Source organism: Cytobacillus purgationiresistens (genome assembly GCF_030813235.1).
Classification (GTDB): domain Bacteria; phylum Bacillota; class Bacilli; order Bacillales; family Cytobacillaceae; genus Cytobacillus; species Cytobacillus purgationiresistens.
Genome location: NZ_JAUSUB010000007.1, coordinates 1 through 115,343, shown reverse-complemented (window position 1 = coordinate 115,343; position 115,343 = coordinate 1). Strand labels below are relative to the sequence as shown.

Here is a 115,343-nt window from a genome sequence, read left to right as displayed (position 1 = left end):
AAGAAGAGCAGGGTAACCTTTAAGGATACAATGAATCAGATGGTTGCTGGTGCAGCATCACCGACCGATATACGTGGCGGGCGAAATGCCACACAAGTGGGTCTCGGTTCTACGTTAGCGACAATCGATGTCATTCACTCGGGCTCCAGTCTTCAAACAACTGGAAGAGCGCTGGATTTAGGTATCGAAGGCGATGGTTATTTTATTGTAAACCAAGGGAATTCTCAGTTTTACAGTAGGGCTGGGAACTTTTATTTGGATGATAACGGAAGCCTAGTAAACAGTGATGGACTAAAGGTGCAAGCTTATAATAATAACGGGGTTTTAGGCGACGTAATTGTTAATGTCAATGCCTCTCTTCCAGCAGTAACAACAAAGGAAATTGCTTTTGAAGGCAATTTAGCGGCTGATGCAAATATCGGCACGGTGTTTAGCCAGCAAATTAAAACAGTTGATGAGAATGGGAATGCACATGCTTCAACTGTCTATTTCAAGAAGATGGCGAATGATCAGTGGGGCGTGTTTATTAATGAGGAGCCTAAGCCTTCATCGGTGGGGGCTGTTACGAACAGTATAGATAATGCAAATGGCTCAGCTGGGAATATTTCAGTGACAAATCCAACAGGATATATGGGAACAGAGAATGGAGATTGGAAAGTCACTTTTACAAATAATCAATATCAGGTGACTGCTAACGGTGTAACGACAAATATTCCAGCTGATGATGTAAAAGATAATAAGTTTTCTGTTAATGGATTAGAAATTGACTTATCAAATGTAGATCCATTACCTCCAACAGACGGAGATACTTGGCAGTTCACTGTAACAGCGCCAGTACAACCCAAACCAGGATTCACACTTAATTTTGATGCAAACGGAAATATCATTAATGCGAATGCCGTACAAAACAACATTCGAGTGGATATTCCTTCTGGAAAAATCGATGATTCTACTACTCCGGTAAATGAAAGCCACCTTGTTGTTGATCTCGATTTCTCCAAACTAACACAAGTAAAAGGTTCAACCAATGCAAATGTATTTCCTGACGGCTATACCGATGGAAAACTAGAAAGTTTTAATATTGGACCTTCGGGTGAGATTAATGGCGTGTATTCCAATGGTCTTATTGATGTTTTAGGGACAATTGCGATCGCTAAATTCAGCAATAGCTCGGGTTTAACAAAAGCAGGAAATAATTTATTCCAAGCATCTGTCAACTCAGGCACAGCAAATATTGGGGTAGCAGGAGATGGAAGAGGAACCCTTGCAGCGGGGTCGTTGGAAATGTCCAATGTTGATTTATCAGAAGAATTTACAGAGATGATCACAGCACAACGTGGATTCCAGGCAAATACGAGGATAATCACAACTTCAGATGAAATTTTACAAGAATTAGTCAACTTAAAACGTTAATTAGAGGAGGGAAGGGCTGAAGGCTCAAGCTTTTAGCCCTGATATTTATTGTGATAAAAGTATCGCGTTTGAATGGTAAACCATTTTTCTTGAATGCTATATACATAGAAAACATTGAATCCTTCCCAGACACGACCATCACTCTTACGAATGGCCGTAAATATGTGGTGAAGGAAGACGAAGCTTCAGTTTTGAACATGGTCAATTCGTTTTATCAATCAGTGGGCTTGATTGGATTGCAATTAAGGAGGGATGAATATGAAGAAGAGTAAATGGATAATGGGAGCCGTGATCACTTTTTCTCTTCTGCTTGTTGTGGTTGCAGTCATGTACTTTACTGAAATTGGTTATACCCAAAAGGCCAATGCTGAACCGACAATTGATGAAATCTTAGAATCATCCGTCAATATACCGCAAATTACTACCAACCTTGCAAGCAATGATTTTATTCGGATTTCCTTTACAATCCAAACGGATAGTAAGCAAGCGAAAGTCGAATTAGAAAAAAGAGATTTTCAAGTGAAGAATCTTATTATCCAAGAGTTATCTGAAATGAATGCGGAGGAAATCCAAGGTAAGGAAGGGCAAGTAAACCTACAGGACGAGTTGAAAGTGAAAATCAACTCCCTCATGCATACAGGGAAAATTGAACAAGTATATATTACCGAGTCAATCCTCCAATAGAACCTTAGGTTTCAGGTATGCGATATGATTATGTAACATGGCAGACTGTGATGCTTAAATAAAACGATGATTGAATCTACATGGAGGTGAATTTTTTTGCCAGGGGAAGTATTATCTCAAAATGAAATTGATGCGTTGCTTTCAGCTCTTTCTACAGGTGAGATGGATGCAGATGAGCTCAAAAAGGAAGAAAATGAAAAAAAGGTTAAAGTCTATGACTTTAAACGGGCATTGCGGTTTTCGAAAGATCAAATTCGCAGCTTAACGAGGATTCATGAGAATTTTTCCAGGCTCCTTACCACCTTTTTCTCAGCGCAACTCAGAACTTATGTGCAAATTTCCGTTACATCAACAGACCAAATTCCATATGAGGAATTTATCCGATCGGTTCCTAAAATGACGATATTAAATGTATTTGAGGTCCCGCCTCTTGAAGGAAGAATATTGATGGAGGTCAATCCCAATATTGCCTATGCAATGATGGATCGAATGATGGGCGGAAAAGGTTCGAGTATTAATAAAGTAGAGAACTTAACAGAAATAGAAACTAAAATTATGTCAAATGCATTTGAAAAGGCATTTGAACATATTAAAGAAGCCTGGAGCAATGTAATTGATATAGATCCGGTTTATTCTGATTTTGAAGTGAATCCACAGTTCTTACAAATGGTTTCCCCGAATGAAACGGTTGTGGTCATTTCTTTGAGCACAACGATAGGGGAAGCGAGCGGGATGATTAATATTTGTATCCCTCATGTTGTATTAGAGCCAATCATTCCGAAGCTATCTGTGCGCTATTGGATGCAAGCGGATAACAAAAACCGGGAGCCGGGAGAAATTCATTTATTAAAGAGCAATATTCAAATTGCAGAAATTCCGATTGTGAGTGAATTGGGTGATACTGATATTTCGATTCAGGATTTTCTGAATCTTGATATTGGTGACGTGATCGAGCTTAATCAAATGATTAATGACCCATTAGTAATTAAGGTAGGCGACATCCCTAAATTTATTGGACAGCCAGGGAAAGTAAATAAAAAAGTAGCTGTTCAAATTATGGACTTTGTGAAAGGAGGAGATGGCGAAAATGAGTAATGACATGCTTTCACAAGATGAAATTGATGCGTTATTAAAGGGGTCAGATGATAGTGATGATGATATTTCCTTTGATACAAATGAATTGGATACTCATGGTTTCTTATCTCCAATGGAAGAAGACGCTTTAGGAGAAATTGGTAATATTTCATTTGGAAGTTCCACTACTGCTTTATCTACATTATTAAATCAGAAGGTTGAAATAACAACTCCTTCTGTTTCAATTATACAATACAGTGAGCTTGCAGAAGAGTTTCCCCACCCCTATGTGGCGATTAAGGTTAATTATACAGAAGGGTTTCGGGGTACCAATATATTAGTGATTAATCAGTCTGATGCTGTTATAATTGCAGACTTGATGTTAGGTGGAGACGGTACAAACCCTGCAGCAGAGATGGATGAAATTCATTTAAGTGCAGTGCAAGAAGCTATGAATCAAATGATGGGGTCTGCAGCCACTTCGATGTCAACGATTTTTGGGAAAAGAGTAGATATTTCACCTCCAACCATTGATCTGATCAATATCCCGTCAGGTGAGGGCAAAGAGACGATTCCAAATGAGGACAGTCTTGTAAAGATATCTTTTAGAATTACGATTGGTAGTTTAATTGATTCAAATATTATGCAGCTTTTGCCATTGAAATTTGCAAAGGAGCTTGTAAGTGAATTGCTTAATCCAGCTGTTGAAGACAATCAAATGGAATCACCTGTAGGAAATCAACCATTCAATCAGAGCAGTGAAAAACTAGATCACCTATTAGACAATGAATTTCCGACGATAACTGAAGATAAGCTTGGGTATCCACATAACGAAAGTTCGAATAACAATGTTGGTTTGCCAAATCCAGCGCAGTTAAACCAACATGAACCGCAAATTATCGGTTCTGCTTCATACGGACAAGAGCAGCCAACGATACAGCCTGCGATGTTTTCGGAGTTTGAACCTATGCAAGTAAAGGCACCAGAAACAAAGAATCTTGATATGCTGCTTGATATTCCGTTGCAATTAACTGTTGAACTTGGAAGAACAAAACGTTCTGTTAAAGAGATATTAGAGTTGTCTGCTGGCTCAATTATCGAGCTTGATAAATTAGCAGGTGAGCCAGTTGATATCTTAATAAACAGCCACCTCATTGCACAAGGGGAAGTTGTTGTAATTGATGAAAATTTTGGTGTGCGTGTTACATCTATTATTAGCCCAACTGACCGCATAAAAAAACTTAGATAACTTTGGAGGAAAAACATTATGTCCCAAAAAATATTGATTGTAGATGACGCAGCGTTTATGAGAATGATGATTAAAGATATTTTGATTAAAAATGGCTTTGAAGTGGTTGGTGAGGCAGCGGACGGTGCACAGGCTGTAGAGAAGTATAAAGAAACATCACCTGATTTAGTGACAATGGATATTACAATGCCTGAGATGGATGGTATTACGGCATTGAAGGAAATAAAGAAGATTAATAGCAATGCGAAAGTGATTATGTGCTCTGCAATGGGTCAGCAAGCTATGGTAATTGATGCGATCCAGGCTGGAGCTAAAGATTTTATTGTTAAACCATTTCAGGCGGATAGAGTAATCGAAGCGATATCAAAAACGTTAAGCTAAAGAATCCATTTTAGGAGCGAGATGTGCAAAACATGAAGCAATCAATGAGAAAAATCGTCTGTCTGCTTTTTCTCGCTCTTTCTCTCATAGGAATACAAACGCCTGTTCATGCAGAGCAATTAGATAATGTGAAAAATTGGATTGAGCCTGAGGGGAAAGAAGCGAAGGTAGTAAAGGATGAAAAGGAAGGTTCAGGAGAAGAACAAAAGCAAACACCTGAGCCAGTCGTGGAAAATAGTCAGATTGGTGTTACTGCATGGGATTTTATGAAAATGATCATTGCGACGATTTTTGTCGTTGCCCTTTTGTATTTTGTTCTTAAGTTTATCAATAAGAAAAGTAAAGTATATAAAAGCTCACAGTTAGTAGAAAATATGGGCGGGGCTTCACTCGGGCAAAACCGATCTGTGCAAATGATTAAAGTGGGTGATCGTTTATTAGTTGTAGGTGTAGGTGAAAATATTCAACTGCTTAAAGAGATTGAAGATGAGCAGGAAAGACAGCAAATTTTCCAAGAATACAACGACCAGCTCGATCAACTTTTACAACCAAGCGATATCGTTTCTAAACTTGTCACAAAGGTTAAAAGTAAGCAGCAGCCTGAAAAAGAAGTGAAAAATCCATTTCAGCAGGTTTTGACTGATCGGCTTGAAAAGATAACCAAAGAAAGAAAAAAAGTGCTCGATGATATAGAGAAGAAAGGTCCAGACAAGCAATGAATGAAGTAATGGAAATTTTTAATACTAGCTCGCCTGAAAATATATCAACGTCAGTTAAATTAATGCTTCTCTTAACTGTGCTATCATTGGCGCCTAGTATACTCATATTAATGACATGCTTTACAAGAATAGTCATTGTGCTTTCATTTGTTAGAACCGCACTTGCTACGCAACAAATGCCGCCTAATCAAGTGATTATTGGCTTATCATTATTTCTTACCTTTTTTATCATGGCACCAACATTTCAGGAAGTAAATCAACAAGCTCTGACACCACTATTTAACGAAGAAATTGATCTTGAAGAAGCGTATGAGAAAGCAGCACTTCCGTTTAAGGAATTTATGAGTGCTCATACACGAGAAAAAGACCTCGCTTTGTTTCTAGAATATTCACAAGCAGAAAAGCCTGAATCAATTGCGGAAATTCCGTTAACTGCACTTGTACCAGCCTTTGCAATTAGTGAAATAAAGACGGCCTTCCAGATAGGTTTTATGATATTTATTCCCTTTCTAGTTATTGATATGGTTGTTGCCAGTGTCCTGATGTCAATGGGAATGATGATGTTACCGCCGGTGATGATTTCATTGCCATTTAAAATTCTGCTATTTGTTTTAGTGGATGGATGGTATTTAGTTGTAAAATCTCTCTTACAAAGTTTTTAAGCAGGTGAATGAAAAAAATGACACCAGAAGCAGTAATTTCAATTGCCGAACAAGGCATAATCGCTGTTCTAATGATTTGCGGCCCATTACTAGTGCTAGCGCTTGTGGTAGGGCTCGTAGTCAGTATCTTTCAAGCAACCACCCAAATTCAGGAGCAAACACTAGCTTTTATTCCTAAAATTGTGGCCGTGTTGGTCGGCCTTGTCGTGTTTGGACCGTGGATGCTGAATTATGCAGTTTCATATACAAATGATATATTATCCAATTTAACTAGGTTTATAGGATGATTGTATGATAGACATACTTCAATACTTTCCCAACTTACTGCTGGTATTTGTAAGGGTTACATCCTTTTTCCTGCTGATGCCACTCTTTTCGTATCGCTCGATTCCAACTGTTGCTAAGATTGGTTTAGGCTTTTTCTTGGCTTGGATAATGATTTTTACAATTGATGCACCTGTTATGGAAATTGACGGGTTCTATTTCCTATTAATTATTAAGGAAGCCTTAGTAGGGATATTTGTTGGATTTATTGCTTACTTAATGCTTTCAGCTATCCAAATAGCTGGAGGATTCATAGATTTTCAAATGGGATTTGCCATTGCAAATGTCATTGATCCGCAAACAGGAGCACAGAGTCCTTTAACAGGGCAATATTTATATATGATTGCTCTGCTTTTTTTATTATCAGTAAATGGACACCATTTGTTATTAGATGGTATCTTCTATAGTTATCAATTTATCCCGCTTGATCAGCCATGGATTTCCTTTGGAAATGAGAGCATGGCAGAATATGTGATTAAAGCCTTTAATGCAATGTTTATCATTGCTTTTCAGATGGCGATTCCAGTTGTCGGTTCATTGTTTCTCGTAGATGTCGCATTAGGAATTGTCGCAAGAACGGTTCCGCAACTTAACGTCTTTGTCGTGGGCTTGCCTGTGAAAATCGGTGTCAGCTTTATCGTACTGGTCATTGTGATGAGTGTATTAATGCTCGTAGTTTCCCAACTGTTTGAAACGATGCTGGAAACGATGCGTGGCTTAATGAATCTTATCGGAGGTTCATAACATGAAATTACTACTTTCACTAGATTTACAGCTTTTTGCAGGTGAGAAATCTGAAAAAGCTACACCAAAGAAAAAGCAGGACACACGTAAAAAAGGACAGGTAGCTAAGAGCCAGGATGTGAATACAGCTATTCTTCTATTAGCTGTTTTTATCTTTTTGTTTTTCGCAGGGGATTACTTGCTAGAGAATACGCTTTACATAATGAAGCATTCGTTTCAAGAATATTTAAGCATGGAGTTAACAGAGGCACAAGCTCATATCCTCTTTCTCGATGTGCTTAAAGAGCTGGTAATGTTATTAGGTCCGATTATGCTGGTTGCGATGGTAGCTGGTGTGATTGCCAATTATGTACAAGTAGGCGTTTTATTCACAGCTAAACCGATTGAACCTAAGCTCGAGAAGCTGGACCCAATTAAAGGATTTAAAAGGATTTTTTCAATTAGAGCGATCGTTGAAATGGTTAAATCCATCCTAAAAATTAGTTTCGTTGGGATGGTCGCTTTTGCAGTACTATGGAGCAGGATTGATGAAATACTGATCTTATCTCAGAAATCAGTCGGTACTGCTCTTATAACCATTGCAAATTTGACTGTGCAAATGGGACTGTTCGCTGCAATTGCCTTGCTTTTCCTATCTATATTAGATTATTTATATCAGAAATTTGATTATGAAAAAAACATCCGTATGTCAAAGCAGGATATAAAAGATGAGCATAAGAACTCTGAAGGAGACCCATTAATAAAATCAAAAATTAAACAGCGGCAGCGTGAGATGGCCATGCGCAGAATGATGCAGGAGGTTCCAAAAGCAGATGTAATCATCACCAATCCTACACATTTTGCTATCGCCTTAAAATATGATGAATCTAAATCAGATGCCCCTATCGTCATTGGTAAAGGGGTGGACACGATTGCTCAGAAGATTAAGCTCATAGCTAAAGAGAATGATATCATCATGGTCGAAAACCGTCCGCTTGCCAGGTCCTTATATGATCAGGCTGAAATTGGAGACGCAATACCAGAGGAGTTTTTTAAAGCAGTCGCTGAAATCCTTGCTTATGTTTATCGGATTAAAAATAAAATTTGATACCTGTCTGCCGTATTAAGGGAGATAGGTTAGTTAATAGATAAATAGCTTTCTTTAATGCTTTAATTATTGTTAGGAGAGAAATGTATGGCAGTTAAAGACTTGTCCGTTTTGCTGAGCGTAATATTAATTGTTGCAATGCTCGTTATCCCTTTTCCGCCATGGCTTTTGAGTATTCTCATAATCATCAATATGGCATTGGCACTCTTGGTCCTTTTAACCGCTATGAATATGAAAGAGGCGCTTGAGTTTTCAATCTTTCCTTCGCTAGTCCTATTGTTGACATTATTTAGAATTGGGCTAAATGTATCTACTATGCGTGCGATTTTATCTGAAGGCGATGCAGGTAAAGTGGTTGAAGCTTTTGGCTCATTTGTAACAGGTGGAAATGTCATAGTTGGTTTAGTTGTGTTTTTAATCTTGGTCATTATTCAGTTTATTGTTATTACTAAAGGAACTGAGCGTGTTTCAGAGGTAGCTGCAAGATTTACCCTTGATGCAATGCCTGGGAAGCAAATGAGTATTGATGCCGATTTGAATGCTGGTATGATCTCGGAACATGATGCGCGTGATCGCCGTGAAAAGGTGAGTCGCGAAGCGGATTTTTATGGTGCGATGGATGGAGCCAGTAAATTTGTAAAAGGTGATGCCATTGCCTCAATCATTATTACCTTAATCAATTTAATTGTTGGGATTATTATTGGGATGACGCAATTAGGCTTACCTATTGGTGAAGCAGCAATGAAGTTTTCTATGTTGACAATTGGTGATGGGTTAGTCAGCCAAATCCCCGCATTATTAATATCTACTGCAACAGGAATAGTTGTGACCAGAGCAGCTTCAGATGGAAACATCGGTTCAGACATTACCAAGCAGCTTTTTGCCTATCCAAAAATGCTCTATATTACGGGTATTACGCTTATCTTGCTGGGGATTCTTTCGCCAATCGGAATTTTACTAACAATGCCAGTCGGCGGGTTATTGATTTTCGGAGGCTATATGATTTCTCGGACACCTGAACCTGATAAGGAACAGCTGCAGGAGTTGGAAGAAGAAGTTCAGACTGATGAGATGAAAAGTCCTGAAAGTGTCGTGAACTTGTTGAATGTAGATCAAATTGAATTTGAATTTGGGTACGGATTAATTCCGCTGGCAGATGCGAATCAAGGCGGTGATTTGCTCGACCGAATTGTAATGATTCGCAGGCAGTTAGCGATTGAGTTAGGTCTCGTTATTCCTGTTGTTCGCATTAGGGATAATATTCAATTACAGCCAAATGAATATCGTTTAAAGATAAAAGGAAGTGTCTTGGCAAAAGGAGAGCTTTTGTTAGACCATTATTTAGCAATGAGCCCTGGGATAGAAGATCATTCGATTGAGGGAATAGATACGATTGAGCCTTCATTTGGCTTACCTGCAAAATGGATTACTGAAGCCATGAAAGAGCAGGCTGAGATGTTTGGTTATACAGTAGTCGATCCACCATCAGTTGTATCTACACATTTAACAGAAGTGATAAAAAATAATGCCTATGAATTAATTGGCAGACAGGAAACAAAGCAATTGGTTGACCACCTGCAGCAAAGTTATCCTATTCTTGTCGAAGAAGTGACTCCTAATCCATTATCAGTGGGTGAAGTTCAAAAGGTACTTGGGAAGCTTTTAAAGGAAAATGTTTCAATCAGAAACTTGCCAATCATTTTTGAAACGTTAGCAGATTATGGTAAAACCACGACTGATACGGATTTATTAACGGAATATGTGAGACAAGCGTTGGCAAGGCAAATAACGAACCAATTTTATGATGAGGGTGAAGCGCTAAAAGTTGTTACACTTTCTGGTAAAGTTGAGAAGCTAATAGCAGATGGCATACAACAGACGGAGCATGGCCGATTTTTATCAATAGATCCTACGAATTCACAAACGATATTAGAGTCCATTGCGTCTCAAGTGGAGCAATTATCAATGATGGAGCAAACACCAATCGTGTTATGCTCACCAGCAGTACGTATGTATGTAAGGCAGCTGACAGAAAGATATTTCCCTCAAGTCCCAATACTTTCTTATAACGAACTTGAGGCCAATGCTGAAGTACAGAGTGTCGGGGTGGTGAATGTATAGTGAAAGTTAAGAAATTTATAGCATCATCCATGCCAGAAGCAATGAAGCAGATCAGGGCAGAGCTTGGAAATGATGCAGTTATATTAAATACAAGAAATATAAAAACAGGCGGCTTTCTTGGCCTATTTCAGAAGGAAAGTTTAGAAGTGTTAGCTGCAATTGATCCTGTCCACTCAGCAGAGAAGAAAATGCAGCAGCAAATAAATAGGCAGTTAACCACAGACAATCATATTACTGCCACTCAAACATTGCATGCTTCAACATCAAATGATGCCACGTTGCTGTTGGAGGAAATAACCAATTTAAAAAAACTAGTTTCAGGCCTTAACCCAAACGGGCAAACTCCGTCTGCTGAAACCCCTGCGCCTATTCATCATGCTCTAGAGTTATTGATTAGACAGGAATTCGATGATGAATACATCCAAATAATGAAAGTTTCATTATTGGAAAAATGGTATATGAGCGGGTCAGATGCCACTAATGAGGAAGTATTTCAATGGCTGAGAGCTTTGTTGAAAGATCAAATAAAAGATATTCCTTTTGGAGGGGTATCTTTTTCGAAAAAATATGTAAATGTCGTTGGTCCGACAGGTGTGGGTAAAACAACCACATTAGCGAAAATGGCGGCAGAAAGTGTAATTAAGCATCAGAAAAGGGTCGCATTTATTACAACTGATACATATAGAATTGCTGCAATAGATCAGTTGAAAACCTATGCGAAAATTCTGGATGTACCACTCGAGGTCTGCTATTCATCTGAAGATTTTAAACAAGCAATCGCTGCTTTCTCTCATTATGATGCAGTGTTTATCGATACGGCTGGACGTAACTTTAGAAACGAGCAATATGTGATTGAGCTAAATGAGATGTTAGGAATGTCGGATGAATTAGAAACATTTTTGGTTTTGGCTTTAACGGCAAAGCAAACAGATATGAAGGATATTTGCAATCAGTTTTCTGCTATGGATATCGATCGCTTCATTTTTACTAAAATAGATGAAACATCAAGTACGGGCTCGTTATATAATCTCGTCCTTTCAAATAAAAAAGGAATTGCTTATATCACAAACGGTCAGGATGTTCCAGATGACCTGATTGTAGGCAGCGCTGAGGAACTGTTGAATGTAGTGATGGAGGGCAAATAAATGTTTGATCAAGCTGAAAATTTGCGCTCCAAATTAAAGAATACAAAGCACAAATCACCTCATGCTAAAACCTTAGCCATAATGAGTGGAAAAGGCGGAGTGGGGAAATCGAATATATCTTTAAGCCTAGCGCTTTCACTATGTAATAAGGGGTATAAAGTGTTATTGTTCGATATGGATATAGGAATGGGAAACCTGGATATTTTAATGGGGAATTCATCAGAGTATTCGATTGCTGACGTTTTTGATGGAAGAGCTGAACTAGATGAAGTGATTATGAATGGACCAAACGGCCTTCAATATATCGCTGGCGGGACGGGTTTAAACCAGCTATTTACACTAGATCAAACTCGGCTTTCCCCGTTTTTTTTTCAACTTGATCATCTTTTGACAAACTATGACTTTATACTTTTTGATATGGGTGCCGGGATCACAATTGATTTTGCAAAAATCATTCTCTCAGTTGAAGAAATATTGATCGTAACTACTCCTGAACCTACTTCAATTACGGATGCATATGCGGCCATGAAGTATATTCATCTAATGGATACTCAAATCCCTTTCCATATACTCGTGAATCGGATTCATAATGATAAAGAGGGGCTAGAGACTCATCGGAGAATAGCACTTGTAATGAACCAGTTTTTAAATAGAGAAGTTAACTATTTTGGCGGAATGCGGGAAGATAGAAGCGTGCAGCAAGCGGTAAGAAGGCAGATTCCTTTTATACTATATAATCATAAATCTCTGGCAGCTACTAACATGAAGAAAATGGTTGACAAGTATTGTGAAGATAATAGGAATCAAGCTTCTGAGGGAAATATGCATATATTTCTCTCAAAGTTAAAGCGGCTGCTGTTTGAAGGGTAGTGTTTTTTTGAAGAGAATAAAAGTGCTGATAATCGATGATTCTGCTTTTATGAGAAAGCTCATTTCAGACTTTTTATCAGAAGATACCGGAATCGAAGTGATTGGTACTGCGAGAAATGGAGCAGACGGGGTAGCTAAAGTAATGGCGTTAAAGCCGGATGTGGTTACATTGGATATTGAAATGCCAATTATGGATGGCCTTAAAGCCTTGAAGCAAATTATGCATGTGCAGCCATTGCCAGTAATTATGTTATCCAGCACGACCAAAGATGGTGCGGATAATACGATATTCGCTATGAAGAATGGTGCATTTGACTTTATTGCCAAACCATCAGGCCCTATTTCACTAGATTTAGAAAAAATTAAGGAAGAATTAATCGAAAAAGTGAAATTTGCAAGTGGTGCAAACATAAATGAATTACTAAACTCTCCAAATTCTGATAAAAAGGCTATAAAAGCACAGTTAGGATATAGTAAAATAGAACTGGGTATAAATAATCAATCAGATGAGGCTGTTCAATTTAGGACGAACCATAGTCCTTCGCTTATATGTATTGGAACATCAACTGGGGGCCCGAGGGCACTGACAAAAGTCCTCTCGGAATTACCGAAAACCATTAATGCGGTTATATTAATTGTGCAGCACATGCCGCCTGGGTTTACAAAATCCCTCGCTAATCGCTTGGATCAGTTATCAAATATTTCTGTCAAAGAAGCTGAGAATGGTGAGGTTTTGCATAAGGGAACTGCTTACATTGCACCAGGGGGTTACCATTTAACAGTTAAACAGTCACTGCAGACTCTTAAAGCCAACCTTTCACAAATGCCACCGAGAAATGGTCATCGGCCATCAGTGGATATTTTGTTTGATTCTGTTAGTGAAATAGTTAGCTATCCAAAGATAGCAGTCATCATGACTGGAATGGGGTCAGATGGAGCAGAAGGGCTGACGTTAATGAAAAAAAGAGGAACTGTCATAGCAATTGCGGAATCGAAAGACACAGCTATTGTCTATGGGATGCCTAAAGCAGCCGTTGCTACTAATCATATTGATGAAGTCAAATCTATTAACGAAATAGCTGAAACGATAATGAAATACGTATAAAGCTGGGGAGTGCGGACTATATGGAAATGAGTCAATATTTAGAAGTGTTCATTGAAGAAAGTAAAGAGCATTTACAAGCTTGTAATCAACTATTACTAGATTTAGAGAAAAATCCCACTGATTTAAAAATTGTCAACGATATTTTTCGGTCTGCACATACATTAAAAGGAATGTCTGCAACGATGGGATATGAGGATCTAGCTAGTTTAACCCATCAGATGGAAAATGTGCTCGACGCCATCAGGAACCAAAAGATAATTGTGGATACAAATGTTTTAGATGTTGTCTTTCAATCTGTCGATGATCTTGAAGCAATGGTTGAGTCTATCGCGAATGGCGGAGACGGAAAGCGTGATGTTTCGAATGTAGTTACCAAGCTTAAAATGATTGAAGACGGTGAAAGTCCTGTTCAAGTTGACCAAACTGCTGCAACCTTAGAAGAATTAAAGCCATCAAGCGGAGCCAGTCAGCCGAACGTATTATATGATGATTACGAAATGACAATCATTATGCAATCTAAGGAACTAGGATATGAAGCGTATGAGATGACTATAACACTTAGAGAAGATTGTTTGCTGAAAGCGGCTCGGGTGTTCATGATATTTGAAGTGTTGGAGAAAAACGGCGAAATCGTCAAAGCAATGCCTTCTACAGTGCAGCTGGAAGAAGAGGACTTCGACCAAAGCTTTGCTGTAACCATGATCACAAATGAAAATATTGACATGATTAAAGGTCAGGTATTAAAAGTATCGGAAGTAGAATCGGTCATGATATCTACGGTTCAAAATCAGGGAAGCAGCAGCTCTTCTGACAGTGAGTGGGATGAGCCGCAATTACCTGATGAATTAAAAACTCTGTCAGGGCCAGCTATATCAGAAAAGGACAATGATGCAAAGCCGGTAAAGCCGCAAAATAATAAAACGATTCGTGTCAATATTGAACGATTGGACATCCTGATGAATCTATTTGAAGAATTGGTCATAGATCGCGGTCGTTTAGCGCAAATTTCCCAAGACATGGATAATCAAGAGCTACAGGAAACCGTTGAGCATATGTCGAGAATCTCCAGCGATCTTCAGAATATCATTTTAAATATGAGAATGGTCCCAGTGGAGACTGTCTTTAATCGATTTCCGAGGATGGTTCGTCAGCTGGCACGTGATTTAAATAAAAAGGTGGATTTAGAGATTATTGGCGCGGAAACCGAACTGGATCGTACAGTCATTGATGAAATCGGTGATCCACTTGTCCATTTACTTAGGAATGCACTTGACCATGGCATTGAAACACCGGAAGAGAGACGCCTGAATGGGAAGCCAGAAGCGGGGACAGTGGTATTAAAAGCGTTTCATAGCGGAAATCACGTATTTATTGAGATAGAAGATGATGGATCAGGTATTAACAAGGATAATGTCTTAAGAAAGGCCATGAAAAAAGGAATTATCAACGAACATGAGATGATTAATCTATCTGAGCAGGAAATATACCAATTAATCTTTTCATCTGGCTTTTCAACGGCAGATAGAATTTCGGATGTATCTGGGCGTGGCGTAGGTCTCGATGTAGTAAAAAGTACAATTGAGTCTCTTGGAGGGTCTGTGTCAATTGATTCGCAAGAAGGAAAAGGTTCTATTTTCTCCATCCAACTACCTTTAACATTGTCTATTATTTCTGCGATGCTGGTTGAAATACAATCAGAGAAATATGCTATCCCGTTGTCATCCATTATAGAGACGGCGATTGTTAAGAAAGCGGACGTTATGCATACGCATAACCAGCAAGTAATAGATTTCCGCGGAAAGGTCGTCCCGTTATTGTACTTAAAAGATATATTCGAAATAGAAACTAGCTATCCTGAAGATGATAATGTATTATCTGTAGTCATTGTCCGTAAGGGTGAGAAAATGGCAGGAATTGTTGTTAATTCCTTTATTGGGCAACAGGAAATTGTTTTAAAGTCATTAGGTGATTATTTAGCAAATGTGTTTGCAATTTCTGGTGCTACCATTCTAGGAGATGGTCAAGTAGCGCTAATTCTGGATTGTAATGCATTGATTAAATAGTTTAATAGGGCATGGTGGAGAAACTATTCTTTAATAGAGGAATAATTAGTTGAAATGTACTGACCATGTACCTCGGTGATTGCTTCGTACATATCAATTTAGGGGAGTGAAGAAATGGTAGAAACGATAACTGACCATATAAAATTAATTGTATTTCAGCTTAAGGACAAGGAATATGCGATTGCAGTAAATGAAGTGCTCTCAATAGAAAAAGTAGACCATATTACGAGGGTGCCGGGCACATCGAAGTACGTAAAAGGTGTAATTAATTTACGCGGAATCGTTGTACCTATCATAGACCTAAGATCTAGATTTGAAATTGATGAAGCCGTTTATACTGAAAATACTCGAGTGATTATTGCTGCAATCAATGAAATACAAGTGGGACTCATCGTTGATTCTGCCAATGATGTGATCGATATTGCTGGAGATGCATTAGAACCTTCTCCAGAGGTCATTGGGACAGAAGTAGCGGACTACATTAAAGCAGTAGCGAAAATAAACAGCCGATTACTTATCCTAATCGATCTTGAGAAGGTTTTAGCTGCATCAGAGGAGAGTTAAAGTGGTGACTAATAACCCGCCCTTCGTTTTGCAGCAATTTTCAGACAAACAGATGGATTTATTAAAGGAAGTCGGGAATATTGGTTCAGGACATGCTGCGACCGCTTTATCAACTTTATTGAATAGAAAAATTGAAATGAAGGTTCCGAATGTCGAGTTTGTCACTTTTGAAGAAATGTTTGACTTGGCAGGTGGAGCAGAAAACAAGATCGTTGGTCTTTTTTTACGAGTGGATGGAGAGGCTGCAGGTAATATGTTTTGCCTTTTATCTGTAGACCAAGCGCAAATAATTGCTAAGGAAATGCTTCAACAGCAAGGCTTTCCATTTGAGGGACTACATCATGAAATGTCCAAATCACTGTTGCAAGAATTAGGCAATATTCTTTCAGGTTCGTATCTGGCAGCCATAGCCGATTTAACAAATTTATCTTTATATCCTACTGTCCCGTCCATCAGCATTGATATGGCCGGGGCGATTATCAGTCATGGACTTCTTGAATTATCAACAGCCAGTGATGTTGCGATTGTGGTCAATACTTCTTTGCATGAAGTCGATGAGACAAGTTCTATATTTAATGGAGATATTATTCTCTTATTAGACTCATCATCCTTTTCACAGCTTTTTCAAGCTTTGGACGTTAGGGGAAAATGTGAAACATGTTAGAAATTGTGAAAGTTGGTATAGCAGATTTAAATATTGTAAAAGCACCACAATTAATCAGGACTTCTGGATTAGGTTCATGCGTTGGAGTTGTTTTATATGATGAAGAAAAAAAAGTGGCTGGTCTTGTTCACGTGATGCTTCCCGATTCTGCACTAGCAAAGGCAAATATGCTGAATCCAGCAAAGTTCGCAGACACCGGAATTCAAGAACTGCTCGTTCAATTAGCTAAGAATGGCGCTAGAAGATCTAAGCTTAAGGCCAAGATTGCCGGTGGAGCACAGATGTTTCAATTTGAATCTGGCAGGGATTTAATCCGGATAGGTAGCAGAAATATCGAGGCGGTGAAACAGGAGCTTCGTTCTTTGGAAATTAATTTAATTGCTGAAGATATTGGCGGAAACAACGGAAGAACGATTGAGTTCAATCCGGATGATAGTAGTTTAATGATAAGAACAGTAAATAAAAGTATAAAGTATATATAAAACTATTATATAGGTATTTAGACTGATCAAATATATCATTCATCTTACTAATTACGGGTTATAATTTGATAAAAGGAAATTGTTTTAAAGGGGGTGTAACTCTGGCAGCTATTACTAATTTGATGGATAAAATATTATATCCAGAATAATGATAGATTCAGTATAATAGCTTCCAGATACTACATGGTACAACAAGTGACAGAAGATCTAGCTTGGCAAAATTGGGTATGTAATCGCGATGCAAACTCAGGAGATTTCCTAGTAAAAAAATATATGCCTCTTGTTAGTTATCATGTGCAGCGCATTTCAGTTGGCCTTCCGAAAAATGTCGCACGAGATGAACTTACAAGTCTTGGTATGATTGGATTATTTGATGCACTGGAAAAATATGACCCTAGCCGGGATTTGAAGTTTGATACTTATGCCTCCTTTCGCGTAAGGGGAGCTATAATTGATGGGTTAAGAAAAGAAGATTGGCTTTCAAGAAGTACGAGAGAGAAAACGAAAAAAGTCGAGGCTGCAATTGAAAAGCTGGAACAGCGTTATATGAGGAATGCTACAGTTGAAGAAATAGCCCATGAAACAAATATGACCGTGGGTGAAGTATATAATTTAATGAATGAACAATTGGTTGCCAACGTTCTCTCAATTGATGAAAAACCCGTAGACAACGAATTTGAAGATTACTCTTATGTTATAAATGATGACAGAGCGATACTTCCAGAGAAAAGAATATTGAAAAATGAAACCTTGGCTGAATTATCAGAACGGATTACTCAGTTGAATGACAAGGAGCAGCTCGTTATTAGCTTGTTTTATAAAGAAGAATTGACATTAACTGAAATAGGGGAAGTAATGAGCCTTTCTACTTCAAGAATCTCCCAAATCCATTCTAAAGCAATTAGTAAGCTAAAGATTGCCTTAGAAAAAGTAATCTAGTGAAAATCACTATGATCGGTAATTGTAAAGGAGGAGTGTTATGGATGGGCATTGGAAAGTAACCATTTCCGAGGATCGTTTGCAGGCTGAACTTGAGCTTTGCTCTACAGATCACAAGTGGTCCTTTGATGAACTTTTACACATGCTTAAGACTAAGGGAATTATCCATGGTGTGAAAGAAGATGTAATAGAAAGAATGAATCAACATCCAACTTTAGTCGAATATCCCGTTCTTATTGCAGTAGGGACTCCTCCGAAAAGCGGTAAAGATGCCTATCTTTTAAAAGAGGAATATAATGAAGAAAGTGGCAGAAGAGAAAGACTGAATTACTTAAATTATCGATATACTGCCAGTGTAAAACAGGGGAGTTTAATAGCCACTATGATTCCTCCAACACCAGGATTCAACGGAATGGATGTCCTTGGTCATGTCATTCCTGCGAATAACGGAGAATTATCAAAGGTGAGTGCTGGCAGGAATGTCATTCAAAATAACCACCACTTCTATTCACTGATTGACGGCGAAATTAGTTTAACTGAGAAAAATCTATCAGTGAATCCTATTTTTCAGGTAGATGGTGATCTTGAATATAAGCAAGGCGAGATTAATTTTGACGGGAATGTCATAATTAAAGGAAATGTTTTATCCGGCTGCATCATCAAGGCTAATGGTGATATTAAGATTTTTGGAATGGTTGAAGAAGCGACTCTCCAAGCGAATGGTCATATCCTTATCAAAGGAGGAGTATCAGGAGGGAAGACAGGGTTTATCCGTGCGAACGGCAGCATTCATGTGAATTATCTTAACCAAGCCGCTGTTTGGTCAGGGCAGGACATCCATGTACATAAATCAATTTTACATAGTAGATTAGAAGCGAAAGGTTCAATCCTCTCTCATCAAGCTATTCTCATAGGCGGCACCCTCACATCAAAAGGAAATATCCATGTTAAAGAAATAGGTAACCATTTGTTTGCAAAAACAGAGATATGTTTAGAAGAAAATAATCAATCTTATTTGAGGTTATGTGAAATAACCTCTGATTTAATGAGGCTTAAAGAAAATCATACTAAATTAACGAAGATTGAAGAAAAAATTCTTAAAGCTGCAAGATTGGCCGGCAGAATGTCTGTGGAGCATAGGCAGCTGCTTATTAAACAAAAGGCTACTAAAAATCACCTTTCTACTAAAATATCCAAATTAATGGATGAGCAGGCAAAGCTTGCGAAACATAATCTTGCCCATACAGGGGGGCAATTATTTGTCTATGAATCTCTTTTTCCAAATACAAAGATTAATTATGGAAAATACGCAAAGCTCTTTAGCCAAAAGTATCATCACATAACCATTTCATTTTCAAAAAGCGAATTTATCATCGCACCAATAAATGAAATAGAAAAGAATAAAAACCAATCAACTGAGACACCGCTTCTAAGATCATAATAGGGGTGAATTTAATATGAGTTTAAAGTTGATTGAACTTCAAGTTGCACTTCCCAGAATTCAGGATGCTGGTAAGCTCCAAGAGCAGTTGCAGCAGCGTGGGCAAAATATGAGTGATATCGTTGCACAAATGGGGCAAAGGGATGCTGACAAATTAAAGAGCACGATCATAAAAAATGAGCAAAGCAATAAGATCAATAATGAACGGAACAGGGAAAGAGGAAGCGACTGCGAGTCAGGCGGAAGCGAGAAGGAAACGGATGAACAGAAGTGTGATCACCCATACAAAGGGAACGTTATCGACTATAGCGGATAGAGGGATGAGATGACTACTTTTCTACTTTTACTTAGTATATTTTTAAATCTGGTTGCATTATTTGCGATCGTGATATTATATACAAGACAAAATCGTTTAAGCGAAACAGAAAAAACACAAGAACGAAATCTTGAATTAATGGAAGAGGTTCTTTCTGCTTATATGATACAAATGAAAGAAGAAAACGAAGCGTTTATTAAACGTATGAGCCAAGCAGAATCAGCACCAATTGAAAAGGCACCAATCGAAGGCGATAAGCTGGACGAAAAGTCTTTTTCAGCCTATTTAGACAGGTCGACAGCATATCGGGCATCACAAGCATATAAGAGCCATGCCGAAAACATGGCAGGTGACAATGATAAGATTTTGTTACATGAACTGGACGATTCAATCGATATGCCCGGAGAGAAACAACCGATTGTGCCTGAAGTACACTTCTCAAAGGAAAACCAAGAAACAGCGGATCAGCAACAAACGCTAATCAATCAAGTGATTCTTTTGAAAAATCAAGGTTTAACTAATAATGATATCGCTAAAAAACTACATAAAGGCAAAACAGAAATAGAACTACTTCTGAAATTTCGGCAAAAAGACACATAAAAACTTGATTACAAATGATAGTTATGCTATATTAACAAATGGTGTTAATACACACGCTTATTGATTTAGCTGGATGGTGCTGTTGATACAGTTACCAGTTGAAGATGATGTAAGCGGAGGAAAACAAAAACCATTAGGAGGAAATTCACATGTCAGTAATTTCAATGAAACAATTGCTTGAAGCTGGTGTACACTTCGGACACCAAACACGCCGTTGGAACCCAAAAATGAAAAGATACATTTTCACAGAGCGTAACGGTATCTACATCATCGACCTTCAAAAAACAGTTAAAAAGGTTGAAGAAGCTTATAACTTCGTTAAGGACCTTGCTGGTAACGGCGGAACAGTTCTTTTCGTTGGTACAAAAAAACAAGCACAAGATTCTGTTAAAGAGGAAGCAATCCGTTCTGGTATGTATTATGTAAACCAACGTTGGTTGGGTGGAACTTTAACAAACTTTGAAACAATCCAAAAACGTATTTCACGTCTTAAAGATATCGAAAGAATGTCTGAGGATGGAACTTTCGAAGTACTTCCTAAAAAAGAAGTTGTTCAATTGAAAAAACAACAAGAGCGCTTAGAAAAATTCTTAGGCGGAATTAAAGATATGAAGGGCCTTCCTGATGCTTTATTCATCATTGACCCTCGTAAAGAGCGTATTGCAGTAGCAGAAGCACATAAATTGAATATCCCGATCGTTGGTATCGTTGATACAAACTGTGATCCGGATGAAATCGATGTTGTAATCCCTGCAAATGATGACGCTATTCGTGCGGTAAAACTTTTAACTGGTAAAATGGCAGATGCAATTCTTGAAGCTAAACAAGGTGAAGAAGTTACAACTGCTTAATTGAAAAGCGAAGTCGCCTTGCTCAGCCTCGCGCGAGCTAAAATCGCCACGCCCTGTGGCAACACTCGCATGACCCACATCCTGTGTGGGCCTCAAGCTTAAGACGGATTAGAAATGAATGAAGGCTATTTCGCCTTCGATTATATTTTGGTATGTGAGCTCGAGAAAGGCTAGGCGGTAGAAGCTGGACAAAAGAAAAGCGTAATTTTTAAAAAAGGTGATAATAGGGAGCCCCTTTATCACCTTTTTTTAAGAAAAAGAATCAATTATTTGAATTCGCAAATAGTTAAATGAAAATAATGATGTTTTTCGAAACAGAAATTTGGTAAAGACTATCATTACATAAATGATTATAAGGAGGATTCCATAATGGCAATTACTGCGCAAATGGTAAAAGAATTACGTGAAAAAACAGGTGCTGGAATGATGGACTGTAAAAAAGCACTTCAAGAAGTAGACGGTGATATGGAAAAAGCAATCGACTTCCTTCGTGAAAAAGGGATTGCGAAAGCTGCTAAAAAAGGCGATCGTATTGCTGCTGAAGGTTTAACTGCTATTAAAGTAGACGGAAATGAAGCTGTAATCATCGAAGTTAACTCTGAAACTGATTTCGTTGCTAAGAACGAAGGATTCCAAAATCTTGTTCAAGAATTAGCCGATCACATACTAAGCACTAAACCTGCTTCTATTGAAGATGCAGTTGCTGCAACAATGTCAAACGGTGCTACTGTTGAATCACATATTAACTCTGCAATTGCAAAAATTGGGGAAAAATTAAGTCTTCGTCGTTTCGAAGTGAAAACTAAAACTGATAACGATGCTTTTGGTGCTTATCTTCATATGGGTGGTCGCATTGGTGTGTTAACAGTAGTTGAAGGATCAAATGACTCAGATGCAGCTAAAGATGTTGCGATGCATATCGCTGCATTAAATCCTAAATACGTTTCTCGTGACGAAGTTTCTTCTGATGAAGTTGAGCGCGAGCGTCAAGTATTAACTCAACAAGCATTAAACGAAGGCAAGCCAGAAAAAATCGTTGCAAAAATGGTTGAAGGCCGCTTAAGCAAATATTTCGAAGATGTTTGTGTAAACGATCAAGCATTCGTTAAAAATCCTGATCAAAAAGTTGGTCAATTCGTTGAATCTAAAGGCGGAAAAATCCGTGAGTTCGTTCGCTTTGAAGTAGGAGAAGGTATCGAGAAACGTGAAGATAACTTCGCTGAAGAAGTAATGAACCAAGTTAAAAAATAAGCTTAAACAACAATAAATAACTTCAACGGGGAACACAGTGTGTTCCCTGTTTTTCAGAGAAAACTCGCTATTTAACGAGGTCAAAATGATAGTTTCAATGTAAATGAGCCCCAGCACGATGATGAAGTGGTAAAAGAATTGTGCTGGCTGCTCTCTAAACTTAATTATGGAGGTTCATATGAGCAGCCCTAAATACAAACGTGTTGTCTTAAAGTTAAGTGGTGAGGCTTTAGCCGGAGAGCAAGGATTCGGAATCAACCCATCCGTAATTAAATCGGTTGCAAACCAAGTAAAAGATCTAGCTGAACTCGACGTTGAAGTCGCAGTAGTTGTAGGTGGGGGAAATATTTGGCGTGGTAAAATCGGTGAAGAAATGGGCATGGATCGCGCAAATGCAGATTATATGGGCATGCTTGCAACGGTTATGAATTCCTTGGCACTTCAAGATAGTCTTGAACAGCTTGGCATTGAAACAAGAGTGCAAACATCGATAGAAATGAGACAGGTTGCAGAACCCTATATTCGAAGAAAAGCAATTCGTCATCTAGAGAAAAAACGTGTGGTTATATTTGCAGCTGGAACAGGTAATCCATATTTCTCTACAGATACAACTGCAGCATTACGTGCCGCTGAGATTGAAGCGGAAGTAATCTTAATGGCGAAAAATAATGTGGACGGGGTATACTCTGCCGATCCACGTATTGATAAAGACGCTAAGAAATATGATGAACTGACGTATTTAGATGTTATTAAAGAAGGCTTAGCAGTAATGGATTCGACTGCATCTTCTCTATGTATGGATAATAATATTCCACTGATTGTCTTCTCAATTATGGAGCAAGGAAATATTAATCGCGCCGTTTTGGGTGAGCCAATCGGAACAATCGTAAGGGGGAAAAAATAATGCCACAAACGATCATTGCTAATGTTAAAGAAAGAATGACAAAAGCAATCCAAGCTTATACACGTGAACTAGCAAGTATCCGTGCCGGAAAAGCAAACGCTTCACTTCTAGACAGAATCACTGTTGAGTATTATGGAGCGCCAACGCCAATCAATCAATTAGCGGGTGTATCAGTGCCTGAAGCACGCTTGCTCGTTATTCAACCCTATGATAAATCAGTGCTAGGAGAAATTGAAAAAGCAATCCTGAAATCAGATATTGGGCTTACGCCAACTAATGATGGAAATCTAATCAGATTATCCATTCCTCAGTTGACGGAAGAGCGCCGCAAAGACTTGGTTAAAATCGTTAGAAAAGAATCTGAGGAAGCTAAAGTCGCAGTTCGCAATATTCGTCGCGATGGTAATGATGACCTGAAGAAACTTGAAAAGAATGGCGATATTACTGAAGATGATTTACGTGGATTCTCAGATGATATTCAAAAGACTACAGACGAATTTATTGCTAAGGTTGATAGTATTACAAAAGATAAAGAAAAAGAAATACTTGAAGTATAAGTTAAACGTAAATATAAAATAAACCCTCTAACAAACTTAGGGGGTTTTTTTAAAATGGATAGATCCTTTGATGCCCCCATTTGTCTCTCGGAAATGGACAGAGAGCAATTAGCTTCAATATATTTTTCCAAACTTATAGGCTTTTTAGAGCTATCTATATGTTTTTTTGGTATGATATTATCATGTGAATTTTACATGTAAAAAATGAGTTAGCTTTTCAAAGATTCTTGATTATTGTATCGATAAAATAAATGGAATGCATGTAAAATTTTCATGCATCATTCTATATTTATCAGGTATGAATTCATGTTGTTTGGAAGGTCGTTTAATATATTGATAAAATGTTTCGTTACATGCGTTTCGTAATGCATTTACACGAATCACTTGAATTCTCCATTGATAGATTGGTTTTTTTTACCTATAATGAATATATAATAAATGGATAAGTCGATTGTAAACTAATCGCTTTATATTAAGACCTTCGAGAGAACATAGGAAAGGTAAATAGGTTTCGTTGGGATATAGACAGAGGTCCTCTTGAACAGCAAATATCATTCTAATACCGGTAAAGCTATAGTGGTCTGATTCTAACAAGCTTTACATTGGAATGAGGGGCAACCTATTTAAAAGGAGCATTCAAATGTTTGATAAAATGAAGCTTTGGAAGAATAATATTGATTCTTCTGATCTCCAAGAAAGAATCATAAAGCTAAAGGAACAACAGGTTCCTTCACATGTCGCGATTATAATGGATGGAAATGGACGATGGGCAAAGAAAAGGTCATTACCAAGAGTTGCAGGGCATCATGAAGGGATGAAGGTTGTTCGAAAAATAACCAGATTCGCTAATAACCTAGGGGTAAAGACGTTAACTTTATATGCCTTTTCAACAGAAAATTGGAAAAGGCCGAAAATGGAAGTTGACTTTCTTATGAAGCTCCCTGAAGAATTCTTAGGAACTTTCCTACCTGAATTAGTCCAAGAAAATGTTCAGGTGCGCATGATGGGCAACAAAGACTTTTTGCCAAAATTCACGTTGAATTCTATAGAGAAAGCAATTGAAGCGACCAAACATAACGATGGCTTGGTTTTGAATTTCGCTATGAATTATGGGAGCAGAGCAGAAATCCTTGAAGCTGTTAAGCATGTCTTAACAGATAGTAGAAGTGGTATAATAGATGAAGAACAACTTACAGAAGAAGTATTTTCTTCCTATCTCATGACGGATGGAATGTCCGATCCAGATTTATTAATTCGGACAAGTGGAGAAATACGTTTAAGTAATTTCATGCTATGGCAGCTAGCGTATTCAGAATTTTGGTTTACAGATGTATTGTGGCCAGATTTTAATGAAAATCACTTTGCCGAGGCAGTTGAAGTATTTCAAAAGCGTCAAAGGCGCTTTGGAGGAGTTTAATAAAGGTGTTGAATAAGAAATGAAACAGAGAATTATTACAGCGATTATTTTTGTAGCAATTTTGATCCCACTTGTCATACTAGGAGGAGTACCTCTCATGATTCTGGCTTATTTTCTTGCCACAGTAGGCTTATTTGAACTCATGAGAATGCGCAAACATGGCATGTTTTCCATCCCAGGAATTATATCATTATTGCTTCTTTGGCTGTTATTACTGCCTAAGCAATATGAATATGTTCTGACCGATATGAACTTTTCAAAAATGGATTTTTTGCTTATAGGTGGGCTTTTATTACTTACATATTCAGTAATATCGAAAAATCGTTTTACATATGATGATGTGGCATTTACGATTCTTTCTACAATATACATAGGGTTAGGGTTTCATTATTTCTTTGAAACGAGAGAAGCGGTGAATGGATTAACATTTATCTTTTATTCCTTATTTATCATTTGGGCTACTGATTCAGGGGCTTACTTTATTGGGAAGTCCTTCGGAAAAAGAAAGCTTTGGCCAGAAATTAGTCCAAACAAAACAGTAGAAGGGTCATTGGGTGGAGTAGCTAGTGCTCTCGTCGTGGCAATACTATTTGCTGTATTTACAGAAATTGATGCAACCTTGCTTCAACTGACGGTTATTACAATTATTTTATCAGTATTCGGTCAGATTGGTGATCTCGCTGAATCTGCATTTAAACGCCATTACGGTGTGAAAGATTCCGGAAATATTTTACCGGGTCACGGTGGAATACTAGATCGGTTCGATAGCTTACTTTTTGTTTGGCCACTGCTTCATATTTTGCATTTGATCTAAGCTCATATAAAACTTTCGTGTAAAGGGTGCCTTTGCTTTATTAAAAGGGATCGTCGCTTTAAGAGGAGATGAAACGAATTGAAACATATTAGTTTAATGGGAGCAACTGGTTCAATTGGCACACAAACCTTAGATGTCATTAAACAGCACCCAGAAGAATTTAGGCTAGCTGCATTCTCAGTTGGGAAAAACATTGAGTTAGCCAGAAAAATAATTGCTGAATTTCAGCCTGAACTCGTATCTTTAGCAGAAAAAAATTCAGCAGATATGCTTAAAGCAGAATTTCCAGGCATAACATTTACATATGGACAGCATGGATTAACAGAGGTTGCCGTGTATCATCGCTCAACCGTTGTGGTAAATGCAGTTCTTGGTAGTGTAGGACTGGAACCCACACTACAAGCAATTGAAGAAAAGAAAACAATTGCGATTGCCAATAAAGAGACACTTGTTACAGCTGGTCACCTCGTGATGGAAGCTGCGAAAAGCAATGGTGTTTCTCTTTTACCGGTCGATAGTGAACATTCTGCAATCTTTCAAGCGCTTCAGGGTGAAAGAGAGAAAAATATTGAAAGACTCATCATTACTGCATCAGGTGGAAGTTTCAGAAATAAATCAAGAGACGAGCTCAAAAATGTAAGCGTAACGGAAGCATTGAATCATCCCAATTGGGCAATGGGGGCAAAAATCACGATTGATTCAGCTTCAATGATGAATAAAGGCTTAGAGGTAATAGAAGCTCATTGGTTATTTTCCTTGCCATATGAAAAAATAGATGTTCTTTTGCATGATGAAAGTATTATTCATTCAATGGTGGAATTTCATGACAGCAGCGTCATTGCACAACTTGGAACCCCAGATATGAGAGTGCCTATTCAATATGCTTTAACCTATCCGGACAGGCTCCCCCTTCACTCTTCAAATCGATTGAATTTAGCAGAGATTGGTAAACTCCATTTTAAAGAAATGGACTTTGAAAGATTTCACTGTTTAAAACTAGCTTATGAGGCAGGTAAAGTCGGTGGAACGATGCCTACAGTATTGAATGCTGCCAATGAAGCAGCAGTTGCAGCGTTTTTGGAGGATAAAATTTCCTTTTTGCAAATTGAAGACTTAATAGAGAGTGCGTTAGAAAAGCATAATCCAATCTATCACCCTAATCTTGCTGAAATTCAAGAAATTGATGCGGAAACAAGAGGATTGGTAAACTCGCTTCTATAAAAGAAGGTTTAAAATATTGGTCAAAAAAGAATACCTGTTTTTAAACTTTAAAAAAGGTGGTTAGATCTTGAGTACAGTTATAGCCTTTATCATAATTTTTGGGGCACTCGTTTTTTTTCATGAATTAGGGCATTTAATTTTCGCAAAAAGAGCAGGTATTTTATGTCGGGAGTTCGCAATTGGAATGGGTCCGAAAGTGTTCTCATTCACAAAAAATGACACGCTATATACGATCCGTTTACTTCCTATTGGCGGATATGTCAGGATGGCCGGAGAAGACCCCGAAATGGTTGATATTAAACCAGGCTATCGAGTTGGATTACAATTAAATGATCAAAATGAAGTTCAAAAAATAATTTTAAATAATAAAGATAAATATCCGAATGCAAGAATTATAGAAGTCGAGCAAGCTGATATCGAGCATAAGCTGTTCATTAAAGGTTATGTAGAAGGGGAAGATGATGAGCAACTGCAAACATTCCCAATAAACAACCGTGCAGTGCTTGTTGAGGACGGGAATGAAACATTAATCGCTCCTTATGACCGTCAATTTGCTTCTAAAACATTAGGTCAAAGAACAATGGCCATATTTGCAGGCCCGATGATGAACTTTATTTTAGCGTTTGTGGTATTTGTTATCATTGCCATTTTACAAGGGATGCCTTCTAACGACCCTGAGTTAGGGCAATTGACTCCTGATGGCGCTGCGCTAGAATCGGGATTAAAAGAAGGCGATATTGTTCAAAGCGTAGCAGGTGCTGAAATATCCAGCTGGCAGGATGTTGTAGAAATCATTCGTCAAAACCCGGAGAATGAGCTTGAATTCCATGTTGAACGTAATGGTGAAGAGCTTTCTATCCCGGTAACACCAAAAGTACAAGAAGTTGAAGAAGGCGATAGTATTGGCGTCATTGGAGTTTATAGCCCAATGGAAAAAAATCCATTGAAAGCTGTTGTTTACGGTGCGGAAGAGACTTATTTATGGACGAAGGAAATCTTTATTATTCTAGGTAAATTAGTCTCTGGGCAATTTACAATTGATGCCTTATCTGGCCCGGTTGGGATATATGTTTCCGTGGATACGGTCGCTCAATCTGGAATTTATTATTTAATGAAATGGGCAGGCATCTTAAGTATTAACCTTGGAATTATGAACCTCTTGCCTATTCCAGCACTTGATGGAGGCAGACTAATGTTCTTCGCTATTGAGGGGATAAGAGGAAAGCCGGTAGACCGTCAAAAAGAAGGAATGGTTCACTTTATCGGATTTGCTCTACTCATGCTGCTCATGCTCGTCGTTACATGGAACGATATTCAAAGATTTTTCTTATAAGAAAGATGAAACTTTGCCCACGAGTCTTTTAAGCAAAAAGAAAAATTTATAAATGTGGCTCAGGTTCCAATCCGATTAATGGATATGGAATCTGAGCCTTGATATTGATAATAAGAAAATAGGGGTGCTAATAGATGAAACAGAGTATGTCGCTTATTCCTACACTAAGAGAAAACCCTGCAGATGCAGAAGTCAGAAGCCATCAACTATTATTAAGAGCAGGATATATGAGGCAAAACGCCAGCGGAATCTATAGTTATTTACCGCTTGCTCGCAGAGTTCTGCAAAATATTGAAAAGATCATCAGAGAAGAATTAGATCATGCTGGAGCAACGGAATTGTTAATGCCAGCTCTTCAACAAGCAGAGCTTTGGCAAGAATCCGGCCGCTGGTACACTTACGGTTCAGAATTGATGAGAATGAAGGACCGGCATCAGCGTGAGTTTGCATTAGGGCCAACACATGAAGAAGTCATTACTAGTTTAGTGAGAGACGAAGTCAAATCCTATAAACGCTTGCCGCTTTCGCTTTATCAAATACAAACGAAGTTTCGCGATGAGAAGCGCCCTCGATTTGGCTTATTAAGAGGTAGAGAGTTTATTATGAAGGATGCCTATTCTTTCCATGCATCACCAGAAAGCTTAGACGAAACATATGATAAATTCTATCAAGCCTACTCGAATATCTTTACAAGAGCTAACTTGAATTTTAGAGCGGTCATTGCTGATTCAGGTGCAATGGGCGGGAAAGATACGCATGAGTTCATGGTACTCTCTGATGTAGGTGAAGATACAATCGCTTATTCTGATACTTCCAATTATGCAGCTAATATTGAGATGGCACCAGTTGTCACGAAGTATGAGCAGCGAAGTGAAGAGCAAAGAGAACTGACAAAAGTTCAAACAGAAAACCAAAAAACGATTGAAGACATTTGCTCCTATTTAAGCGTTTCAGCGGAACAATGCATAAAAACTTTATTATTTAGAGCGGATGATCAATATGTACTTGTACTTGTTCGCGGTGATCATGAAGTAAATGATATTAAACTCAAGAATTTATTAGAAGTTGATTCGGTTGATCTAGCGGGAGCGGAAGAGACTAAGAAAATTCTAGGCTGTGCAGTAGGCTCGCTAGGTCCGATTGGTGTTGAAAACATTGAAATCGTTGCTGACCACGCGGTAAAAGCTCTCGTAAATGGTGTTTGCGGTGCAAATGAAGAAGGTTTTCATTTTACCAATGTGAATCCTGAAAGAGACTTTAAAGTTAATCGCTTTGAGGATTTACGCTTTATCTTACCAGGAGATCCTTCTCCAGATGGACAAGGTGTAATCAAATTTGCTGAAGGAATTGAAGTAGGCCATATATTCAAGCTTGGAACAAGGTACAGTGAAGCAATGAATGCAACGATTTTGGATGAAAACGGCAGAGCAAAGCCCATGATTATGGGATGTTATGGCATTGGTGTGTCCCGTGTAATGGCAGCCGTGGCAGAACAGTATAACGATGATAAAGGATTTGTATGGCCAGCGAACATCGCGCCATTTCATATTCATTTAATTGCAGTGAATATGAAAGATCAAGATCAAGCAAACCTATCTGAGGAACTTTACAGCCAACTTAAAAAAGCACGATATGAAGTGCTATTAGATGATCGAATTGAACGGCCGGGTGTGAAATTTGCAGATTCAGATTTAATTGGTCTTCCAGTTAGAGTGACTGTCGGCAAGAAAGCAAATGAAGGTATTGTAGAGGTTAAAGATAGAAAAACAGGCGAGATGGAAGAAGTGCATATTGACCAATTGCAAGATGCCATTTCCAAAATGATATCTATGTAATATTAAAACGGCGGGTTTCATGAATCATGAAGCCCGTTTCTTTTTTTAAAAGGCTCTTTTCTAAAAGATTGTTATTTTTTCATAGGTTTTGATAAGACAAACCATGGATAAAAAAGTTGATTGGAACGGGTGTGCGAGACTCCTGCGGGAGCATAGCGACGAAGAGGCTCACCGCCCGCCCGCGGAAAGCGAGCACCTGGAGAGGCAATCAATGCCTACCTGCGAAAAGCAACAAAGTATACGAAAACAGCCTTTTTATAAGATAAGAAAGTTTAACTTTTATAAGGTAGGAAAATGTCTAGCGCAAGCGTCCTACCCCCAAGGGTGGTCTAGGGGAATCCTCCCAGAAAGGAAAAGAACACCCTTCAGTGAAGCTTGTCTTTTGCTATACCTGAGGGTAAGTAAGGCGCCTAGCATTTTTCTAATTGGAAATACCTTAAGTTTTGTAAACTAAAACGTTCATAAAAATAGCAGGGAATATGATATAATAAATTCCGTTCAGCAACCATTCGACAGAAGAAATTATTAAAAAGGGAGAGAGAAGATGAGTGAATCCATTGGAAAAAAAGAACGATTCCAACTCTTGCTCCAACAGCTGCAATTAACTGAAGATGCGTTTGTAAAGCATTTTCAACATGCACAAATAGATAAGGTTATGATTGAAAAACAAGCAAAGAGATGGCATTTTATTTTTAAGTTTCAACAGATTCTGCCATCTAGTGTTTTCAATCGTTTTTCCGCTCAGCTGGAGAAAACCTTTTCACATATTGCAAGAACTTCTTTTTCTATTGAAGTTGAGGATCAACAATATAATGAACAGCTTGTACTAGACTATTGGCATAACTGTGTTCATGAGCTACAGGGCATTTCACCGCCAATTTTAAAGCTATTAAATGAACAAATACCTACTATACGAGGAAATAAATTAGTCATTACGGTAAGAAATGACATGGAAGGCCGATCCATTAAAAATAAATATACTGAACTGGTTACAGCCAGTTACCAAGCATTTGGATTCCCTTCGTTCGTTATTGATACTGAATTAAAGGCTGAAGAGTCTAATGAAGAATATGAAAAGTTTTTAGAAGCTAAGAGAAAAGAGGATCAAGAGCGCGGACTTCAAGCAGCCATTGAAATGGAAAAGAAAGCCGCAGCAGAAGCGAATAGTTCAGACGCGGCTATTCCTCAAGGTCCTTTGATGGTCGGTTTAACAATAAAAGATGATGCAGATTATCGTAAATTAGTTGATATTATCGATGAGGAACGAAGAGTTGCGGTAGAAGGCTATGTATTCTTTGCAGAGACAAAAGAGCTGCGCAGTGGGAGAACGCTGTTAACCTTTAAAATTACGGACTACACAAGTTCAATTCTTGTGAAAATGTTCTCAAGGGATAAAGAAGATGCTGCACTTTACCAGCATGTAAAAAAAGGTATGTGGTTGAAAGTTCGAGGGAGCATTCAAAATGATACATTTGTTCGTGATTTAATCATGATGGGTAACGATATAAATGAAATTAGACCGAGTGAGCGAAAAGACACTGCGCCTGAAGGAGAAAAAAGAGTAGAGCTTCATCTTCATTCACCGATGAGTCAAATGGATGCAGTTAGCTCTGTCAGTTCCCTTGTGACTCAAGCGAAGAAATGGGGCCACAAGGCAATCGCCATTACCGACCATGCAGTTGCACAATCCTTTCCTGAGGCGTTTGGTGCAGGGAAGAAAAATGATATAAAGATCTTATACGGAGTTGAAGTTAATCTGGTGGATGATGGTGTGCCTATCGCATATAATGATGCCCACAGAAAAGTCACGGACGATACTTATGTGGTTTTTGATGTAGAAACGACAGGATTATCGGCAGTGTACGATGCCATTATTGAACTTGCTGCAGTAAAAATCCATGATGGTGAAATCATTGACCGTTTTGAATCGTTTGCCAATCCGCATCATCCGCTTTCAGCGACGACAATCAATCTTACTGGGATTACTGATGACCTTGTAGAGAATGCACCAGAAATTGAGGAAGTGTTGAAGAAATTCTATGCTTGGACAGGCGACGCTGTCCTTGTTGCTCATAATGCTTCCTTCGATATGGGCTTCTTAAATGTCGGATATAAGAAAATCGGGATAGGAAAAGCGACGAATCCAGTAGTAGATACGCTTGAGCTGGCAAGATTTCTGCATCCTGAAATGAAAAATCACCGATTGAATACACTCGCAAAAAAATTCGATGTGGAATTAACCCAGCATCACCGGGCGATTTATGATGCAGAAGCGACTGGTTATTTATTATTAAAAATGCTTAAAAGTGCCGGTGAAAAAGGAATAGAATATCATGATCAATTCAATGATAATATGGGCCAAGGCAATGCTTACCAGCGTGCGCGGCCATTCCATTGCACCTTGCTTGCGCAGACAGAAGCCGGTCTTAAAAACCTTTTCAAACTCGTTTCTATTTCTCATCTTGAGTACTTTTATCGTGTTCCTAGAATTCCGAGGTCTGTTCTGCAAAAGCATAGAGAGGGTATCCTTGTTGGTTCTGGCTGTGCAAAAGGGGAAGTCTTTGAAGGAATGATGCAGAAGTCTCCTGAGGAAGTGGAAGAAACAGCTCAATTCTATGATTATATTGAAGTGCATCCGAAACAAGTATATGCTCCTTTACTAGAGATGGAACTTGTCCGTGATGAAAGGGCATTGGAAGAAATTATTACGAATTTAGTGAAATTAGGAGAAAAGCTTGAATTACCTGTCACGGCGACAGGTAATGTTCACTACTTGAATCCCAATGATAAAATATATAGAAAAATATTGGTTAATTCGCAAGGTGGAGCCAACCCGCTCAATCGACATAATTTGCCGGATGTCCACTTTAGATCAACGAATGAAATGCTCGATGCTTTCTCATTCTTAGGAAGTGACAAAGCTAAGGAAATAGTTGTTGAGAATACGAATAAAATTGCTGATATGATCGATTCTATCAAACCAATAAAAGATGACTTATATACCCCGAAGATTGAAGGTGCGGATGAAGAGATGCGGACCATGAGCTATGATATGGCGAAAAGCATCTATGGAGAGCCGCTGCCTGAAATCGTGGAAGCACGATTGGAGAAAGAGTTAAAAAGTATAATCGGTCACGGGTTTGCAGTCATCTATCTTATCTCGCATAAGCTAGTTAAAAAATCTCTGAATGATGGGTACCTAGTTGGTTCTCGTGGTTCGGTGGGTTCATCCTTTGTCGCTACGATGACAGAGATTACCGAGGTAAACCCGTTATCTCCACATTATGTCTGTCCTGATTGCAAGCACTCAGAGTTTTTCAATGACGGTTCAGTTGGTTCTGGATTTGACTTGCCTGATAAAGATTGCCCAGAATGCGGTCAGAAATATAGAAAGGATGGTCACGACATACCATTTGAAACCTTTCTAGGCTTTAAAGGAGATAAGGTACCTGATATTGATTTGAACTTTTCAGGTGAATATCAGCCTCGGGCTCATAATTATACTAAACAGCTGTTTGGTGAGGAATACGTATACCGTGCAGGTACCATTGGAACAGTAGCGGATAAAACAGCATTTGGTTATGTGAAGGCGTATCAGCAGGATAATAATCTGCAAATGCGAGGCGCGGAAATTGACAGGCTCGCATCTGGCTGTACGGGTGTGAAAAGGACAACTGGCCAACATCCAGGGGGAATCATTGTTGTCCCCGACTATATGGACATTTATGATTTTTCACCCATCCAATTTCCTGCTGATGATCGAAATTCTGAATGGAAAACCACTCATTTTGATTTTCATTCCATCCATGACAATTTGCTAAAGCTTGATATTCTTGGTCATGATGATCCAACGGTGATTAGAATGCTGCAAGATTTAAGCGGTATTGATCCAAAGACGATTCCTACAGATGACCCTGAAGTGATGAAAATCTTCAGTGGGACAGAGTCACTTGGAGTAACTCAAGAACAAATCATGTGTAAAACTGGCACATTAGGAATACCAGAATTCGGGACGCGTTTCGTACGCCAAATGCTTGAGGATACGAAGCCCACAACCTTCTCAGAGCTTGTACAAATCTCTGGACTCTCACATGGTACAGATGTATGGTTAGGAAATGCCCAAGAGCTTATTCACAATAGCATCTGTACGCTAAGTGAAGTAATTGGTTGTCGTGATGATATAATGGTCTATCTGATCTATCAGGGACTAGAGCCGGCATTTGCCTTTAAAATCATGGAATCTGTCCGAAAAGGTAAAGGACTTACCGAAGAGATGGAAGCCGAAATGAGAAAGAACGAAGTGCCAGAATGGTATATCGATTCATGCTTAAAAATCAAATATATGTTCCCGAAAGCCCATGCTGCTGCCTATGTATTGATGGCAGTTAGAATCGCGTATTTCAAGGTCCATCATCCGTTAATGTATTACGCAGCATACTTCACTGTAAGAGCGGAAGATTTTGATATTGATGCAATGGTGAAGGGCGCACAAGCTATACGGTCAAAAATTGATGAAATTAACGCAAAAGGCCTTGATGCATCAACAAAAGAGAAAAACTTGCTGACAGTGATGGAGCTTGCATTGGAGATGAATGAAAGAGGCTTCAACTTCAAGAAGGTGGACCTCTATCAATCGAGCGCAAGTGAGTTTCTTATTGATGGAACGTCGCTTATCCCTCCGTTCAATTCCATTCCTGGGTTAGGAACCAATGCAGCCTTTAATATTGTCCAGGCGAGGGGAGTAGGGGAATTCTTATCTAAAGAAGACCTTCAGAAGCGCGGGAAATTATCTAAAACGATTATTGAGTATCTTGATAATCATGGATGCTTAGAGGCACTACCAGAGCAAAATCAGCTCAGCCTATTTTAAGAGAAGAGTCACCTTCAAGGCTTACTCATACCAGTACCTGACAGCAATTCCATTTGCATAAAAAATATGGTTATGGTATAGTTTTATTGGAAATACTACGGATAACTTCGCAAACGAGAGTGGGGCAACCCACTCTTTCGTCTTGTTCACGGACTATGAATGAAAAGTTAAAAGTATGTTAATATCCGGCAGGTACTTTTTAAAGGGTAAGCCATTATTAAGGGCAGTTTGTCAACTTTCACAGAAGTTGAATGAAATGAGTCACTGGCACCCTCTACTTAATGAAGAGATTGGATGTAGAAGGAGGGATATTATGAGCAAAGTGACTGAGCAGGTGGAACAATTAGTCACCCCTATTTTAAGTGATCTTCAACTAGAATTAGTTGATATAGAATATGTGAAAGAGGGAAAGGATTGGTTCCTGCGCGTCTTTATTGATAAAGATTCAGGTGTGGATATTGAAGAGTGCGGAACAGTGAGTGAACGTTTAAGCGAAAAGCTCGATGAGGTTGATCCAATTCCTTACAACTATTTCTTGGAGGTCTCTTCACCGGGAGCAGAGCGCCCTCTTAAAAAAGAGCAGGATTTTGAAAAAGCAGTCGGAAAGAATGTATTTATCAAAACATATGAACCGATTGATGGCAAAAAAACGTTTGAAGGTGTTTTGTCAGGGTTCGATGGAAAGTTTGTGACTGTTGACGTTAAGATTAAAACAAGGAAAAAGAGTATTGAGATTCCTTATGATAAAATTGCCAACGCACGGTTAGCCGTGGTTTTTTCATAAGAAGGATGCTTCGCTTAAGCTAACAAGCATTTTTGTATTTCAATTAAAGGGGGATAAAAATCTCATGAGCAGTGAATTATTAGATGCTCTAGTATTGCTTGAAAAAGAAAAAGGCATTTCAAGAGAAGTAATCATTGAGGCGATTGAAGCGGCATTAGTGTCAGCCTATCGCAGAAATTTTAACCAAGCTCAAAATGTACGCATCGACTTAAACCTTGGAAGCGGGATAATGAAAGTATTCGCTCGTAAAGAAGTGGTTGATGAAGTATTTGACCCAAGGCTTGAGATTTCTGTAGAGGATGCACAAAGATTAAATCCAAACTATGTAGTGGAAGATATCGTTGAATTAGAGGTTACACCAAAGGACTTCGGCCGAATTGCTGCACAAACAGCTAAACAGGTTGTTACACAACGTGTTCGCGAAGCTGAAAGAGGAATCATTTACTCTGAATTTATCGATAGAGAAGAAGATATAATGACTGGGATTGTACAGCGCCAGGATCCAAAGTTCATTTATGTGAGTTTAGGAAAAATCGAAGCCATTTTGCCTGTCAATGAACAAATGCCAAATGAGCAGTATCGTCCCCATGATAGAATAAAAGTTTTCCTTACAAAAGTGGAAAAAACAACAAAAGGACCACAAATCTTTGTATCAAGAACCCATCCTGGTTTATTGAAGAGATTATTTGAAATTGAAGTGCCTGAAATCTATGATGGAACAGTCGAACTTAAGTCTGTTGCCCGTGAAGCAGGAGATCGCTCTAAGATTTCGGTTCATTCTGACAATGCTGAAGTAGATCCTGTTGGTTCATGTGTAGGTCCTAAAGGATCTCGTGTCCAAGCAGTAGTTAATGAGCTGAAGGGTGAAAAAATTGACATTGTGAAATGGTCTGCAGATCCGGTTGTTTTTGTAGCCAATGCTCTTAGCCCGTCTAAAGTTCTAGATGTAATTGTTAATGAAGATGACAAAGCTACGACTGTTATCGTCCCGGATTATCAGCTTTCATTAGCCATTGGTAAACGTGGACAGAATGCAAGATTAGCAGCGAAGTTGACCGGGTGGAAAATTGACATTAAATCAGAAACAGAAGCAAGAGAATCTGGAATCTATCCTCGTGATGAAGAACTGTTGTTAAATTACGATCACGAAGAAGAGGATCAAGAGGTTGAATATACCTTCCCTGAAGATAAGGAATAAGGGGTGAATGGTCGTGAATCAACGTAAAAAAGTACCTTTGCGTAAATGTGTTGCTACAGGTGAGATGATGCCTAAGAAACAGCTTGTCCGCATTGTTCGCTCAAAAGAAGGGGAAGTTTCAGTAGATTTAACAGGAAAAAAATCAGGACGCGGTGCGTACCTCTCAAAAGATAAAGAAGCAGTTCTTCTTGCTAAAAAGAAAAACACTTTAGCTAATCATTTAGAGGTTAACATCGATGATTCGATTTATGATGAGCTGCTACAGCTTATAGAAAAGGAGAAACGACATTCCTAATGAAAGTAAATAAATGGATGTCATTGCTTGGCTTAGCCAATCGGGCGCGGAAAATCACTTCGGGTGAAGAGCTGACTGTAAAAGACATTAGAAACGGTAAAGCGAAACTCATTTTGCTGTCAGCAGATGCTTCTGCAAATACGGCAAAAAAAGTGACAGATAAATGTAAATCATATCAAGTTCCTTATAGAATTGTGGAGAACCGAGAAATACTCGGCCATGCAATTGGCAAGGAAGCTCGAGTAGTAGTAGCTATTTTAGATGATGGATTTGCAAAAAAGCTGTTGACGTTGCTCGATTAATTCTAGCGGGGGTGAAAGTATGAGTAAAATACGCGTTTACGAGTATGCTAAAGAGCATAACATTTCAAGTAAAGACGTAATTACAAAATTAAAAGACATGAATATCGAGGTTTCCAATCATATGACAACAATTGAACCAGATGCAGTAACTAAGCTAGACAACATCTTTAACAAAAAAGATGATAAACAACCGCAAAAGCAAACCGGGCAGCAAAGTAGCACTGCAAATAAGAGTGTCAAACCAGGTGACAAACCGGCATCTGCTAATAAAGGCGGTACTGCAAAACCAGCGCCTAAAGCAAATAGCGGTCAAAAACCAGGCGGTCAAACCAAGCCTTTTAATAAAAATAATAATAAAGGCCCATTCAATCAAAATAACAAGAACAAGAACAATAAAAATAAGAATAAAGGGAAACAGCAGCAAGCACCAGTTGCACCTCCTGTTCCTAAAAAAGTAAAAGAGCTTCCAGAGAAAATTACTTTTACTGATTCTTTAACTGTTGCAGAACTAGGGAAAAAGCTTCATCGTGAACCTTCTGAAATCATTAAAAAGTTATTTATGCTTGGTGTAATGGCGACTATTAACCAAGATCTTGACAAAGATTCTATCGAGTTAATCGCTGGAGAATATGGTGTTGAAGTGGAAGAAGAAATTGCCATCGATACAACTGATTTAGAAGTATACTTCACTGAAGATGAAGGCGCTGAGATGATTGAACGTCCTTCAGTTGTGACGATTATGGGTCACGTTGATCATGGTAAAACAACGCTTCTAGATTCAATTAGACATACAAAGGTAACAGCAGGCGAAGCAGGCGGAATTACTCAGCATATCGGTGCATATCAAGTTGAGGAAAACGGCAAGAAGATCACTTTCCTTGATACACCAGGACATGCTGCATTTACAACGATGCGTGCACGCGGTGCTAAAATTACTGATATTACGATTCTTGTTGTCGCAGCAGATGATGGTGTTATGCCGCAAACAATTGAAGCGATTAACCATGCAAAAGCTGCTGAGGTACCAATTATCGTAGCTGTAAATAAAATGGATAAAGAAGGGGCTAACCCTGACCGAGTAATGCAGGAATTAACTGAGCATGGTCTCGTTCCTGAAGCTTGGGGCGGAGAAACTATTTTCGTACATTTATCAGCAATTAAGGGCGAAGGTATCGATGAATTGCTTGAAATGATTTTACTTGTAGGTGAAGTAGAAGAATATAAAGCGAACCCTGAGCGAAATGCAATGGGAACTGTTATTGAGGCACAGTTGGATAAAGGCCGCGGCTCTGTAGCAACATTGCTAGTACAAAACGGTACGCTAAAAGTGGGTGACCCCATTGTAGTAGGTAATACTTTCGGTCGTGTACGTGCGATGGTTAATGACCTTGGCCGTCGTGTGAAAGTGGCTGGACCTTCTACACCAGTAGAAATCACTGGTTTAAATGAAGTACCTCAAGCTGGTGATCGTTTTGTTGTGTTAGATGACGAGAAAACGGCACGCCAAGTTGGTGAAGCGCGTGCATCACTAGCACTGCAAGCACAGCGATCTGAAAAGACTCGTGTAAGCTTGGATAACTTGTTCGAACATATGAAACAAGGCGAAATGAAAGACCTGAATATCGTTGTAAAGGCTGATGTTCAAGGTTCAGCAGAAGCAATGACTTCCGCATTGCAAAAAATTGATGTAGAAGGCGTTAAAGTGCGTATTCTTCACACTGGTGCTGGAGCAATCAATGAGTCTGATATTACGTTAGCAGCTGCGTTCAATGCAATTGTTATCGGTTTTAATGTTCGTCCTGATACCAATGCTAAACGCGCAGCAGATGCTGAGAATGTAGATATTCGTTTACACAGAATCATCTATAAAGTAATTGAAGAGATTGAGCTTGCAATGAAAGGAATGCTTGATCCGGAATTTGAAGAAAAAATTATCGGTCAGGCAGAAGTTCGTCAAACATTCAAAGTCTCTAAGATTGGTACCATTGCTGGTTCTTATATTACAGAAGGTAAAATTACAAGAGACAGCGGCATTCGCCTTATCCGTGATGGAGTCGTTATTTTCGAAGGTGAAATCGACGCCTTAAAACGCTTCAAGGATGATGCGAAGGAAGTAGCTACTGGATACGAATGTGGTATTACGATTAAGAATTACAATGATGTCAAAGAAGGCGACGTCATTGAAGCATATGTTATGGAAGAAGTTGAGCGTTAATGTTCATAGGGCTTGTAGCCTGTGAATGCATTATATATGACGCCCACTCATTAAAAGAGAAAAGAGCTGTCCTACAGCGCATTTTAATGCGATTGAAGCAGAGGTATAATGTATCTGCTGCAGAAGTCGATTTTCAAGATACTTGGCAGAGGACAAAGATAGCCATTACGGCTGTCTCCTCTGCCAAACATGCAACGGAATTGGAACTGCAAAACGCGTTAAAGCTAATCGATTCTTTTCCAGAAATCGAAAGAACGATTACAGATATGGATTGGCTTTAAAAAAGAGGTGTAAGAAAATGACACTTAGATCGAACCGAGTTGGAGAACAAATGAAAAAGGAGCTTGGAGAAATCATCGGCCGTAAGATTAAAGATCCGCGGATTGGATTTGTTACGGTAACGGATGTTCAAGTAACTGGAGATCTCCAGCAAGCAACTGTTTATATCTCTGTTTTAGGTGATGAAGAGCAACGGGAAAATACGCTAAGAGGATTGGCCAAAGCGAAAGGTTTTATTCGTTCAGAAATAGGTCAACGAATCAGATTGCGAAAAACGCCTGAAATTCTTTTTGAGTTTGATGAATCAATTAGTTACGGAAATCGAATTGAAACATTGCTCCACAAAATTCAAGATGAAGAACAGTCAAAAGATAAAGATGAATAAAGATAAGGATAGACTATTGTCTATCCTTTTTTATGATGTTAAAAAGGAGGTAGAATATGGAAGGGATATTACCGCTTATGAAGCCTAAAGGGATGACTTCACATGATTGTGTTTTCAGGCTTCGCAAGATCTTGAGAATGAAAAGAATTGGCCATACTGGTACACTTGACCCAGATGTGACTGGAGTACTTCCTATTTGTATTGGAAGAGCAACAAAGGTGGCAGAATACATTACTGACGCAGGGAAGTCATATGAAGGAGAAGTAACCATTGGATATACCACTACAACTGAGGATGCATCCGGCGAGGTGGTCGATCGTAAAACGGTAAGTGAGACAATCACACGGGAACAAATTCTTGCAGTGCTAACCAAGCTTACTGGAACAATTGAGCAGACACCGCCGATGTTCTCTGCTGTAAAAATAAATGGGAAGCGGTTATATGAATATGCCAGACAAGGGATTGAAGTCGAGCGGCCAACTCGAAAGGTAAATATTTATGAGATTGAACTGCTTGATGAAAGAACCGTCTTTTCTGGAGATCAAATAAGCTTTCGCTTTAGAGTGACATGCAGTAAAGGTACATATATTAGAACGCTTGCTGTAATGATTGGAGAAGCACTGGGCTACCCAGCACATATGTCTGAACTGATTAGAACTAGCTCATCATCTTATACGTTAAATGATTGTCTCACCTTCGAAGAAATTGAAAAACATGTAGAAGAGGGGACGTTTCAAGAGGTTCTAAAACCACTGGAATCGGGACTTGAGCATTTGCCGAAATATAAAATTAATGATAAAGTAGCAGAGAAAGTAAAAAATGGAGCTGTTTTGAATACACCTCATGAATTAGTTCATATTGAAGGTCCGATTGTGATTGAATCGGAAGAAAATAAAGCATTAGCTATATATATTCATCACCCAAGCAAAGCGGATATGATGAAACCTGCGAAGGTGTTATCAATTACAAACGAATAAATCAAGCGGAGTGTCTTTAATGGCAGGTGGTTCCTTTATTTAAAATCGGGTATAAGGAAAGTTTGGTCATTATTAGGCGCATATGCTAAACAATAAAAAAAGGTGAATCATCATGGAAGTAATTAAAATCCAACATCCTCATCATTTAAATACGGATGACCTCCCGCCCTTATCTATGGCTCTTGGCTTTTTTGATGGAGTTCATTTAGGGCATCAAAAAGTAATGCTTAAAGCAAAGGAAAAAGCACAGAGTTTAGGCTTGAAAAGCGCAGTGATGACTTTTGATCCCCACCCTTCTGTCGTTTTAGGGAAGAATGTAGGGGATGTAGAGTATATTACACCCATTAAGGATAAAATTAATTTTGTTTCCCAGCTTGGAATCGATTATTTGTTTATCATTCACTTTACGAAAGAATTTGCACATCTTTTGCCTCAAGAATTTATTGATCAATATATCATAGGACTAAATGTCAAACATGTAACTGCAGGCTTTGATTATTCATACGGCCGGATGGGTAAAGGAACAATGGATACCATACCTGAGCATTCCCGCAATCAATTTACCTATACAACCGTTCCTCAATTGAAAAAAGGGGAAGATAAGATAAGCTCAACACTCATCAGACGATACATCCGTGATGGTAATGTCCAAGGAATACCTGAACTGCTCGGCAGATTTTATTCTTTATCCGGTATGGTGGTACAGGGTGACCAGCGCGGCCGGAAGCTCGGATTTCCAACTGCAAATGTCGATTCAAAGGAAGACTATTTGATTCCTCCAGTAGGTGTTTATGCTGTCAGAATTCACGTAAAAGGTGTTTGGCGCGAAGCAGTTTGCAATTTAGGCTATAAGCCAACTTTCCATGACGATTTGGAGAAGCCTTCTGTAGAGGTCCATATCTTTGATTTTGATCAAGATATTTATGGAGAAGAAGTCATCGTCGAATGGCATCAGCATTTGCGCAGTGAGCGCAAGTTTAATGGTATCGACGAATTAATCACTCAAATCAGTAAAGATAAGGGAAATGCGCTCCTTTATTTTGAGAAAAACAAGGTTTAGTCTTGCATTTTGTCGCAAATAGATGTATTCTTATTAACGTATTAAATATGAACCTTTGCTTGGCAAGTCGAGTCACCGACGCTTGCTCAGTAACAGGGGATTGAAATTTTAGGAGGTGAATCGGATGGCAATCACTAAAGAACGTAAAAATGAGCTTATCAATGAGTTTAAAACTCATGAGAGCGACACTGGATCTCCAGAAGTTCAAATCGCTGTCCTTACAGAAGAAATCAACAATTTGAACGGTCATTTACGTACTCATAAGAAAGATCACCACTCACGTCGCGGTCTTTTGAAAATGGTAGGTAAACGTCGTAACCTATTAACTTATCTTCGTAACAAAGATGTTCAACGTTACCGTGAGTTAATCAATAAGCTTGGTTTACGTCGATAATAAGAAGCTTCGTTTTCGGGGTTTCTTATTTAAAGAAGCGGGATTTTTTCCCGCTTTTTTATTAGCCAAAAAAAGGATAAGAAATTATCCTTTCTATACATAAGCGATCATTGTTATTTTATTAATTGGAAAAATTGTGCATACTATATACATGCACTAATTATTTGAATAATAGCATTTTGCTTTTTAAATAGATTATTGGAAGGCAAGAACGCCTTCACTTGTAAGTGAAATGGTAGAGAGGGGTACAAATATGGGACAAGATAAGCATGTCTATAGTATGGACTGGGCTGGTCGAAAGCTGTCTGTTGAAATAGGACAGCTGGCTAAACAAGCCAATGGTGCTGTATTGGTTCGTTACGGCGACACAGCAGTACTTAGTACGGCCACTGCATCAAAGGAACCGAAAAATTTAGATTTCTTCCCTTTAACAGTAAACTATGAGGAAAGATTGTATGCAGTAGGAAAAATACCGGGAGGCTTCATTAAACGTGAAGGACGTCCTAGTGAAAGAGCGATTCTTGCGAGCAGACTCATTGACCGCCCGATTCGACCTTTATTCGCAGACGGCTTCCGTAATGATGTTCAAGTAGTAAGCATGGTCATGAGTGTTGATCAAGATTGTTCTTCTGAAATGGCAGCAATGTTCGGTTCTTCACTTGCACTTAGTGTTTCTGATATTCCATTTGGCGGACCAATTGCGGGTGTTACTGTTGGAAGAATTGATGGTAAATTCATCATTAATCCTTCAATTGCACAAGCGGAACAAAGTGATATCCACCTAGTGGTAGCAGGTACAATTGATGCAATTAACATGGTGGAAGCTGGTGCTGATGAAGTTCCAGAAGAAACGATGCTTGAAGCGATTATGTTTGGTCATGAAGAGATCAAACGTTTAATCACTTTCCAACAAGAAATCGCTGCAGAAATCGGTAAAGAAAAGATGGAAATTATTCTTTATCAATTGGATGCAGACTTAGAAGCTGAGATTCGTGGTATGTGTGAAACAGAAATGATTCCAGCAATTCAAGTTCAAGAAAAACATGCTCGTGAAAAAGCAATTAAAGCTGTAAAAGACACAGTAATTGCTCATTATGAAGAGCAAGAAGCTGATGAAAATAGAATTAAAAAAGTGAAACAAGTGCTTGATAAGATTGTTAAAGGCGAAGTGCGTCGTCTGATCACAGAAGATAAAGTCCGTCCAGATGGCCGTGGTCTTGATATCATCCGTCCGCTTTCTTCTGAAGTTGGATTGCTTCCTCGTACCCATGGTTCTGGCTTGTTCACACGTGGACAAACACAAGCATTAAGCATCTGTACACTTGGAGCACTTGGAGATGTACAAATTCTTGATGGCCTTGGTATTGAAGAAGAAAAACGCTTTATGCACCATTATAACTTCCCGAACTTCAGCGTAGGTGAAACCGGACCAATCAGAGGACCTGGCCGTCGTGAAATTGGGCATGGTGCATTGGGAGAACGTGCACTAGAACCAATCATTCCATCTGAGAAGGACTTCCCTTACACGATTCGTCTTGTATCAGAAGTGCTTGAATCTAATGGTTCAACTTCACAGGCAAGCATTTGTGCAAGTACACTTGCAATGATGCATGCTGGTGTGCCAATCAAAGCACCTGTTGCAGGGATTGCGATGGGGCTAATTAAATCTGGTGACCACTATTCTATCCTTACAGATATTCAAGGCATGGAAGACCACCTTGGAGACATGGACTTTAAAGTAGCTGGAACAGCAAGGGGCGTAACTGCCTTGCAAATGGATATTAAGATTGACGGTTTATCTCGCGAGATCCTTGAAGAAGCGCTTCAACAAGCAAAAAAAGGGCGCATGCAAATTCTTGACTCGATGTTAAGTACAATTGCTGAACCGAAGAAAGAGCTTTCACAATATGCACCGAAGATCTTAATGATGTCAATCAAGCCAGATAAAATTCGTGATGTTATTGGACCGAGCGGTAAACATATCAATAAGATTATCGAAGAAACTGGTGTGAAAATTGATATCGAGCAAGATGGTACAGTATTCATTTCATCAGTGAATGAGGCTATGAACCAACAAGCGAAGAAAATTATTGAAGATATCGTCCGTGAGGTTGAAGTTGGACAAATGTATCTTGGTAAAGTAAAACGTGTTGAAAAGTTCGGTGCCTTTGTTGAAATCTTCAATGGAAAAGATGGCCTAGTCCATATTTCAGAACTTGCTGAAGAGAGAGTTGGCAAAGTGGAAGATGTTGTTTCAATCGCTGATGAATTGCTTGTGAAGGTAACAGAAATTGATAAGCAAGGCCGTGTAAATCTTTCCAGAAAAGCTGTATTGCGTGAACAACGTGAACAGAAGGAAAAGGCAGAACAATAAAATAAATAATTTAATATGGACTATTAGGTCCTATTAATGATCGAAGCCAGGGTCCCCCTGGCTTTTTGTATATGAAGATAATCAGTGAGAAGTTGCTTCCATCCGTTCTACCTTGTCCCCATTCATCATAATCTTTAAATGAGGGAGGCTTGCCGTATGAATAGATTAACTTATTTAATACTCATTGGTTTATTAGGGTTTCTAATTGTTTTAAACCCTTTTACTAATCAATATATATCGTTTTTAAAAGCTGACACTATGGTAGTGGATAAAAAAGTTGATTCACTATATTTAGAGATTGCAGATCGTGCCAAGGATTACGAGATTCCTGCTGAAGATGCTAAAATCGATCGTGTATGGAAAGCAATTCCTGGAATTAACGGATTAAAGGTTGATATAGATGCTTCCTATAAAAAAATGAAGAAATCAAAAGTGTTTGATGAAAATAAGCTTGTATACACGCAAATTAAACCATCCGTTCATTTAAGTGATCTCACACCTAGTCCTATATACAAGGGACATCCGGAGAAGCCGATGGTTAGTTTCATAATTAATGTTGCGTGGGGAAATGAGTATTTGCCAGATATGCTTGCTACACTAAAAAAAAATAATGTATCAGCAAGTTTCTTTTTAGAGGGAAGATGGGTGCAAAATAATCCTGAATTGGCGAAGATGATTGTCTCTGCTGGACATGAGGTTGGCAACCATTCTTATACTCACCCGGACATGAAGGTAATTTCAGCACAAAAATCACGTGAAGAAATACGTAAAACCAATGAAGTAATCGAGGCAACCACAGAGGAAAAGGTAAGTTGGTTTGCACCTCCAAGTGGCAGCTATCGCGATCAAACGGTTCAAATTGCATCAGAAGAAAAACTCGGAACAGTCATGTGGACGGTGGATACGATTGATTGGCAAAAGCCTTCACCTGAACAATTACTTAACAGAGTGTTAAATAAAGTGGATAATGGATCAATGATCCTCATGCACCCAACAGCTTCAACTGAGCAAGCCTTAGACCGATTAATCAAGGGATTAAAGCAAAAGGGTCTGCAAATCAGCACAGTGTCCAAATTACTTTCTGAAGATCGAGCGATTGATAATATAAAGCAAAATAATAATCACGATTTTGGAAAAAATAACAATAATGATATAAACTAAAGGTAACCTCCAAAATTACGGCGGTTTTAAAAGAGCATACTGGCAGGTCCAAATAAAACTTCATATCTTGAAACAAATAAGTGGAACCTGCAATAGAATAGGAGGAGCACGCTTGATAAAAAAATATGCATGTCAAAATGGAGTAAGAGTCGTTTTAGAAAATATCCCAACTGTACGCTCAGTAGCGATTGGTGTTTGGATAGGTACTGGATCGAGAGATGAGGATAAGAATAATAATGGGATTTCTCACTTTCTTGAGCATATGTTTTTTAAAGGGACAAAAAAAAGATCAGCACGTGATATAGCTGAGTCATTCGATAGCATTGGAGGCCAGGTTAATGCTTTTACCTCCAAGGAATACACATGCTATTACGCTAAGGTTTTAGATACGCATGCAGACTTTGCCCTGGATGTCCTCTCTGATATGTTTTTCAATTCTGCATTTGTAGAAGAAGAGCTGAAAAAAGAAAAAAACGTCGTTTATGAAGAAATAAAAATGTATGAGGATACACCAGATGACATCGTTCATGATGTTCTCAGCAAAGCGATATATGAAAACCATCCATTAGGATATCCGATTTTGGGTACAGAAGAAACGTTAGCGACCTTTAATGGAGATACTTTGAGAGAGTATATGCATAATCATTACATACCGGAAAATGTTGTTATCTCTGTAGCCGGCAACATTACCGAATCATTTATCCATGAGATCGAAAAATTATTCGGCTCATACTCTGCAGGAAATCATGAAAAATCAACAGCTCAACCAAACTTTCATACAAATAAGATTGCTCGTAAGAAGGACACAGAACAAGCACATCTATGTTTAGGCTATCAAGGCCTCCCTGTTGGGCATGATGAAATGTACAATTTAATTCTGTTAAATAATATCTTAGGCGGCAGTATGAGCAGCCGTTTATTCCAGGATGTGAGGGAGGATAAAGGACTTGCCTATTCAGTCTTTTCTTACCATTCTGCATTCCAAGATACCGGGATTGTCACATTATATGGAGGCACAGGTGCCAATCAGCTGGATGTATTATTTGATACCGTTCAAAACACTCTTTCTCAATTAAAGCGTGAAGGTATTACTGCAAAGGAATTGAATAATAGTAAGGAACAACTGAAAGGCAGCCTGATGCTGAGCCTGGAAAGCACAAATAGCCGCATGAGTCGAAACGGCAAAAATGAGCTATTACTCGGTGAACATCGCACGCTGGATGAGATCGTCGAAGAAATTGATAAGGTATCAAAGGATGGTGTCAATGAAATGGCACAAACTGTTTTCACAGATGAATTTTCTGTTGCACTAATCAGTCCTGAAGGCGAACTGCCTAAAAACCTTTAAAAAAAAGAATCAACCGTTCATGCTGAATGGCTGATTCTTTTTTTTGCGGACAAAAGCTGCTTGCTTTGATTCTAAATGAGAGGGATGTTTGATAAATATATAGAAGAGGAGGTTTTACTGATGAGACTTAGTGAATTAGGCGGAAAAGAAATAGTAGATGTTAAACGAGCAGAAAGGCTCGGTGTTCTAGGCCAAACCGATTTAGAAATAAATGAACAAAACGGGCAAATACAGGCATTGCTTATCCCATCACTTAAATGGTTTGGCTTTAGAAAACAAGGCGATGAAATTCGTGTTCCATGGAACCATATTAGTAAAATTGGGGCGGATATGATTATCATTGATATCCCTGAAGAACTCGAGGGATAAAGGGCGGTCAGTTGATACGCCTTTTTTTGTTTCTAATGTTTGGTTTGATCACAAAATAGGGAGCAGCTTACAGCTCCGAAGAAGGTAACAAGGAGGAGATTGAAATGGCTTTTAAATAAAGTTAGAATGTATCAGAAAATCAAATATTTCCTTCCGCTCAAAATAAATTCCCCTTTAAAAGCCCTCAATTTTTTGGACAATTGTCAGTAATAAACCTCCAAGTAAATTAATCTCATTCAAAAAGTATATTATTCGCAGGAAAACTCACCGATTCAGATTTTTCTACATAAGATGTTGGAGTAGTTTAGTAAAAGAATCGAGGTTGATTCTTCAAAAGAAGGTGAGTGTTGCATGCTGACAGGTTACCAGATTGCAGTTATCGGCGGAGATGCAAGGCAGCTGGAAGTAATCCGCAAACTAACTGAACTTGATGCGAAATTATCCTTAATTGGCTTTGAACAACTTGATCATGCTTTTTCGGGAGCTGTGAAGGAGAAAATAGATGAAGTAGACTTTTCATGTATAGATTCTATTATACTACCTGTACCCGGTGCAGGTCCTGAAGGGCAAATTGATACGATTTTTTCAAACGAGAAAGTGACAATAAATGAAGAAATTTTGTTGAAGACACCGTCTCATTGCACGGTTTATTCAGGTATTAATACACCATATCTGAATAATATTACGACTAGTGCCAATCGTAGGCTCGTTCAATTATTTGATCGGGACGATGTAGCTATCTACAATTCAATTCCAACAGTTGAAGGTGCGATTATGATGGCAATCCAGCACACAGACTTTACCATTCATGGTTCAAATATTGCCGTGCTGGGTCTTGGCAGAACAGGAATGAGTATTGCTCGGGCCTTCCATGCTTTAGGAGCAAAGGTCAAGGTTGGAGCAAGGAAGAGTGAGCATATTGCCCGTATCACGGAAATGGGCTTGACTCCTTTCCACTTAAACAAAATTGAAGAAGCCGTTGATGATGCAGATATTTGTATCAATACCATTCCTCATTTAATCGTAAGTGCTGCTGTTATTGCCAAAATGCCTGTACACACATTAATTATTGATTTGGCTTCGAAGCCGGGAGGTACAGATTTCCGCTATGCAGAAAAACGTGGAGTGAAAGCCCTGTTGGCTCCTGGGCTGCCAGGTATTGTCGCTCCAAAGACTGCAGGAAAAATATTAGCAAATGTGTTGGCACAGCTCATACTTGACGAAAAGCAGGATAGAGAGGGGAATGAATCATGAGCTTTAACGGGAAAAGAATTGGCTTTGGTTTAACAGGCTCACATTGTACTTATGATGCTGTCTTCCCGGAAATTGAAAAGCTAGTAAATGCTGGTGCAGAAGTACTTCCAGTCGTTACATTCACTGTGCAAAATACAAATACTAGATTTGGTGAAGGGGAAGACTGGATTAAAAGAATAGAAGACCTAACAGGAAATAAGGTCATTGATTCCATTGTGAAAGCAGAGCCGCTTGGTCCTAAAATTCCACTTGATTGTATGGTAGTTGCTCCATTAACAGGTAATTCGATGAGTAAATTTGCCAATGCCATGACGGATTCTCCAGTACTAATGGCTGCTAAAGCAACATTGCGCAATGAGATGCCTGTCGTCTTAGGCATCTCAACAAATGATGCGCTTGGATTAAATGGAGTTAACTTGATGAGATTGATGGCAACTAAGCATATCTATTTCATCCCTTTTGGTCAGGATGATCCTATGAAAAAACCGAATTCAATGGTTGCAAGAATGACGGATCTATCTGATACGATTCTTGCAGCGATGGAAGGAAAGCAATTGCAGCCTGTAGTCGTCGAAAGATACAAAGATGGAATCTAACCTTTACTTTTCTTGCAAATATTTATTTTTTAGCGCGTGAATATGTTAAAATATAAGATAATTCTCAGTGAGTGATAAATAGACACTTCTACTAAAATAAATCGATAGAAATGAGCAAGCGAAGCGGCTGTTCCTATTAGCCGCTTTCTAACTGCGTCAACAAAGGAGAAGTTGGTTTATCATGTGCTGATGAATTTCACACATAAAAATATATATTGTTGCCGGAAGGGGAAAATATTATGGCAGAAACAAGAGGCTTCCATGTAGCTGTAGTTGGAGCAACTGGTGCAGTTGGACAACAAATCTTGAAAACATTAGAGGAAAGAGATTTTCCGATAGAAAAGTTAAGCTTATTATCTTCCTCTCGTTCTGCGGGAACGAAGGTTTCTTATAAAGGGGAGTCATATACGGTTTGCGAGGCGAAACCTGAGAGCTTTGAAGGTGTAGATATCGCTTTATTTAGCGCTGGCGGAGGCGTTTCTAAAGCATTAGCTCCTGAGGCTGTAACACGTGGAGCAATCGTCGTTGATAACACCAGTGCCTTTAGAATGGATGAGAACACACCACTTGTTGTACCTGAAGTGAATGAAGATGATCTGCACAAACATAATGGTATTATTGCTAATCCGAATTGTTCTACTATACAAATGGTTGTAGCGCTTGAACCAGTCAGGAAGCAGTACGGCTTGGATAAGGTAATTGTTTCTACTTACCAAGCAGTGTCCGGTTCAGGAAATGCGGCTGTTGAAGAACTGAATGAACAGACCAAAGCAATTATTAATGGTGAAGCATTCAAACCTGAGATCCTCCCTGTGAAAGGGGATAAAAAGCATTTTCAAATTGCATTTAATGCTGTTCCACAAATTGATAAATTTGTAGATAATGGCTTCACATTCGAAGAAATGAAAATGATCAATGAAACCAAAAAAATCATGCATATGCCTGAACTTTCAGTTGCAGCGACATGCGTGCGTCTGCCAATTGCAACAGGCCATTCTGAATCCGTTTATTTTGAAGTGGACAGCGAAGGCGTCAGTGCACAAGAAATGAAAGAACTATTAAAGGATGCACCAGGGGTCGTCTTACAGGATGATCCAGCCAATCAAATTTATCCGATGCCAGCTGATTGCGTAGGTAAGAATGATGTGTTTGTAGGTCGTATTCGCAAAGATTTGGATGAAGATAGAGGCTTCCATATGTGGGTTGTGTCTGATAACCTTCTAAAAGGTGCTGCTTGGAACTCTGTTCAAATTGCTGAGAGTCTCATTAGGCTTGGAATTGTTAAATAATTACTTTACTCCAAATAGATTAGCGTTTTAGAGGTGTTTTAATGAAAATAGTCGTTCAAAAATTCGGAGGCACATCCGTTCGTAATGAAGAAGGCAGGACTCATGCTTTAAGACATATCAAACAAGCCATACTAGAAGGATTTAAGGTTGTAGTTGTTGTGTCTGCGATGGGCAGGAAGGGTGATCCATACGCAACCGATACTCTTTTATCGCTAGTGAATCTGCCTGATTCTAAAATTAATAAACGTGAAACTGATTTATTGCTTTCCTGTGGTGAAATTATTTCAAGTGTTGTATTTTCGAATATGCTGCTGGAAAATGGATTCAAAGCTACAGCTTTAACTGGTGCGCAGGCAGGTTTCAGAACTAACCATGATCATATGAATGCAAAAATCATTGATATGAAGTGTGACCGTCTGTTAAAGGAGCTTGAAATCAATGATATAGTGGTGGTAGCTGGCTTCCAGGGGTCTGCACGGAATGGAGATATCACTACGATAGGAAGAGGTGGGAGTGATACTTCTGCGGCCGCCTTAGGTTCTGCATTGAATGCTGAATGGATTGATATTTTTACAGACGTCGAAGGAATAATGACAGCTGATCCAAGGATTGCTGAAAACGCTAGACCGCTGAATGTTGTCACTTATACCGAAGTGTGTAATATGGCATATCAAGGTGCAAAAGTCATTCATCCACGGGCAGTAGAAATTGCTATGCAAGCAAAGATTCCAATTCGGATTCGGTCTACGTACACAGACGGATTGGGCACGCTTGTCACTTCAATAACAAAACATAATCGCGGTGCGGATATTAAGGAACGTCCTGTTACAGGAATTGCTCATGTGGCAAACATTTCACAGATTAAAGTATTAGCAAAGAAAGACCAATACAATCTTCAGTCCGAAGTATTTAAATCGATGGCTGCAGAAGGAATAAGTGTTGATTTTATCAATATTTATCCCAATGGAGTGACCTATACTGTTACAGCGGAAATGACTGATAAGGCTGTTAGTATATTGAACCGCCTTGGTCATCAGCCAAAAGTGGAAAGAGCCTGTGCGAAAGTGTCAGTAGTAGGGGCTGGAATGCAAGGGGTTCCCGGGGTCGCTTCTAAAATAGTCACAGCACTATCAGAACAAGGGATTAGAATTATGCAATCTGCAGACAGCCATACAACGATTTGGGTCCTTGTTGAACAAAACGACTTGCCTAAAGCGGTGAATGCTTTGCATGATGCTTTTCATCTGGAACAAGAAACCTTGGAAATAAAACGGACAGACATATAAGTATGATAAATGGGGTGTGAAAATGGTACAGTTCGGAAGAGTTTCTACAGCTATGGTTACGCCATTTGATAAAAATGGACGTATCGACTTTATAAAAACAACACAGCTTATTAACCATTTGATTGAAAATGGGACCGACTCACTCGTGGTTGCAGGAACAACAGGGGAGTCACCTACATTAACAAAAGAAGAAAAGATTGCTCTATTCCAACATGTTGTAAAAGTGACAGACAAGCGTGTACCTGTGATTGCAGGTACTGGTAGCAATAACACATATGCTTCAATTGAATTAACAAAAAAAGCGGAGCAATTGGGTGTAGACGCTATCATGGCTGTTGCTCCCTACTATAACAAACCAAGTCAAGAAGGATTATTCCAGCATTTTAAAGCAATTGCTGAAAATACAAACCTTCCAATAATGCTTTACAATATTCCTGGCAGATCATCAATCAACATAGCTCCGGAAACGATTATTAAGCTATCAAAAATACCTAATATTATTGCTGTCAAAGAAGCGAGCGGAGATTTGAGTGCAATGACAAAAATCATTGCCGGTACAGATAACGATTTTCTTCTTTATAGCGGAGATGATGGCATCGCTTTGCCAGTTATGTCAGTTGGTGGCGTAGGAGTCGTTTCAGTAGCATCCCACATCATTGGAAATGAATTGCAACAAATGATTCAAGCTTATATAGAGGGAGACTATAAAGAAGCTGCAAAGTATCATCAAGAGCTTCTGCCGGTGATGGAAGGGTTATTTGCTGCGCCAAATCCAGTGCCAGTCAAAACGGCTCTCCAATTAAAAGGCCTGGACGTTGGCTCTGTTCGTTTACCAATGGTACCGCTTAATGAGCAAGAAAGAAGTGCCTTAATTGAGTTAATTAAATAAAAAGAAATACATGTACCATACCGGCGTTGAAGAAACAGTTATTTTTTCTTTGACGCCGGATTTTTTTACATGGGATAGATTGGATTATGGGTACATAATGATCATTTTTTTTTGGGAAATTATATTATAGTAATAAGAGCAGTCGTAATTTTCACTTATATAGTCTTAATTAAGTGTGAAATTTTAATTACTTATTAAAGAATCAGTTCTTTTATCATAGGCGTATAGTGGATGTAAATGGTCATACTGCCATTGCATTCCATCTAAATGCATAAATTTGGTTGTCATCGATTTCATTGTTCAAGTATAATAGTGGTAACTGATTTTGATCGGCCGAAAGATATATAGGAGGAAACATACGTGAAGAGACAGAATGAAAGCATCAAGCTAACTGCACTAGGTGGAGTAGGAGAACTTGGGAAAAACATGCATATCGTTGAGGTAGATGAAGACATTTTTGTTATCGATGCCGGCCTAATGTTCCCTGAAAATGAAATGCTTGGAATTGATACAGTGATTCCAGATATAACTTATTTAATTCAACAAAAAGAACGCGTACAAGGAATTTTTCTCACTCATGGACATGAGGATCACATTGGCGGATTGTCCTATGTTTTAAGACATTTGAAGGTTCCGGTATATGGAACTAAGTTGACTTTAGCTTTAACAAAAGCAAAGATGAAAGAGCAGGATTCTAAGGAGAAGGCAGAACTTATTGAAGTGCATTCAGATACAAGGCTGGAATTTGGGGCAGCAGAAGTAACTTTCTTCAAAACCAATCATAGCATTCCAGATAGCGTGGGTGTATGTATACATACTTCAAAAGGTGCGATTGTACATACTGGAGACTTTAAATTTGATCAAGCAGCTGGAAGTCGTTATAAAGCGGACATTGGCAAGATGGCCAGAATCGGTGAAGAAGGAGTTCTTTGTCTATTATCTGATAGCACTGAAGCAGAAAAGCCAGGCTATACGAAGTCCGAAGCATTGGTAGCGAAAGATTTAACAAAAGCAATATACCAAGCCCCTGGACGTGTGATTGCTGCTACATTTGCTTCTGACCTTGTTCGAATCCAGCATATATTTGATGCGGCATTTGAAACAAAAAGAAAAGTGGCTGTCGTAGGCAAAAGCTTGCAGAAGGTTTATGATATTGCGCTAAAAATGGGTTATTTAACTGTTTATGAGGATATGATTATCCCTATAGCTGAGATTAATAAATATGCCGATGATGAAGTGATCGTGATTATCACAGGTTCTCAAGGTGAACCAATTGATGCTCTACAAAAAATGGCTAAACAAGCGCATCGCCATGTGAATATTAAAAAAGGCGATCATGTACTATTGGCTGCTTCACCTATCAGAGGAAGTGAAGTGTTCATTTCGAAAACGGTAGACCTGCTTTTCCGTAGCGGTGCAAATGTGATTTCCGGAAAAGGTACTTTCAACACTTCGAGCCATGGCAGTCAGGAAGAGCTTAAGTTTATGATTAACCTTATGAATCCAAAATTCTTTATTCCCATTCATGGAGAATATCGTATGCTTAAGGCTCATGCCCAAGTAGCTAAAGATTGTGGAATACCTGAGGGCAATATTTTTATCCCAGATAAAGGGGAAGTAGCTGAAATTAAGAATGGTGCACTTCGTCAGGCTGGAAAAATCCCTGCAGGGCATGTCTTAATTGATGGCAGCGGTGTTGGGGATGTCGGAAACATCGTTTTAAGAGATCGTAAACTTTTATCACAAGATGGCATTCTTCTTGTCGTAGTGACACTTAACAAAAGGGAGAAGAAAATATCAGCAGGCCCTGAGATCATCACAAGAGGTTTTGTCTATGTTCGTGAATCAGAGCAGCTTCTTGTAGAAGCAACGAAGCTGGTGAAGGAAATAGTCGAGAATAAATTAGCCAGAGAAGCATTTGATTGGTCAGGAATTAAACAGGATATGAGAGACGGTTTGAATCAATATTTATATGATAAAACAAAGCGTCGCCCAATGATTCTGCCTATTATTATGGAAGCATAGAATGTACAATACCACAGTCATTGAGACTGTGGTATTTCCGTTTATCAGTGCTAAATATGTACGCCATTTGATATTCCTCACGTCTGAGGAATATCAAATGGCGTACATCAATAATCACTTCTGCTTCTCTGAACGAAAAATGACACGATCATAGCTCAGAGAAGCAGCTATATAAAATAACGTGAAATTAATAATCAAAACCCTCCCTAAAGCAAAGTTGCTGTTAATGAATGAGGAATGAATTCTTACGCAGTGCTCATACTAACCATATATTGCTTGAAGGGAGAAAAAGGTATGGTAAATGATATGAAAACGAGCGGCGGGGATCAAGAACAACCGAAAGATGATAAGCAAACTCCACTCATGGAGAAAATCCAACAACTCGGCCAAACGAATGTACCACAGCTCTCACAGGACTCAAAAATACACTGTTTAACGATTGTCGGCCAGGTTGAGGGGCATCTACAGCTTCCGCCACAAAATAAAACAACGAAATATGAGCACCTTATTCCACAAATTGTTGCCATTGAACAAAATCCTAAAATAGAAGGCTTACTCGTGATATTAAATACAGTTGGAGGAGATGTGGAGGCAGGTCTTGCTATTTCTGAGATGCTCGCTTCTTTATCAAAGCCAACGGTTTCTATCGTTTTAGGCGGAGGGCATTCAATTGGTGTACCCATTGCGGTTTCATGTAATTATTCCTTCATTGCTGAGACGGCTACAATGACGATTCATCCGATCAGACTGACTGGCTTGGTAATTGGTGTACCGCAAACCTTTGAATATTTGGATAAAATGCAAGAGCGCGTGATTAACTTTGTTACAAAGCATTCAAATATTGCAGAAGAACAATTTAAGGAATTGATGTTTGCTAAAGGCAATTTAACAAGGGATATAGGAACCAATGTTATTGGAACGGATGCAGTAACGTATGGGTTAATTGACGGTGTTGGTGGGATAGGTCCAGCAATGAAGAAGTTGATGGAGTTAATTGAAGTGAATAAAAATGAGAATGAAGGGATTGTCCAATGATTTTATATACAATGATGCCTCATGAATTGGTTTATCAAGCGGAAGGCCAAGAATTCGACAGACAAAGAGTAATAGATCATAATGGCGTTCCATTGCTCGTAGAAATGGTCGAGGGATCTGATTGCAGAGTTTTACAAATCATGAGCAGTGATCCAAATGATTTTCTGAATGAAACGTTGACACCAGGAACAAAAATTACGTTATCTTAAAGGTAAGTGATTGGCTGGTGTGCTATAATAAATATTAATGTAAGGAGCAGCCAGTAAGGCTGCTCTCTTCTTTCATACATATATTGATGACATAGGTAAATGGTTAATAAAGAATAATAATAAGGTGATAGGATGGCCAAGAAAAAGAAAAGAAAATCAAGAAAGAAAGATCATTTAAAACAAACAATTAAATATGAGTTATTTGCACTAGCATTAATCGCACTCGCAGTCATTGCTATCGCTCGGCTAGGTGCAGTAGGCAATGCAACAGTGCTGTTCTTCCGCTTTTTTATGGGTGAATGGTATATGCTTTGTCTTCTGGGGCTTGTTGTATATGCGTGCTATCTGATGTGGAAAAGACAACAGCCATTTTTATTTTCTACAAAATTAATCGGGCTCTATTTTATCGTCAGTTCGTTTCTATTACTGAGCCATGTCACGTTATTTCAGCTTTTATCAAATGGAGGATCATTTACTGATCCGAGTGTAATCGGGAATACTTGGCAGCTCTATTGGATGGAAGTGCGCGGCGATACAAGCACGACAGATTTAGGCGGGGGTATGATGGGTGCTGTCCTGTTTGCACTATTCTATTTCCTATTTGATGAAACAGGATCAAAGATTATTGCGTTTTTATTAATAGTGTTTGGATTTATTCTTTTAACTGGAAAAACCTTCGGTGAAGCATTAGGTAGAATGGCTTCAGCAGTCTGGAACTTTGCTAGAGAGCAATGGAAAGCGTTTCTAGATGATATAAAAGAATGGTTTAGTGATCAGAAAGAAAATAAGGACAGACGAAAATCAATAAAAGAGAAAAAAGCGCAGCGGGAAGCTGAGCGTGAGCCTGAAATAACAATTAATACCTCTACACCAAAAGTAAAAGAAGAATCGGTTGGTCAAGAACCAATTATTTCTAGCTTCGCAGAAAAAGCTTATCGCGAGGATGGAAATGAAGGCAAGGATCCAAATGGTGTAAAAGCAGTAAAGGAAGAGGACACTGCTTCAGAAGCTGAGGCTGTCCCGCCGATAACTTTTACTGAGGTCGAGAATAAAGATTATAAACTGCCGCCAATGAAGCTGTTGAAATTCCCTAGCCAGACAGACCAAAGCGGCGAGTATAAATTAATCCATGACAATGCTGCAAAGCTGGAGCGGACTTTTCAAAGCTTCGGTGTAAAAGCAAGGGTCACACAGGTCCACCTTGGACCAGCTGTTACAAAATATGAAGTGCATCCGGATGTAGGAGTAAAAGTGAGTAAGATTGTCAGTTTAAGTGACGATTTAGCACTCGCGCTAGCAGCTAAGGATATAAGAATTGAAGCACCGATTCCTGGAAAGTCAGCGATTGGTATTGAGGTGCCAAATTCAGAAGTGGCGATGGTCTCGCTGAGAGAAGTTATAGAATCCAAAGCAACCGAACGAGCAGACGCAAAGCTGCTTATCGGGCTTGGTAGGGACATTACTGGCGAAGCTGTGATGGCGGAACTAAATAAAATGCCGCATTTACTTGTTGCTGGTGCAACAGGAAGCGGGAAAAGTGTATGTATTAATGGAATCATCACAAGCATCCTCATGAGAGCAAAACCGCATGAAGTCAAACTAATGATGATCGACCCGAAAATGGTGGAGCTAAATGTGTATAACGGAGTACCTCATTTGCTTGCACCGGTTGTAACCAATGCAAAGAAAGCTTCTCAAGCTCTAAAGAAAGTTGTTAGTGAAATGGAAAGACGTTATGAGCTCTTTTCTCACTCTGGGACAAGAAATATTGAAGGCTATAATGAGCATATTAAGCGTCATAATGCTGCAGGAGAAGGGCAACAGCCGCTTCTGCCTTATATTGTTGTGATAGTAGACGAGCTAGCGGATTTGATGATGGTCGCTTCATCCGATGTAGAAGATGCGATCACAAGGCTTGCGCAGATGGCAAGAGCAGCAGGCATCCATTTAATTATCGCTACCCAACGTCCTTCAGTTGACGTCATTACTGGAGTGATTAAAGCAAATATCCCGTCAAGAATTGCCTTCGCGGTTTCATCGATGACGGATTCGCGTACAATTTTAGATATGGGTGGAGCTGAAAAACTTCTAGGACGCGGTGACATGCTCTTTATGCCGGTCGGTGCATCCAAGCCAATCCGTGTGCAGGGAGCCTTTTTATCTGACGAAGAAGTGGAAGATATCGTTGACTTTGTAATTGGTCAGCAAAAAGCCCAGTATCAAGAAGAAATGATTCCTGATGATGTCCCAGAAACGACTGGACAAGTGGATGATAATCTTTATGATGAAGCAGTCGAGCTTATTGTTGAAATGCAGACAGCCTCAGTATCGATGCTTCAAAGAAGATTTCGTATTGGATATACAAGAGCTGCCCGCTTGATCGACGAGATGGAGGCAAGGGGAATTGTCGGCCCATATGAAGGCAGCAAACCGCGAGCTGTGCTCGTGAGTAAACCCTCAGAAGAAGCAAGTTCATAAAAATAGAAGAACAGCCTTTTCACCACGAGAAAAGGCTGTTTTTTTATGAAGCGAGACAAAGGAAGCATGAATTGTGTCATACAATTAAAAGCGTTTTCAACAATATATGACAATTATCGCTTTAAACCAGTACAGAACTCGATAGATAATCCTATGTTTTTTCGACATTTTTCAGAAAATGTATTCCTTTATTAGGAGAAAAGTGTTATAGTATTTTCGATTAGTAGGAATGATTGAACATCAGAGGTCTGATGTCTTGAGAAACAAAAGTTGGAGGATAACTGCATGTCTATTAAGTCAGATAATCGGCATTTGTATTTACAGGTCATTGATCGTTTAAAGCAGGACATTGAAGCGGGAATTTATAAAGAAAAAGAAAAATTACCGTCAGAATTTGATCTTGCCAAGCAATTAGGTGTCAGCAGGGCAACACTTAGAGAAGCTCTTCGCATTCTGGAAGAGGAGAATATTATTATTCGTCGTCACGGAGTGGGCACTTTTGTGAACGCAAAGCCATTATTTACATCAGGGATTGAACAGCTCAACAGTGTGACTAATATGATCATGCAGGCGGGAATGGTGCCTGGAACAATATTTCTAAGCTCCGAAACCCAAGGTCCAACGGAGGATGATATTCGCCGCTTTTCAAGTGCATTAGATGAAGAAATAGCTGTTGTTGAAAGAGTGAGAACTGCAAATGGTGAACCAGTTGTCTATTGTGTGGATAAGCTTCCAGGCAAATATATTCCAGAATCTATATCATGGGAGAAGGAATCAATATTTGACATCCTTGAAGAAGGAATTGGGAGAAAGATTACATACGCTGTTGCACAAATAGAACCAGTTGGCTACCATGAGAAGGTTTCACCCATTTTAGAATGTAATCCTGAAACTGCTTTACTGGTACTAAAGCAGATGCATTACAATGAAATGGATGAGCCTATACTTTACTCAGTCAATTACTTCAGAGCTGATAAATTCAGCTTCCACGTTTTGCGGAAAAGAATTTTCTAGATTAGTTATTCAATCATTTGTCATACTACTAATGTGTAAACAAATACCTTTAGGGGGTTAATACCTTGAAAAAACGTAAAATTGGTTTTGCACTTTCATTGGCACTTGCTGCAGGTACAATTTTAGGAGCTTGCGGATCTTCTAATGAAGAAGGCGAAGGCACAAAAACAGACGGAAACAGCGAAGAAAAAGCATTCTCTGTTGCAATGGTAACAGATGTAGGTGGCGTAGACGATAAATCATTTAACCAATCAGCTTGGGAAGGCATTCAAGCTTTTGGTGACGAAAACGGATTGGACAAAGGCAAAGGCGGCTATGATTATTTACAATCTCAATCAGATGCCGATTATGCAACGAATCTGAATAACCTTACACGTCAAGATTTTAATTTGGTATTCGGAGTGGGCTACCTAATGGAAGGTTCAATTACTGAAATTGCTAAGCAGCAAAAAGATGCTAGCTATGCAATCATTGATGGTGTAGTTGAAGAGCCTAACGTAGCAAGCATTCTATTCAAAGAGCAAGAAGCTGCATTCTTAGCTGGTGTAGCAGCAGCTCATGCAACTAAAGGCGATAAAATCGGCTTTATCGGCGGACAAGAAATTCCTGTTATCGAACGTTTTGAAGCTGGTTTCTTAGCTGGTGTACAAGCAGTTAATCCTGACCTTAAAGTAGAAGTGAATTACTCTGGTGCTTTCGATAAAGCAGAACTAGGACAATCAATCGCTTCTAAAATGTACTCTTCTGGCATTGATGTAATCTTCCATGCTGCGGGTGGTACTGGTAATGGATTATTTAAAGAAGCACGTGACTTAAAGAAAAAAGATCCATCTAGAGAACTATGGGCAATCGGTGTTGACTCAGATCAAACGGCTGAAGGTGTGGTCGATATCGAAGGTAAAAAGCACAATATTATTATGACTTCTGCACTGAAACGCGTTGATAATGCAGTAATTGACATTGCAACAAAAGCTAAAAATGGAGAATTCCCTGGTGGAGAAACGACTGTTTATAGCTTAGCTGAAGAAGGCGTTGGACTAGCACCACTTAATGATGAGCTTTCTAATAAGGCAGATGTTGAAGCCGCGGTAAAAGAGTGGACTGACAAGATTAAAAATGGTGATTTAACAATCCCTGAAACTTTAGATGAATTAACAACATTTAAAGCTGAGTAATGTAGTGACAAAGGAATAAGAGAGTATTCATCGTTCTCTCTTATTCCTTTTTTTTGAAAAAATAAAAGCTTAATTGAAGGGTACAACATGCTTTGTAGCTTTCACTTAAGCTTTTAAAAGTTATGATGGAATGAAGGAGCTTGGCAAGTTCAAGTTTTTAAATAACAGTAGGAGGTCTGACCTCCTACTACATATGATTCGCAAGGAGTGAGTAGAGTGGAATATGTGATCGAGATGTTAAATATCCGTAAAGAGTTTCCAGGCATAGTTGCAAACAATAATATTAATCTCCAAGTCAAAAAAGGTGAAATTCATGCGTTACTCGGTGAAAATGGTGCTGGGAAATCGACTTTAATGAATGTTCTATTTGGATTGTACCAACCAGAAAAGGGCGAGATTAAAGTTAATGGGAAGGCTGTTAATATTACCAACCCGAATATTGCCAATGATCTAGGTATCGGAATGGTTCACCAACACTTTATGCTCATCGACAAGTTTACTGTTACAGAAAATATCATCCTTGGAAAGGAAATTACCTCAGGCGGTAAAATTGATATGAAAAAAGCCGAAAATGAAGTGAGGGAGATTTCCAAAAGATACGGTTTATCCGTTGATCCACAGGCGAAAATTTCCGATATCTCTGTAGGTATGCAGCAGCGGGTCGAAATTTTAAAAACGCTTTATCGAGGAGCGGAGATATTAATATTTGACGAGCCTACTGCGGTGTTAACACCACAAGAAATAAATGAGTTAATTCAAATCATGAAAACGCTTATAAAGGAAGGTAAATCGATTATTCTTATCACCCATAAATTAAAAGAGATTATGGAAGTATGTGATCAAGTAACGGTTATTCGCAAGGGAGAAGGAATTGGAACGCTGAATGTCAAGGACACAAATCCCAATGAATTAGCCAGCTTAATGGTTGGTCGTGAAGTCACATTTAAGACTACTAAAAAAGAAGCGAATCCAAAAGACAAGGTTCTTGAAATTAATGACTTGCTTGTAAAGGACTCCAGGGGCATTGATGCAGTTAAGCATCTAAACCTTGAGATCAGACAAGGTGAAATCGTAGGAATTGCTGGTGTCGATGGCAATGGTCAAACGGAATTGATTGAAGCGATAACTGGTTTAAGAAAAACTGCAGGCGGATCAATTAAGTTGAATGGCAAAGAAATCGGCAATCTCGTAACAAGAAAAGTTACCGAAGCTGGCGTGGGTCATATTCCGCAAGATCGCCATAAGCATGGACTTGTTCTTGATTTCTCTATAGGGGAAAATATGGTTTTACAAACGTATTATCAGAAGCCTTATTCCAAGTATGGAGTCATGAATGATAAAGAAATTTTTGTGAAAGCAAAAAGCTTAATCAAAGAATTTGATGTAAGAACGCCAAGCGAATATACATTGGCAAGATCACTCTCTGGCGGAAATCAGCAAAAAGCGATTATTGGTCGGGAAGTGGATAGAAACCCGGATCTATTAATCGCAGCTCAGCCGACTCGTGGTCTTGACGTAGGCGCAATCGAATTCATTCATAAGCGTTTAATCGATCAACGAGATCAGGGCAAGGCTGTATTGCTGTTATCCTTCGAGTTGGAGGAAATCATGAATGTCAGCGATCGTATTGCTGTCATTTATGAAGGAGAAATTATAGCAATTGTGGATCCAAAGGAAACAACAGAGCAAGAATTAGGTCTATTGATGGCCGGATCGATTGAGAAGAAGGCAGGTGGAATGAACTAATGTCCAGCCGATTACAAAATATATTGGTTCCTATTATAGCGGTTCTGTTAGGTGTGCTTGTTGGAACAATCATTATGATTATAAGTGGCTTCGATGCTGTTGCCGGATTTGTTGCACTATGGGATGGAGCATTTGGGGAGTCTTATTTTACAGGTGAAACCGTAAGACAAATTACACCATACATTCTAGCTGGACTTGCTGTTGCATTTGCATTTAGAACAGGCTTGTTCAATATTGGAGTGGAAGGTCAGCTGATCGTTGGTTGGCTTGCAGCTGTTTGGGTTGGGGTAGCCTTTGATTTGCCAAAGATTATCCATCTTCCATTAGCTGTATTGGCGGCAGCCGCGGCGGGAGCGTTTTGGGCGTTTATCCCTGGTTTCCTAAAGGCGAAGTACAGGGTTCATGAAGTAATTGTTACAATTATGTTGAACTATACTGCGCTGCACATCACTAACTATATTATCCGTACTGTTCTATCCGAAAAGAGTGATAGAACTGAATCGATTGCTGAAACAGCTTCATTAAGATCGCCATTTTTCGAATCATTGACAGATTATTCCCGAATGCACTGGGGAATTGTCATTGCGTTAATTTGTGTGTTTATTATGTGGTTTATTTTAGAAAGAACAACAAGAGGTTTTGAATTAAAAGCAGTAGGATTTAATCAGCACGCCTCAGATTATGCCGGCATGAATGTTAAGCGAAATATTATTCTTTCGATGGTCATCTCAGGTGCATTTGCAGGCTTGGCAGGCGCAATGGAAGGGTTAGGTACATTTGGCTACGCGTCCATTAAAGGTGGCTTTACAGGTGTAGGGTTTGATGGTATAGCCGTTGCCCTGCTTGGTGCCAATTCACCAATTGGCATCGTCCTGGCGGCCATATTGTTTGGAAGCTTAAAGGTTGGTGCTCTTAACATGCCGCTGCAAGCAGGTGTGCCAAACGAGCTTGTCGATATCATTATTGCACTAATCGTGTTCTTTGTAGCATCCAGCTATTTGATTCGCCTCATTATTAAACGATTTAGTAAAAAGGGGGTGAAGTAAGTGGGCATTATGGAAATTTTAATGATCATTATCCCAACTACACTTCTATGGGCAGCACCACTTATTTTCACCGCATTAGGTGGTACATTCTCTGAACGCTCAGGCGTAGTCAACATTGGTTTAGAAGGTTTGATGGTCATTGGAGCATTTACAGCGATTGTCTTCAACTTAACATTTGTTGATACGTTTGGAGCTTTCACTCCATGGGTATCGTTAGTAGCAGCTATGGTTGTAGGTATATTATTTTCTCTTATCCATGCTGTAGCTTCAATTACCCTTAGAGCAGACCAAACGGTTTCCGGGGTAGCCATCAATTTACTTGCAGTAGGTGTGGCTTTATTCCTTGTGAAGCGCATTTACGACAAAGGTCAAACGGATATTATTCAAAGAGGGTTCAGCAAAGTTGATATTCCAATTCTGAGCGATATTCCTGTAATAGGCCCAATATTTTTCTCAAATACGTATTATACTTCATTTGTAGCAATTTTATTTGCAGTCATTGCTTGGTATGTCATTTACAAGACTAAATTTGGCTTGCGCTTGCGTGCTGTAGGTGAACACCCGATGGCTGCAGATACAATGGGTATCAATGTAACAAAGATGCGTTATTACGGCGTCCTTATTTCAGGTGCACTTGGCGGGATTGGCGGAGGTGTATACGCCCAAGCCATTTCATCTGATTTTGGTCATGCCACGATCAGCGGCCAAGGCTTCATGGCACTTGCAGCGATGATCTTTGGTAAATGGCATCCACTTGGAGCGATGGGAGCAGCCCTTTTCTTCGGCTTTGCCCAAAGCTTAAGCATCATTGGTTCAAGCTTGCCGTTTTTAGAAAATATTCCGAATGTGTACTTACTTATTGCACCATATGTACTGACAATCATTGCTTTAACAGGCTTCATTGGACGTGCAGATGCCCCTAAAGCATCAGGTGTTCCTTATATTAAAGGTAGTAGATAAATGAGAGAGGCTCTTTCCATATGGAAAGGGCTTTTTTTGTTATGAAAATCTATAAGAAAAGTTCTAGTATTTGTGATCCTCAGTAGTAAAAAAGATAATAATCAGCATGAACTTGAATTGTTCACTATGCTATGATAACAACAAAGACTTAATAGAGCGGAGAGTAGCATGATGTTTAAAATTAACAAAGCGCCAGACCGCTTCGTCGCTACACTCCTGGGTCTCAACTTTCTCTTCTCCCGCTGGACTCGAACGGACACTTCTCCAAATCCACTGAAGTTTGCCTATTTTTACTTTTGTCGACACAATGAGGAAAGAAAAGGTTCGCCTTTTTCTTTACTTTTTTTGTTTTTAAAAAGGATTATACCCATATCGTTTTATTCTTTGTTGTTATCGTATTGAATGTTGAGTGTGGCGAAAGGTCTCGTTAATTTATGCTAAAATTAAGGAGATGATGTTGATATTTTCACAAAGTGAGGCGAGAGAATATGCTGAAAATTAGACATAAAACCTACATTAAAGTTCCAAAAGAAAAAGTATTCAAGACGATTACCACTTCAGATGGGTGGAACGCTTGGTTTACGGATCGTACACGGGTGAAATTCGATTAAGATGGGCTAATTTTGGAGATGCAAATGTAATTATTGAAGATGGTGGTAAGATCATTGAGTCGGTTCCTAATGAAACGTTTGTTTTTCAATGGTCTCCTGGAGAAGGAACATCCACTGTCACATTTCATTTAGAACCATATAAGGCCGGTACGTTAGTTAAACTCGAAGAAACTGGTTATTCTAATACAAATAATGACATCGTTGCCTGTATAGGTTGTGCAACAGGTTGGGGAGAAGCGCTTACCCTTTAAAAATTTAATTAGAAAGGGGTATTGTTTATAAACATGATTTATAAACCATAAAGTATGTAAGGTAACAAACAGAACTTTTTCTAATTTAGTTTCTTTTAATAAACGGTGTCCAGTACTTATTTCTGCAAACATACGACCCTCCGCTTTCCTTGAAAGCTTGTCTTCGTTAGAATATGATGGAAGATAGGGGAGAAGATAGAAAATAACGACAGTCATTTTTACATATATTAATAAGTAGGCAATAAGCGCTGTTGATTAAATGTATAGGAGGCATCTTAATGAATGTAATAGAAGAAACGGTTAAGCTTTATGATGGCTTTAAGCTTCATATGATAAAAACAGATAAATTTAAGACCAATACGTTAGTCTGGAAAATGAAAGCACCGCTGCAGAAAGAAACGGTGACTGTCAGGTCACTTCTGCCTCATGTGCTGCAGAGCAATAGTGCAGATCATCCGACAACTGCTAAACTTCGTTCTTATTTAGATGAATTATACGGTGCAGCACTTTATGTCGATCTAGCAAAAAAAGGAGAGTATCATGTTATTACAATTTCTCTTGATATTGCTAATGAGAAATTTCTTTCTGATCAAACTCCTTTATTAAAGAAAGCGTTCGAGCTGCTTGCTGAAATAGTGACTAAGCCGAATGTAAGTGACAATGGGTTCGATCAAACCACAGTTAACAAAGAAAAAAGAACATTAAAGCAAAGAATTCAATCAGTGAACGATGACAAAATGAGATATGCAAATTATCGGCTTGTTCAAGAAATGTGTAAAGAGGAACCGTATGCCCTTCACGTACATGGCGAATTGGAAGCTGTGGATCAAATAACTCCTGAAACGCTTTATTCTTATTATCAGCAAGCTTTAGAAAAGGATGAATTGGATTTATATGTGATTGGGGATGTGGATGAAGAGGAAGTTCAATCTTATGCCTCTGAGTTGTTCCAATTCCAAAACAGAGATCCACAAAAAACGGAAGCGAATGGACGTTCGCATAAGGGCGATTCAGTACACGAAGTGAAGGAAGTTCAAGATGTCAAACAAGGCAAATTAAATATAGGATACCGAACGAATATTGTATATGGGGACGAGGATTACTTTGCTCTTCAAGTATTTAACGGTATTTTCGGCGGGTTTTCGCATTCTAAACTCTTCTTAAATGTTCGTGAAAAGGCAAGTCTCGCGTATTATGTGGGCAGTCGGTTAGAAAGTCACAAAGGGCTAATGATGGTCATGTCAGGGATTGAGAATAATAAGTTTGATCAAGCTACCGGTATAATCGAAGAGCAATTGCAAGCGATGAAAAACGGTGATTTTAGTGAAAAGGAAATCGGTCAAACAAAAGCTGTAATAAAAAACCAGCTGCTTGAGACAATGGATACTGCCCGAGGGGTAGTCGAAGTGTTATTTCACAACATCATTTCTCGTAAAGAAGTTAGCCTGACGGAATGGTTAAATGGGATGGATCAAGTTTCAAAAGAACAAATCATTGCAGCTGCAAAGAAGGTAGAGCTCGATACAGTCTACTTTCTACATGGGAAGGAGGAGGGAGAATAATGGAGAAACTCATCTTTGATCAGCTTCAAGAAGAGTTATATCATGAAAAAATGGATAATGGTTTAGATGTATATATTTTACCGAAAAAAGGGTTTAATAAAACATTTGCTACTTTTACAACTAAATATGGATCAATCGATAATCATTTTCTGCCTCTTGATAAGGATGAATATGTAAAGGTCCCAGATGGAATCGCCCATTTCCTAGAGCATAAGATGTTTGAGAAAGAAGATGGGGATGTCTTTCAACAATTTAGCCGTCAAGGTGCTTCAGCGAATGCTTTTACATCTTTCACACGTACAGCCTATTTATTTTCCAGTACTTCTGAGGTTGAGAAAAACCTTGAAACCTTGATTGATTTTGTGCAGGATCCTTACTTTACCAAGGAAACGGTCGATAAAGAAAAAGGAATTATCGGTCAAGAAATTACGATGTATGATGATAATCCTGATTGGCGCCTTTATTATGGACTAATTGAAAATATGTATAAAAACCATCCGGTTAAAATTGATATTGCCGGCACGATTGAATCGATATCGCATATTACCAAGGATATGCTTTATGAATGCTATCACACTTTTTACCATCCAAGCAATATGCTCTTATTTATTGTTGGACCAGTGGATACTGAAGCAATTATGAACCAAGTAAGAGATAATCAGAATAAAAAGACATATAATGAACAGCCTGAGGTCAAGCGGAAGTTTGAAGATGAACCTTCAGAAGTGGCTCAGTCTCATCGGCAATTGAAGATGAATGTTCAAACACCAAAATGTCTTGTCGGCATTAAAACCGGGAATGCGACTCAATCAGGGGAAGAAATGCTTAAAAAGGAATTGAGTCTAAACATTATGCTTGATATTCTTTTTGGAAAAAGTTCGGAAAACTACAGCTTCCTTTATGGAGAAGGATTAATTGATGATACATTCTCTTATGATTATTCGCAGGAACAGGGCTTCGGTTTCGCAATGATTGGAGGGGACACTATTGACCCTGACAGATTGGCAGATGAATTAAGGACCATGCTTTTAAAAGGCAGGGAGAATGGTTCGATTGCCGCAGATAGCCTTGAAAGAGCGAAGAAGAAGAAAATTGGGTCATTTATGAGAGCAGTTAATTCGCCAGAATATATTGCAAATCAATTCACTCGTTATTCATTTAACGGTATGAATTTATTTGATATTGTTCCAACTCTTGAAAATCTCCAATTAGCAGATATAGAACAGGCAGCAAATGAGTTAATTGCAGAAGATCGCTTTTCTGTCTGTCAGGTTGTTCCTAAATAAAGAAAAGTGCTAGTGCCCCTATGTTAGGGGCATTATTATTGATTTGATATTATGATGATATTTGTAAATAAATGGGGTAATATTAATGAAAAAATTTGCTTTAATCACCGGAGCGAGCGGTGGAATCGGCCAAGCAATTGCTCTAAACTTGGCAGAACAGGGCTACTCCCTATATCTCCATTATAATCAAAATCAGGTGGAAATGGAAAGGCTGTTAAAAAGGCTTTCCTTATTTAATGGGGAGTTTATCCCAATCCAAGCTGATTTATCTGAGAAAGGTAACTATAAAAAGGTTTCGGATAATATCTTTTCTATTGATGTGATTGTTCACTGCAGCGGTGCCAGTCACTATGGGCTTTTTACTGAATTAGAGGATGAAACGGCAGAGATGATGTTCAATCTCCATATGATGAGCCCTGTATTATTAACGAAGATGCTTTTGCCAAAAATGCTGAACAAGGGAAAGGGCAGCATTATTTTTATATCATCTATATGGGGGCAGACTGGCGCTGCCTGTGAGGTTATTTACTCCACTGTAAAAGGCAGTCAAAATGCATTTGTCAAAGCCTTAAGCAAAGAAGTAGCCTTAAGCGGCATCCGCGTAAATGCTATCGCACCTGGTGCAGTGGATACTGTAATGATGAGCGGATTTACAAATGAAGAAAGAGCGGAGATTGAAAATGATATTCCCATGGGAAGAATCGGCGTGCCTGAGAACATTGCCGATGCAGCAAGTTTCCTTATTTCTGATAAAGCATCCTATATTACAGGACAAGTCATTGCTGTTAACGGTGGATGGTATACATAAATTGTGTTGTCATGCTTAAAAATGTTGCATATTTTCCTCCTTCTAGAAGCAAAATAATATCGTACGATACCAACGTCTAGCTGCGGTGGCTAGCCCCTCAAGCTAAAAAAGCCAGCTCGAATAGTAGGTGGTTTAAGACCTGAGGTTCTGTCTTATGCTTGTAGGGCAAACAAGTCACCTCCGCATTTCAAACTTAGGAGGTAAAAATATGTCTGTACTTGATAACTGGCAACAGTGGAAAGATTTCCTTGGTGATCGCTTACATCAAAGTGAAGAGCAGGGAATGAATCATTCAACTGTAAATGAAATTGCTTATGAAATCGGTGATTACTTAGCAAAGCAAGTGGAACCGAAAAATGATCAAGAAAAAATCCTTGCAGATTTATGGTCAGTAGCGGATGAGCAAGAACAACATGCCATTGCAAATTTAATGGTAAAGCTTGTTCAAAAATAAAAATAAATATTTGATAGCACAAGCGGCCTTTACATGCATAGAGGCCGCTGCTTTTATTAGCTTTTTGTCCCCTTTTTCTATCCCTTTATTACTGCACCGTTTTAATCTAATTCATGCAAGAATCGACTTCATTTTACTCATTATTCAAACAACTTGAAGGTGCAAATTGAGGAATCGCTCTTTTTTTTAATGTAACAGGGATTTTCCTTTCATCTTTAATAGAAATCATATATTATAGAACCTAGAAGAAATAAGGTAAAAATAGGTCATGAAGAGATTTCTAGTAAATGTCTCGTTTAAGCTGTATTCATTGAGAATAAAATTAACTTTAACTTTCTTTTTCTATAAAAGCATTTTTACATTTTTTGATAGGGACGCTGCTGGGATCTAGACTCTTGAGGTTAAAGGTCAAGGTGGAATGGAAGGTAAAGAACACCTTCATTTCCTTCTCGCCTTAAGCTTGTCGGGGCTGAGCGAGGCCCTTCTGCATTTTCAGTTAGGAGGGGTATGATGGAGAAGAAGGAGTGGTATTTTGAGTACGAGATTCAAAAGAATAGACCCGGCTTGTTAGGGGATATTTCATCTTTACTCGGAATGCTTTCTATAAACATTGTGACAATCAATGGTGTGGATCAAGGCAGAAGGGGAATGCTGATTTTAGCCAAGGACGACAGGCAGATTGTTCGGCTCGAATCCATCCTTAACACCATGGATACCATTAAGCTAATTAAACTTCGTGAGCCTAAGCTAAGAGACCGATTGGCGGTAAGACATGGAAGATACATACAAAGAGATGCTGATGATAAAAAGACCTTCAGGTTTGTAAGAAACGAGCTTGGACTGCTGGTTGATTTCATGGCTGAATTGTTTAAGCAGCAAGGACATAAACTAATTGGTATCCGCGGTATGCCTCGGGTAGGGAAAACTGAGTCAATCGTTGCATCCAGTGTATGTGCAAATAAGCGATGGCTGTTTGTTTCATCTACTTTATTGAAGCAAACGATTAGGAATCAGTTGATCGAAGATGAGTATAGCGATGACAATCTATTTATTATTGATGGGATTGTTTCGACTAAACGTGCAAATGAACGTCATTGGCAACTTGTCAGGGAAATCATGAGACTTCCCGCTATCAAAGTAATAGAACATCCTGATATTTTCGTGCAGAACACGGAATATACAATCAACGACTTTGACTATATTATAGAATTACGTCATGATCCTGATGAAGAAATTAAATACGATATTGTAGAAAAAGGAAATATATTCTCCGAATCTGAATTTGGAGGGTTTGATTTTTAGTTAGTTGGAAGGTGTTAGTGTTGACAGAACTCGGAAATCGATTAAAAGAAGCTCGTTTGGCTAAAGGTATGAGTCTTGACGATTTACAGACAGCGACGAAGATTCAAAAAAGATATCTAGTCGGAATAGAAGAAGGTAATTACAGCATGATGCCCGGCAAATTTTATGTGCGAGCATTTATTAAGCAATATGCTGAAGCGGTGGGGATTAATCATGAAGAGCTGCTTGAAGAATTTAAGAGTGACATTCCTTCAAGTATGAATGATGATATTCCTGAAAAGCTTTCAAGAGTGCAAACACGTAGAGACATATCAGGCAAGGCTTCAAAGTTTTTTGATATTTTACCAAAAATCCTAATTGTCGTTTTTATTATTGGAGTGATTGCCGTTATCTACTATTTTGTAGAAAAAGGTGCATCTAATAATTCAAAAGTACCTGCTGAACAAAAAGATACACCAGGTGCAATTGTTGAAAATAATTTACCAGATGATGATGCAAAAGATGGATCAGATGGTGAGAAGAATGATGAGAATACAGAAGACGAGGCAAATGATGGAACGGATGCACCTGATGAAAATGCTGAAGACTCTAAGCAGGAAATTAAGTCTGTTGAAACTTCAGGGAAAAATTCCGTATATGAACTAACAAATTCGGATACATTTGAATTAAAGCTTGTTTCAACTGGTGAGACGTGGGTTAGCATCAAAAATGGAAAAGGGTATTCCTTCTTCCAAGGGATGCTGATAAAAGATGGCACTGATAGCGAAACCGTCGATTTGTCAAATGAATCAGAAGCATTACTGGTCATTGGAAACTCCAGTGCAACGGAAATCTATATTAACGATGAGAAAATAGATTATGCTGTATCACCGACAAATCATGTGAGTCAAAATATTACCATTCGCTATGTGCCTACCGATGAATAGTCATCATTTTTGATGACTATTTTCGCGTTTGTGTACTTTATTCGCTATAGTTAACATGTCACCATCTGATTCAATGAATGATTTATGTTTGTACATAATTGCTTTTACAACATTAATGGAGGTAAGTCATGAATCTGCCTAATAAAATCACTGTTTCACGAATTCTACTTATACCAATATTTCTTGTCATCATGTATGACCCATTTGAATGGGGATATATGACCTTTATTGGTGCCGATATGCCTATCGCTCATTTTGTTGGCGCGTTAATATTCATTATCGCATCAGTGACCGATTGGATAGATGGATATTATGCCAGGAAATATGATTTAGTCACGAATCTTGGTAAGTTTCTAGATCCGTTAGCTGATAAACTGCTTGTATCGGCTGCGCTAATCATTCTCGTTGAATTAGGGATGGCTCCTGCCTGGATTGTCATCGTTATCATCAGCCGAGAATTTGCCATTACTGGTCTTCGTCTTATTTTAGCAGGTGAAGGGGAAGTTGTTGCAGCTAATATGCTAGGGAAAGTTAAAACATGGACACAGATTATAGCGGTTTCTGCTTTGCTCTTACATAATACAATCTTCGTCATGTTTTCCGTTCCATTCGCTGATATTGCCCTTTGGGTCGCACTGATATTTACGGTTTGGTCCGGGGTGGATTATTTCATAAAAAACAAGCATGCATTTATCAATTCTAAATAGTGGATTGGAGAGAGTATAGTATGAATGCAGAAATTATTGCTGTTGGTTCCGAATTATTACTTGGGCAAATTGTGAACTCCAATGCACGTTTTATTTCGAGACAATTAGCTGATTTAGGTATTAATGTCTATTATCATACGGTTGTAGGCGATAATACTGATCGGTTGAAGTCTGCGATAGAGGTGGCAGAAACACGTGCAGATTTATTAATATTCACTGGTGGATTAGGTCCAACCAAAGATGATTTGACTAAGGAAACGATTGCTCGTCATTTAGAAACAGAGCTTGAACTGGATAATGATGCACTGGTATCTATTGAAGAGTATTTTGCACGAACCAGGAGGACGATGACAGAAAATAATAAAAAGCAGGCTTTAGTTCTGAAAGGTTCTAAAATATTGCAAAATGAACACGGTATGGCTCCAGGTATGCTTTATCAAGGAGAGCAGCATAAATATATGCTGTTGCCTGGACCGCCAAAGGAAATGGAGCCAATGTTTCTTAAATATGGACATTCAGCACTTCAGCTAAATAAAGATGATGAAGAAGTGATTATGTCGAGAGTGCTGCGCTTCTTTGGAATTGGAGAAGCGATGCTCGAAACTGAAATCATGGATATTCTGGATGCTCAGGACAACCCGACCATTGCGCCACTTGCTGGCGATAGTGAAGTGACCCTTAGGCTGACAGCGAAGCACGCCCAATCGCAAACCGCATTGGAAATGTTAAATGAAACAGAGGAGAAGATTCTTTCTCGCGTTGGTACTTATTTTTATGGCTATGACGATACTTCGCTTGTAGCTGAGCTTTCAAAGTCATTAGTAGATAATAAGCTCACGATTGCAGCTGCGGAGAGCTTAACAGGCGGTATGTTTCAAAAGGAATTCACTTCCATTGCTGGAGCTGGCTCGCTTTTAAAGGGCGGCGTGGTATGCTATACCAATGAAGTAAAAGCGAAAGTCTTAAAAGTAAAGCACAAAACAATTGAGAATGATGGGGTTGTCAGTGCGCAATGCGCTGCAGAGCTTGCAGAGAATGTAGCTGACATCATGAATGCTGATATTGGAATCAGCTTTACCGGTGTGGCTGGGCCAGATGAACTGGAAGGACATCCAGCAGGGACGGTATATATCGGACTCTCTTTAAAAGGCCATCCTACTAAAGTAGAAAAGCTTAATTTAGGAGGAGGAAGAGCGGCTGTTCGCACACGATCAGTGTTATATGGCTGCCACTTTCTATTAAAAATGATGAATGAAATGTAAAAGGGAAAAATCAGAATCTGACTGGGTTCTGATTTTTTTAGTTATAATCAGATTTCCATCATTTTTACGATTTTCTACTATTTTCATATTGCGAAAATGAGAAATTTGCAGTGGGAAATGAGAAAATTGGGTGTATCAGCACGCTCTAAAAAAAACGAATGAATGTTCGACTTTTTGCTCGACAAATGAAATAAAAACGTTTATAGTAAAGATAAGATTTCGTATGAACAAGTTCTAAACGAAGATACATTTGTTAGAATTAGAGGAGGATAAATAAGTGAATGATCGTCAAGCTGCCCTTGAGATGGCGTTAAAGCAAATAGAGAAACAATTTGGTAAAGGTTCTATAATGAAACTCGGTGAACAAGCGGAGAAAAGGATTTCAACAATCCCAAGCGGTTCATTAGCACTGGATGCAGCCTTGGGTGTAGGCGGATATCCAAGAGGCCGTATTATTGAAATTTACGGACCTGAAAGCTCGGGTAAAACAACTGTTGCCCTTCATGCCATTGCCGAAGTACAGGCATCAGGTGGCCAAGCTGCATTTATTGATGCAGAGCATGCGCTTGATCCGGTCTATGCACAGAACCTTGGTGTGGATATCAATGAATTACTTTTGTCACAGCCTGATACGGGTGAGCAAGCTTTAGAGATTGCTGAAGCATTAGTGCGAAGTGGTGCAGTGGACATTCTTGTCATTGACTCAGTTGCTGCTCTTGTTCCTAAAGCGGAAATTGAAGGTGAAATGGGAGATTCTCATGTGGGACTTCAAGCGAGACTAATGTCCCAAGCGCTCCGTAAATTATCTGGAGCGATTAATAAATCTAAAACAATCGCCATCTTTATTAACCAAATTCGTGAAAAAGTAGGCGTTATGTTTGGTAACCCGGAAGTAACCCCTGGTGGACGCGCATTAAAGTTCTATTCAACTGTTAGGTTGGAAGTGCGTCGTGCTGAAGCATTGAAGCAAGGGAATGAGATTGTCGGTAATAAAACGAAAATAAAAGTAGTGAAAAATAAAGTTGCGCCTCCATTCAGAGTGGCAGAAGTAGATATTATGTATGGTGAAGGAATATCGAGAGAAGGGGAAATCATTGATTTAGGCTCCGAAATCGATATTGTTCAAAAAAGCGGATCATGGTATTCCTATAATGAAGAGCGCTTAGGACAAGGCCGGGAAAATGCTAAGCTGTTCCTTAAAGAAAATGTTGATACTCGTCTGGTCATTCAACAGCAAATTCGAGACTATCACGGTCTAGATGCGGTTAAGCCAGTTAAGGATGAAGAGGACGAACAAGAAAAATTTGAGTTAGTCGATTAATTTTTCATCTTGAAAAGTCCAATCAAAATGAAGCAATGCCCATAGTGGTTTTGCTTCATTTTTTTAAAAAATTTGCATCATTATACATACATAGATCTAATTTCAGACACTTTCATTATTTTTTATCGAAAAAAAGGAAGAATCCCCTGATATTGCAAATGAGAATAATGGAAATATTAAAAATGGCATATATGACAACTACTTGACAATAAATTTTCGCACCTTTACAATTAAACTTGTATATTTTACATTTTTTATATGTAAGAAAAGTAAATTTGTTAATGGTTAGACATATTGTCTTCTCACCTAGGGGTTGCTTGGAATCAGGCAGCGCATCTTGAAATTTTTTGACAAATGGTTGTTTGAAAAAGTATTTGTAATACCCTGGGAAGTACAGTCTTGTACTTACAATTTAAAGATTGAAACGTTGAAAAGCCAAAGTGCTGTATATTGAACTGGACAATATGCATGCCAACACTTTAGAAACGTAACAAAACAAGTTCATAGCAAGAGGAGGTGAAATGATGGGACTATTAGATATCATCTCCATTTTGCTTGGCCTAATCGTCGGTGCTTTTGTTGGCTATTTATTTCGAAAATCCGTTACTGAAGCAAAAATTGCAGGTGCTAGAGGCGCCGCTGAGCAGATTTTAGAAGATGCTAAGCGGGAAGCGGAAGCCTTGAAAAAGGAAGCACTGCTTGAAGCAAAGGATGAAAATCATAAGCTTCGCACAGAAGCGGAACGTGAAATTCGTGAACGTAGGAATGAACTGCAAAAACAAGAAAATCGTTTATTGCAAAGAGAAGAGAATCTTGATCGAAAAGATGATACGTTAGATAAACGTGAATCTATTTTAGAGAAAAGAGATGACACTCTTAGCAAAAGACAACAGCATATTGAAGAGATGGAAAGCAAAGTGGACATAATGGTACAGTCTCAGCAAGCTGAGCTGGAACGAATCTCAGGATTAACCCGTGAGGAAGCTAAATCCATCATTTTAGAGCGAACAGAACAAGAAGTGGCTCACGATATTGCCATAATGGTAAAAGAAAGTGAGATAAGAGCGAAGGAAGATTCGGATAAAAAGGCAAGAGAAATCTTGTCATTAGCCATTCAAAGATGTGCAGCTGATCATGTTGCTGAAACAACAGTGTCAGTCGTCAATCTTCCAAATGATGAAATGAAGGGTCGGATTATTGGTCGAGAAGGCCGAAACATCCGTACACTCGAGACATTGACTGGGATTGATCTCATCATAGATGATACACCAGAAGCGGTTATTTTATCAGGCTTTGACCCTATTCGTCGAGAAACAGCTCGTTTAGCATTAGACAAGCTTGTTCAAGATGGTCGAATTCACCCAGCACGAATTGAAGAAATGGTGGATAAAGCTCGCCGTGAAGTAGACGAACACATCAGAGAGATTGGTGAACAAACAACCTTTGAAGTGGGCGTCCATGGACTGCATCCTGATCTAATTAAAATTCTTGGCCGCTTAAAATTCCGTACAAGCTACGGACAAAATGTGCTTAAACATTCCATGGAAGTAGCGCAATTGTCAGGAATGCTTGCTGCTGAATTAGGTCAAGATGAAATATTAGCACGCCGTGCAGGATTATTACATGATATCGGTAAGGCGATTGACCATGAAGTAGAGGGAAGTCATGTTGAGATTGGTGTAGAACTTGCTACTAAGTATAAAGAGCATCCAGTCGTTATCAACAGTATTGCTTCACATCATGGCGACTCAGAACCAACATCGATTATTGCTGTTCTCGTAGCGGCAGCAGATGCGTTGTCTGCAGCAAGACCTGGAGCTAGAAGAGAGACGCTCGAAAATTATATTCGTCGTCTTGAAAAGCTTGAGGAAATCTCCGAATCGTACGATGGTGTTGAGAAGTCATTTGCAATTCAAGCTGGACGTGAGATTAGAATCATGGTTAAGCCTGAACAAATTGATGATCTTGAATCACATCGGCTTGCAAGGGATATCCGTAAAAAGATTGAAGAAGAGTTGGATTACCCTGGACATATTAAAGTAACGGTTATCCGTGAAACAAGAGCCGTTGAATATGCAAAATAAAGCGATGCTTATGCATCGCTTTTTTTTTGTGGTCCTTATGAAATTTAATGTTTGTGTGATAAGATACCGGCTGCAATTCAGCGGTCACATTTTATATTTTTGTAAGTTGTGATATACTCCTTGGAGCATGTTCATTGGCTTCCAGATTGCTGGCTAAGCTGATTATTAGATTATAATGTATGTTAAACTATAGAAAATCGTAGAGATAGAAGGGAATTTGCAATGAGATTATTGTTTGTAGGAGATGTTGTCGGCTCTATTGGCCGAGACATGATTAAAGAATATGTTCCGAAGTTAAAAGAAAAGTATCGTCCACAAATTACGATTATTAATGGTGAGAATGCAGCAGGTGGCAGAGGGATTACGGAGAAAATCTATCGTGAATTTCTAGAATCGGGTGCACAAGCGGTTACACTTGGTAATCACACTTGGGACAATAAGGAAATTTTTGATTTTATTGACCAAGCAAAGTATTTAGTTCGTCCAGCAAACTTTCCTGAAAATAATCCGGGGAAAGGCCTAGTGTACATAAAGTACAATGCTGAGGAAATAGCGGTAATCAGCCTTCAGGGTCGTACATTTATGCAAACAAGTGATTGCCCTTTTGCTAAAGCTGAGGAGCTTATACAGGAAGCGAAAGAAAGAACTTCCATTATTTTTGTGGATTTTCATGCGGAAGCGACAAGTGAAAAGCAAGCAATGGGATGGTTCCTAGATGGAAAGGTTACTGCTGTCATTGGCACACATACACATGTGCAAACAGCTGATAATCGCATCTTGCCAGGAGGAACAGCATTCATGTCAGATGTCGGAATGACGGGTCCTTATGATGCGATCCTTGGTATGGAAAAGGAAGCTGTCTTAAAGAGATTTACTACCGGATTGCCAGTTCGCTTTGAAGTTCCAAAAGATGGCCGCTCACAATTAAGCGGTGTAATCATTGATCTTGATATGAAAACAGGAAAAGCTAAGAAGATTGAACGTATCCTGATTAATGATGATGTTCCTTTGTATTCGTAATCAGTAGATTGTTAAATCATTGAAGCCTTACATTCCTAAATAATCGCAGTTTCCTCTCTTTTTTTTACCCAAGCTGGAATATGTCTTTTTAAAGATGAATATAGTAGCAATGGAAAGATATATTGTAACCTGATGAACTCGATTACAGAGTATTCAGGAGGGGGAAAAATGAGGAGGAGCTAGGAATGGACATATTAAAAGTTTCAGCAAAATCTAATCCTAATTCTGTAGCTGGTGCGCTTGCTGGTGTCCTGCGAGAAAGAGGGACAGCAGAAATCCAGGCAATTGGTGCAGGTGCATTAAATCAAGCGGTTAAAGCTGTAGCGATCGCAAGAGGATTTGTAGCACCTAGCGGAGTGGATTTAATTTGTATCCCTGCTTTCACTGATATTTTGATTGACGGGGAAGAGAGAACAGCCATAAAATTAATTGTTGAGCCTCGTTAATGAACAGGTGATGGCTGTTTTGCATCTTAGAGAGATAATAAGCATTGATCACAGTATACTCCTGTGACAACGCAAAACATAAAAAATGAGAGAACCTGTTTGCGGGAGAAGCAAATGGGTTTTTTCTTTATATGATGCCGATTCATGAGGCAGATAGATCCTTGCTATTCTTATCAAAGATAGGCATTTTTACACTATAGTAAATGAGGGGGAGACAAATGAAAATATTTGATGCTCATTGTGATGTTTTATTAAAAATGTTTATGGATCATACGATCAATTTTAACGATTCTGCAAAATTACAAGTAAACCTTGAAGGACTAAATGAATCTGGAGTAAAAGTTCAAATGTTTGCAATCTATGTACCTGAAGCCATTCATCCTGAATTGAAATTTAATGCAGCCTTACATATGATAGATATTTTTTATGAAAAGATATTGAAACCTTTTTCTAAGATGAAGTTAATTAGAACGAAGGAAGATTATGAACAGCTAACTGAAGGTGAGATTGGCGCCATATTGACATTGGAAGGCTGTGATGCCATACATGCAGATATAATGAAGTTAAAGACATTAATAAGATTAGGTGTCACTTCAGTGGGGCTGACGTGGAATTATGGTAACAGTGTGGCAGATGGTGCTTTGGAGAAAAGAGGTGGTGGCCTATCAAGATTTGGTAAGGAGGTTGTAAACCTTCTAAACGAAAGGAAGGTAAAGTGTGATGTCTCACATTTATCAGAAAAAGGGTTTTGGGATGTGATGGAATGGAGTGCTTTACCATTCGCTTCACATTCAAATTGTTTTTCATTATGTAAGCACGCCCGTAATCTTAAAGATGAACAGATCAAAGCTCTTATAGAAAAAGATAGTGTTTTGGGTATAACCTTTGTTACACATTTTCTCTCTATGGATGAAAATGTGACTCTCTCTCATATCATAAATCATATCGATCATATTTGTGAGTTAGGAGGGGAAAATCATGTGGGCTTCGGATCGGATTTTGATGGGACAGACAGAGAAATCAAGGGTCTTGAAAGTGTCCGCTATTATGATCATCTTATGAACGAGCTATTAAAATATTATTCGAATGAACAAGTAAGAAAATTTGCTTTTAATAATTTTTCTAGAATGTTTTTCAGATGATGATAGAGGGTGAATCAGTTTCTTGTAAGTAGAAATCATTGATTATTCTTAACAATCAAAAAAATATCGTAAATCTACCTATTAATTATACTGAAACACTTGCATTTTTATACACTTAGGTCTAGAATTGAAAGCGTTTAGTACATTAAAAATAACAAAATTATTATAGGCCTTACAGATGTTTCCTTAGTTGTAATAGGTATCATTTACATATTTTTTATAGTATTTAAAGGGGTGTAAGACATGGTTAAACAACTTTCGTGGAAGGTTGGCGGGCAACAAGGAGAAGGGATTGAGAGCACCGGTGAAATCTTCTCTATTGCTTTGAATCGCCTTGGCTATTACTTGTATGGATATCGTCACTTTTCATCACGTATTAAAGGCGGACATACTAATAATAAGATTCGCGTAAGCACAACTCAAACTCGGTCAATATCTGACGATTTAGATATACTAGTGGCTTTTGATCAAGAAACAATTGATGTGAATTACAAGGAGCTGCATGAAAATGGCATCATCATTGCAGATGCTAAATTCAATCCGAATAAACCGGAAGATACAAATGCGGTCATGTTTTCAGTGGCTTTCACACAAATGGCAACAGACCTTGGAACTTCATTAATGAAAAACATGGTTGCAGTAGGTGCAACTTGTGCTGTAATGAATCTGGATATAAAAGTATTTGAAGAAGTTGTTGGGGAAATCTTTGGACGTAAAGGCCAGGCAGTAGTTGCTAAAAACATGGAAGCTATTCAAGCTGGATTTGATTTTACAAAGGAACAGCTAGGGGCAAATGCTGGTTCAATGGAACTTGATAAAGCAGACGGTAAAAAGCGGATGTTTATGATTGGCAATGATGCCATCGCATTGGGTGCTATTGCTGCTGGAAGCCGTTTTATGGCAGCCTATCCAATTACACCTGCTTCAGAAATCATGGAATATCTGATTAAGAAATTACCTGATTTAGGTGGCACAGTCATCCAGACAGAGGATGAAATTGCCGCCGCTACAATGGCAATTGGAGCAAACTATGCCGGAGTAAGGGCTTTTACTGCATCGGCTGGACCAGGACTTTCATTAAAAATGGAATCTATCGGCCTTTCTGGTATGACAGAAACACCGTTGGTTATTATCGATACACAGCGTGGGGGACCATCAACGGGATTGCCTACTAAGCAAGAGCAATCTGACTTAATGGCAATGATTTATGGGACCCATGGTGAAATCCCTAAGATTGTTTTAGCGCCAAGTACAGTGCAGGAAGCATTCTACGATACAGCAGAGGCGTTTAACTTGGCTGAAGAGTACCAATGCCCAGTTATCTTATTATCAGACTTGCAATTATCATTAGGCAAGCAAACGGTTGAACCATTAGAATTTGATCGTGTAGAAATTCGTCGTGGTAAGCTGCAGACTGAACTGCCTGAAATAGAAAATAAAGAATACTTCAAACGCTATGAAGTGACTGAAGATGGCGTATCTCCTCGTGTTGTTCCTGGGATGAAATTTGGTATTCATCATGTAACTGGAGTTGAACATGACGAAACCGGAAAACCATCAGAATCTGCTGTGAACCGCAATATCCAGATGGATAAGCGTTTCCGTAAAGTAGAAAATATCAAATTTGATACACCAGTTTATAAAAATGCTCCACATGAAGAGGCAGATGTACTTTTGGTTGGTTTTAATTCAACTCGTGGTGCGATAGAAGAGGCAATGGAAAGAATCGAGGCAGATGGGATTAAAGTAAATCACGCACATATCCGCTTGATTCATCCGTTCCCAGCAGACGAATTATCAGCATTAGTTCAATCTGCTAAAAAAGTTGTAGTTGTCGAAAACAATGCAACAGGTCAGCTGGCAAATATCATCAAGATGAACGTTGGCTATGCAAATAAAGTTGTGAAGTTTAATAAGTACGACGGGAATCCTTTCTTGCCGCACGAAATTCATACAAAGTGCAAGGAGTTGTTCTAAATGGCTACATTTAAAGATTTTCGTAATAGTGTAAAACCTAACTGGTGCCCAGGATGCGGAGATTTCTCTGTCCAAGCGGCAATTCAGCGTGCAGCAGCGAACATTGGCTTGGAGCCAGAAGGCTTGGCTGTTGTTTCAGGCATTGGATGTTCAGGAAGAATTTCCGGATATATTAATTCTTATGGCTTCCATGGCATTCACGGGCGTTCTTTACCGATTGCCCAAGGTGTGAAAATGGCCAATAGGGATTTAACAGTTATTGCTTCAGGTGGAGATGGTGATGGATTTGCGATTGGAATGGGCCATACAATCCATGCTATACGCCGAAATATTAATGTCACCTATATCGTTATGGATAACCAAATTTATGGGTTAACCAAAGGTCAGACATCTCCTCGTTCTGCAACTGGTTTTAAAACGAAATCAACGCCTGAAGGTTCTATTGAACAAGCGATTTCACCAATGGAAATGGCTTTAACGGCTGGTGGAACATTTGTTGCACAAAGCTTTTCAACTGACCTGAAGGATTTAACAGCGTTGATCGAACAAGGAATCCAGCACGAAGGCTTTTCATTGATTAATGTATTTAGCCCATGTGTTACTTATAATAAAATCAATACTTATGACTGGTTTAAAGAGAATTTAACGAAGTTGAAAGACATAGAAGGCTATGATTCTTCTAATCGTGAACAAGCAATGCAAACATTGATGAAGCATGATGGTCTTGTGACAGGTCTTATTTATCAAGATACACAACGCAAATCTTATCAGCAAATGCTAAACGGCTATTCAGAAACACCGCTTGCTACTGCTGATTTAAAGCTTGATCAAGCCTACTTTGATAAGCTGTTAGAAGAATTCAAGTAAAAAGAAAAGCGGAGGTGGCTCGCCCAGGTGCGACAAGCTTAAGAAAGGTTAAGCGGAAAGGCTGTGCTTTGCCTTTCTGATTGCTCTTTCTTAAGACCTCGAGCACCTAGCCACTGGAGCTAGATAAAAAGAAAAGCAGAGGTTGGCTCGCCAAGTTGCGACAATTGTTTTGTGGAATGCAATTTTCATATTTGCGAGCTTTAATCGCTTTGTCATAAGCCTTGGAAGTTTCGGTTATTAGAGCTATAAAATTAAAATATTTATTTTTGCTTACCACAGATATTGATTCTGTGGTATTTTTTGTGATTCTAGCGCTTTTTATCTGTTTTACGCCGTTCAGTTGATTTCAGATAAGAATCCCGCGCTTTCTAATCTGTTTTACTCCGTTCACCTGATTTCAGATAAGAATCCCACGCTTTCTAATCTGTTTTACTCCGTTCTGTTGATTTCAGATAAGAATCCCGCGCTTTCTAATCTGTTTTACTCCGTTCTGTTGATTTCAGATAAGAATCCCATGCTTTCTAATCTGTTTTACTCCGTTTACCTGATTTCAGATAAGAATCCCGCGCTTTCTAATCTGTTTTACGCCGTTCTGTTGATTTCAGATAAGAATCCCGCGCTTTCTAATCTGTTTTACGCCGTTCTGTTGATTTCAGACAAGAATCCCACGCTTTCTAATCTGTTTTACTCCGTTCAGTTGATTTCAGATAAGAATCCCGCGCTTTCTAAGCTTTTTTACTCCGTTTACCTGATTTCAGATAAGAATCCCGCGCTTTCTAATCTGTTTTACTCCGTTCAGTTGATTTCAGATAAGAATCCCACGTTTTCTAATCTGTTTTACTCCGTTTACCTGATTTCAGATAAGAATCCCGCGCTTTCTAATCTGTTTTACTCCGTTTACCTGATTTCAGATAAGAATCCTGCGCTTTCTAATCTGTTTTACTCCGTTCAGTTGATTTCAGATAAGAATTCCACGTTTTCTAATCTGTTTTACTCCGTTCAGTTGATTTCAGACAAGAATCCCGCGCTTTCTAATCTGTTTTACTCCGTTTACCTGATTTCAGATAAGAATCCCCCGTTTCCTTATTTGGTCACAAAGGGTAATGTTATTTAAGAAAGGGTTTGGGGGCAGGCAGGATATCTATTGTTTTCAACTGTATAAGGCTTTATACTATAATAATGTGTGTATCTATTGATAATTAGCGTTTGTAACATTGGTGAACGCTTTTAGTAATGAAGAAAGGGGCATGAAAAATGAATGAGAAACAACGAGTAGAAGGACAACAAGTGCAAACAGTTAATCCTTCGGACAAAAAATCCGGAAAGGATTATAGTAAGTACTTTGAATCAGTATATACTGCGCCATCCTTAAAGGATGCCAAAAAACGAGGAAAAGAAGAAGTTCAATATCATAAAGATTTTGACCTGCCTGAAGAATATCTTCTTATGGGAAAAGGGCGTAAATTTTATATTCGTACATATGGTTGTCAAATGAATGAGCATGATACTGAAGTAATGGCAGGTATATTCACCGGACTGGGATATGAATCAACAGATTCGGTTGAAGATGCAAATGTTATTTTGTTAAACACTTGCGCCATTCGTGAAAATGCAGAAAATAAAGTGTTTGGTGAGCTTGGACATTTAAAGCATTTGAAAAAAGAAAATCCAGATCTTTTAATCGGGGTTTGTGGATGTATGTCGCAAGAAGAATCGGTAGTCAAAAAAATCTTGAAGACTTATAACCAAGTGGATATGATTTTTGGAACTCATAACATTCATCGTTTGCCGAATATTCTTCATGAGGCTTATATGTCAAAAGAGATGGTATTGGAAGTATGGTCAAAAGAAGGGGATGTCATTGAAAATCTCCCTAAAGTCCGTCGTGGTAATATTAAAGCATGGGTTAATATTATGTATGGCTGTGACAAATTCTGCACCTATTGCATCGTACCATATACACGTGGAAAAGAAAGAAGCCGTCGTCCTGAGGATATTATTCAGGAAGTGCGCCAGCTAGCTGCCGCGGGTTATCAGGAAATCACTTTACTTGGGCAAAACGTAAATGCATATGGGAAAGACTTCGATGATATCAAGTATGGACTCGGAGATTTGATGGATGAAATGCGTAAAATAGACATTCCTCGCGTCCGGTTTACAACGAGTCATCCCCGTGATTTTGATGATTATTTGATTGAGGTTTTGGCAAAGGGAGGAAACCTTGTCGAGCATATTCATCTTCCGGTTCAATCGGGATCAAATGATGTCCTAAAAATCATGGCTAGAAAATATACAAGAGAGCAATACCTTGAATTAGTTGGAAAAATAAAAGCAGCTATCCCTGATGCCACCTTTACGACAGACATCATCGTTGGTTATCCGAATGAAACGGAAGAGCAATTTGAAGAAACAATGTCACTTTTCCGTGAAGTTGGATTTGAAGCAGCTTATACATTCATATATTCTCCACGTGAAGGTACTCCTGCTGCAAAAATGACGGATAATGTACCAATGGAAGTTAAGAAGGAAAGATTACAAAGATTAAATGCGCTCGTCAATGAGTTTTCTGCCAACTCGATGAAAAGATATGCAAATCAAACAGTTGAAGTGCTCGTTGAAGGTGAAAGCAAGAATAATCCTGACACATTGGCTGGTTATACAAGAAAGAATAAGCTCGTCAATTTTAAAGGATCGAAAACGTCCATTGGCAAAATAGTTAAAGTGAAGGTTACAGATGCAAAAACATGGTCTTTAACAGGTGAAATGGTAGAAGAACAAGAGAGGCTAGAGGTGAACTAAAATGGCTAAATATACAAAAGATGATATCGTAGGACGTGCAAAAGAGTTAGCGATTATGATTTCTGAAACAGAAGAAGTAGATTTTTTCAAGCGAGCAGAGGCGCAAATTAATGACAATGAAAAGGTTAGCAAAATCATTTCACAAATTAAAGGCCTTCAAAAACAATCAGTTAACCTGCAGCATTTTGGCAAAGAAGAGGCTTTAAAGAAAACTGAGGCTAAAATTACTTCATTAGAAGAGGAATTGGATGCCATTCCGGTTGTTCAGGAATTCAAGCAATCACAAGTAGATGTAAATGAGCTTTTGCAAATCGTGGCATCAGTAATTTCGAATACGGTTACAGATGAAGTCATCACATCAACTGGTGGAAACCTGTTGAGCGGTGAAACAGGCTCTAAATTGAAGGGGTCTGACTGCAGCCATCACTAAATCATTCAATAAATCAAAAAACCTGACCCTATTTAATTGGGTCAGGTTTTATTATGAACTATCAAGGAGCTTGGGTATTAATTGTTATTTCTAAGCAATTGTACAGCGTTTAGAAATTCCTTGCGATAGTCCTGCTGATCTTTAAGAGAAAATCTTAATGTTGATAGCAGAGATTCATTTAATATTTTAGTTCCATTGTCCTTAGGTCCAAAAAGTTAAGAAGGAAGGTGTAGACTAAAAGCAATGTCGAATAGTTATCAACATAGGTTAAGTTAATCGCCCGGCCACCATGACCGCCTGCGACATGTGTATTAACGGCTGGACCTTTTTCAACTGCCTGTTTGATGAATTCTTCAGTAAGCCCCAGTTCTTTTAATAATTCAGGATTAAAGTTCATATTTTGCGAATGCTCCAAATTATTTCACTCCCTTCTTTTTGGACGTTTCATCTAATCCTAAGCGTCGTTGTTTGCTAGTTGATCATTATGCTGAACGACAATATTGTTAGCGTCTCCGCCTTTATTGATAATAAATTGAGAGGCAAGGACTGCAACTGGTGCTGCTACAGCTGCAAGGCAACCTACTGCAACTGGGATCGCAGTTTGAGCGTTAGTTAATGCTCCGTGCTTGTGCAGCAAATGTGAAAAATTCTGTTTCGTCACCGCTGCTAACACTGTTATGGCTATCAATTTCCTCATTCTCTCTGACTTTTTTTATTTTTCTGCATTTATTCGATAATATAAAATCACCTCCTCATATTGGAATTATTACTTCATGCCATACTATTAGGAGTTGCTGTTATTATTGTTTAAATTTTTTAGGTCCGCTAGACCAAGATCAAAGAGTGTGTTTCCGTTAATTTGTACTCTTACACGGTTATCGCTTGTATCAATAACAAGAACCAAATTGTTAAGATCCATGTTTGGAATACCGCCTGTTGTAGAAATTAATGGCGATTGTCCCAATCCACCTGTTAAATTGCTCAATGGGTTTGCACTTCCAGCTGCATCTGCCCCTGGCATGCTGCTGCCCATATCTCCTACTAGGTTTGAGAAGATGCCGTTGAAAGAACTCAATACATTTTTGGTCATGTTATCTGCAAATGCTTTGGCTTCATCTCCTGCCAGTTCCTTACCGTTGACACTCACCTTAAATTGTTCATTTTTACTTCATATCTGGATAAACCCCTAACAAAAAATAAGTAATATATGAAGAAATTCATTTAAAAGAAGAAGTGGTTCATCATCCGTATTTTTGGGTTGTTGCACAGTACAACCGGAACATTCGCCCTCTTCTGGCATAGTATAAATCATGCCAATACTTTTGCATTCTATTCAGTCACAAATATGTCGCACACTAGTCTAATATCCCGCATAGGATGAAGTGAAAAAGAATGAGGAGGGTTCGCTTGCAATGGGAGACTATAGAGAGATAATTACAAAGGCAGTCGTGGCGAAAGGACGAAAATTTATACAGTCCACTCATACGATATGTCCTTCACACCATCCGTCAAGTATTCTTGGCTGTTGGATCATAAACCATAAGTACAAGGCGAAAAAGGTGGGTAATACTGTAGAAATAAAAGGCAGCTATGACATTAATGTCTGGTATTCCTATAAGGATAATACACAAACAGAGGTAGTCACTGAATGTGTAGAGTATACCGATGTTATTAAAGTCAAGTATCGCGATGAAGATATTATCGATGATATTGAAGTCATTGCCCGAGTACTGCAGCAGCCTAATTGCTGTGAAGCTACAATTTCCAAGAATGGAAATAAGATCATTGTTAATGTTGAAAGAGAATTTCTTGTAGAAGTAATCGGCGAAACAAAAATTTGTGTGGCTGTCCATGACCCATGTGATTGTGAAGATGATGAAGAATGGAGCTTGGATGTAGATGACGAGGAATTTGAGGATTTAAACCCCGATTTCTTGGTCGGTACAGAAGAAGAATAAAGGCTAACTAGGAGGTTTTGCTTCCTAGTTTTTCTTTTTTACATATTTCACAGGGCGATTGACTGATGAAAGACTACTCCATTTGACGGAGCTCTTTTAGTTTTTTCTTCATTATAATGTACTTATTCTGGTGAGGGGGAAAAACATGAGAATTTATGAACTGAGACTGCATTGTAGGCATTTTGAACAAATGAAGGATTTCTATGTGAATATACTGGAAATGGAATTAATTACTGAAACGGATCAATTTTTTTCGTGCATGGCTGGTACAACGAAATTGATTTTTGAAAGAAGTCAAACACTGCCTTTTTATCATGTATGCTTCCGCACAAATGGTAATTTTTTTGATCATATTTTTAGTAACTTAGGCAAAGCAAGTGTTTTGCTGGCAGACGAAAATGGAAGCTACAGTATGTTTTGGAAGGGGAAGCAAGCCTATTTTTCTGACCCTGATGGAAATGTGATTGAAATGATTGAAAGAGGACCTCAGCCTGGAATAAAAGGCTGGCTGGATATTGGGGAGGTAGGCTTGGCGGTAGATGACGTCGGACACTTTCAAGAAACAATGGCTCCTTTCATAAAAAATGAATTTAACTCGAGTAGTAATCATTTTGCTTTCTATGGCGACCAACTTGGTGTGTTCGTCATTGTAAAGGAAGGACGGCATTGGTATCCAACAAAACTTCCTGCAACTAAGTCTCCGCTAACGATCACTGTAGCTGGTGAGGAAGAAAATACTTTCAATTATGAAGGATATAGAATCATTGTAAAAGAAGAATGGAATCATCCCGCAGCAGCTGCTCAATTCAGAATAGCAAGGCCCACGAATCAAATGGATAAAATCATTGAGTTTTACGAAGCGGGGCTTGGGTTAAATAGGATAGGTGAATTTCAATCCGCACGCTATCTTGGGTTGATGCTTGGACTTCCTGATCAAACGTATCATCTTGAATTTACTCAAAGCACAGAGAAAACAGAGCTTCCAATTCCTTCTCATGAATCTTTACTTGTTTTCTACATTCCGAATAGGGATAAATGTGACGCTCTCGTAAATAGACTCAGGGTCATGGGTTATCCTGATGTGGAGCCAGAAAATCCATACTGGGGCAAGGGCGGAGTAACATTTGAGGACCCTGACGGCTGGAGAATTGTGTTAATGAATACTGTCGGGATATAAATTACTTTGTACTTGATTCTTTAATATTCTAAGTTTATTTAGCTGAAGACCTCCTAATAAAAATGTTGGGAGGCTTTTCTTTTTAGCAAAAATGGAAGGAATTTTGATACAAAGAACTAGGGGTATACAACTGAAGGTTCGTGGGCAGCTATGTTATAATGAAAGAGATGTTTTAAACTAGAACAGCAGATAAAATAGATTATTAGAAAAGTTGGAGGATAATATGGCAGCAGCATATACGCCTATGATACAGCAATATTTAAGAGTAAAGGCAGAATACCAAGATGCCTTTTTATTTTTTCGTCTTGGAGATTTTTATGAAATGTTTTTTGAAGATGCAATCAACGCTTCTCAGGAGCTGGAAATTACTTTGACAAGCAGAGAGGGAGGTTCTGAAGACCGCATCCCTATGTGTGGTGTCCCTTACCACTCAGCTCCAAATTATATTGAGCAATTAGTAGAAAAAGGTTATAAAGTAGCTATTTGTGAGCAAACAGAGGATCCTAAGCAAGCAAAGGGTGTCGTTCGACGCGAAGTGGTGCAGTTAATTACCCCAGGAACAATGATGGAGGGTAGGGGACTGAATGAAAATGAGAATAACTTTATCGCTTCGATCACCTCTTTTAAAGATGAAACATTTGGCTTTATTTACAATGATTTATCCACTGGTGAAACAAAGGCAACGATTCTGACGGAGGGGTTTGATGCGGTACTAAATGAACTATCTCTATCTGGTGCAAAAGAGATTGTTATTTCTTCAGATTTTGAAGGTGGATGGCAGAAGAAGATAAAAGAACGTTCGATTATGACCATTTCAATTGAAGATGAGATTGAACCAAAGGAAGGTTTTTTGCCTTTGCTTACGGACTTAACTCAGGATAAGTTAAGGAAAACGGCTTCTCGTCTATTTAATTATCTTTATAGAACTCAGAAAAGAAGTCTGGATCATTTGCAAAATGTTTCTCTATATCAAATCAATCAATTTATGAAAATAGACTATTTTTCTAAAAGAAACTTAGAATTAACTGAAACTATCCGTTCTAAAGGAAAAAAAGGTTCATTGCTTTGGCTGCTTGATGAAACAAAAACAGCAATGGGTTCGAGGCTTCTAAAACAATGGGTTGATCGTCCACAGATTGATGAAAAAGAAATTACGCGTCGTCATACTGTTGTTGAAACGCTGATTACAAATTTCTACGAACGCGAAGAAATTAGAGAGAAGTTGAAGGAAGTATATGATTTAGAACGGCTTGCGGGCAGAGTAGCCTTCGGGAATGTAAATGCAAGAGATCTCGTTCAATTAAAAAAATCACTACAGCAAATTCCATCCTTAAAAGCAATGGTAAATAACTTACCAAATGAGATTGTAAGTGCAGAAGCTGAGCGACTGGATGGCTGTGAAGAAGTAGCAGATATTCTTGAACAAGCTATTGTGGAAAATCCTCCTCTTTCAATAAAAGATGGGAATTTAATTCAAGATGGCTATCACGAAGAGCTGGATCGTTTTAGAGATGCTACGCGAAACGGAAAGACATGGATTGCACAACTGGAAAAACAGGAAAGAGAAAAAACGGGAATAAAATCACTAAAGGTAGGCTATAATCGCGTATTTGGCTATTATATTGAAGTGACAAAATCGAATTTGCATTTATTAACAGAAGGCCAGTATGATAGGAAGCAAACACTTACAAATGCAGAGCGATTCATTACACCAGAGCTTAAAGAGAAGGAAGCACTTATTCTGCAAGCTGAGGAAAAAGCAGTCGAGCTTGAATATCAGTTGTTTGCAGAAGTAAGGGAACATATTAAAGGTTATATCCCACGTCTGCAAAAACTGGCAAAAATAATCAGTGAGATAGATGTCCTGCAATGCTTTGCTGTAGTGAGTGAGCAAAGGCACTATGTAAAACCATCTTTTTCTAAAGAAAGAAAAATTGTCCTAAAAGACGGCAGACATCCAGTTGTGGAAAAAGTGATGAATGCACAAGAATATGTACCAAATGATTGCTATATGGATGGAGAACGTGAAGTCCTGTTAATCACTGGACCAAATATGTCTGGTAAAAGTACTTATATGAGACAGGTGGCACTTACAGCCATCCTAGGGCAAATTGGCTGTTATGTTCCGGCTTCTGAAGCGGTGCTGCCGATTTTTGATCAAGTATTTACGAGAATAGGTGCAGCGGATGACCTGATTTCCGGACAGAGTACATTTATGGTGGAAATGTTAGAGGCAAAGAATGCGATTGTAAATGCCACGCAGGACAGTTTAATTCTGTTCGATGAAATTGGCAGAGGTACTTCCACCTATGATGGAATGGCATTGGCACAGGCAATCATCGAGTATATTCACCATCGCATAGGTGCAAAGACCTTGTTCTCGACACATTATCATGAGTTAACAGTTTTAGAAGAATCGCTTGAGCAATTGAAGAACGTCCATGTCAGTGCGGTTGAGCAGAATGGGAAGGTTGTTTTCCTTCACAAGATCAAAGAAGGTGCAGCGGATAAGAGCTACGGAATTCATGTTGCCCAACTTGCTGAACTGCCAGAGGAATTAATTGTGAGGGCAAATGAAATTCTTATTGGATTAGAACAAACAGGTAAAGAACCAGGTCAAAAAACTATTCCAATACTGAATCCACCCAATGAATCGATGGCAGAACCGAAACAAATTCAGGAACCAAAAGGGCAGCTCTCTTTCTTTGAAGAGCTAAAGATTGAGAAAAAGCAGACTTTCAACGTAAAAGAAAAAAAGGTAATCGAACAATTGAAAACGCTGGAAATTTTGGATATGACCCCAATGGAAGCTTTGAATGCATTATATGAACTTCATAAAAAATTAAAATAAACGTATCAACTTATCTAGTGGCTGAATGAGACTTTTGTGCATTTCGAATAGTCAGTTGCAGGGTCAAGCCCCTTTAGGTTTTAAGCTACGGAGGAATGGAAGGTAAAAAACCACCTTCATTTCCCCTTCGTCTTATGTATGTCGGGGCTGAACAAGGCTCTTACGCATTTCAATATGGAGGTGATTTTAATGAGGAAGATATTTCAACTTGATGATGCACTTTCTAATAAAATCGCTGCTGGTGAAGTGGTTGAAAGACCAGCGTCTGTTGTAAAAGAATTAATGGAGAATGCCATAGATGCAGGAAGCACTATTATAGAAATAGAATTAGAAGAAGCGGGTTTGGCAAGCATTAGAATCATTGATAATGGAGATGGGATTGCTGAAGAGGATGTATTGACAGCCTTCCATCGCCATGCGACTAGTAAAATAAAGGATGAAAATGATCTATTTCGTATTAGAACCTTAGGGTTTAGAGGTGAAGCACTACCCAGTGTTGCTTCAGTTTCCAGACTTGAGATGAAGACCTGTACAGGTGACGAAGGTACACGCGTTGTTCTCGAAGGCGGTAAGGTTGAAGTCATGGAGAAGGCAGCTAGCCGGAAAGGTACGGATATTATAGTTACGGATTTGTTCTTTAACACGCCAGCGCGCTTAAAATATATGAAAACGATTCATACAGAACTGGGCAACATTACTGATTTGGTCAATCGTCTTGCTCTTGCCCATCCAGAAGTGGCAATCAGACTCATTCATAATGAGAGGCAACTGCTGAAGACGAGTGGAAACGGGGATGTCCGTCAAGTATTAGCAGCGATTTATGGTATGAATATTGTGAAAAAAATGGTGCCTGTCATCGCAGAATCACTAGATTTCAAGGTTAGCGGATATGCCGCTCTGCCAGAGGTAACACGAGCTTCCCGCAACTATATTTCTACAATGATTAATGGACGATTTATTAAGAATTATTCTCTGGCTAGAGCTGTACAGGAAGGTTATCACACGCTTCTGCCAATCGGTCGCTACCCTATTGTTCTGCTAAATATTGAGATGGACCCGATTTTGGTCGATGTGAATGTTCATCCATCGAAGCTAGAAGTACGCCTCAGCAAGGAACAGGAATTAAACGAGCTTGTTTCCTTAGCGCTTAAATCAGCTTTTAAGAAGGAGGAGCTCATTCCAGCAGGCTATGTGGCTCCAAAGCCAGAAAGACCGAAATCCGAGCAGATTTATTTAGATCTTGATCATTTGCCGGAGAAGAAGAAGAGAGAAGAACAAATAGCTACAAATAATAGTATCCAGACATTTATTAGAGAACCCCAGTATTTTAAGGATCAGCCTGTGGATTCATTACCAGTAGCTGATGAGAATAAAGACTCTTCTTTTATTGGTGATATTGGTCATGGTGATGATTCTGTAGATGCATCTCATCTCTTTCAAAAGGATGAACCTAGAGCGGGCAATCTTCCTTTAGTGGCTGAACATGAAGATGTTCTTTCTGTAGAGCCGTCCCGGGTTCCTCCAATGTACCCAGTCGGGCAAATGCATGGAACATATATCTTTGCCCAAAATGATAAGGGGTTATATATCATTGATCAGCATGCGGCTCAAGAGCGTATTAAATATGAATACTTTAAGGAAAAGGTAGGGGAAGTGGATAGTGAACTGCAAGAAATGCTTTTGCCTCTTACCTTTGAATATTCGACAGATGATGCAATAAAGATCGAGGAATATAAACATGAATTGGAGAAGGTTGGTGTGTTCCTCGAGGAATTCGGCCATAACAGCTATATTGTCCGTTCACACCCGCAATGGTTCCCAGCAGGGGAGGAACAGGAAATTATTGAGGATATGATTGAACAGCTTCTTTCAATGAAAAAAGTAGATATTAAAAGGCTGAGAGAGGAAGCAGCTATTATGATGAGCTGTAAAGGCTCAATCAAGGCCAATCATCATTTACGCAATGACGAAATCCAAGCCTTACTTGATGAGTTAAGACAAACGAACGATCCGTTTACATGTCCGCATGGACGTCCGATCATCATTCACTATTCGATTTATGAGATGGAAAAGATGTTTAAACGAGTAATGTGATAGAAAAAAGAGCTGCTAACCGATTATTTTCTGGTTGACAGCTCTTTTTAATTTTTCTTATCTAGTTGCAGTTTGTAATTTATCCATATATTGAAGCGCTTTGCCAGTTCCGATTGCAACAGATTCTAAAGGGCTAGGTGCCAGGTGCACAGGCACATCAATTTGTTGACTGATCCACTCTTGCATACCATTTAACAATGAACCACCGCCAGTTAGAATCACTCCGCGGTCGACGATATCACCGCTTAACTCAGCCGGGCTATCTTCCAATGTTGCACGGATCGCTTCAAGAATGTGCAGGAGTGCTTCCCTCATTGCATCCCTTATTTCATAGGATGAAAGACTAATGGTCTTTGGCAGGCCTGTTACTAAATCGCGACCGCGAATTTCTATTGTTAGTTTCTCGTGGTCAATTAAGGCGTGTCCAATTTCCATTTTAACATTTTCAGCGGTTCTTTCACCAATGAGGACATTAAATTCTTTTCTAACATATTGGATAATATCATCATCTAGACGGTCTCCGCCGATTCTGACAGAATGGCAAGCGACAACCCCGCCGAATGAAATAATGGCCACTTCTGTGGAACCTCCGCCTATATCGACTACTACGTTTGCTATAGGCTCATCAACAGGCATGCCAGCGCCAATAGCAGCTGCAACCGGTTCTTCTATCAGATGAACCTTTTTCGCACCAGCATTACGTACTGCATCATGGATGGCGCGTCTTTCCACACTTGTAGAGCCTGAAGGTGTGCAGACGACAACACTTGGTTTACGAATAGAGAAACCAACTGCTTTTGAAGCTTTTTTCATAATATGACGAAGCATTTCTGTAGTCGTATCAAAGTCGGCAATCACTCCGTCTTTTAATGGGCGAATAGCAACAATTCGTCCAGGTGTTTTCCCTATCATTTCTTTCGCTTCTTTACCTACAGCTAGAACCTTCTTCGTTTCTGTATCAATTGCAACCACAGATGGTTCATTCAAAGCAATGCCCTTCGTTTTACTATAAACCAATATATTAGCTGTTCCTAAGTCAATTCCAATTTCAGCGTTTCCAATCATCGCTAATCACCTAATTTCCTAATTTCATTACTCTATAATCTTCATATAAGTTAACATGAATCTGAGGGTACAAGCTAAATGTTAAGGAATCGTTAAAGAAATGTAATGTTACATGAAAATATGAGCAAAATTGGTAATAATATCAGTTTACTTTGTGAGAATATTGACAATAATGATTGGATGTTCCACTGTTAAAAATGCTTTTACTGAATGGCTTATGGTACGATAGAAAAGAAATAATGATTTTGTGATAAAGGCAGTGTGAACAAACTTATGAACGTGAAACAAAAGTTAGTAGTGATTATTGGACCTACAGCAGTTGGAAAAACAGCTCTCAGCATTGAGCTTGCCAAGAGGTTCAACGGCGAGATTATTAGTGGCGATTCTATGCAAATATATAAAACAATGGATGTTGGTACCGCAAAAATAACAGAAGATGAAATGGATGGGATCCCTCACTATTTAATAGACATTAAAGAGCCCGATGAATCTTTTTCGGCAGCAGAATTTCAGAGGATTGTCAGGGAAAAAATCAATGAAATTTCTTCAAGAGGCAAATTGCCAATGATCGTTGGGGGAACTGGCCTATATATTCAGTCTGTCTTATACGATTATCAATTTTCTGAAGCGCCATCTGATGAAGCGTTTAGAAAAAGTCTTGAGGAAAAAGCAGTTTCGCTTGGAAATGAAGCTGTTCATGAAGAATTAATGAAGATCGACCCTGAGAGCGGCGCAAAAATCCATCCTAATAATATCCGCAGAGTAATAAGAGCTTTAGAAATCTATCATTGTACAGGGAAAACAATGACGGATTACCAGCAAAGGCAAACACCAGAGCCATTATATGATGAAGTGCTTATTGGCTTGACAATGGATCGTGACCTATTATACGATCGCATAAATACAAGAGTAAATCACATGATGAATGACGGTCTTCTTCCAGAGGTGAGACGGTTGTATGATGCTGGGTTAAGGGATTGTCAATCCATCCAAGCAATCGGGTACAAAGAATTGTACGATTATTTAGATGGGCAGGCATCTTTGGAAGATGCAGTTGAACTGTTAAAGCAGAACTCGCGAAGATACGCCAAGCGGCAGTTAACCTGGTTCCGAAATAAAATGAATGTCTCTTGGTTCGATCTGACATTTGCGGGAAGTAACGCTGAATTTCAAAAAAAATTCAATGAAATTTCCCATGAGATTGAAGGAAAGCTGAAAATTAAATCGAATACATAATATTAGAGATAAAAGAGGAGGATCTATCAATGAAAACGTCAATCAATATCCAGGACCAGTTTTTAAATCAACTTCGTAAGGATAATGCAAATGTGACAGTTTTTTTATTAAATGGATTTCAAATTAGGGGTCAAGTAAAGGGTTTTGACAATTTCACTGTATTATTTGAGTCTGAAGGCAAGCAGCAGCTGGTTTATAAGCATGCAATTTCAACCTTCTCTCCACAGCGGAATGTTCAGCTGGATATGGAAGGTCAAAAATAAATAATAACAGGATGCCCGCACCTTATGCGGGCTTTTCCTATTTTTGTGCAAATTTCTTTAATGAATTGCCTGATGCATGAATACATATAGATAGAGATTATTGCTTCTTATTCGTATATTAATCGATGATTTTGTTGTCAATGACTGATGATGTCTTCTATTTTAAAAAAAGCAATAGTGGTTAAAAAATACTTCGCAGCAATGAACTAGGCTTTTGTCACAATAAGGACCTAAAAACGTATACTGTTCTTGAGAATGTGAGGTGAAAGCTATTGGATCAGCCGATTCGTTTGAAAAATAACGGACAGATTAGTATTGTCCTTAACTCGCAGAATCGAAAAACATTAACAAAGGAGCTTCCGGACGCCCAAATGGTTCCTAAAACCTTACAGCCTGAGCATCTTGCTCTAAAGGAGATTGAAGAAGAATTATCTTCTTTAGTTGGTATGGAAGAAATGAAAAAAATGATTAAAGAAATTTATGCCTGGATTTATATCAACAAAAAGCGGGAAGAAGCAGGTTTGAAGGTGGGGAAACAGGCCCTTCACATGATGTTTAAAGGTAATCCAGGTACTGGTAAAACAACGGTTGCACGATTAATCGGCAAGCTCTTCCAGAAAATGAATGTCCTATCCAAAGGTCATTTAATAGAGGCTGAGCGAGCAGATTTAGTTGGTGAATATATTGGCCATACCGCCCAAAAAACCAGGGATTTAATAAAAAAAGCACTTGGCGGGATCTTGTTTATTGATGAGGCCTACTCTCTTGGTAGGGGTGGGGAGAAGGATTTTGGCAAAGAAGCCATTGATACATTAGTAAAGCACATGGAGGATAAGCAGCATGATTTTATCCTCATATTAGCCGGTTATTCGCGGGAAATGGATTACTTCCTTACATTGAATCCAGGCCTGCACTCTCGATTCCCTTTAGTCATTGATTTCCCGGACTATTCAGTTGACCAGCTGATGGATATTGGAAATCGCATGTTATCAGAAAAAGAATACACATTAAGCAGGGAAGCAACGAAAAAAATAAAAGATCATCTTCTTTGGGTTAAAACGGCATTAAATCCAACCAGCTTTTCTAACGGACGCTATATCAGAAATGTTATTGAGAAATCAATTAGAACGCAGGCGATGAGGCTGCTCATGCAGGAGCATTACGATCGTCATGAATTAATGACCATTAGAAGCAATGATCTTATATTTGAAGAAGATGGATAAAGACGAAAAAAGATAATTAATCCCGATTGGGATAATTATCTTTTTTTAAATTCACTAGATTTTTACATAAGCTTTTTATCGATAGTACAATTTAATGGGATGATGGTTATCTCATTTTCAGACCCTTAGTAGGGAGTCTCCACTTATAAGTATAAGAAAGAACCCGAAATGCAGTGATAATAACAAATAAAAGTATAAGTTCCCATGCTGAGCTTAACAAGTCTAATCCGATAACTAATCCGCAAATGATTGCCCAGACAGCGTAAATTTCGGAACGAAGAACCAACGGTTTCCGCTGAGCAAGAAGATCTCTTACAATCCCGCCACCGCTTCCTGTCAGGACAGCAGCAACAATGACTGCACTTAAAGGATGATTCATCCCTGTTGCATAAAGCGCACCCTGTATGGCGAAAGCAGATAAGCCAATCGCGTCAGTGAAATTTCCCCATCGATCCCAGTGTTTTAATAATCTATTTGGAAAAATCATTATGGCAGTGATAGAAAGCAGGGCAATTTGAAAGAAAAGACCTTGTTCCCATAGGGCTGAAATCGGAACACCAATAAGCAGGTTTCTAATTGCTCCACCACCAAATGCCGTAACAATCCCTAATATATAAATGCCTAAAATATCATATTCCTCTTCCATCGCCACAATTGCACCACTGATGGCAAAAGCAATTGTGCCGATCATGCTTAAAATATCCCAAGTAATCAATGCTGTTCTCCACTTCATTTAGTATAAATCCTTAATTGTTTAGCGCATTACAAACAATATGATTTTAACATGGAAAAGAAGAAATACAATACCCTGGAATAATAAAATATCCTTTTTTGCTCTTTTTGTAGTTTCTTGTTTCGTTCTTGTACAAATCAATAATGTTTTAAGATTAGAGTTGTTTGTTTTTTTTTGGTATGATGAAAGGAATAATAACGGAAAGAAGGATGTTAATGGAACAAAAGCCAAAGGCAGAAAAGGTGATCCTCGTTGGTTGTCAAACAGCAGAAGAGGATTTGCATTTTACATATTCAATGGAGGAACTGGCCTCTCTCACCAGCTCTGCAAATGGAGAAGTGCTCACGTCTGTTTCTCAAAAGAGAGAGAGAGCCCACCCTTCCACTTATATTGGTAAAGGGAAAGTTGAAGAAATTGCTGCACTTCAGGAAGAACTTGAGGCTGACTTAATTGTATTTAATGATGAACTTTCACCGAGTCAGGTGAGAAACTTATCAGGACAAATAGATGCCAGAATTATTGACCGCACCCAGCTGATTCTTGATATTTTTGCACAGCGCGCCCGCTCTAGAGAAGGGAAACTGCAGGTAGAACTAGCACAGCTGCAGTATTTACTCCCGCGTTTATTGGGACAGGGTACACAACTTTCAAGGTTAGGAGGAGGAATTGGAACACGCGGTCCTGGTGAAACAAAATTAGAGTCAGACCGACGTCATATCCGCCGCCGCTTGGATGATATTAAAAAGCAGCTGTCTGTGATTGTGCAGCATCGAGATCGTTATCGCGAGCGCAGAAAGAAAAATAAGGCATTTCAAATCGCTCTTGTGGGTTATACAAATGCGGGGAAATCCACGTTGTTTAACCGGCTGACTGAAGCAGATTCTTTTGAAGAAAATCAATTGTTTGCCACCCTGGATCCAATGACAAGAAAAGTGGTATTGCCTAGCGGTTATACAACATTGCTTACAGACACGGTTGGTTTTATTCAAGATCTACCAACAACGCTGATTGCAGCCTTTCGTTCCACGTTGGAAGAGGTGCGGGAAGCCGATTTATTATTACATATGGTTGATATGTCAAACCCTGATTATTATCAACATGAGGAAACCGTTCATAAATTAATCAAAGATATGGAAAATGAACAAATTCCTCAAATCATTGTTTATAATAAAAAGGAAATGAAACATTTCGATTTTGTCCCTACAAGCGGTATGGACACTGTTCAAATAAGTGCGCTGGATTCAGGCGACCGAACAAAATTAAAACAAAAGATCGAAGAGGTCATTATCGGTTTAATGGAGCCTTATTATGTTGGCGTTCCTGCTACAGAAGGTAAGTTGCTTTCACAACTTAAAAACGAGACCATTCTACGTGAACTGAACTTCGATGAAGAAACACAGCTTTACCACTGTCGAGGATTTACATTAGAGGATCATCAAATCGCTGGGAAGCTGCAAAAATACTCTATATAGAAAGAAAAGGTGCAACACCATGTTTCAGCAGTTAGCATTTAGGGAAAAGCTTCAACCAATCGTAAATGAAGTAGAGAAAAGAATAGCCAGTGTTCTACAAGAAATAGACCTGCGTATTGATGATAATCAATATCGTGTACTGTCTAGCTACCAAAACCATAGAGTTAGTGACTCGCACTTTATACCGACAACAGGATATGGGTACGATGACAATGGTCGCGATACATTGGAAAAAATATATGCAGAGGTGTTTGGTGGGGAAGAAGGCTTGGTTCGCCCGCAAATCATTTCAGGAACACATGCAATATCAATCGCTTTATTCGGAGTGCTTCGTCCTGGAGATGAGCTTTTATATATTACGGGCAAACCATACGATACTCTTGAAGAAATTGTTGGCATAAGAGGCAAAGGGACAGGATCTTTAAAGGATTTTGGTATTTCATATAACAGCGTGGATTTATTATGGGGTACATCAGTTGATTTTGAAAAGGTTAAAAAGATGATCAAACCTAATACAAAAATGATCGGTATCCAGCGTTCAAAAGGCTATGCCACGAGGCCTTCTTTTACCATTGCCCAAATAGAAGAAATGATCAGCTTTATAAAAGAGATTAAACCGGACGTTGTTGTATTTGTTGATAATTGCTATGGAGAATTTGTAGAGGCAATGGAGCCTTGTCATGTTGGAGCGGATTTAATGGCAGGATCCTTAATTAAGAATCCGGGTGGGGGCATCGCGAAAACAGGCGGTTATATAGTTGGGAAAAAAGAACTTGTTGAAGCTTGCTCATACCGTATGACATCACCGGGCGTTGGTGCAGAAGCAGGTGCTTCATTATATAGTCTGCAGGAGATGTATCAAGGCTTTTTCCTTGCGCCGCATGTTGTGGGCCAAGCTTTAAAGGGAGCGGTATTTACTGCAGCGATGCTTGAACAATTCGGAATGAACTCCTATCCGAAATGGTCGGACAAGCGCACTGATTTAATTCAATCCGTTCAATTTGAAGATGAGGAAAAAATGGTCGCCTTTTGCCAGGCGATACAGTTTGCTTCGCCGATCAATTCCCATGTAACTCCATATGCAAGCTATATGCCTGGATATGAAAATGATGTGATAATGGCAGCAGGCACATTTATCCAAGGAGCAAGTATAGAGCTTACCGCGGATGGACCGATTAGACCGCCTTATGTTGCCTACGTTCAAGGTGGACTTACCTATTCCCATGTGAAAATTGCTATATGTATTGCTCTAAATCGCTTATTAGAAAAGAAGTTAGTAACGATACAGTAATAATTAGTAATGGTGGCTGAGCAATCGGCTGCCACTTTTCTTAGATAGGAAAATAGATTTATAATTCGAAAAATTTTTATGTTATAAAATATAACATTTGGTTGACAGATAATCTAACATTACATATAATAAAAATATAGATAACAATAGTTAAAGGAGGAGAGACAGGTGACTGGAAGTGAGATCCGCCGCTCCATGCCGCTCTTTCCAATTGGAATCGTCATGCAGCTTACCGAGCTAACCGCTCGTCAAATACGCTATTATGAAGAACATCAATTGATTACTCCGGCTAGAACAGATACGAACCGAAGACTATATTCCTTAAATGATATCGATAAATTATTAGAAATTAAGGATTTAATCGATCAAGGGGTCAATATGGCCGGTATTAAACAGCTATTCACAGTTAAAGAACAACAAGCACTAGATGAAAATGAACTACAGAAGCAAGATGAAAAGGTGAGGCGAGACTTGTCCGACGACGATTTAAGAAAATTGCTGCGCAAGGAATTTATGCAAGCAGGCCGGTTTACTAGATCTTCGATGCGACAAGGAGATATGTCCCGCTTTTTCCATTAAAAAATATATATTTTTGGATTTTAAAGGAGGAAAACCAGGTGGCAAAATTCACAAAAGATGATATTAGAAAAATTGCAGAAGAGCAAAATGTAAAATTTATTAGATTGCAGTTTACTGACATTTTAGGAACGATTAAAAATGTTGAAATCCCAATTAGCCAGCTTGAAAAAGCTTTGGATAATAAAATGATGTTTGACGGATCTTCAATTGAAGGTTTTGTCCGTATTGAAGAATCTGATATGTATTTATATCCTGATTTAAATACATGGGTAGTATTCCCGTGGACTGCAGAAAAAGGCAAAGTCGCTCGTCTAATCTGCGACATCTATTCTCCAGATGGAACACCATTTGATGGAGATCCACGTAATAACTTAAGAAGGATTTTAAAAGAAATGAAAGACTTAGGATTCACTGATTTCAACTTAGGACCTGAGCCAGAATTCTTCTTATTTAAACTTGATCTACAAGGAAATCCTACATTAGAACTTAATGACAATGGCGGATACTTTGACCTTGCGCCAACAGACCTAGGAGAAAATTGCCGTCGTGATATCGTTCTTGAGCTTGAAGAGATGGGCTTTGAAATTGAAGCTTCTCACCATGAAGTCGCTCCTGGACAACACGAAATCGACTTTAAATATGCGGATGCGTTAACTGCTTGTGACCAAATCCAAACATTTAAATTAGTAGTAAAAACAATTGCTCGTAAGCACGGCTTACACGCCACATTCATGCCAAAACCATTATTTGGTGTAAATGGATCAGGTATGCACTGTAACGTTTCACTATTTAACAATGGTGTGAATGCATTCTTTGATAAGAAAGGCGATTTAGAGTTAAGTGAAACTGCACGCAATTTCATCGCAGGGATTATCAAGCATGCACCAAGCTTTACAGCTGTAACAAACCCTACTGTTAACTCATTCAAACGCTTAGTGCCTGGTTATGAAGCGCCTTGCTATGTAGCATGGTCTGCTAGAAACCGTTCACCATTAATCCGTATTCCTGCATCTCGCGGAATCAGCACTCGCGTTGAAGTACGTAGCGTTGATCCAGCTGCAAATCCTTATCTTGCAATGGCAGTACTACTAAGCGCTGGATTAGACGGTGTGAAAAACAACTTAACACCTCCAACACCAGTTGACCGCAACATCTATGTAATGAGCAAGGAAGAGCGTGAAGCTGAAGGAATCGTTGATCTTCCAGCAACACTTACTTCTGCATTAGAATTGCTTAAGAAAGATGAAGTCATGGTAGCAGCACTTGGAGAGCATATCTTCGAACACTTTATCGAAGCTAAAGAAATCGAGTGGGATATGTTCCGCACACAAGTTCACCCATGGGAGCGCGAGCAATACTTGACAATGTATTAATGATTGGAACCCTTGACACTACTGGTGTTGAGGGTTTTTATTATCAGGCATTTTAAAGTATAACAAGGGTATTTTAAAAACTGCCCGATTTTTGCCCGATTTTAATTCAAAAAAATTATTCGAGTACATTTTTCATATGCTCCTCGAATTTGTTCATTCTATCCTGTTCAATTTTTTTACTAATATGAGAATATACATCTGAAGTAATTTGAATACTGCCATGCCCTCAACGTTCTTGTACATATTTTAAATCGGTACCAGCTTCTTAATGAATGAATTGGGAGAGAAGGAAGCTCGCATTTCTTTAATATTCTAGTGAATGAATTAAATAAGCTTGATTTAGGCATAAAGTTTCCATCATTGCGGCAAAGAACAAGATTAAGTTCAAAATGATAATTTTCGTTTAAGGCTGTTTTATTTTGATTTTGAAATTTCTTGTGGAACTGTAGATCATTAGCTAAAGATTGCCTTTTTATAATTGTGCGTTTTGAGTTGTATGTTTTAACATCACCAAATATTATTTTTGTGTTCTTTGCTGAAGCTTCTTTGAAATCTAATGATTTGTTTATATTTATTGTTTTTTCTTCTTTAAATTTAATTTGTTGTTCTTTTTGTTTGCCTTTAATTTCTACACCCTCACAAGGGTTCTTTTGAACTTTTCCTATTGGTTTAGCTTTCTCATAAGTTATTCATTGTTCCGTGTATAATCTCCACTGTGCGCCTGCTATATCCCTTCTCAGTAAGTTGAATGATAAATTTTTGATACATCACTGGCTTAACATCTTTTAAAAGGACATTTTTAAAATAAGGAATGATATGATTATTAACATTTCGTTCATGTAATTCAAAAGTGGTTTTAGCAACAGTGCCTTTTTTATATTCATCCAGCCAAGTCACTAGATAGGTTTTCAAGGATTTATTCGTCATTTCATTACCTTCTCGAAGTATCCTTCCCATTTCTTCAGCTGCCAGCTTTGCCTCGGGCTTGCTAGTGAAACCCTTCTTTGATTTTTCCCTAGTTTTTCTTGTGATTGGATCCTGATAATAAATCCGTTATTCCCAAAAGTCTTTATTAGAACCCTTCTTTTTGTATTTATGGAATGTTGCCATAAAATTAATTCTCCCTTTAAGAATGTATGTTCTAATTGAAGATAAAAAAATTAAGACCCGTATTTTCTTAAAAATGCTTGGTACTAATGGACATCATTGACCTATTTCAAAGTATATCAATTCTTTGCCTTTGGACAGTTTACTTAATTGATAAATTTCAAAATAAAAGGAGCAATTGACATGACAACTATTAAACTAACTGTTCTATTCAAGAAGATGCAGAAGGATGACAAAAAGGAAGTCCTCATGTTCCATGTGCTTAGTGATGAGCTGCCGTATGCTGATGAGTTACTAAAGATGCCAGGTTCGATTGCGCTATTGAATGTGGATGAAAGCAAAGTTGGAGATATCGGTGCTGAATTTGTTTCCATACAAAGAGATAACAAGAAGACGGTCCTTAAGTTCAATATAAAACGTGATGTAGAAGGCAAGGTAATTAATTTTATCCATTTGCTGGCTCTCATGTTTCTTTGGGCTTGCAGCCGTCACAAATGACTATAGATGAGTTTTATGAAGAGCATGAAGGAATCGAGTATAGTGTGGATGCTGATGAAACAGTAGAGGTACCTGAGGGGCAATTATCGCTTGATGAAAATGAAGAGGATGAGACTAAGCTACAGAGGGTTAAGTAATGGCAAAGAATAAAAGGCAGCGTAAATGGATGCTTCTCTTTCGAAAGGAAGAGGGGCAAGCTGTTTACTTATATGAACGTTTGCAAAAACATGATTTGAAACGGCGGTTAAAAGATGGTTGGAGAATATGGTATTAATCAACTTATTTTGTATTATGTTTCATAAAAAAAGAACCAAGAACTGGTTCTGATTTATTAAGCATACAATCATTTTCCCGGGTGTAGAACATTCGTTGCACCAAATGTATTATAGAGCGAAAACTTAATAAGGCCGGCAAGGGAGTGGATGTTCTGATCCGCCGCAGTCAGATAATGGTTTTATTTCTTTTCCAAATGCAGGAGATGAAAATGAGAATACTAATCCCAGAGACAATGTAATTTTTAATAGTTTCTTTTTCATAGTTTCACCGCCTTTCAATTCAACAAACTAATTATAGCAAATATTTAAATAAAATAAAGTTATATAATTCGAATAATTCAGATATAAAATAACTTTAGTTAACAAAAGAATTAAAGTGAGTATTAAAATAAGACCACTTTTAAATGGTCTCAACGATTGAAATTAATTTAATCAGATTTTTTTCTAATATTTCTAGATATTTTTCGAAATTGTCATTGAATCTAAACAGCTCGTTATTTATACCACCATCATAGTTGCTTGATTCTCTTATGGCTCCAGCGAGATTGTTAAATGAAAATAAAATAGCAATGATAAGAATTATTAGAACGATCATTAAGCCACGAAATTGATTTTGATTCAATTGATTCCCTCCTAAATAAATTTAGTGAATTATACCATAATGTAAAGGGAGTATTTATTGAAAAACTAATTATTGTGGTAAGGAAACAAAAGAGTAAAAATGATAACTAAAAATTTGGAGGGATTTATATGAGTGAAAAAGTAGAAAGAGTATTGGTACAGGGGACAGTTAGATTTGAAGTGAATTGTAACTACTTGAAAGGATTAGTGACTCCTGATATCGCAAACAACCCTCACCGTTTAAAGGAATGGTTAGAGAATAAAGCGTTCAAAATGATTGATATTTCAGATGTTGACGTAGAAATTGATTACGATAGAGAAGTTCTAATCTCTGAAGAAATAGCTAAAAAGCATTCAGGGGAAATTATTAATAATGACGATTGGAAAAAAATATCAGATGAAGATAAGCAAAAACTGTGATTAACAAAGTAAACAGATAATTAATTAAGGAGGTTACTATGAAAACATTTGATGGTGCAACAGATGCATTAAGAGAAGTAAAAAGGCTGGCTGCTGAAATGGATATACACGACAAAATTTACTTAGCTTTCAATGAGTATTACGAAAGATTCTTTGTCAGTGATGATAATGACGAATTATCAGAAACAATACACCAGCGCTGGCGTGATAGTGGATGTAAAAGCAAGCCAGAGGATGAAGCAAGTGAATACGAAGTTTGGGAATACTCAATAGCTGAAAATAAAGAGAAGTATCCAAACACATATAGAAGTGCTAATTAATTCGCTCAGCGTTTCCATTGATCCGTAGAAATAAAGAAGTTGCATGTGAGTATGATGTTTCTTTTGTGATTGGTTATTAAACAAAGTAAGTATTATGTTACCCATGAAAAGGAAGCACCTGACAGTTGGAGTGCTTCCTAAACATAAAAACAGATGCTTTTAAAGGTTAGTGAAATTCAAGTTAATTCGGGGACAGCGTTAATATCCTCTTCCGCCCATAAATGATGCTCCAATAATAATAAGCAGAATAAATAAAACAATAATAAGCGCAAAACCACCGCGATGTTCAAATTCTCTTTCAACACACTCTGACATAAATTTCACCACCTTCATAAAGTTAATACATTGTATGGAGGTAGTATTATTTTGGAAATGGACAAGGGTCTAATTTAGAAGAAGAATGAATGTATTGCCTAAATAAATAAAAAAGAGCCCTTTTAGGCTGTAATCTGATGAAGGGAAACAGTTTGTCAGTTTAATACCAATTCGGGAAGGTGCGTGAGGCACTTGAGAAATCCTCAACTAGTATTAAACAATACTAACAATACTAGACAAGTGGAGAGCTGTTTACATTGAGAGGTGTACGTACGGTTCGGAGGAGAGCGTTTGAAAACCTACCGTAGTGATACAATAAGGCGCTGGGCGCTTATCCTACAAGGAACAAGTAGAGGGTGAGGTGATTATTATGAATCCCAATATAAAAGAACTTGATTTATTAGTTGATTGGGCTGTAAATCGGATGGATTGCATTAGAAATTATCTGAATAAAGGTTGGCTGCAGCTTGATGCTTATTCTTTATTTACAAGAGAAATGAAGGATATATATTACAACAATCAACGCTGCTTATGGGGAAACTATATACAAGTGCTTTTCAATCATTATTTAGATAAGAAAACACATTTCTGTATAGAATCCAAGTTTAAGGGAGAGAGAATAATTAGATACGAGAAGTTTTCTAAAGCAGTTTGGGATTATTTGAAAAACAAATCCGATTCGGAGCAGCATCAAGAATATGAACAACTTGCATTGTTGTAATAAACAGTTTGATAGCTCAGTTAACTTGAGGTTAGGGTCATAGAGAACCTGAGTGAAAGGATTATAGATTAGTAAATTAGGAGGAATGAAGATGAGTGATATCGGTATGGAAAAAGTGTATTGTTTGCAAGTTGGATCGAGGAATTGGGACATGAAAAGGCAGTTTTACTAAGCTGCAATTATTCGGTTAGAAAAGTTGTGGAAATGTCTCATGAGGAAGCTGTTTCAGAAGTTGAAGCTTTAGGATTTGATTGATTAGGAGGAATGAAGATGCCATGTCCAGTATGCAATCAATGCGGTTGCGAAGATGGTCTTTGTGAAGATTATTTAGTTGAATGTGTCGCTTGTGATAAGAAAATAGATCTTGAAACTAACGATTATGAAGTTGGTGAATCATTAGGAGAGTATTGGTGTAAGACATGTGCAGGTAAGAAGGAATGTAACTACTGCGGTGAATACGTAGATAAGGTTAGATCTTCACCGTTCATGGGAGATCGGGTAGTAATATGTAAACATTGTTGGGGTATTACCAAAGAAGAGTACGCTGCCTCTCAAGGAGAGCATATTCCTGACATTGAAGATTATCCGCATTTTAAATAAACAAAAGGTAGGAAGTGTTAATCAGTAAAAAAAGCAACTCTTTTCAGAGTTGCCGTGTACATTAACCTTTGGAGGCTGATATAAGTCGTTGTTTCTCAGCGTCAAAAACTGCAGTGGTCATATGTTTACCGTCCTTTGAAACAGTAACAAAAACGTATACCTGCCTTTGGGGATGGTATCCATCACCACTAATTCTTGAGGAACCATGTTTATCTGCTTTCTCAAACACTTTGTTTATATCTTTAAAAAATACCTTTTCGCGTATATTTAATTCTGCATTCTGGTATTCCTTGTAAAGATTTTTGTCGAGTGAATCATAAAATACGTCAACATCCATAAAGTTTTTCTCAGAGTTATCGGGATACTTATTCCAAGGTTTAGCATCAGTATTCTGTTCAGCAAAGGAATGAGAAACACCCAAAGTGAGGAATATAAGTAAAAAAGCCATAAAAAATACCTTTTTCATTTTGTAGATAGCTCCTTTTTTCACCAATAGTATTCCATTAAATTGAAATTAGATTCATGTGAGAAGAAAAATGTTAGAAAACACAAGATAGAATGTATTTCATAAAAAAGAAAAGCCCATGCGGTGGCTTTTCTTCAGGAAGTTGAAATGGGTAAATGAATGTAATCCATCCAGCATATGTACAAGTAAATATATTTGATTGGGCTAGTACAATAGTGTTTTTTATAAATGAGAAAAGAGCCCATTCAGGCTCTAAACTCTTGGCGAAAGTAATCACTCTTAAAACGTTAGGGGTTGGTGTTGGTGCAAGCTTTTTTAAAAGCAAACTCACGGAGAATTATCATCTTGCCCAACAATGTTATTATATTTCCAAAAAATAAATGTATGCATAAAGCTCAAAAGTAAATTATTGAGCGATGGGTAAAAAAATCGATCCAAAGTTTCGTTTAAAAGTAAGATTTATTTCCCCCATAATTTTTTGGAATCAATTGGTACGATTTCTAGTCCATCTATTCGCTTGTGAATAATAGGATTTTTGAAGGGCGTATAGTCAAAATCCTTAATTGTTTTATTAGAGTTACGAGCGAGTACATCAACACCTAGAACACTTCGAATTTTTTTCGGTAAGACATTTAATTCGACCCCTTGATTTTTTAAGATTATTACCTGTCTTTATTAACAAAAAAATTCAAGAAAAATATCAAAATTTAAATCATTTACGAAGGAGGAATTAGGATGGGAAATATCGGAGTTAGCAAGGAAACGTTATTTAAAAAAGGATTGAAGAAATAGCTACAACAAGGCAGTTTTATTGCCCTGTTGCTACTCAGTGAAAACGGTTGTTGAAATGAGTGAAGAAGACACAGAAGCAGAAGTTGAAGCTATAGGTTAATGAATAAGCAGCGAGTTAATTAAGGAGGGTGTCAGATGAAGTTCAAAGGGTTTTCTATTAATGGGGAGGATATTTCCATTCATATAGATAAACATATCTTTAAAATTTGAGAGTGTAGAAGTGATGGAAAAAATTGCAGAAGATATTATGTTATCTGCAAAAGAAAATAAAAGAAGGTTAATGAAACAAAATGATATGGGGTGTAAATTAGAGATTAAAAAAAGCACCTCAAACGAGGCGCCTAATGATTATGATTCTGTTCCTTTGCTAATGTGCAGTGGAGGGGGAATTAACCATCCCTTTTCCTTATTAAGTTTTAACATTTTTGCACCAAACTGAGCTTTATTCATATGGAACTGACCATACATCATTGCTACATCTTCTCTAATTGATTGTCCCATAGCTTGACTACAGGCAACCAAGGCTGCAGCAGTATCCATAGATATAGCAGCACTAATCTCTGGATCAGTGGATCTTGCTCCAACAGGAATGTCCTCTAAATTTGCATTAGGACGAGCAGGTGGTGAAGGAGGAAGTCCAACACCGTTACTTTTCAATAGTTCTTCTAATTGTTGGTTTTCAGCTTGTAGACCTTTGATAGCTTCTTCAATTAGCTTTTTTAGGTCTTCATCGCCTGCGTGATTAATCAATGTTTGATAACCAGAAATTGTTCCGTTGTTTGCAGAAAGGTTGGTGAATAAACCATATACTTCACCATAATGTAAAGGTTCATCTTTTGGGTTACCACTTAAAATGCCCATTATTGCACTCCCTATCTTATTAAGTTTCATGATTTTCTCCTTATGTAAGGAAATTGGCCACGATAGATAGTTTGTGTTTGCAGTATGAAAAGTATTCATGGGTTTTAAAAAATAAGCAACAAAAGGTAGGAGGAGTTTTGCTATATCGACCCCTTGAATCACCTACGTCTAATCAGCTTTAAAATGTAAGGTAATATAAAGCCATATACAAAAAGGTGAAACAATGGAGTTGTGAATTTGATCCAATCTTTCGTTTTCATATATCCGGAAAATTCCATTCCTAGTTCTATGATAAAGGAAAGGAATGTGAATATAATTACTAATTTCCACCTGTTTTTCATATCTAGAAAACACAAAAACAAACATGCTAGTGATGTCGGTATAAATGTGTATGAAATAATGTCTCCGATACCTGGCTTGTCAGGAGAACCTAAGTCAATTAAATCGAAAATCCTTAAAATAAACGCATCAGAAATCCATGTTGCAAAACCAACTATACAAAAAATTATAAAGAGTTCTACCCAACTAATTCTTTTTTTAGGGATGAGTAAAAGGGTTACAAAAAGAATAATGCTTACAATAATCGGAAACCATAATCCTTTTGCTCCAAGATCTAGATTACTAAGGGCGGTAGAAAGCATTATATCTCCTCCAAATATTACTAAGACTTAGTATGAACTTTGAAATTAAGAAAAATTCATAAATTCTAGGTTCTATAAGTGAAAGTTGATAATTTGAGGAAACACAAGATAGAGGGAGTAGAGCAGTGAAATTGAAAGCAGGCACTATAAATTAATGCCTGCTGACGTGGGGATATTTATAGATGCCTTTTATTTTTTTCATATTTAGAAAATTGGTTCGTGCTCAAATAAAGGGAATTGTATAACAGACGGTAAAGAGAAATTAGCAAAAAATTATTAACTGAATATAATAACCCTAAAAATATTGGGGTGATGAAGTTGAAAACTTGGGAGATGATTAAACATTCTGTACAAGGTGACATTTGGTACTCAGAAACGTTAGGCTACTCGATTATTCAAACATCTAAAGGATTTGTTCCTTTACATTTAAAATATACGATTAAAACCTCAAATAACTTTTTAAGAGCCAGTGATTGGATAAAGGTTGATAAAGATATACGTAGTCAGTATTAACGTTTGAGGAATGTTCAGTAAAGTTTTGTAAGTATGGAGATGCGGCTGCCCAAAATAATAATAACAAATTTTAGAGCGTGGAAAAATTGGACAAGGTTAGAGGAGACACAAAATAAATAGTAAAGAGCCCTTGCAGGCTCTAAATTGGGTGGTGTTGGGCAAGAAAGAATAGAAGCAAACTTACGGAGAATTCCAATTACCCAACAATAAATATTATATCTTCGTAAATTAAAAACATCCATGAAGCTTTTTTTACAAGTTAAAAGATTAAGTTCATTTCTTATTCATGCTTTGATAACTATAAATAAGTTTATCTAATTTCTGACTGCATTTTAATGTGTTTAAACTATTTATTCCTGTACTTTGAGATACATTTATCAGCTCATGTCTAAGCTCATTTATTTGTTCTATTAGTTTAATGATATTACAATCAATATTTTTCATAAAAATTTCCTTTTTAATATAATATTTCGATTTGTGAATGAAACCCACAAACACCATTATGCAAAAGAATATTTGAACTGTACAGGTGTTCGACAAAACATCCTATAATATTACACTTTTTTAAGGAAGCTTAGGACAGAAGGAGTTGTTGTAATGAAGTTAGCCAGCTGCAGTATATGTTTTGCCGTTGTTCCTCCAAAACAAACAGTAATTGTTGAACATAGAAGAGTATGTAATAAATGCAGAAAATAAAAAAAGACAGGATTTCTCCCGTCCATTACCAATACCTATATTAACACAGGAGGGATCCTTACGGTGGGAAAACAATTATCACTTTTGCTTCCAGAGATTGATCGTGAAGCAACTCAAACAAATGTGGAAAGAGAAATAGCAAGGTATCGTCTATATTGTTTCAGCGTACCTGAAGAGATGCTTCCTAAAGTGACCGCAACATATTCGCTTGTTCCCCCTTCAAATTAAAGAATCTTATATAGACTACTGATTGGTTTTTCATCTTCACATTGGATGGATATTACAGCATTAGTTTTATCAATCATAGCGTTAGGATTGGCAATCTACAATCTTTATCTAAGGTGGAGAATACGTAGTGAGAAATGAGTTAAATTTCAAAAGTGTGGAAGACATGAAAAAGTTTATTGAATCAGAACTATTAACAACAAGAGAAGTTGCTGACCTTTTAGGCTGTTCAAGGCAAATTATCAAGCAGAAATGGGAATGTGGCGGTACCGCTTCTATAAGAAAACAACTAAAGTAGACAGTTTTTCCAGATAAAAAGAAACACTTATTTACCCAAATATATGTGGATCTTAAATTGTGAAATTCTTATAAGCAATATAATTTTACAACTGTGAGGAGCGTACAAAGATGGATAACCTAATTCTTATTTTCCAATTGGGGCATTGATACTTGGGCTATAGGGAACCTTTGTGAGTTAAAACCTCAGAAGAATATAATCTATCTTGGGAAAATTGGTCTGTAGATATATTACCAATCATTCGAAATAGATTTGATATACCATTCTACTAAAAGCACTCTTGCATTAATTGTCAGAAGAGAGCATGTGAGTACAGCTCCAGCCTTCGCAAGGTAAAAAGCGGGTCTATCAATTGCTTAATCTTCGAACTAACAAGGCAGTACGTTTTCCACCGCCAATACAGGGTAGTGTCAAGGCAAGATGACAATTTGTCCATAGTTTCCGTGGTAAATAGATCAAAAAAAATAGCCCTCAAAAAGAGAGCTTATAACTTAGAAATCCGATACTTACGTAATAATTGTGACTTCCGGTGCGGAAATACTAGGCTGAGTAGTCATTGTTGAAGTTGAGTCTGCAAAGCTTGATACCTCCAATAAAATGGGTACCCCTACTGGAATGTTCGTTGCGTCTATTACCAAATCAGCGGTGGTTAATGTAGATACAGAGCTCTGCTGGAGAACACCGTTAACATACATATTATAATAACTATCTGTTGTAATATCTGGTAAAGCAACAACCGGAGCATCCGCGTCATCAACGAAACTTGCTGCAGGGATGGTAGTATCCGTCGCTCCTATCATACCGGCAGTTATTGTTGCAAAGTAACGAGAGACGGATGGATTTACGGTGGTACTAATTGTACCTCCGCTTGCAACTGGAGCAGTGGCTACCACCGTATAAACGGGTTTTATAATTGGCATATTATCACCTCTTTTCTGAACCAAAGAAATCCATAGGTTCTAAAGATAGTATATGATTGAAAATAAAAGGTGTAACGGCAAATCAATTGGATTATAACTAGGATAAAACCTTACGAGTGGTACAGCTTTTGCGAAGAGAATATTTATCCATTCACAATTATAAATTGAAGAGTAATCGGTACACCTAATGGAGGTGATTCATCTAAAGTCAATTCCCCTTCTTCAACTTGGTAAGTAGTTTGAGGTTGGATAACTCCATTAACAAACAAATTAATATACGAAACTGTTATTGGTGATAATATCTGTGTTGTTCCAAATTCTGCGACACCATCACTATTAGTAAATACAGTTTGATGTCCATCTGAAAACGCAAAAAACATTAAATTAATTGTTGGTATTGGACTTGGAATGGATCCCGGTGGTCCTTGTTCACCCTGAGATCCTTGTTCACCCTGAGGTCCTTGTTCACCCTGAGGTCCTTGTTCACCCTGAGGTCCTTGTTCACCCTGAGGTCCTTGTTCACCCTGAGATCCTTGTTCACCCTGAGGTCCTTGTTCACCCTGAGATCCTTGTTCACCCTGAGGTCCTTGTTCACCCTGAGGTCCTTGTTCACCCTGAGGTCCTTGTTCACCCTGAGGTCC

General features: G+C 38.4%; 115 protein-coding genes and 2 pseudogenes (1 of these 117 running past the window's edge). 101 read left to right on the top strand and 16 right to left on the bottom strand.

Annotated elements, in window-relative coordinates; translation table 11 throughout:
* The 80 genes from J2S17_RS10220 to J2S17_RS09825 all read left to right on the top strand — a co-directional run.
* Positions 1-1,413 carry the 3' portion of a flagellar hook protein FlgE gene (locus tag J2S17_RS10220; protein WP_370874993.1) on the top strand. 39 nt of this gene lie to the left of the window's left edge, so 1,413 of the gene's 1,452 nt are visible here — the last part of the coding sequence; its start codon lies beyond the left edge, outside the window; its stop codon occupies positions 1,411-1,413.
* A 50-nt stretch (positions 1,414-1,463) separates the two neighbouring features.
* Entirely contained in the window at positions 1,464-1,685 is a 222-nt protein-coding gene (locus J2S17_RS10215) for a flagellar FlbD family protein (protein WP_307474454.1), read from the top strand.
* Complete coding sequence (fliL, locus tag J2S17_RS10210) at positions 1,672-2,097, top strand: flagellar basal body-associated protein FliL (protein ID WP_307474452.1); 426 nt, start codon at positions 1,672-1,674, stop codon at positions 2,095-2,097. Before J2S17_RS10215 ends, fliL begins: the two co-directional genes overlap by 14 nt.
* A gap of 96 nt (positions 2,098-2,193) precedes the next feature.
* Positions 2,194-3,192: a flagellar motor switch protein FliM gene (fliM, locus tag J2S17_RS10205; protein WP_307474450.1), complete on the top strand. Its 999-nt coding sequence runs from the start codon at positions 2,194-2,196 to the stop codon at positions 3,190-3,192.
* Positions 3,185-4,420, top strand: coding sequence for a flagellar motor switch phosphatase FliY (gene fliY / locus J2S17_RS10200; protein WP_307474448.1), 1,236 nt, complete (start codon positions 3,185-3,187; stop codon positions 4,418-4,420). Before fliM ends, fliY begins: the two co-directional genes overlap by 8 nt.
* Before the next feature lie 18 nt (positions 4,421-4,438).
* Complete coding sequence (cheY, locus tag J2S17_RS10195; RefSeq protein ID WP_307474446.1) at positions 4,439-4,801, top strand: chemotaxis protein CheY; 363 nt, start codon at positions 4,439-4,441, stop codon at positions 4,799-4,801.
* A 32-nt stretch (positions 4,802-4,833) separates the two neighbouring features.
* Positions 4,834-5,520: a flagellar biosynthetic protein FliO gene (locus J2S17_RS10190; RefSeq protein ID WP_307474444.1), complete on the top strand. Its 687-nt coding sequence runs from the start codon at positions 4,834-4,836 to the stop codon at positions 5,518-5,520.
* On the top strand, positions 5,517-6,182 hold the full coding sequence (fliP, locus tag J2S17_RS10185; protein ID WP_307474442.1) for a flagellar type III secretion system pore protein FliP: 666 nt from the start codon (positions 5,517-5,519) through the stop codon (positions 6,180-6,182). Before J2S17_RS10190 ends, fliP begins: the two co-directional genes overlap by 4 nt.
* A 17-nt stretch (positions 6,183-6,199) precedes the next feature.
* Entirely contained in the window at positions 6,200-6,469 is a 270-nt protein-coding gene (gene fliQ, locus J2S17_RS10180; protein ID WP_307474440.1) for a flagellar biosynthesis protein FliQ, read from the top strand.
* A gap of 4 nt (positions 6,470-6,473) precedes the next feature.
* Entirely contained in the window at positions 6,474-7,250 is a 777-nt protein-coding gene (fliR, locus tag J2S17_RS10175) for a flagellar biosynthetic protein FliR (protein ID WP_307474438.1), read from the top strand.
* Position 7,251: 1 nt separating this feature from the next.
* Complete coding sequence (flhB, locus tag J2S17_RS10170) at positions 7,252-8,337, top strand: flagellar biosynthesis protein FlhB (protein ID WP_307474436.1); 1,086 nt, start codon at positions 7,252-7,254, stop codon at positions 8,335-8,337.
* Positions 8,338-8,424: 87 nt separating this feature from the next.
* Positions 8,425-10,458 carry a flagellar biosynthesis protein FlhA gene (gene flhA / locus J2S17_RS10165; protein WP_307474434.1) on the top strand — a complete coding sequence of 678 codons (2,034 nt, stop codon included), beginning with the start codon at positions 8,425-8,427 and terminating at the stop codon, positions 10,456-10,458.
* Complete coding sequence (flhF, locus tag J2S17_RS10160; protein WP_307474432.1) at positions 10,458-11,603, top strand: flagellar biosynthesis GTPase FlhF; 1,146 nt, start codon at positions 10,458-10,460, stop codon at positions 11,601-11,603. The genes flhA and flhF overlap by 1 nt, the downstream gene beginning before the upstream one ends.
* Entirely contained in the window at positions 11,604-12,473 is an 870-nt protein-coding gene (locus J2S17_RS10155; RefSeq protein ID WP_307474431.1) for a MinD/ParA family protein, read from the top strand.
* A 7-nt stretch (positions 12,474-12,480) separates the two neighbouring features.
* Complete coding sequence (locus J2S17_RS10150; protein ID WP_307474429.1) at positions 12,481-13,578, top strand: protein-glutamate methylesterase/protein-glutamine glutaminase; 1,098 nt, start codon at positions 12,481-12,483, stop codon at positions 13,576-13,578.
* A 20-nt stretch (positions 13,579-13,598) separates the two neighbouring features.
* A complete protein-coding gene (locus J2S17_RS10145; RefSeq protein WP_307474427.1) occupies positions 13,599-15,641 on the top strand; it encodes a chemotaxis protein CheA in 2,043 nt (680 codons plus the stop codon).
* Positions 15,642-15,755: 114 nt separating this feature from the next.
* Positions 15,756-16,205, top strand: a complete 450-nt coding sequence (locus J2S17_RS10140; protein WP_307474426.1) for a chemotaxis protein CheW — start codon at positions 15,756-15,758, stop codon at positions 16,203-16,205.
* A gap of 4 nt (positions 16,206-16,209) precedes the next feature.
* Positions 16,210-16,869: a chemotaxis protein CheC gene (locus J2S17_RS10135; protein WP_307474423.1), complete on the top strand. Its 660-nt coding sequence runs from the start codon at positions 16,210-16,212 to the stop codon at positions 16,867-16,869.
* Entirely contained in the window at positions 16,863-17,351 is a 489-nt protein-coding gene (locus J2S17_RS10130; protein ID WP_307474421.1) for a chemotaxis protein CheD, read from the top strand. Before J2S17_RS10135 ends, J2S17_RS10130 begins: the two co-directional genes overlap by 7 nt.
* 183 nt (positions 17,352-17,534) lie before the next feature.
* Complete coding sequence (locus J2S17_RS10125; RefSeq protein WP_307474419.1) at positions 17,535-18,290, top strand: FliA/WhiG family RNA polymerase sigma factor; 756 nt, start codon at positions 17,535-17,537, stop codon at positions 18,288-18,290.
* 40 nt (positions 18,291-18,330) lie between these two features.
* The gene (locus tag J2S17_RS10120; protein WP_307474417.1) at positions 18,331-19,731 is read left to right on the top strand and encodes a flagellar assembly protein A; all 1,401 of its coding nucleotides are present in this window, start codon (positions 18,331-18,333) and stop codon (positions 19,729-19,731) included.
* Between the two features lie 16 nt (positions 19,732-19,747).
* Entirely contained in the window at positions 19,748-20,047 is a 300-nt protein-coding gene (locus tag J2S17_RS10115; RefSeq protein WP_307474416.1) for a hypothetical protein, read from the top strand.
* 9 nt (positions 20,048-20,056) lie between these two features.
* A complete protein-coding gene (locus J2S17_RS10110) occupies positions 20,057-20,647 on the top strand; it encodes a hypothetical protein (RefSeq protein WP_307474414.1) in 591 nt (196 codons plus the stop codon).
* 149 nt (positions 20,648-20,796) lie between these two features.
* Complete coding sequence (gene rpsB / locus J2S17_RS10105) at positions 20,797-21,498, top strand: 30S ribosomal protein S2 (protein WP_307474412.1); 702 nt, start codon at positions 20,797-20,799, stop codon at positions 21,496-21,498.
* Positions 21,499-21,867: 369 nt separating this feature from the next.
* Complete coding sequence (gene tsf, locus J2S17_RS10100; protein WP_307474410.1) at positions 21,868-22,749, top strand: translation elongation factor Ts; 882 nt, start codon at positions 21,868-21,870, stop codon at positions 22,747-22,749.
* 178 nt (positions 22,750-22,927) lie between these two features.
* Complete coding sequence (gene pyrH / locus J2S17_RS10095) at positions 22,928-23,653, top strand: UMP kinase (RefSeq protein WP_307474408.1); 726 nt, start codon at positions 22,928-22,930, stop codon at positions 23,651-23,653.
* Positions 23,653-24,210: a ribosome recycling factor gene (gene frr / locus J2S17_RS10090; protein WP_307474406.1), complete on the top strand. Its 558-nt coding sequence runs from the start codon at positions 23,653-23,655 to the stop codon at positions 24,208-24,210. Before pyrH ends, frr begins: the two co-directional genes overlap by 1 nt.
* A gap of 640 nt (positions 24,211-24,850) precedes the next feature.
* Positions 24,851-25,627: an undecaprenyl pyrophosphate synthase gene (uppS, locus tag J2S17_RS10085; RefSeq protein WP_307474404.1), complete on the top strand. Its 777-nt coding sequence runs from the start codon at positions 24,851-24,853 to the stop codon at positions 25,625-25,627.
* A 19-nt stretch (positions 25,628-25,646) separates the two neighbouring features.
* Positions 25,647-26,441: a phosphatidate cytidylyltransferase gene (locus tag J2S17_RS10080; protein ID WP_307474402.1), complete on the top strand. Its 795-nt coding sequence runs from the start codon at positions 25,647-25,649 to the stop codon at positions 26,439-26,441.
* A gap of 78 nt (positions 26,442-26,519) precedes the next feature.
* Complete coding sequence (locus J2S17_RS10075; RefSeq protein ID WP_307474400.1) at positions 26,520-27,662, top strand: 1-deoxy-D-xylulose-5-phosphate reductoisomerase; 1,143 nt, start codon at positions 26,520-26,522, stop codon at positions 27,660-27,662.
* A 67-nt stretch (positions 27,663-27,729) separates the two neighbouring features.
* A complete protein-coding gene (rseP, locus tag J2S17_RS10070; protein WP_307474399.1) occupies positions 27,730-28,995 on the top strand; it encodes an RIP metalloprotease RseP in 1,266 nt (421 codons plus the stop codon).
* Positions 28,996-29,129: 134 nt separating this feature from the next.
* The gene (locus J2S17_RS10065) at positions 29,130-30,830 is read left to right on the top strand and encodes a proline--tRNA ligase (RefSeq protein WP_307474397.1); all 1,701 of its coding nucleotides are present in this window, start codon (positions 29,130-29,132) and stop codon (positions 30,828-30,830) included.
* 544 nt (positions 30,831-31,374) lie between these two features.
* Positions 31,375-35,700 carry a PolC-type DNA polymerase III gene (locus J2S17_RS10060; protein ID WP_307474395.1) on the top strand — a complete coding sequence of 1,442 codons (4,326 nt, stop codon included), beginning with the start codon at positions 31,375-31,377 and terminating at the stop codon, positions 35,698-35,700.
* A 313-nt stretch (positions 35,701-36,013) separates the two neighbouring features.
* On the top strand, positions 36,014-36,484 hold the full coding sequence (rimP, locus tag J2S17_RS10055; RefSeq protein ID WP_307474393.1) for a ribosome maturation factor RimP: 471 nt from the start codon (positions 36,014-36,016) through the stop codon (positions 36,482-36,484).
* A gap of 64 nt (positions 36,485-36,548) precedes the next feature.
* Positions 36,549-37,682, top strand: a complete 1,134-nt coding sequence (gene nusA, locus J2S17_RS10050) for a transcription termination factor NusA (RefSeq protein WP_307474391.1) — start codon at positions 36,549-36,551, stop codon at positions 37,680-37,682.
* Positions 37,683-37,695: 13 nt separating this feature from the next.
* Complete coding sequence (gene rnpM / locus J2S17_RS10045; RefSeq protein ID WP_307474389.1) at positions 37,696-37,977, top strand: RNase P modulator RnpM; 282 nt, start codon at positions 37,696-37,698, stop codon at positions 37,975-37,977.
* Entirely contained in the window at positions 37,977-38,279 is a 303-nt protein-coding gene (locus tag J2S17_RS10040) for a YlxQ family RNA-binding protein (protein ID WP_307474387.1), read from the top strand. The genes rnpM and J2S17_RS10040 overlap by 1 nt, the downstream gene beginning before the upstream one ends.
* Positions 38,280-38,298: 19 nt before the next feature.
* Positions 38,299-40,494: a translation initiation factor IF-2 gene (infB, locus tag J2S17_RS10035; RefSeq protein ID WP_307474385.1), complete on the top strand. Its 2,196-nt coding sequence runs from the start codon at positions 38,299-38,301 to the stop codon at positions 40,492-40,494.
* Positions 40,494-40,775, top strand: a complete 282-nt coding sequence (locus tag J2S17_RS10030) for a DUF503 domain-containing protein (protein ID WP_307474383.1) — start codon at positions 40,494-40,496, stop codon at positions 40,773-40,775. Before infB ends, J2S17_RS10030 begins: the two co-directional genes overlap by 1 nt.
* A 17-nt stretch (positions 40,776-40,792) precedes the next feature.
* The gene (rbfA, locus tag J2S17_RS10025; protein ID WP_307474381.1) at positions 40,793-41,158 is read left to right on the top strand and encodes a 30S ribosome-binding factor RbfA; all 366 of its coding nucleotides are present in this window, start codon (positions 40,793-40,795) and stop codon (positions 41,156-41,158) included.
* 56 nt (positions 41,159-41,214) lie between these two features.
* The gene (gene truB / locus J2S17_RS10020; RefSeq protein ID WP_307474379.1) at positions 41,215-42,135 is read left to right on the top strand and encodes a tRNA pseudouridine(55) synthase TruB; all 921 of its coding nucleotides are present in this window, start codon (positions 41,215-41,217) and stop codon (positions 42,133-42,135) included.
* Positions 42,136-42,247: 112 nt separating this feature from the next.
* Positions 42,248-43,195, top strand: coding sequence for a bifunctional riboflavin kinase/FAD synthetase (gene ribF / locus J2S17_RS10015; RefSeq protein WP_307474378.1), 948 nt, complete (start codon positions 42,248-42,250; stop codon positions 43,193-43,195).
* 124 nt (positions 43,196-43,319) lie between these two features.
* Entirely contained in the window at positions 43,320-43,589 is a 270-nt protein-coding gene (rpsO, locus tag J2S17_RS10010) for a 30S ribosomal protein S15 (RefSeq protein WP_307474376.1), read from the top strand.
* A gap of 253 nt (positions 43,590-43,842) precedes the next feature.
* Complete coding sequence (gene pnp, locus J2S17_RS10005) at positions 43,843-45,963, top strand: polyribonucleotide nucleotidyltransferase (RefSeq protein WP_307474374.1); 2,121 nt, start codon at positions 43,843-43,845, stop codon at positions 45,961-45,963.
* Between the two features lie 156 nt (positions 45,964-46,119).
* Entirely contained in the window at positions 46,120-47,124 is a 1,005-nt protein-coding gene (locus tag J2S17_RS10000; protein ID WP_307474372.1) for a polysaccharide deacetylase family protein, read from the top strand.
* A 112-nt stretch (positions 47,125-47,236) separates the two neighbouring features.
* Entirely contained in the window at positions 47,237-48,472 is a 1,236-nt protein-coding gene (locus tag J2S17_RS09995; RefSeq protein WP_307474370.1) for a M16 family metallopeptidase, read from the top strand.
* Positions 48,473-48,592: 120 nt separating this feature from the next.
* Positions 48,593-48,841 (top strand): YlmC/YmxH family sporulation protein, encoded by a 249-nt coding sequence (locus tag J2S17_RS09990; protein WP_307474368.1) that lies wholly within the window; start codon positions 48,593-48,595, stop codon positions 48,839-48,841.
* Positions 48,842-49,192: 351 nt separating this feature from the next.
* Positions 49,193-50,095 carry a dipicolinic acid synthetase subunit A gene (gene dpaA / locus J2S17_RS09985; protein WP_307474366.1) on the top strand — a complete coding sequence of 301 codons (903 nt, stop codon included), beginning with the start codon at positions 49,193-49,195 and terminating at the stop codon, positions 50,093-50,095.
* Positions 50,092-50,691, top strand: a complete 600-nt coding sequence (gene dpaB, locus J2S17_RS09980; RefSeq protein ID WP_307474364.1) for a dipicolinate synthase subunit B — start codon at positions 50,092-50,094, stop codon at positions 50,689-50,691. The genes dpaA and dpaB overlap by 4 nt, the downstream gene beginning before the upstream one ends.
* A gap of 239 nt (positions 50,692-50,930) precedes the next feature.
* Positions 50,931-51,980 carry an aspartate-semialdehyde dehydrogenase gene (gene asd / locus J2S17_RS09975; protein ID WP_307474362.1) on the top strand — a complete coding sequence of 350 codons (1,050 nt, stop codon included), beginning with the start codon at positions 50,931-50,933 and terminating at the stop codon, positions 51,978-51,980.
* 41 nt (positions 51,981-52,021) lie between these two features.
* Positions 52,022-53,266, top strand: a complete 1,245-nt coding sequence (gene dapG / locus J2S17_RS09970) for an aspartate kinase (RefSeq protein ID WP_307474361.1) — start codon at positions 52,022-52,024, stop codon at positions 53,264-53,266.
* Between the two features lie 22 nt (positions 53,267-53,288).
* Positions 53,289-54,155 carry a 4-hydroxy-tetrahydrodipicolinate synthase gene (gene dapA, locus J2S17_RS09965; RefSeq protein ID WP_307474359.1) on the top strand — a complete coding sequence of 289 codons (867 nt, stop codon included), beginning with the start codon at positions 53,289-53,291 and terminating at the stop codon, positions 54,153-54,155.
* A gap of 360 nt (positions 54,156-54,515) precedes the next feature.
* Positions 54,516-56,180, top strand: a complete 1,665-nt coding sequence (locus J2S17_RS09960; protein WP_307474357.1) for a ribonuclease J — start codon at positions 54,516-54,518, stop codon at positions 56,178-56,180.
* Positions 56,181-56,486: 306 nt separating this feature from the next.
* Positions 56,487-57,215: a ClpP family protease gene (locus tag J2S17_RS09955; protein ID WP_370874992.1), complete on the top strand. Its 729-nt coding sequence runs from the start codon at positions 56,487-56,489 to the stop codon at positions 57,213-57,215.
* Positions 57,212-57,424, top strand: a complete 213-nt coding sequence (locus J2S17_RS09950) for a YlzJ-like family protein (protein ID WP_307474353.1) — start codon at positions 57,212-57,214, stop codon at positions 57,422-57,424. Before J2S17_RS09955 ends, J2S17_RS09950 begins: the two co-directional genes overlap by 4 nt.
* A 132-nt stretch (positions 57,425-57,556) precedes the next feature.
* Positions 57,557-59,902, top strand: a complete 2,346-nt coding sequence (locus J2S17_RS09945) for a DNA translocase FtsK (protein ID WP_307474350.1) — start codon at positions 57,557-57,559, stop codon at positions 59,900-59,902.
* A gap of 285 nt (positions 59,903-60,187) precedes the next feature.
* Entirely contained in the window at positions 60,188-60,916 is a 729-nt protein-coding gene (locus tag J2S17_RS09940; protein WP_307474348.1) for a GntR family transcriptional regulator, read from the top strand.
* A 65-nt stretch (positions 60,917-60,981) separates the two neighbouring features.
* The gene (locus J2S17_RS09935; RefSeq protein ID WP_307474346.1) at positions 60,982-62,091 is read left to right on the top strand and encodes a BMP family lipoprotein; all 1,110 of its coding nucleotides are present in this window, start codon (positions 60,982-60,984) and stop codon (positions 62,089-62,091) included.
* 216 nt (positions 62,092-62,307) lie between these two features.
* Entirely contained in the window at positions 62,308-63,837 is a 1,530-nt protein-coding gene (locus J2S17_RS09930) for an ABC transporter ATP-binding protein (RefSeq protein ID WP_307474344.1), read from the top strand.
* The gene (locus J2S17_RS09925; RefSeq protein ID WP_307474342.1) at positions 63,837-64,883 is read left to right on the top strand and encodes an ABC transporter permease; all 1,047 of its coding nucleotides are present in this window, start codon (positions 63,837-63,839) and stop codon (positions 64,881-64,883) included. Before J2S17_RS09930 ends, J2S17_RS09925 begins: the two co-directional genes overlap by 1 nt.
* Positions 64,884-65,843, top strand: coding sequence for an ABC transporter permease (locus J2S17_RS09920; RefSeq protein ID WP_307474340.1), 960 nt, complete (start codon positions 64,884-64,886; stop codon positions 65,841-65,843).
* Between the two features lie 574 nt (positions 65,844-66,417).
* Entirely contained in the window at positions 66,418-66,705 is a 288-nt protein-coding gene (locus tag J2S17_RS09915; protein ID WP_307474338.1) for an SRPBCC family protein, read from the top strand.
* Positions 66,706-66,983: 278 nt separating this feature from the next.
* A complete protein-coding gene (gene yfmF, locus J2S17_RS09910) occupies positions 66,984-68,267 on the top strand; it encodes an EF-P 5-aminopentanol modification-associated protein YfmF (protein WP_307474336.1) in 1,284 nt (427 codons plus the stop codon).
* A complete protein-coding gene (gene yfmH / locus J2S17_RS09905) occupies positions 68,267-69,553 on the top strand; it encodes an EF-P 5-aminopentanol modification-associated protein YfmH (protein WP_307474334.1) in 1,287 nt (428 codons plus the stop codon). The genes yfmF and yfmH overlap by 1 nt, the downstream gene beginning before the upstream one ends.
* A gap of 85 nt (positions 69,554-69,638) precedes the next feature.
* Positions 69,639-70,361 carry an elongation factor P 5-aminopentanone reductase gene (gene ymfI / locus J2S17_RS09900; protein ID WP_307474332.1) on the top strand — a complete coding sequence of 241 codons (723 nt, stop codon included), beginning with the start codon at positions 69,639-69,641 and terminating at the stop codon, positions 70,359-70,361.
* 208 nt (positions 70,362-70,569) lie between these two features.
* Positions 70,570-70,815: a DUF3243 domain-containing protein gene (locus J2S17_RS09895; RefSeq protein ID WP_307474330.1), complete on the top strand. Its 246-nt coding sequence runs from the start codon at positions 70,570-70,572 to the stop codon at positions 70,813-70,815.
* Positions 70,816-71,325: 510 nt separating this feature from the next.
* Positions 71,326-72,117, top strand: a complete 792-nt coding sequence (locus J2S17_RS09890) for a DUF3388 domain-containing protein (protein WP_307474328.1) — start codon at positions 71,326-71,328, stop codon at positions 72,115-72,117.
* Between the two features lie 20 nt (positions 72,118-72,137).
* Positions 72,138-73,043: a helix-turn-helix domain-containing protein gene (locus J2S17_RS09885; protein ID WP_370874990.1), complete on the top strand. Its 906-nt coding sequence runs from the start codon at positions 72,138-72,140 to the stop codon at positions 73,041-73,043.
* Positions 73,044-73,171: 128 nt separating this feature from the next.
* A complete protein-coding gene (gene pgsA, locus J2S17_RS09880) occupies positions 73,172-73,750 on the top strand; it encodes a CDP-diacylglycerol--glycerol-3-phosphate 3-phosphatidyltransferase (RefSeq protein WP_307474324.1) in 579 nt (192 codons plus the stop codon).
* A 20-nt stretch (positions 73,751-73,770) separates the two neighbouring features.
* Positions 73,771-75,012 (top strand): competence/damage-inducible protein A, encoded by a 1,242-nt coding sequence (locus tag J2S17_RS09875; protein WP_307474322.1) that lies wholly within the window; start codon positions 73,771-73,773, stop codon positions 75,010-75,012.
* A gap of 277 nt (positions 75,013-75,289) precedes the next feature.
* Entirely contained in the window at positions 75,290-76,333 is a 1,044-nt protein-coding gene (gene recA, locus J2S17_RS09870; RefSeq protein WP_307474320.1) for a recombinase RecA, read from the top strand.
* A gap of 521 nt (positions 76,334-76,854) precedes the next feature.
* Positions 76,855-78,417 (top strand): ribonuclease Y, encoded by a 1,563-nt coding sequence (gene rny / locus J2S17_RS09865; protein WP_370874989.1) that lies wholly within the window; start codon positions 76,855-76,857, stop codon positions 78,415-78,417.
* A gap of 222 nt (positions 78,418-78,639) precedes the next feature.
* On the top strand, positions 78,640-79,437 hold the full coding sequence (locus J2S17_RS09860; RefSeq protein ID WP_307474316.1) for a TIGR00282 family metallophosphoesterase: 798 nt from the start codon (positions 78,640-78,642) through the stop codon (positions 79,435-79,437).
* Between the two features lie 185 nt (positions 79,438-79,622).
* A complete protein-coding gene (gene spoVS / locus J2S17_RS09855) occupies positions 79,623-79,883 on the top strand; it encodes a stage V sporulation protein SpoVS (RefSeq protein ID WP_307474315.1) in 261 nt (86 codons plus the stop codon).
* Positions 79,884-80,101: 218 nt separating this feature from the next.
* A complete protein-coding gene (locus J2S17_RS09850; RefSeq protein ID WP_307474313.1) occupies positions 80,102-81,025 on the top strand; it encodes a dipeptidase in 924 nt (307 codons plus the stop codon).
* A gap of 243 nt (positions 81,026-81,268) precedes the next feature.
* On the top strand, positions 81,269-83,002 hold the full coding sequence (locus J2S17_RS09845) for a 2-oxoacid:acceptor oxidoreductase subunit alpha (protein WP_307474311.1): 1,734 nt from the start codon (positions 81,269-81,271) through the stop codon (positions 83,000-83,002).
* Complete coding sequence (locus tag J2S17_RS09840) at positions 83,003-83,869, top strand: 2-oxoacid:ferredoxin oxidoreductase subunit beta (RefSeq protein ID WP_307474309.1); 867 nt, start codon at positions 83,003-83,005, stop codon at positions 83,867-83,869.
* Positions 83,870-84,209: 340 nt separating this feature from the next.
* Positions 84,210-84,983, top strand: a complete 774-nt coding sequence (locus tag J2S17_RS09835; RefSeq protein WP_307474307.1) for a hypothetical protein — start codon at positions 84,210-84,212, stop codon at positions 84,981-84,983.
* A 140-nt stretch (positions 84,984-85,123) separates the two neighbouring features.
* Entirely contained in the window at positions 85,124-86,668 is a 1,545-nt protein-coding gene (miaB, locus tag J2S17_RS09830) for a tRNA (N6-isopentenyl adenosine(37)-C2)-methylthiotransferase MiaB (RefSeq protein WP_307474305.1), read from the top strand.
* A 1-nt stretch (position 86,669) separates the two neighbouring features.
* Positions 86,670-87,098: a YlbF/YmcA family competence regulator gene (locus J2S17_RS09825; protein WP_307474304.1), complete on the top strand. Its 429-nt coding sequence runs from the start codon at positions 86,670-86,672 to the stop codon at positions 87,096-87,098.
* 178 nt (positions 87,099-87,276) lie between these two features.
* Here the strand turns inward: J2S17_RS09825 and J2S17_RS09820 are convergent, their stop codons facing one another.
* The 3 genes from J2S17_RS09820 to J2S17_RS09810 form a co-directional block, all read right to left on the bottom strand.
* The gene (locus tag J2S17_RS09820; RefSeq protein WP_307474302.1) at positions 87,277-87,513 is read right to left on the bottom strand and encodes a hypothetical protein; all 237 of its coding nucleotides are present in this window, start codon (positions 87,511-87,513) and stop codon (positions 87,277-87,279) included.
* A gap of 39 nt (positions 87,514-87,552) precedes the next feature.
* The gene (locus J2S17_RS09815; RefSeq protein WP_307474301.1) at positions 87,553-87,795 is read right to left on the bottom strand and encodes a hypothetical protein; all 243 of its coding nucleotides are present in this window, start codon (positions 87,793-87,795) and stop codon (positions 87,553-87,555) included.
* Positions 87,796-87,882: 87 nt separating this feature from the next.
* A complete protein-coding gene (locus J2S17_RS09810; RefSeq protein ID WP_307474299.1) occupies positions 87,883-88,245 on the bottom strand; it encodes a hypothetical protein in 363 nt (120 codons plus the stop codon).
* Between the two features lie 265 nt (positions 88,246-88,510).
* Between J2S17_RS09810 and J2S17_RS09805 the strand changes: the two genes are divergently transcribed.
* The 4 genes from J2S17_RS09805 to mutL all read left to right on the top strand — a co-directional run bounded on the left by J2S17_RS09805 (position 88,511) and on the right by mutL (position 95,178).
* Positions 88,511-89,056 carry an outer spore coat protein CotE gene (locus tag J2S17_RS09805; protein WP_307474297.1) on the top strand — a complete coding sequence of 182 codons (546 nt, stop codon included), beginning with the start codon at positions 88,511-88,513 and terminating at the stop codon, positions 89,054-89,056.
* A gap of 145 nt (positions 89,057-89,201) precedes the next feature.
* Positions 89,202-90,233: a VOC family protein gene (locus J2S17_RS09800; protein WP_307474295.1), complete on the top strand. Its 1,032-nt coding sequence runs from the start codon at positions 89,202-89,204 to the stop codon at positions 90,231-90,233.
* Positions 90,234-90,456: 223 nt separating this feature from the next.
* Positions 90,457-93,084 (top strand): DNA mismatch repair protein MutS, encoded by a 2,628-nt coding sequence (gene mutS / locus J2S17_RS09795; RefSeq protein ID WP_307474294.1) that lies wholly within the window; start codon positions 90,457-90,459, stop codon positions 93,082-93,084.
* 189 nt (positions 93,085-93,273) lie between these two features.
* The gene (gene mutL, locus J2S17_RS09790; RefSeq protein WP_307474292.1) at positions 93,274-95,178 is read left to right on the top strand and encodes a DNA mismatch repair endonuclease MutL; all 1,905 of its coding nucleotides are present in this window, start codon (positions 93,274-93,276) and stop codon (positions 95,176-95,178) included.
* 57 nt (positions 95,179-95,235) lie between these two features.
* On the opposite strand, the gene mreBH is transcribed toward mutL, so the two are convergent.
* Complete coding sequence (gene mreBH, locus J2S17_RS09785) at positions 95,236-96,243, bottom strand: rod-share determining protein MreBH (protein WP_307474290.1); 1,008 nt, start codon at positions 96,241-96,243, stop codon at positions 95,236-95,238.
* A 273-nt stretch (positions 96,244-96,516) separates the two neighbouring features.
* Here mreBH and miaA point away from each other — a divergent pair, with 273 nt between their 5' ends.
* The 3 genes from miaA (at position 96,517) to spoVK (ending at position 98,965) form a co-directional block, all read left to right on the top strand.
* Positions 96,517-97,479 (top strand): tRNA (adenosine(37)-N6)-dimethylallyltransferase MiaA, encoded by a 963-nt coding sequence (miaA, locus tag J2S17_RS09780; RefSeq protein ID WP_307474288.1) that lies wholly within the window; start codon positions 96,517-96,519, stop codon positions 97,477-97,479.
* Positions 97,480-97,508: 29 nt separating this feature from the next.
* Positions 97,509-97,742, top strand: a complete 234-nt coding sequence (gene hfq, locus J2S17_RS09775) for an RNA chaperone Hfq (protein ID WP_307474286.1) — start codon at positions 97,509-97,511, stop codon at positions 97,740-97,742.
* A gap of 272 nt (positions 97,743-98,014) precedes the next feature.
* Positions 98,015-98,965: a stage V sporulation protein K gene (gene spoVK, locus J2S17_RS09770; RefSeq protein WP_307474284.1), complete on the top strand. Its 951-nt coding sequence runs from the start codon at positions 98,015-98,017 to the stop codon at positions 98,963-98,965.
* A gap of 106 nt (positions 98,966-99,071) precedes the next feature.
* Here the strand turns inward: spoVK and J2S17_RS09765 are convergent, their stop codons facing one another.
* The gene (locus J2S17_RS09765; protein ID WP_307474661.1) at positions 99,072-99,677 is read right to left on the bottom strand and encodes a trimeric intracellular cation channel family protein; all 606 of its coding nucleotides are present in this window, start codon (positions 99,675-99,677) and stop codon (positions 99,072-99,074) included.
* Positions 99,678-99,913: 236 nt separating this feature from the next.
* On the opposite strand from J2S17_RS09765, the gene hflX reads away from it, so the two are divergent.
* The 4 genes from hflX (at position 99,914) to glnA (ending at position 104,413) form a co-directional block, all read left to right on the top strand.
* Positions 99,914-101,170 carry a GTPase HflX gene (gene hflX / locus J2S17_RS09760; RefSeq protein ID WP_307474282.1) on the top strand — a complete coding sequence of 419 codons (1,257 nt, stop codon included), beginning with the start codon at positions 99,914-99,916 and terminating at the stop codon, positions 101,168-101,170.
* 19 nt (positions 101,171-101,189) lie between these two features.
* Positions 101,190-102,461, top strand: a complete 1,272-nt coding sequence (locus tag J2S17_RS09755) for a methionine gamma-lyase family protein (protein WP_307474280.1) — start codon at positions 101,190-101,192, stop codon at positions 102,459-102,461.
* A gap of 168 nt (positions 102,462-102,629) precedes the next feature.
* Complete coding sequence (locus tag J2S17_RS09750; RefSeq protein ID WP_307474278.1) at positions 102,630-103,040, top strand: MerR family transcriptional regulator; 411 nt, start codon at positions 102,630-102,632, stop codon at positions 103,038-103,040.
* 38 nt (positions 103,041-103,078) lie between these two features.
* A complete protein-coding gene (gene glnA / locus J2S17_RS09745) occupies positions 103,079-104,413 on the top strand; it encodes a type I glutamate--ammonia ligase (RefSeq protein WP_307474276.1) in 1,335 nt (444 codons plus the stop codon).
* Positions 104,414-104,528: 115 nt separating this feature from the next.
* Here the strand turns inward: glnA and J2S17_RS29085 are convergent.
* Positions 104,529-105,463, bottom strand: a pseudogene (locus J2S17_RS29085) (tyrosine-type recombinase/integrase).
* Between the two features lie 240 nt (positions 105,464-105,703).
* Here J2S17_RS29085 and J2S17_RS09735 point away from each other — a divergent pair.
* A pseudogene (locus J2S17_RS09735) lies at positions 105,704-106,155 on the top strand (hypothetical protein).
* Positions 106,155-106,292: a hypothetical protein gene (locus J2S17_RS09730; protein ID WP_307472025.1), complete on the top strand. Its 138-nt coding sequence runs from the start codon at positions 106,155-106,157 to the stop codon at positions 106,290-106,292. Before J2S17_RS09735 ends, J2S17_RS09730 begins: the two are co-directional and overlap by 1 nt.
* A 124-nt stretch (positions 106,293-106,416) precedes the next feature.
* On the opposite strand, the gene J2S17_RS09725 is transcribed toward J2S17_RS09730, so the two are convergent.
* Together J2S17_RS09725 and J2S17_RS09720 are read right to left on the bottom strand one after the other, a co-directional pair.
* The gene (locus J2S17_RS09725) at positions 106,417-106,554 is read right to left on the bottom strand and encodes a hypothetical protein (RefSeq protein ID WP_307474274.1); all 138 of its coding nucleotides are present in this window, start codon (positions 106,552-106,554) and stop codon (positions 106,417-106,419) included.
* A gap of 139 nt (positions 106,555-106,693) precedes the next feature.
* Positions 106,694-106,915: a hypothetical protein gene (locus J2S17_RS09720; RefSeq protein ID WP_307474272.1), complete on the bottom strand. Its 222-nt coding sequence runs from the start codon at positions 106,913-106,915 to the stop codon at positions 106,694-106,696.
* Between the two features lie 128 nt (positions 106,916-107,043).
* Here J2S17_RS09720 and J2S17_RS09715 point away from each other — a divergent pair, with 128 nt between their 5' ends.
* Together J2S17_RS09715 and J2S17_RS09710 are read left to right on the top strand one after the other, a co-directional pair.
* Positions 107,044-107,334, top strand: a complete 291-nt coding sequence (locus tag J2S17_RS09715) for a hypothetical protein (protein WP_307474270.1) — start codon at positions 107,044-107,046, stop codon at positions 107,332-107,334.
* Positions 107,335-107,372: 38 nt separating this feature from the next.
* Entirely contained in the window at positions 107,373-107,654 is a 282-nt protein-coding gene (locus J2S17_RS09710) for a hypothetical protein (RefSeq protein WP_307474268.1), read from the top strand.
* A 198-nt stretch (positions 107,655-107,852) separates the two neighbouring features.
* On the opposite strand, the gene J2S17_RS09705 is transcribed toward J2S17_RS09710, so the two are convergent.
* Complete coding sequence (locus J2S17_RS09705) at positions 107,853-107,969, bottom strand: YjcZ family sporulation protein (RefSeq protein WP_307474266.1); 117 nt, start codon at positions 107,967-107,969, stop codon at positions 107,853-107,855.
* A gap of 370 nt (positions 107,970-108,339) precedes the next feature.
* On the opposite strand from J2S17_RS09705, the gene J2S17_RS09700 reads away from it, so the two are divergent.
* The 3 genes from J2S17_RS09700 to J2S17_RS09690 all read left to right on the top strand — a co-directional run bounded on the left by J2S17_RS09700 (position 108,340) and on the right by J2S17_RS09690 (position 109,290).
* Positions 108,340-108,690 carry a hypothetical protein gene (locus J2S17_RS09700; RefSeq protein ID WP_307474264.1) on the top strand — a complete coding sequence of 117 codons (351 nt, stop codon included), beginning with the start codon at positions 108,340-108,342 and terminating at the stop codon, positions 108,688-108,690.
* A gap of 120 nt (positions 108,691-108,810) precedes the next feature.
* Positions 108,811-108,945 (top strand): hypothetical protein, encoded by a 135-nt coding sequence (locus tag J2S17_RS09695; protein ID WP_307474262.1) that lies wholly within the window; start codon positions 108,811-108,813, stop codon positions 108,943-108,945.
* 15 nt (positions 108,946-108,960) lie between these two features.
* Complete coding sequence (locus J2S17_RS09690) at positions 108,961-109,290, top strand: hypothetical protein (protein ID WP_307474260.1); 330 nt, start codon at positions 108,961-108,963, stop codon at positions 109,288-109,290.
* 61 nt (positions 109,291-109,351) lie between these two features.
* Here J2S17_RS09690 and J2S17_RS09685 read toward each other — a convergent pair whose 3' ends face one another.
* Complete coding sequence (locus J2S17_RS09685) at positions 109,352-109,756, bottom strand: hypothetical protein (protein WP_307474259.1); 405 nt, start codon at positions 109,754-109,756, stop codon at positions 109,352-109,354.
* A 155-nt stretch (positions 109,757-109,911) separates the two neighbouring features.
* On the opposite strand from J2S17_RS09685, the gene J2S17_RS09680 reads away from it, so the two are divergent.
* On the top strand, positions 109,912-110,136 hold the full coding sequence (locus tag J2S17_RS09680; RefSeq protein ID WP_307474257.1) for a hypothetical protein: 225 nt from the start codon (positions 109,912-109,914) through the stop codon (positions 110,134-110,136).
* Positions 110,137-110,896: 760 nt separating this feature from the next.
* Here J2S17_RS09680 and J2S17_RS09675 read toward each other — a convergent pair.
* The 3 genes from J2S17_RS09675 to J2S17_RS09665 all read right to left on the bottom strand — a co-directional run bounded on the left by J2S17_RS09675 (position 110,897) and on the right by J2S17_RS09665 (position 113,007).
* Positions 110,897-111,409, bottom strand: a complete 513-nt coding sequence (locus J2S17_RS09675; protein WP_307474659.1) for a DUF3231 family protein — start codon at positions 111,407-111,409, stop codon at positions 110,897-110,899.
* Between the two features lie 158 nt (positions 111,410-111,567).
* Complete coding sequence (locus J2S17_RS09670; RefSeq protein ID WP_307474255.1) at positions 111,568-112,050, bottom strand: hypothetical protein; 483 nt, start codon at positions 112,048-112,050, stop codon at positions 111,568-111,570.
* Between the two features lie 786 nt (positions 112,051-112,836).
* Entirely contained in the window at positions 112,837-113,007 is a 171-nt protein-coding gene (locus tag J2S17_RS09665) for an aspartyl-phosphate phosphatase Spo0E family protein (RefSeq protein WP_307474253.1), read from the bottom strand.
* Between the two features lie 315 nt (positions 113,008-113,322).
* On the opposite strand from J2S17_RS09665, the gene J2S17_RS09660 reads away from it, so the two are divergent.
* Both J2S17_RS09660 and J2S17_RS09655 read left to right on the top strand, forming a co-directional pair.
* A complete protein-coding gene (locus tag J2S17_RS09660; protein WP_307474251.1) occupies positions 113,323-113,487 on the top strand; it encodes an ArpU family phage packaging/lysis transcriptional regulator in 165 nt (54 codons plus the stop codon).
* A gap of 127 nt (positions 113,488-113,614) precedes the next feature.
* Positions 113,615-113,782: a hypothetical protein gene (locus J2S17_RS09655; RefSeq protein ID WP_307474250.1), complete on the top strand. Its 168-nt coding sequence runs from the start codon at positions 113,615-113,617 to the stop codon at positions 113,780-113,782.
* A 506-nt stretch (positions 113,783-114,288) separates the two neighbouring features.
* Here J2S17_RS09655 and J2S17_RS09650 read toward each other — a convergent pair.
* The 3 genes from J2S17_RS09650 to J2S17_RS09640 all read right to left on the bottom strand — a co-directional run.
* Positions 114,289-114,702: a DUF4183 domain-containing protein gene (locus tag J2S17_RS09650; protein WP_307474247.1), complete on the bottom strand. Its 414-nt coding sequence runs from the start codon at positions 114,700-114,702 to the stop codon at positions 114,289-114,291.
* Positions 114,703-114,845: 143 nt separating this feature from the next.
* Positions 114,846-115,082 (bottom strand): DUF4183 domain-containing protein, encoded by a 237-nt coding sequence (locus J2S17_RS09645; protein WP_307474245.1) that lies wholly within the window; start codon positions 115,080-115,082, stop codon positions 114,846-114,848.
* Positions 115,082-115,343: hypothetical protein (locus J2S17_RS09640; protein ID WP_307474243.1), on the bottom strand; the 262-nt coding region annotated here is incomplete at its 5' end. The genes J2S17_RS09645 and J2S17_RS09640, both read right to left, overlap by 1 nt.

Excerpts from the sequence above, each read along its gene's own strand:
- J2S17_RS09890 (WP_307474328.1), top strand. The coding sequence starts at position 71,326 with ATGGAGAAGAAGGAGTGGTATTTTGAGTACGAGATTCAAAAGAATAGA.
- rpsO (WP_307474376.1), top strand. The coding sequence starts at position 43,320 with ATGGCAATCACTAAAGAACGTAAAAATGAGCTTATCAATGAGTTTAAA.
- miaB (WP_307474305.1), top strand. The coding sequence starts at position 85,124 with ATGAATGAGAAACAACGAGTAGAAGGACAACAAGTGCAAACAGTTAAT.
- dapA (WP_307474359.1), top strand. The coding sequence starts at position 53,289 with ATGGTACAGTTCGGAAGAGTTTCTACAGCTATGGTTACGCCATTTGAT.
- flhB (WP_307474436.1), top strand. The coding sequence starts at position 7,252 with ATGAAATTACTACTTTCACTAGATTTACAGCTTTTTGCAGGTGAGAAA.
- J2S17_RS09875 (WP_307474322.1), top strand. The coding sequence starts at position 73,771 with ATGAATGCAGAAATTATTGCTGTTGGTTCCGAATTATTACTTGGGCAA.
- truB (WP_307474379.1), top strand. The coding sequence starts at position 41,215 with ATGGAAGGGATATTACCGCTTATGAAGCCTAAAGGGATGACTTCACAT.
- rbfA (WP_307474381.1), top strand. The coding sequence starts at position 40,793 with ATGACACTTAGATCGAACCGAGTTGGAGAACAAATGAAAAAGGAGCTT.
- yfmH (WP_307474334.1), top strand. The coding sequence starts at position 68,267 with ATGGAGAAACTCATCTTTGATCAGCTTCAAGAAGAGTTATATCATGAA.
- fliR (WP_307474438.1), top strand. The coding sequence starts at position 6,474 with ATGATAGACATACTTCAATACTTTCCCAACTTACTGCTGGTATTTGTA.
- J2S17_RS09945 (WP_307474350.1), top strand. The coding sequence starts at position 57,557 with ATGGCCAAGAAAAAGAAAAGAAAATCAAGAAAGAAAGATCATTTAAAA.
- pnp (WP_307474374.1), top strand. The coding sequence starts at position 43,843 with ATGGGACAAGATAAGCATGTCTATAGTATGGACTGGGCTGGTCGAAAG.
- mutS (WP_307474294.1), top strand. The coding sequence starts at position 90,457 with ATGGCAGCAGCATATACGCCTATGATACAGCAATATTTAAGAGTAAAG.
- J2S17_RS09670 (WP_307474255.1), bottom strand. The coding sequence starts at position 112,050 with ATGCTTTCTACCGCCCTTAGTAATCTAGATCTTGGAGCAAAAGGATTA.
- dpaB (WP_307474364.1), top strand. The coding sequence starts at position 50,092 with ATGAGCTTTAACGGGAAAAGAATTGGCTTTGGTTTAACAGGCTCACAT.
- J2S17_RS10130 (WP_307474421.1), top strand. The coding sequence starts at position 16,863 with ATGTTAGAAATTGTGAAAGTTGGTATAGCAGATTTAAATATTGTAAAA.
- J2S17_RS10145 (WP_307474427.1), top strand. The coding sequence starts at position 13,599 with ATGGAAATGAGTCAATATTTAGAAGTGTTCATTGAAGAAAGTAAAGAG.
- fliQ (WP_307474440.1), top strand. The coding sequence starts at position 6,200 with ATGACACCAGAAGCAGTAATTTCAATTGCCGAACAAGGCATAATCGCT.
- ymfI (WP_307474332.1), top strand. The coding sequence starts at position 69,639 with ATGAAAAAATTTGCTTTAATCACCGGAGCGAGCGGTGGAATCGGCCAA.
- cheY (WP_307474446.1), top strand. The coding sequence starts at position 4,439 with ATGTCCCAAAAAATATTGATTGTAGATGACGCAGCGTTTATGAGAATG.
- J2S17_RS10065 (WP_307474397.1), top strand. The coding sequence starts at position 29,130 with ATGAAACAGAGTATGTCGCTTATTCCTACACTAAGAGAAAACCCTGCA.
- J2S17_RS09860 (WP_307474316.1), top strand. The coding sequence starts at position 78,640 with ATGAGATTATTGTTTGTAGGAGATGTTGTCGGCTCTATTGGCCGAGAC.
- pyrH (WP_307474408.1), top strand. The coding sequence starts at position 22,928 with ATGAGCAGCCCTAAATACAAACGTGTTGTCTTAAAGTTAAGTGGTGAG.
- miaA (WP_307474288.1), top strand. The coding sequence starts at position 96,517 with ATGAACGTGAAACAAAAGTTAGTAGTGATTATTGGACCTACAGCAGTT.
- J2S17_RS09955 (WP_370874992.1), top strand. The coding sequence starts at position 56,487 with ATGAAAACGAGCGGCGGGGATCAAGAACAACCGAAAGATGATAAGCAA.
- flhA (WP_307474434.1), top strand. The coding sequence starts at position 8,425 with ATGGCAGTTAAAGACTTGTCCGTTTTGCTGAGCGTAATATTAATTGTT.
- frr (WP_307474406.1), top strand. The coding sequence starts at position 23,653 with ATGCCACAAACGATCATTGCTAATGTTAAAGAAAGAATGACAAAAGCA.
- ribF (WP_307474378.1), top strand. The coding sequence starts at position 42,248 with ATGGAAGTAATTAAAATCCAACATCCTCATCATTTAAATACGGATGAC.
- J2S17_RS09645 (WP_307474245.1), bottom strand. The coding sequence starts at position 115,082 with ATGTTTTTTGCGTTTTCAGATGGACATCAAACTGTATTTACTAATAGT.
- J2S17_RS09650 (WP_307474247.1), bottom strand. The coding sequence starts at position 114,702 with ATGCCAATTATAAAACCCGTTTATACGGTGGTAGCCACTGCTCCAGTT.
- J2S17_RS09665 (WP_307474253.1), bottom strand. The coding sequence starts at position 113,007 with ATGAAAAATATTGATTGTAATATCATTAAACTAATAGAACAAATAAAT.
- J2S17_RS10140 (WP_307474426.1), top strand. The coding sequence starts at position 15,756 with ATGGTAGAAACGATAACTGACCATATAAAATTAATTGTATTTCAGCTT.
- J2S17_RS09825 (WP_307474304.1), top strand. The coding sequence starts at position 86,670 with ATGGCTAAATATACAAAAGATGATATCGTAGGACGTGCAAAAGAGTTA.
- fliY (WP_307474448.1), top strand. The coding sequence starts at position 3,185 with ATGAGTAATGACATGCTTTCACAAGATGAAATTGATGCGTTATTAAAG.
- J2S17_RS09815 (WP_307474301.1), bottom strand. The coding sequence starts at position 87,795 with ATGAGGAAATTGATAGCCATAACAGTGTTAGCAGCGGTGACGAAACAG.
- hflX (WP_307474282.1), top strand. The coding sequence starts at position 99,914 with ATGGAACAAAAGCCAAAGGCAGAAAAGGTGATCCTCGTTGGTTGTCAA.
- mutL (WP_307474292.1), top strand. The coding sequence starts at position 93,274 with ATGAGGAAGATATTTCAACTTGATGATGCACTTTCTAATAAAATCGCT.
- J2S17_RS10040 (WP_307474387.1), top strand. The coding sequence starts at position 37,977 with ATGAAAGTAAATAAATGGATGTCATTGCTTGGCTTAGCCAATCGGGCG.
- infB (WP_307474385.1), top strand. The coding sequence starts at position 38,299 with ATGAGTAAAATACGCGTTTACGAGTATGCTAAAGAGCATAACATTTCA.
- hfq (WP_307474286.1), top strand. The coding sequence starts at position 97,509 with ATGAAAACGTCAATCAATATCCAGGACCAGTTTTTAAATCAACTTCGT.
- J2S17_RS10060 (WP_307474395.1), top strand. The coding sequence starts at position 31,375 with ATGAGTGAATCCATTGGAAAAAAAGAACGATTCCAACTCTTGCTCCAA.
- J2S17_RS09705 (WP_307474266.1), bottom strand. The coding sequence starts at position 107,969 with ATGTCAGAGTGTGTTGAAAGAGAATTTGAACATCGCGGTGGTTTTGCG.
- mreBH (WP_307474290.1), bottom strand. The coding sequence starts at position 96,243 with ATGATTGGAAACGCTGAAATTGGAATTGACTTAGGAACAGCTAATATA.
- J2S17_RS09730 (WP_307472025.1), top strand. The coding sequence starts at position 106,155 with ATGGCAAAGAATAAAAGGCAGCGTAAATGGATGCTTCTCTTTCGAAAG.
- J2S17_RS10115 (WP_307474416.1), top strand. The coding sequence starts at position 19,748 with ATGAGTTTAAAGTTGATTGAACTTCAAGTTGCACTTCCCAGAATTCAG.
- J2S17_RS10120 (WP_307474417.1), top strand. The coding sequence starts at position 18,331 with ATGGATGGGCATTGGAAAGTAACCATTTCCGAGGATCGTTTGCAGGCT.
- dapG (WP_307474361.1), top strand. The coding sequence starts at position 52,022 with ATGAAAATAGTCGTTCAAAAATTCGGAGGCACATCCGTTCGTAATGAA.
- J2S17_RS09840 (WP_307474309.1), top strand. The coding sequence starts at position 83,003 with ATGGCTACATTTAAAGATTTTCGTAATAGTGTAAAACCTAACTGGTGC.
- pgsA (WP_307474324.1), top strand. The coding sequence starts at position 73,172 with ATGAATCTGCCTAATAAAATCACTGTTTCACGAATTCTACTTATACCA.
- J2S17_RS09850 (WP_307474313.1), top strand. The coding sequence starts at position 80,102 with ATGAAAATATTTGATGCTCATTGTGATGTTTTATTAAAAATGTTTATG.
- J2S17_RS09805 (WP_307474297.1), top strand. The coding sequence starts at position 88,511 with ATGGGAGACTATAGAGAGATAATTACAAAGGCAGTCGTGGCGAAAGGA.
- J2S17_RS10155 (WP_307474431.1), top strand. The coding sequence starts at position 11,604 with ATGTTTGATCAAGCTGAAAATTTGCGCTCCAAATTAAAGAATACAAAG.
- J2S17_RS09680 (WP_307474257.1), top strand. The coding sequence starts at position 109,912 with ATGAATGTAATCCATCCAGCATATGTACAAGTAAATATATTTGATTGG.
- J2S17_RS09845 (WP_307474311.1), top strand. The coding sequence starts at position 81,269 with ATGGTTAAACAACTTTCGTGGAAGGTTGGCGGGCAACAAGGAGAAGGG.
- nusA (WP_307474391.1), top strand. The coding sequence starts at position 36,549 with ATGAGCAGTGAATTATTAGATGCTCTAGTATTGCTTGAAAAAGAAAAA.
- dpaA (WP_307474366.1), top strand. The coding sequence starts at position 49,193 with ATGCTGACAGGTTACCAGATTGCAGTTATCGGCGGAGATGCAAGGCAG.
- fliP (WP_307474442.1), top strand. The coding sequence starts at position 5,517 with ATGAATGAAGTAATGGAAATTTTTAATACTAGCTCGCCTGAAAATATA.
- J2S17_RS09715 (WP_307474270.1), top strand. The coding sequence starts at position 107,044 with ATGAGTGAAAAAGTAGAAAGAGTATTGGTACAGGGGACAGTTAGATTT.
- yfmF (WP_307474336.1), top strand. The coding sequence starts at position 66,984 with ATGAATGTAATAGAAGAAACGGTTAAGCTTTATGATGGCTTTAAGCTT.
- J2S17_RS10125 (WP_307474419.1), top strand. The coding sequence starts at position 17,535 with ATGGTACAACAAGTGACAGAAGATCTAGCTTGGCAAAATTGGGTATGT.
- spoVS (WP_307474315.1), top strand. The coding sequence starts at position 79,623 with ATGGACATATTAAAAGTTTCAGCAAAATCTAATCCTAATTCTGTAGCT.
- fliL (WP_307474452.1), top strand. The coding sequence starts at position 1,672 with ATGAAGAAGAGTAAATGGATAATGGGAGCCGTGATCACTTTTTCTCTT.
- J2S17_RS09800 (WP_307474295.1), top strand. The coding sequence starts at position 89,202 with ATGAGAATTTATGAACTGAGACTGCATTGTAGGCATTTTGAACAAATG.
- J2S17_RS10110 (WP_307474414.1), top strand. The coding sequence starts at position 20,057 with ATGACTACTTTTCTACTTTTACTTAGTATATTTTTAAATCTGGTTGCA.
- uppS (WP_307474404.1), top strand. The coding sequence starts at position 24,851 with ATGTTTGATAAAATGAAGCTTTGGAAGAATAATATTGATTCTTCTGAT.
- J2S17_RS09700 (WP_307474264.1), top strand. The coding sequence starts at position 108,340 with ATGAATCCCAATATAAAAGAACTTGATTTATTAGTTGATTGGGCTGTA.
- rimP (WP_307474393.1), top strand. The coding sequence starts at position 36,014 with ATGAGCAAAGTGACTGAGCAGGTGGAACAATTAGTCACCCCTATTTTA.
- J2S17_RS09690 (WP_307474260.1), top strand. The coding sequence starts at position 108,961 with ATGCCATGTCCAGTATGCAATCAATGCGGTTGCGAAGATGGTCTTTGT.
- J2S17_RS10190 (WP_307474444.1), top strand. The coding sequence starts at position 4,834 with ATGAAGCAATCAATGAGAAAAATCGTCTGTCTGCTTTTTCTCGCTCTT.
- tsf (WP_307474410.1), top strand. The coding sequence starts at position 21,868 with ATGGCAATTACTGCGCAAATGGTAAAAGAATTACGTGAAAAAACAGGT.
- rpsB (WP_307474412.1), top strand. The coding sequence starts at position 20,797 with ATGTCAGTAATTTCAATGAAACAATTGCTTGAAGCTGGTGTACACTTC.
- J2S17_RS09940 (WP_307474348.1), top strand. The coding sequence starts at position 60,188 with ATGTCTATTAAGTCAGATAATCGGCATTTGTATTTACAGGTCATTGAT.
- J2S17_RS09950 (WP_307474353.1), top strand. The coding sequence starts at position 57,212 with ATGATTTTATATACAATGATGCCTCATGAATTGGTTTATCAAGCGGAA.
- J2S17_RS09925 (WP_307474342.1), top strand. The coding sequence starts at position 63,837 with ATGTCCAGCCGATTACAAAATATATTGGTTCCTATTATAGCGGTTCTG.
- J2S17_RS09685 (WP_307474259.1), bottom strand. The coding sequence starts at position 109,756 with ATGAAAAAGGTATTTTTTATGGCTTTTTTACTTATATTCCTCACTTTG.
- J2S17_RS09895 (WP_307474330.1), top strand. The coding sequence starts at position 70,570 with ATGTCTGTACTTGATAACTGGCAACAGTGGAAAGATTTCCTTGGTGAT.
- J2S17_RS10000 (WP_307474372.1), top strand. The coding sequence starts at position 46,120 with ATGAATAGATTAACTTATTTAATACTCATTGGTTTATTAGGGTTTCTA.
- J2S17_RS09990 (WP_307474368.1), top strand. The coding sequence starts at position 48,593 with ATGAGACTTAGTGAATTAGGCGGAAAAGAAATAGTAGATGTTAAACGA.
- rny (WP_370874989.1), top strand. The coding sequence starts at position 76,855 with ATGATGGGACTATTAGATATCATCTCCATTTTGCTTGGCCTAATCGTC.
- J2S17_RS09710 (WP_307474268.1), top strand. The coding sequence starts at position 107,373 with ATGAAAACATTTGATGGTGCAACAGATGCATTAAGAGAAGTAAAAAGG.
- J2S17_RS09755 (WP_307474280.1), top strand. The coding sequence starts at position 101,190 with ATGTTTCAGCAGTTAGCATTTAGGGAAAAGCTTCAACCAATCGTAAAT.
- asd (WP_307474362.1), top strand. The coding sequence starts at position 50,931 with ATGGCAGAAACAAGAGGCTTCCATGTAGCTGTAGTTGGAGCAACTGGT.
- J2S17_RS10030 (WP_307474383.1), top strand. The coding sequence starts at position 40,494 with ATGTTCATAGGGCTTGTAGCCTGTGAATGCATTATATATGACGCCCAC.
- J2S17_RS10080 (WP_307474402.1), top strand. The coding sequence starts at position 25,647 with ATGAAACAGAGAATTATTACAGCGATTATTTTTGTAGCAATTTTGATC.
- J2S17_RS09725 (WP_307474274.1), bottom strand. The coding sequence starts at position 106,554 with ATGAAAAAGAAACTATTAAAAATTACATTGTCTCTGGGATTAGTATTC.
- J2S17_RS09675 (WP_307474659.1), bottom strand. The coding sequence starts at position 111,409 with ATGGGCATTTTAAGTGGTAACCCAAAAGATGAACCTTTACATTATGGT.